Source organism: Streptomyces sp. NPDC016469 (assembly GCF_040632905.1).
Taxonomy (GTDB): Bacteria; Actinomycetota; Actinomycetes; order Streptomycetales; family Streptomycetaceae; genus Streptomyces.
The window spans coordinates 1-113,449 of sequence record NZ_JBEYCQ010000018.1; the positions used below are offsets into that span (position 1 = coordinate 1).

At 72.1% G+C, this 113,449-nt stretch carries 104 protein-coding genes, 5 tRNA genes, 3 pseudogenes and 1 riboswitch (1 of these 113 cut by a window edge); of the genes and pseudogenes, 79 read left to right on the top strand and 33 right to left on the bottom strand.

Annotation, left to right across the window (positions count from 1 at the left end; translation table 11 throughout):
• Both ABZ565_RS21195 and ABZ565_RS21200 read left to right on the top strand, forming a co-directional pair.
• A partial coding sequence (locus ABZ565_RS21195) for an acyl-CoA carboxylase subunit beta (protein ID WP_361028945.1) occupies positions 1-1,131 on the top strand: 1,131 nt, incomplete at its 5' end.
• A gap of 18 nt (positions 1,132-1,149) precedes the next feature.
• Positions 1,150-1,353, top strand: coding sequence for an acyl-CoA carboxylase subunit epsilon (locus tag ABZ565_RS21200; RefSeq protein ID WP_328902593.1), 204 nt, complete (start codon positions 1,150-1,152; stop codon positions 1,351-1,353).
• A gap of 578 nt (positions 1,354-1,931) precedes the next feature.
• Here ABZ565_RS21200 and ABZ565_RS21205 read toward each other — a convergent pair.
• The 8 genes from ABZ565_RS21205 to ABZ565_RS21240 form a co-directional block, all read right to left on the bottom strand.
• Complete coding sequence (locus ABZ565_RS21205) at positions 1,932-2,513, bottom strand: ATP/GTP-binding protein (protein ID WP_014048542.1); 582 nt, start codon at positions 2,511-2,513, stop codon at positions 1,932-1,934.
• Positions 2,494-3,153, bottom strand: a complete 660-nt coding sequence (locus ABZ565_RS21210; protein ID WP_361028949.1) for a DUF742 domain-containing protein — start codon at positions 3,151-3,153, stop codon at positions 2,494-2,496. Before ABZ565_RS21210 ends, ABZ565_RS21205 begins: the two co-directional genes overlap by 20 nt.
• A gap of 99 nt (positions 3,154-3,252) precedes the next feature.
• Complete coding sequence (locus ABZ565_RS21215) at positions 3,253-3,666, bottom strand: roadblock/LC7 domain-containing protein (protein WP_018102439.1); 414 nt, start codon at positions 3,664-3,666, stop codon at positions 3,253-3,255.
• 10 nt (positions 3,667-3,676) lie between these two features.
• Positions 3,677-6,904, bottom strand: coding sequence for a nitrate- and nitrite sensing domain-containing protein (locus ABZ565_RS21220; protein WP_361028952.1), 3,228 nt, complete (start codon positions 6,902-6,904; stop codon positions 3,677-3,679).
• Between the two features lie 348 nt (positions 6,905-7,252).
• A complete protein-coding gene (locus ABZ565_RS21225; protein WP_028444348.1) occupies positions 7,253-7,837 on the bottom strand; it encodes an ATP/GTP-binding protein in 585 nt (194 codons plus the stop codon).
• Entirely contained in the window at positions 7,818-8,225 is a 408-nt protein-coding gene (locus tag ABZ565_RS21230) for a DUF742 domain-containing protein (RefSeq protein WP_361028955.1), read from the bottom strand. Before ABZ565_RS21230 ends, ABZ565_RS21225 begins: the two co-directional genes overlap by 20 nt.
• A 126-nt stretch (positions 8,226-8,351) precedes the next feature.
• On the bottom strand, positions 8,352-8,765 hold the full coding sequence (locus ABZ565_RS21235; protein ID WP_006127850.1) for a roadblock/LC7 domain-containing protein: 414 nt from the start codon (positions 8,763-8,765) through the stop codon (positions 8,352-8,354).
• Positions 8,766-8,774: 9 nt separating this feature from the next.
• A complete protein-coding gene (locus tag ABZ565_RS21240) occupies positions 8,775-12,560 on the bottom strand; it encodes a nitrate- and nitrite sensing domain-containing protein (protein WP_361028958.1) in 3,786 nt (1,261 codons plus the stop codon).
• Positions 12,561-13,143: 583 nt separating this feature from the next.
• Here ABZ565_RS21240 and ABZ565_RS21245 point away from each other — a divergent pair.
• From ABZ565_RS21245 to ABZ565_RS21285, 9 genes are all read left to right on the top strand, one after another.
• Positions 13,144-13,320, top strand: coding sequence for a hypothetical protein (locus tag ABZ565_RS21245; protein ID WP_361028961.1), 177 nt, complete (start codon positions 13,144-13,146; stop codon positions 13,318-13,320).
• An 89-nt stretch (positions 13,321-13,409) separates the two neighbouring features.
• Positions 13,410-14,186 carry a fumarylacetoacetate hydrolase family protein gene (locus ABZ565_RS21250; protein WP_361028964.1) on the top strand — a complete coding sequence of 259 codons (777 nt, stop codon included), beginning with the start codon at positions 13,410-13,412 and terminating at the stop codon, positions 14,184-14,186.
• A complete protein-coding gene (gene gltX, locus ABZ565_RS21255) occupies positions 14,179-15,651 on the top strand; it encodes a glutamate--tRNA ligase (RefSeq protein WP_361028967.1) in 1,473 nt (490 codons plus the stop codon). The genes ABZ565_RS21250 and gltX overlap by 8 nt, the downstream gene beginning before the upstream one ends.
• Positions 15,652-15,742: 91 nt before the next feature.
• Positions 15,743-16,462: an HAD family hydrolase gene (locus ABZ565_RS21260; RefSeq protein ID WP_361028970.1), complete on the top strand. Its 720-nt coding sequence runs from the start codon at positions 15,743-15,745 to the stop codon at positions 16,460-16,462.
• 85 nt (positions 16,463-16,547) lie between these two features.
• A tRNA-Gln gene (locus ABZ565_RS21265) sits at positions 16,548-16,619 on the top strand.
• A gap of 27 nt (positions 16,620-16,646) precedes the next feature.
• Positions 16,647-16,719, top strand: a tRNA-Glu gene (locus ABZ565_RS21270).
• Positions 16,720-16,779: 60 nt separating this feature from the next.
• A tRNA-Glu gene (locus ABZ565_RS21275) sits at positions 16,780-16,852 on the top strand.
• Positions 16,853-16,864: 12 nt separating this feature from the next.
• Positions 16,865-16,936, top strand: a tRNA-Gln gene (locus ABZ565_RS21280).
• A 27-nt stretch (positions 16,937-16,963) separates the two neighbouring features.
• Positions 16,964-17,036, top strand: a tRNA-Glu gene (locus ABZ565_RS21285).
• A gap of 80 nt (positions 17,037-17,116) precedes the next feature.
• Here the strand turns inward: ABZ565_RS21285 and ABZ565_RS21290 are convergent.
• Positions 17,117-17,775, bottom strand: a pseudogene (locus ABZ565_RS21290) (MerR family transcriptional regulator); the annotation flags it as partial.
• On the opposite strand from ABZ565_RS21290, the pseudogene ABZ565_RS21295 reads away from it, so the two are divergent.
• Positions 17,728-18,213, top strand: a pseudogene (locus ABZ565_RS21295) (DUF4188 domain-containing protein). The pseudogenes ABZ565_RS21290 and ABZ565_RS21295 overlap by 48 nt on opposite strands.
• An 82-nt stretch (positions 18,214-18,295) precedes the next feature.
• Here the strand turns inward: ABZ565_RS21295 and ndgR are convergent.
• Positions 18,296-19,012 (bottom strand): IclR family transcriptional regulator NdgR, encoded by a 717-nt coding sequence (gene ndgR / locus ABZ565_RS21300; RefSeq protein ID WP_026237628.1) that lies wholly within the window; start codon positions 19,010-19,012, stop codon positions 18,296-18,298.
• A 174-nt stretch (positions 19,013-19,186) separates the two neighbouring features.
• Here ndgR and leuC point away from each other — a divergent pair, with 174 nt between their 5' ends.
• The 4 genes from leuC (at position 19,187) to ABZ565_RS21320 (ending at position 22,350) form a co-directional block, all read left to right on the top strand.
• Positions 19,187-20,614, top strand: a complete 1,428-nt coding sequence (leuC, locus tag ABZ565_RS21305; protein ID WP_361028973.1) for a 3-isopropylmalate dehydratase large subunit — start codon at positions 19,187-19,189, stop codon at positions 20,612-20,614.
• A 2-nt stretch (positions 20,615-20,616) separates the two neighbouring features.
• Positions 20,617-21,210: a 3-isopropylmalate dehydratase small subunit gene (leuD, locus tag ABZ565_RS21310; protein WP_361028976.1), complete on the top strand. Its 594-nt coding sequence runs from the start codon at positions 20,617-20,619 to the stop codon at positions 21,208-21,210.
• A gap of 104 nt (positions 21,211-21,314) precedes the next feature.
• On the top strand, positions 21,315-21,542 hold the full coding sequence (locus ABZ565_RS21315) for a hypothetical protein (RefSeq protein ID WP_361028979.1): 228 nt from the start codon (positions 21,315-21,317) through the stop codon (positions 21,540-21,542).
• Positions 21,543-21,684: 142 nt separating this feature from the next.
• Positions 21,685-22,350: an HU family DNA-binding protein gene (locus ABZ565_RS21320; RefSeq protein ID WP_361028982.1), complete on the top strand. Its 666-nt coding sequence runs from the start codon at positions 21,685-21,687 to the stop codon at positions 22,348-22,350.
• 101 nt (positions 22,351-22,451) lie between these two features.
• Here ABZ565_RS21320 and ABZ565_RS21325 read toward each other — a convergent pair whose 3' ends face one another.
• Together ABZ565_RS21325 and cofC are read right to left on the bottom strand one after the other, a co-directional pair.
• Positions 22,452-22,655 carry a hypothetical protein gene (locus tag ABZ565_RS21325; protein WP_018102423.1) on the bottom strand — a complete coding sequence of 68 codons (204 nt, stop codon included), beginning with the start codon at positions 22,653-22,655 and terminating at the stop codon, positions 22,452-22,454.
• 45 nt (positions 22,656-22,700) lie between these two features.
• Positions 22,701-23,384, bottom strand: a complete 684-nt coding sequence (cofC, locus tag ABZ565_RS21330) for a 2-phospho-L-lactate guanylyltransferase (RefSeq protein WP_361028985.1) — start codon at positions 23,382-23,384, stop codon at positions 22,701-22,703.
• Between the two features lie 162 nt (positions 23,385-23,546).
• Here cofC and ABZ565_RS21335 point away from each other — a divergent pair, with 162 nt between their 5' ends.
• From ABZ565_RS21335 to ABZ565_RS21345, 3 genes are all read left to right on the top strand, one after another.
• Positions 23,547-24,299, top strand: coding sequence for a lysophospholipid acyltransferase family protein (locus tag ABZ565_RS21335; RefSeq protein ID WP_361028988.1), 753 nt, complete (start codon positions 23,547-23,549; stop codon positions 24,297-24,299).
• On the top strand, positions 24,296-25,306 hold the full coding sequence (locus ABZ565_RS21340; protein WP_361028991.1) for an NAD(P)H-dependent glycerol-3-phosphate dehydrogenase: 1,011 nt from the start codon (positions 24,296-24,298) through the stop codon (positions 25,304-25,306). Before ABZ565_RS21335 ends, ABZ565_RS21340 begins: the two co-directional genes overlap by 4 nt.
• 79 nt (positions 25,307-25,385) lie before the next feature.
• Complete coding sequence (locus ABZ565_RS21345) at positions 25,386-26,543, top strand: D-alanine--D-alanine ligase family protein (RefSeq protein ID WP_361028994.1); 1,158 nt, start codon at positions 25,386-25,388, stop codon at positions 26,541-26,543.
• Positions 26,544-26,593: 50 nt separating this feature from the next.
• Here ABZ565_RS21345 and ABZ565_RS21350 read toward each other — a convergent pair whose 3' ends face one another.
• Together ABZ565_RS21350 and ABZ565_RS21355 are read right to left on the bottom strand one after the other, a co-directional pair.
• Positions 26,594-27,079, bottom strand: coding sequence for a DUF3515 domain-containing protein (locus ABZ565_RS21350; RefSeq protein ID WP_361028997.1), 486 nt, complete (start codon positions 27,077-27,079; stop codon positions 26,594-26,596).
• 20 nt (positions 27,080-27,099) lie between these two features.
• Complete coding sequence (locus ABZ565_RS21355; protein ID WP_361029000.1) at positions 27,100-27,333, bottom strand: Lrp/AsnC ligand binding domain-containing protein; 234 nt, start codon at positions 27,331-27,333, stop codon at positions 27,100-27,102.
• A 239-nt stretch (positions 27,334-27,572) separates the two neighbouring features.
• On the opposite strand from ABZ565_RS21355, the gene ABZ565_RS21360 reads away from it, so the two are divergent.
• Together ABZ565_RS21360 and thiD are read left to right on the top strand one after the other, a co-directional pair.
• Complete coding sequence (locus ABZ565_RS21360; protein WP_361029003.1) at positions 27,573-28,541, top strand: thiamine-phosphate kinase; 969 nt, start codon at positions 27,573-27,575, stop codon at positions 28,539-28,541.
• Between the two features lie 30 nt (positions 28,542-28,571).
• Positions 28,572-29,384, top strand: coding sequence for a bifunctional hydroxymethylpyrimidine kinase/phosphomethylpyrimidine kinase (gene thiD / locus ABZ565_RS21365; RefSeq protein ID WP_361029006.1), 813 nt, complete (start codon positions 28,572-28,574; stop codon positions 29,382-29,384).
• Between the two features lie 85 nt (positions 29,385-29,469).
• On the opposite strand, the gene rpmB is transcribed toward thiD, so the two are convergent.
• Entirely contained in the window at positions 29,470-29,655 is a 186-nt protein-coding gene (rpmB, locus tag ABZ565_RS21370; protein ID WP_003965989.1) for a 50S ribosomal protein L28, read from the bottom strand.
• A gap of 280 nt (positions 29,656-29,935) precedes the next feature.
• On the opposite strand from rpmB, the gene ABZ565_RS21375 reads away from it, so the two are divergent.
• The 9 genes from ABZ565_RS21375 to mutM all read left to right on the top strand — a co-directional run bounded on the left by ABZ565_RS21375 (position 29,936) and on the right by mutM (position 39,078).
• Positions 29,936-31,573, top strand: a complete 1,638-nt coding sequence (locus ABZ565_RS21375; RefSeq protein WP_361029009.1) for a DAK2 domain-containing protein — start codon at positions 29,936-29,938, stop codon at positions 31,571-31,573.
• Between the two features lie 63 nt (positions 31,574-31,636).
• Positions 31,637-33,895, top strand: coding sequence for an ATP-dependent DNA helicase RecG (gene recG, locus ABZ565_RS21380; RefSeq protein WP_361029012.1), 2,259 nt, complete (start codon positions 31,637-31,639; stop codon positions 33,893-33,895).
• A gap of 102 nt (positions 33,896-33,997) precedes the next feature.
• Complete coding sequence (gene rsmD / locus ABZ565_RS21385) at positions 33,998-34,582, top strand: 16S rRNA (guanine(966)-N(2))-methyltransferase RsmD (RefSeq protein WP_361029015.1); 585 nt, start codon at positions 33,998-34,000, stop codon at positions 34,580-34,582.
• A gap of 26 nt (positions 34,583-34,608) precedes the next feature.
• Positions 34,609-35,088 (top strand): pantetheine-phosphate adenylyltransferase, encoded by a 480-nt coding sequence (gene coaD, locus ABZ565_RS21390; RefSeq protein ID WP_361029018.1) that lies wholly within the window; start codon positions 34,609-34,611, stop codon positions 35,086-35,088.
• A 110-nt stretch (positions 35,089-35,198) separates the two neighbouring features.
• Complete coding sequence (locus ABZ565_RS21395; protein ID WP_361029021.1) at positions 35,199-36,302, top strand: ATP synthase F0 subunit B; 1,104 nt, start codon at positions 35,199-35,201, stop codon at positions 36,300-36,302.
• A 203-nt stretch (positions 36,303-36,505) separates the two neighbouring features.
• Positions 36,506-37,114, top strand: coding sequence for a DUF177 domain-containing protein (locus tag ABZ565_RS21400; protein WP_361029024.1), 609 nt, complete (start codon positions 36,506-36,508; stop codon positions 37,112-37,114).
• Between the two features lie 2 nt (positions 37,115-37,116).
• Positions 37,117-37,290: a 50S ribosomal protein L32 gene (gene rpmF / locus ABZ565_RS21405; RefSeq protein WP_003965982.1), complete on the top strand. Its 174-nt coding sequence runs from the start codon at positions 37,117-37,119 to the stop codon at positions 37,288-37,290.
• A gap of 19 nt (positions 37,291-37,309) precedes the next feature.
• On the top strand, positions 37,310-38,134 hold the full coding sequence (rnc, locus tag ABZ565_RS21410) for a ribonuclease III (RefSeq protein ID WP_026171428.1): 825 nt from the start codon (positions 37,310-37,312) through the stop codon (positions 38,132-38,134).
• A gap of 83 nt (positions 38,135-38,217) precedes the next feature.
• Positions 38,218-39,078, top strand: coding sequence for a bifunctional DNA-formamidopyrimidine glycosylase/DNA-(apurinic or apyrimidinic site) lyase (gene mutM / locus ABZ565_RS21415; RefSeq protein WP_361029027.1), 861 nt, complete (start codon positions 38,218-38,220; stop codon positions 39,076-39,078).
• Here the strand turns inward: mutM and ABZ565_RS21420 are convergent.
• Together ABZ565_RS21420 and ABZ565_RS21425 are read right to left on the bottom strand one after the other, a co-directional pair.
• Entirely contained in the window at positions 39,075-39,476 is a 402-nt protein-coding gene (locus ABZ565_RS21420) for a helix-turn-helix domain-containing protein (RefSeq protein ID WP_361029030.1), read from the bottom strand. The two genes, mutM and ABZ565_RS21420, sit on opposite strands and share 4 nt — an antisense overlap.
• A 98-nt stretch (positions 39,477-39,574) precedes the next feature.
• Positions 39,575-40,585, bottom strand: coding sequence for a CAP domain-containing protein (locus ABZ565_RS21425; protein ID WP_361029033.1), 1,011 nt, complete (start codon positions 40,583-40,585; stop codon positions 39,575-39,577).
• Positions 40,586-40,727: 142 nt separating this feature from the next.
• Between ABZ565_RS21425 and ABZ565_RS21430 the strand changes: the two genes are divergently transcribed.
• From ABZ565_RS21430 to ABZ565_RS21445, 4 genes are all read left to right on the top strand, one after another.
• Positions 40,728-41,009: an acylphosphatase gene (locus ABZ565_RS21430; protein ID WP_026242487.1), complete on the top strand. Its 282-nt coding sequence runs from the start codon at positions 40,728-40,730 to the stop codon at positions 41,007-41,009.
• A gap of 436 nt (positions 41,010-41,445) precedes the next feature.
• Positions 41,446-41,655, top strand: a complete 210-nt coding sequence (locus ABZ565_RS21435; RefSeq protein ID WP_018102403.1) for a hypothetical protein — start codon at positions 41,446-41,448, stop codon at positions 41,653-41,655.
• A gap of 228 nt (positions 41,656-41,883) precedes the next feature.
• The gene (locus tag ABZ565_RS21440) at positions 41,884-45,552 is read left to right on the top strand and encodes an AAA family ATPase (protein WP_361029038.1); all 3,669 of its coding nucleotides are present in this window, start codon (positions 41,884-41,886) and stop codon (positions 45,550-45,552) included.
• Positions 45,553-45,652: 100 nt separating this feature from the next.
• Positions 45,653-47,077, top strand: coding sequence for a sugar porter family MFS transporter (locus tag ABZ565_RS21445; protein WP_361029041.1), 1,425 nt, complete (start codon positions 45,653-45,655; stop codon positions 47,075-47,077).
• Positions 47,078-47,145: 68 nt separating this feature from the next.
• On the opposite strand, the gene ABZ565_RS21450 is transcribed toward ABZ565_RS21445, so the two are convergent.
• Positions 47,146-48,525 (bottom strand): cytosine permease, encoded by a 1,380-nt coding sequence (locus ABZ565_RS21450; protein ID WP_361029044.1) that lies wholly within the window; start codon positions 48,523-48,525, stop codon positions 47,146-47,148.
• Positions 48,526-48,649: 124 nt separating this feature from the next.
• On the opposite strand from ABZ565_RS21450, the gene ftsY reads away from it, so the two are divergent.
• A complete protein-coding gene (ftsY, locus tag ABZ565_RS21455) occupies positions 48,650-49,849 on the top strand; it encodes a signal recognition particle-docking protein FtsY (protein ID WP_361029047.1) in 1,200 nt (399 codons plus the stop codon).
• A 70-nt stretch (positions 49,850-49,919) separates the two neighbouring features.
• On the opposite strand, the gene ABZ565_RS21460 is transcribed toward ftsY, so the two are convergent.
• Positions 49,920-50,582 carry a bifunctional DNA primase/polymerase gene (locus ABZ565_RS21460; protein ID WP_361029050.1) on the bottom strand — a complete coding sequence of 221 codons (663 nt, stop codon included), beginning with the start codon at positions 50,580-50,582 and terminating at the stop codon, positions 49,920-49,922.
• A gap of 362 nt (positions 50,583-50,944) precedes the next feature.
• On the opposite strand from ABZ565_RS21460, the gene ABZ565_RS21465 reads away from it, so the two are divergent.
• The 5 genes from ABZ565_RS21465 (at position 50,945) to ffh (ending at position 58,629) form a co-directional block, all read left to right on the top strand.
• Positions 50,945-52,417, top strand: coding sequence for a hypothetical protein (locus tag ABZ565_RS21465; protein ID WP_361029053.1), 1,473 nt, complete (start codon positions 50,945-50,947; stop codon positions 52,415-52,417).
• Positions 52,418-52,792: 375 nt separating this feature from the next.
• Positions 52,793-54,142, top strand: coding sequence for an ammonium transporter (locus ABZ565_RS21470; protein WP_361029056.1), 1,350 nt, complete (start codon positions 52,793-52,795; stop codon positions 54,140-54,142).
• Entirely contained in the window at positions 54,139-54,477 is a 339-nt protein-coding gene (locus ABZ565_RS21475; RefSeq protein WP_018102395.1) for a P-II family nitrogen regulator, read from the top strand. The genes ABZ565_RS21470 and ABZ565_RS21475 overlap by 4 nt, the downstream gene beginning before the upstream one ends.
• Before the next feature lie 52 nt (positions 54,478-54,529).
• Complete coding sequence (locus ABZ565_RS21480; RefSeq protein WP_361029059.1) at positions 54,530-56,983, top strand: [protein-PII] uridylyltransferase; 2,454 nt, start codon at positions 54,530-54,532, stop codon at positions 56,981-56,983.
• A gap of 98 nt (positions 56,984-57,081) precedes the next feature.
• Positions 57,082-58,629 (top strand): signal recognition particle protein, encoded by a 1,548-nt coding sequence (gene ffh / locus ABZ565_RS21485; protein ID WP_361029062.1) that lies wholly within the window; start codon positions 57,082-57,084, stop codon positions 58,627-58,629.
• A 61-nt stretch (positions 58,630-58,690) separates the two neighbouring features.
• On the opposite strand, the gene ABZ565_RS21490 is transcribed toward ffh, so the two are convergent.
• A complete protein-coding gene (locus ABZ565_RS21490) occupies positions 58,691-59,536 on the bottom strand; it encodes an SAM-dependent methyltransferase (RefSeq protein WP_361029065.1) in 846 nt (281 codons plus the stop codon).
• Positions 59,537-60,051: 515 nt separating this feature from the next.
• Here ABZ565_RS21490 and ABZ565_RS21495 point away from each other — a divergent pair.
• From ABZ565_RS21495 to ABZ565_RS21580, 18 genes are all read left to right on the top strand, one after another.
• A complete protein-coding gene (locus ABZ565_RS21495) occupies positions 60,052-60,645 on the top strand; it encodes a hypothetical protein (RefSeq protein ID WP_018521397.1) in 594 nt (197 codons plus the stop codon).
• 157 nt (positions 60,646-60,802) lie between these two features.
• Positions 60,803-61,237, top strand: coding sequence for a 30S ribosomal protein S16 (gene rpsP / locus ABZ565_RS21500; protein ID WP_164400952.1), 435 nt, complete (start codon positions 60,803-60,805; stop codon positions 61,235-61,237).
• Between the two features lie 2 nt (positions 61,238-61,239).
• Positions 61,240-61,479 (top strand): RNA-binding protein, encoded by a 240-nt coding sequence (locus ABZ565_RS21505; protein WP_005311361.1) that lies wholly within the window; start codon positions 61,240-61,242, stop codon positions 61,477-61,479.
• 79 nt (positions 61,480-61,558) lie between these two features.
• Complete coding sequence (rimM, locus tag ABZ565_RS21510) at positions 61,559-62,143, top strand: ribosome maturation factor RimM (RefSeq protein ID WP_361029069.1); 585 nt, start codon at positions 61,559-61,561, stop codon at positions 62,141-62,143.
• The gene (gene trmD, locus ABZ565_RS21515; protein ID WP_361029072.1) at positions 62,143-62,964 is read left to right on the top strand and encodes a tRNA (guanosine(37)-N1)-methyltransferase TrmD; all 822 of its coding nucleotides are present in this window, start codon (positions 62,143-62,145) and stop codon (positions 62,962-62,964) included. The genes rimM and trmD overlap by 1 nt, the downstream gene beginning before the upstream one ends.
• A gap of 128 nt (positions 62,965-63,092) precedes the next feature.
• The gene (gene rplS / locus ABZ565_RS21520; protein WP_266530958.1) at positions 63,093-63,443 is read left to right on the top strand and encodes a 50S ribosomal protein L19; all 351 of its coding nucleotides are present in this window, start codon (positions 63,093-63,095) and stop codon (positions 63,441-63,443) included.
• 45 nt (positions 63,444-63,488) lie between these two features.
• Complete coding sequence (lepB, locus tag ABZ565_RS21525) at positions 63,489-64,271, top strand: signal peptidase I (protein ID WP_361029076.1); 783 nt, start codon at positions 63,489-63,491, stop codon at positions 64,269-64,271.
• Entirely contained in the window at positions 64,264-65,325 is a 1,062-nt protein-coding gene (lepB, locus tag ABZ565_RS21530) for a signal peptidase I (RefSeq protein WP_361029079.1), read from the top strand. The genes lepB (ABZ565_RS21525) and lepB (ABZ565_RS21530) overlap by 8 nt, the downstream gene beginning before the upstream one ends.
• The gene (gene lepB / locus ABZ565_RS21535; RefSeq protein WP_361029300.1) at positions 65,207-66,133 is read left to right on the top strand and encodes a signal peptidase I; all 927 of its coding nucleotides are present in this window, start codon (positions 65,207-65,209) and stop codon (positions 66,131-66,133) included. Before lepB (ABZ565_RS21530) ends, lepB (ABZ565_RS21535) begins: the two co-directional genes overlap by 119 nt.
• Positions 66,130-67,059, top strand: a complete 930-nt coding sequence (lepB, locus tag ABZ565_RS21540) for a signal peptidase I (protein WP_361029082.1) — start codon at positions 66,130-66,132, stop codon at positions 67,057-67,059. The genes lepB (ABZ565_RS21535) and lepB (ABZ565_RS21540) overlap by 4 nt, the downstream gene beginning before the upstream one ends.
• A 49-nt stretch (positions 67,060-67,108) precedes the next feature.
• Positions 67,109-67,858, top strand: coding sequence for a signal peptidase I (gene lepB, locus ABZ565_RS21545; RefSeq protein ID WP_361029085.1), 750 nt, complete (start codon positions 67,109-67,111; stop codon positions 67,856-67,858).
• Positions 67,848-68,336, top strand: a complete 489-nt coding sequence (locus tag ABZ565_RS21550; RefSeq protein WP_361029088.1) for an NUDIX hydrolase — start codon at positions 67,848-67,850, stop codon at positions 68,334-68,336. The genes lepB (ABZ565_RS21545) and ABZ565_RS21550 overlap by 11 nt, the downstream gene beginning before the upstream one ends.
• Before the next feature lie 67 nt (positions 68,337-68,403).
• Positions 68,404-68,712 (top strand): DUF2469 domain-containing protein, encoded by a 309-nt coding sequence (locus ABZ565_RS21555; RefSeq protein WP_018102380.1) that lies wholly within the window; start codon positions 68,404-68,406, stop codon positions 68,710-68,712.
• 84 nt (positions 68,713-68,796) lie between these two features.
• A complete protein-coding gene (locus ABZ565_RS21560; RefSeq protein WP_018102379.1) occupies positions 68,797-69,156 on the top strand; it encodes a YraN family protein in 360 nt (119 codons plus the stop codon).
• Positions 69,156-70,781 (top strand): YifB family Mg chelatase-like AAA ATPase, encoded by a 1,626-nt coding sequence (locus tag ABZ565_RS21565; RefSeq protein WP_361029091.1) that lies wholly within the window; start codon positions 69,156-69,158, stop codon positions 70,779-70,781. The genes ABZ565_RS21560 and ABZ565_RS21565 overlap by 1 nt, the downstream gene beginning before the upstream one ends.
• Positions 70,778-72,016 (top strand): DNA-processing protein DprA, encoded by a 1,239-nt coding sequence (gene dprA, locus ABZ565_RS21570; protein WP_361029094.1) that lies wholly within the window; start codon positions 70,778-70,780, stop codon positions 72,014-72,016. The genes ABZ565_RS21565 and dprA overlap by 4 nt, the downstream gene beginning before the upstream one ends.
• A 288-nt stretch (positions 72,017-72,304) precedes the next feature.
• Positions 72,305-73,141 (top strand): RNA polymerase sigma factor WhiG, encoded by an 837-nt coding sequence (whiG, locus tag ABZ565_RS21575; protein ID WP_361029097.1) that lies wholly within the window; start codon positions 72,305-72,307, stop codon positions 73,139-73,141.
• 86 nt (positions 73,142-73,227) lie between these two features.
• The gene (locus ABZ565_RS21580) at positions 73,228-73,800 is read left to right on the top strand and encodes a helix-turn-helix domain-containing protein (protein ID WP_361029303.1); all 573 of its coding nucleotides are present in this window, start codon (positions 73,228-73,230) and stop codon (positions 73,798-73,800) included.
• An 86-nt stretch (positions 73,801-73,886) separates the two neighbouring features.
• On the opposite strand, the pseudogene ABZ565_RS21585 reads toward ABZ565_RS21580, so the two are convergent.
• Positions 73,887-74,333: pseudogene (locus tag ABZ565_RS21585) on the bottom strand (M23 family metallopeptidase); the annotation flags it as partial.
• A 381-nt stretch (positions 74,334-74,714) separates the two neighbouring features.
• Between ABZ565_RS21585 and rpsB the strand changes: the two are divergent.
• The 5 genes from rpsB to ABZ565_RS21610 all read left to right on the top strand — a co-directional run bounded on the left by rpsB (position 74,715) and on the right by ABZ565_RS21610 (position 79,330).
• Complete coding sequence (gene rpsB, locus ABZ565_RS21590; protein ID WP_361029100.1) at positions 74,715-75,653, top strand: 30S ribosomal protein S2; 939 nt, start codon at positions 74,715-74,717, stop codon at positions 75,651-75,653.
• 97 nt (positions 75,654-75,750) lie between these two features.
• On the top strand, positions 75,751-76,587 hold the full coding sequence (tsf, locus tag ABZ565_RS21595; RefSeq protein ID WP_361029103.1) for a translation elongation factor Ts: 837 nt from the start codon (positions 75,751-75,753) through the stop codon (positions 76,585-76,587).
• A 157-nt stretch (positions 76,588-76,744) separates the two neighbouring features.
• On the top strand, positions 76,745-77,521 hold the full coding sequence (gene pyrH, locus ABZ565_RS21600; RefSeq protein ID WP_361029106.1) for a UMP kinase: 777 nt from the start codon (positions 76,745-76,747) through the stop codon (positions 77,519-77,521).
• A 157-nt stretch (positions 77,522-77,678) separates the two neighbouring features.
• Entirely contained in the window at positions 77,679-78,236 is a 558-nt protein-coding gene (frr, locus tag ABZ565_RS21605) for a ribosome recycling factor (RefSeq protein WP_018102371.1), read from the top strand.
• Positions 78,236-79,330 (top strand): phosphatidate cytidylyltransferase, encoded by a 1,095-nt coding sequence (locus ABZ565_RS21610; RefSeq protein WP_361029109.1) that lies wholly within the window; start codon positions 78,236-78,238, stop codon positions 79,328-79,330. The genes frr and ABZ565_RS21610 overlap by 1 nt, the downstream gene beginning before the upstream one ends.
• 67 nt (positions 79,331-79,397) lie before the next feature.
• On the opposite strand, the gene ABZ565_RS21615 is transcribed toward ABZ565_RS21610, so the two are convergent.
• Positions 79,398-79,925, bottom strand: a complete 528-nt coding sequence (locus ABZ565_RS21615) for a hypothetical protein (protein WP_361029112.1) — start codon at positions 79,923-79,925, stop codon at positions 79,398-79,400.
• A 118-nt stretch (positions 79,926-80,043) separates the two neighbouring features.
• Here ABZ565_RS21615 and rlmN point away from each other — a divergent pair, with 118 nt between their 5' ends.
• The 4 genes from rlmN (at position 80,044) to ABZ565_RS21635 (ending at position 85,246) form a co-directional block, all read left to right on the top strand.
• A complete protein-coding gene (rlmN, locus tag ABZ565_RS21620) occupies positions 80,044-81,150 on the top strand; it encodes a 23S rRNA (adenine(2503)-C(2))-methyltransferase RlmN (protein ID WP_361029115.1) in 1,107 nt (368 codons plus the stop codon).
• 71 nt (positions 81,151-81,221) lie between these two features.
• Positions 81,222-81,338, top strand: a riboswitch (TPP riboswitch).
• 84 nt (positions 81,339-81,422) lie between these two features.
• A complete protein-coding gene (locus ABZ565_RS21625; RefSeq protein WP_361029118.1) occupies positions 81,423-82,526 on the top strand; it encodes a thiamine ABC transporter substrate-binding protein in 1,104 nt (367 codons plus the stop codon).
• An 86-nt stretch (positions 82,527-82,612) separates the two neighbouring features.
• Entirely contained in the window at positions 82,613-84,217 is a 1,605-nt protein-coding gene (locus ABZ565_RS21630) for an iron ABC transporter permease (protein WP_361029121.1), read from the top strand.
• Between the two features lie 3 nt (positions 84,218-84,220).
• Entirely contained in the window at positions 84,221-85,246 is a 1,026-nt protein-coding gene (locus ABZ565_RS21635) for an ABC transporter ATP-binding protein (protein WP_361029124.1), read from the top strand.
• A 4-nt stretch (positions 85,247-85,250) separates the two neighbouring features.
• Here ABZ565_RS21635 and ABZ565_RS21640 read toward each other — a convergent pair whose 3' ends face one another.
• The 3 genes from ABZ565_RS21640 to ABZ565_RS21650 all read right to left on the bottom strand — a co-directional run bounded on the left by ABZ565_RS21640 (position 85,251) and on the right by ABZ565_RS21650 (position 88,390).
• Complete coding sequence (locus ABZ565_RS21640) at positions 85,251-86,381, bottom strand: LOG family protein (RefSeq protein WP_361029127.1); 1,131 nt, start codon at positions 86,379-86,381, stop codon at positions 85,251-85,253.
• Positions 86,382-86,489: 108 nt separating this feature from the next.
• Positions 86,490-87,671, bottom strand: a complete 1,182-nt coding sequence (locus ABZ565_RS21645) for a hypothetical protein (RefSeq protein WP_361029130.1) — start codon at positions 87,669-87,671, stop codon at positions 86,490-86,492.
• Positions 87,653-88,390, bottom strand: coding sequence for an ATP-binding cassette domain-containing protein (locus tag ABZ565_RS21650; RefSeq protein ID WP_361029133.1), 738 nt, complete (start codon positions 88,388-88,390; stop codon positions 87,653-87,655). The genes ABZ565_RS21645 and ABZ565_RS21650 overlap by 19 nt, the downstream gene beginning before the upstream one ends.
• Before the next feature lie 255 nt (positions 88,391-88,645).
• Here ABZ565_RS21650 and ABZ565_RS21655 point away from each other — a divergent pair, with 255 nt between their 5' ends.
• Together ABZ565_RS21655 and ABZ565_RS21660 are read left to right on the top strand one after the other, a co-directional pair.
• Positions 88,646-90,085, top strand: coding sequence for a gamma-aminobutyraldehyde dehydrogenase (locus tag ABZ565_RS21655; RefSeq protein WP_361029136.1), 1,440 nt, complete (start codon positions 88,646-88,648; stop codon positions 90,083-90,085).
• A gap of 114 nt (positions 90,086-90,199) precedes the next feature.
• Positions 90,200-90,730 (top strand): hypothetical protein, encoded by a 531-nt coding sequence (locus tag ABZ565_RS21660; RefSeq protein WP_361029139.1) that lies wholly within the window; start codon positions 90,200-90,202, stop codon positions 90,728-90,730.
• A 1-nt stretch (position 90,731) separates the two neighbouring features.
• On the opposite strand, the gene ABZ565_RS21665 is transcribed toward ABZ565_RS21660, so the two are convergent.
• The 5 genes from ABZ565_RS21665 to ABZ565_RS21685 form a co-directional block, all read right to left on the bottom strand.
• A complete protein-coding gene (locus ABZ565_RS21665) occupies positions 90,732-91,931 on the bottom strand; it encodes a serine hydrolase domain-containing protein (protein ID WP_361029306.1) in 1,200 nt (399 codons plus the stop codon).
• Positions 91,932-92,024: 93 nt separating this feature from the next.
• The gene (locus ABZ565_RS21670) at positions 92,025-92,750 is read right to left on the bottom strand and encodes a response regulator transcription factor (RefSeq protein ID WP_361029142.1); all 726 of its coding nucleotides are present in this window, start codon (positions 92,748-92,750) and stop codon (positions 92,025-92,027) included.
• Positions 92,747-93,892, bottom strand: coding sequence for a histidine kinase (locus tag ABZ565_RS21675; protein ID WP_361029145.1), 1,146 nt, complete (start codon positions 93,890-93,892; stop codon positions 92,747-92,749). The genes ABZ565_RS21670 and ABZ565_RS21675 overlap by 4 nt, the downstream gene beginning before the upstream one ends.
• Before the next feature lie 56 nt (positions 93,893-93,948).
• Complete coding sequence (locus tag ABZ565_RS21680; RefSeq protein ID WP_361029148.1) at positions 93,949-94,659, bottom strand: glycerophosphodiester phosphodiesterase; 711 nt, start codon at positions 94,657-94,659, stop codon at positions 93,949-93,951.
• Between the two features lie 25 nt (positions 94,660-94,684).
• Positions 94,685-95,719, bottom strand: coding sequence for an adenosine deaminase (locus ABZ565_RS21685; RefSeq protein WP_361029151.1), 1,035 nt, complete (start codon positions 95,717-95,719; stop codon positions 94,685-94,687).
• A 116-nt stretch (positions 95,720-95,835) separates the two neighbouring features.
• On the opposite strand from ABZ565_RS21685, the gene ABZ565_RS21690 reads away from it, so the two are divergent.
• The gene (locus tag ABZ565_RS21690; RefSeq protein ID WP_361029154.1) at positions 95,836-96,822 is read left to right on the top strand and encodes a DUF4190 domain-containing protein; all 987 of its coding nucleotides are present in this window, start codon (positions 95,836-95,838) and stop codon (positions 96,820-96,822) included.
• Positions 96,823-96,874: 52 nt separating this feature from the next.
• Here ABZ565_RS21690 and ABZ565_RS21695 read toward each other — a convergent pair whose 3' ends face one another.
• Positions 96,875-97,444 carry an NADAR family protein gene (locus ABZ565_RS21695; RefSeq protein WP_361029309.1) on the bottom strand — a complete coding sequence of 190 codons (570 nt, stop codon included), beginning with the start codon at positions 97,442-97,444 and terminating at the stop codon, positions 96,875-96,877.
• A 166-nt stretch (positions 97,445-97,610) separates the two neighbouring features.
• On the opposite strand from ABZ565_RS21695, the gene ABZ565_RS21700 reads away from it, so the two are divergent.
• Positions 97,611-98,069, top strand: coding sequence for a hypothetical protein (locus ABZ565_RS21700; RefSeq protein ID WP_361029157.1), 459 nt, complete (start codon positions 97,611-97,613; stop codon positions 98,067-98,069).
• Positions 98,070-98,169: 100 nt separating this feature from the next.
• The gene (locus ABZ565_RS21705; protein ID WP_361029160.1) at positions 98,170-99,993 is read left to right on the top strand and encodes a glycoside hydrolase family 18 protein; all 1,824 of its coding nucleotides are present in this window, start codon (positions 98,170-98,172) and stop codon (positions 99,991-99,993) included.
• Here ABZ565_RS21705 and ABZ565_RS21710 read toward each other — a convergent pair.
• Complete coding sequence (locus ABZ565_RS21710; protein ID WP_361029163.1) at positions 99,947-100,765, bottom strand: phosphatase PAP2 family protein; 819 nt, start codon at positions 100,763-100,765, stop codon at positions 99,947-99,949. The genes ABZ565_RS21705 and ABZ565_RS21710 overlap by 47 nt on opposite strands.
• A gap of 101 nt (positions 100,766-100,866) precedes the next feature.
• A complete protein-coding gene (gene gabT / locus ABZ565_RS21715; protein ID WP_361029166.1) occupies positions 100,867-102,207 on the bottom strand; it encodes a 4-aminobutyrate--2-oxoglutarate transaminase in 1,341 nt (446 codons plus the stop codon).
• Between the two features lie 248 nt (positions 102,208-102,455).
• On the opposite strand from gabT, the gene ABZ565_RS21720 reads away from it, so the two are divergent.
• The 7 genes from ABZ565_RS21720 to ABZ565_RS21750 form a co-directional block, all read left to right on the top strand.
• The gene (locus ABZ565_RS21720) at positions 102,456-104,894 is read left to right on the top strand and encodes an ATP/GTP-binding protein (protein WP_361029169.1); all 2,439 of its coding nucleotides are present in this window, start codon (positions 102,456-102,458) and stop codon (positions 104,892-104,894) included.
• Positions 104,895-105,028: 134 nt separating this feature from the next.
• Positions 105,029-106,651: a PucR family transcriptional regulator gene (locus ABZ565_RS21725; RefSeq protein ID WP_361029172.1), complete on the top strand. Its 1,623-nt coding sequence runs from the start codon at positions 105,029-105,031 to the stop codon at positions 106,649-106,651.
• A gap of 107 nt (positions 106,652-106,758) precedes the next feature.
• Entirely contained in the window at positions 106,759-108,204 is a 1,446-nt protein-coding gene (locus ABZ565_RS21730) for an aldehyde dehydrogenase family protein (RefSeq protein WP_361029175.1), read from the top strand.
• A 198-nt stretch (positions 108,205-108,402) separates the two neighbouring features.
• On the top strand, positions 108,403-110,349 hold the full coding sequence (locus tag ABZ565_RS21735; RefSeq protein ID WP_361029178.1) for an acyl-CoA dehydrogenase family protein: 1,947 nt from the start codon (positions 108,403-108,405) through the stop codon (positions 110,347-110,349).
• Positions 110,350-110,433: 84 nt separating this feature from the next.
• Entirely contained in the window at positions 110,434-111,669 is a 1,236-nt protein-coding gene (gene aroA / locus ABZ565_RS21740) for a 3-phosphoshikimate 1-carboxyvinyltransferase (RefSeq protein WP_361029181.1), read from the top strand.
• Between the two features lie 77 nt (positions 111,670-111,746).
• Entirely contained in the window at positions 111,747-113,009 is a 1,263-nt protein-coding gene (gene dxr, locus ABZ565_RS21745; RefSeq protein ID WP_361029184.1) for a 1-deoxy-D-xylulose-5-phosphate reductoisomerase, read from the top strand.
• Positions 113,006-113,449 carry the 5' portion of a site-2 protease family protein gene (locus ABZ565_RS21750; RefSeq protein ID WP_361029187.1) on the top strand. Its footprint extends 867 nt past the window's final position, so only the first 444 of its 1,311 coding nucleotides appear in the window; the start codon lies at positions 113,006-113,008; its stop codon lies off the right edge, out of view. Before dxr ends, ABZ565_RS21750 begins: the two co-directional genes overlap by 4 nt.

A 113,449-nucleotide genomic window follows, 5' to 3' on the forward strand; every position in this document is an offset into this window, starting at 1 on the left:
GCGCTCGCCGGGTACGGAGGCATCTTCCAGCGCAACACGCGCGCCTCCGGTGTGATCCCGCAGATCAGCGTGATGCTCGGCCCGTGCGCGGGCGGTGCGGCCTACAGCCCCGCGCTGACGGACTTCGTGTTCATGGTCCGTGAGACCTCGCAGATGTTCATCACCGGTCCGGACGTCGTGAAGGCGGTCACCGGCGAGGAGATCACTCAGAACGGTCTGGGGGGCGCGGACGTCCACGCCGAGACCTCGGGCGTCGCGCACTTCGCGTACGACGACGAGGAGACCTGCATCGCCGAGGTCCGCTACCTCATCGGGATGCTGCCCTCCAACAACCGGGAGAACCCGCCCACCGCGGCGAGCGACGACCCGGCGGACCGGCGCGGCGACGCCCTCCTGGACCTGGTCCCGGCCGACGGCAACCGCCCGTACGACATGCACAAGGTCATCGAGGAGCTCGTCGACGACGGCGACTACCTGGAGGTCCACGAGCGCTGGGCCCGCAACATCATCTGCGCGCTGGCCCGGATGGACGGCCAGGTCGTCGGCATCGTCGCCAACCAGCCCCAGGCCCTGGCGGGCGTGCTGGACATCGAGGCCTCCGAGAAGGCCGCGCGGTTCGTCCAGATGTGTGACGCCTTCAACATCCCCATCATCACTCTTCTGGACGTACCCGGCTTCCTGCCCGGCGTCGATCAGGAGCACGGTGGGATCATCCGGCACGGCGCGAAGCTGCTCTACGCGTACTGCAACGCGACGGTGCCGCGGATCTCCCTGATCCTGCGCAAGGCGTACGGCGGCGCCTACATCGTCATGGACAGCCAGTCCATCGGTGCGGACCTCACCTACGCCTGGCCCACCAACGAGATCGCCGTGATGGGCGCGGAAGGTGCCGCCAACGTCATCTTCCGGCGGCAGATCGCGGAGGCCGAGGACCCCGAGGCCATGCGGACCCGCATGGTCAAGGAGTACAAGACCGAGCTGATGCACCCCTACTACGCCGCCGAGCGCGGCCTGGTCGACGACGTCATCGACCCGGCCGAGACGCGCGAGGTCCTGATCGCCTCGCTCGCGATGCTCCGCACCAAGCACGCCGACCTGCCGGCCCGCAAGCACGGCAACCCCCCGCAGTAGAAGACGGAGACACCACTCATGACCACTGCCACCGCCGAATCCGTGCTGCGCGTCGAGAAGGGCCTCGCGGACCCCGAGGAACTGGCCGCGATCACCGCGGTCCTCCTCGCCCGCGCCGCCGCCCAGCCCACCACGGCCCCCACCCGGGTCCGCGACACGGCCGGCTGGCGCCGCCTGGAACGCACCCCGGGCTTCCGCGCCCCGCACAGCTGGCAGGGCTGACACGCAAGAGGCCCGCACAGGCCGACAAGAGCCTGTGCGGGCCTCTTCGCGCCCGCACGCGCAGTCGAAGGCCGCGCAGGCGAAACCGCGCCGCACGCGCCATCCAGGGCCGCACGGGCAAACCGCGCCCGCAAGCGCATTCCAGGACCGCGCGGGCAAAACCGCGCCTGCAAGCGCATTCCAGGGCCGCGCGGGCGAAACCGCGCCCGCAAGCGCACTCCAGGGCCGCACAGGCAAACCGCGCCCGCACACGCACTCCAGGGCCGCACAGGCAAACCGCGCCCGCACACGCACTCCAAGGCCGCACAGGCAAACCGCGCCCGCACGCTCAGTCGAAGGCCGCGTGGGCGAAACCGCGCCCGCAAGCGCATTCCAGGGCTGCGTGGGCGAAACCGCGCCCGCACGCGCCTTCCAAGGCCGCACCGGCAAAACCGCGCCCGCACACGCACTCCAAGGCCGCGCAGGCAAAATCAAGCCCGTCCGGCGATTGAGGACAAGCAAGGCCGCCAGGCCGAGCGGAACACGCACGAGGGCCCCGCACTCACAGGAGTGCGGGGCCCTCGGCGTACGGGAGGCACCTACCGCAGGCGCGCCATAAGCGCATGCTCAACCAACGTGATCAGCGCACTCTTCGCATCCGCACGGTGCCGCGCATCCGTCGTCAGGATCGGCGTGTCCGGCCCGATCTGAAGCGCCTCGCGCACCTCGTCGGGGGTGTACGGCTGGTGGCCGTCGAAGCCGTTGAGGGCGATGACGAAGGGCAGTCCGCTGTTCTCGAAGTAGTCGACGGCCGGGAAGCAGTCGGCGAGGCGGCGGGTGTCCACCAGGACGACGGCGCCGATCGCACCCCGCACCAGGTCGTCCCACATGAACCAGAACCGGTCCTGGCCCGGCGTACCGAAGAGGTACAGGATCAGGTCCTGGTCCAGGGTGATACGGCCGAAGTCCATCGCCACCGTGGTGGTGGTCTTGTCCCCCGTGTGCGTCAGGTCGTCGATGCCCGCCGAGGCGGACGTCATCACGGCTTCGGTGCGCAGCGGATTGATCTCCGAGACGGCACCGACAAACGTGGTCTTACCCACGCCGAAGCCCCCTGCCACCACGATCTTCGCCGAGGTAGTGGAGCGGGCCGCTCCGCCGCTAGAGCTTGCGAAGTCCACTGAGCACCCTTTCGAGCAGTGTCACATCTGGCTGGCCGCCGGCGGACTCGTCGCCGCCGGGCTGGTGGATAGCGACGAGTCCCGCCTCGGCCAGGTCGGCTACGAGGATCCGGGCCACGCCGAGGGGGATCGAGAGGAGGGCCGAGATCTCGGCCACCGACTTGATCTCGAAGCACAGCCGGCAGATCCGCTGGTGCTCGGGCAACTGCCCTTGCAGCCGGGACGGATCAGCCGTGGTACTGACCAACGCCTCAATGGCGAGTTGGTAGCGCGGTCGGGTCCGGCCACCTGTCATGGCGTACGGACGGACCAGCGGATTGTGCGCGGCCGGAGCCGCCGGCTCGGGAGCCCGCCGCGGCTGCACCGGCTGGATGCGGGGCTGCTGCTGCGGCGCGTCGAAGCGGTGCGGCCTCGTCTGACGGGGCTGCTGCGGCTGCTGCGCGGGCTGCTGGGGCTCCTGCTGCGGCCAGCCGGGCCCCGGGTGGCCGTACTGCGCCTGCCCGTACGGCTGGTAGGGCTGCTGAGGCTGCTGAGCGCCCTGTCTGCCGGGTGCGGAGGGGAAGTTGAAACGTTCGTCCCCGTGCTCACCCGGCACGTGCCGGTCACCGTCGTACTGGTGCCCGCCTGGGGGTGTACCCACGATTCCTCCTCCGCCTGCCGGTCCCGACTCCAGTGGACCGCGCCACCGCACCCTACTGGCGCGGTGACGCGGAACGCACTGTCTGGTTACTGGATAAGACTAGTTAAGAAGACTTCCCTGGAGTTCGGCACGGAGGTCCGGCGTCAGGACGCTGCCCGCACGGTCGACCAGAAGGGCCATTTCGTACCCGATCAGGCCGATGTCGGCGTCCGGGTGTGCGAGAACGGCCAGGGAGGACCCGTCGGAAACGGACATGATGAAGAGGAATCCTCGCTCCATCTCCACAACCGTCTGATTCACCGCGCCGCCCTCGAAGATCCGCGAGGCGCCGGCGGTCAGCGAGGTCAGACCGGAGGCGACCGCCGCCAGCTGGTCGGCGCGGTCGCGCGGGAATCCCTCGGACATCGCCAGCAGGAGTCCGTCGGCGGAGACCACCACCGTGTGCGACACCCCGGGGGTGTTGTCCACGAAGTTGGTGATCAACCAGTTCAGATTCTGCGCCGCCTGGCTCATCGGGCTCACACTAACGCTCCTGGTTGTAGGTAGTACTTGTGTCCGTACCCGCGTTACGTCCCCGGAGGACACCGCGCCGCAGGTTGCTCAGCCTGCCACGCACGTCTTCCGGGTCGCGGGAGACCTGGGGGCCGCCCTGCTGGGTCTGTTCCGCGGTGCCCTCGACCAGGTTGGCCTTGGGCACACGCCGGGGAAGACCGGACGGGGTTATCCCGCCCGCCTTCGGCTCCCGGAGCTTCTCGGCCCGCTCCCAGCGCTCGTCGTTGGCCGAGCGCCAGTCGTCGGGGCCGTCGTTTCCGGCGTTTCCGTCGGCGGCCTGCGGCGCCGGGGACGGCCGCTGCGGCAGTTCGTGCTGCTGCGGACGCTCCTGCGCCCCACCGGACCGGTCGTTCCCGCGGCCCGTGGGCTGCCAGTGCTGCTGGCCGCCCCGGCGCGGCAGACCGGCTTCGGTCAGGTCGTGGCCGGTGTTCGGAACGGGGCCCGAACGCTCGAAGCCTACGCGCTCCTGCGGCTCGGCGGGAGCGCTCATCTCAGATTCCGGTTCCGCCTGGGCGACCGGCTCGAACCCGCCCTGGTACGTGCCCTGATCTGCCCACTCCTGCTGCTGGGGCTGGGCGGCGTACTGCTCGTCGTAGCCCTGCACGGGCGCCTCGGGGGCCGCGTAGGCCGCCTCCGGATAGCCGCCCTGGGTGGTGTCGTAGGCGGGCTGCGCGTCATAGCCGGGGGCACCGGCGTACGGGTCGTAGCCGCCCTCGTACGGGTTCGCGGCGTAGGCGTCCTGACCGTTCCCGGTGTAGGCCGCCTCACCGTTCCCCGGGTAGGCGTCCTGGCCGTACGCGCCCTCGGCGTACACCTGGTCGGGCCGCGCCTGCTCCGGCTGCTCCGGGTACGCCTGGCGCTCGCCGCCGGTGGCCTGGGCCTCCAGCGCCGCACGGCGCTCCTCGCGCATCAGCGAGCGGCCCACCGGGTCGAGCTGGGCGGAGTCCGCGGAGCCCTCGTCGTAACGCGAGTCGTCGAAGCCGAGTTCGGCGGCCGTACGCAGCTGCGGCTGGTGCGGCAGGGCGTCGAACGCCTGCTGCTGGGGGATGATCGAGGAGACGGTGAAGTCGTCCTGTTCCGGCGCGTCGCCGCCGCCACCGTGGGTGATCGCGTCCGGCAGCATGACCAGCGAGGTCGTGCCGGCCTGCTCGCCCGAGGGGCGCAGCTGGACCCGGATGTCGTGCCGGTCGGCGAGCCGGCCGACCACGAAGAGGCCCATGCGCTGCGAGACCGCGGCGTCCACCGTCGGCGGGTTGGCCAGCTTGTGGTTGATGTCGGCGAAGTCCTCGGCGGTGAGGCCGATGCCCTTGTCGTGGATCTCGATCATCACGCGGCCGTCGGGCAGCCGGGTCGCGGTGACGCGCACCTTGGTCTGCGGCGAGGAGAACGTCGTGGCGTTCTCCAGGAGCTCGGCGAGCAGGTGCACGAGGTCGGTGACGGACTGACCGTGGATCTCGGTCTCCGGGACCCCGGAGAGCTCGATGCGCTCGTACGACTCCACCTCGGAGGAGGCGGCGCGCAACACGTCCACCAGCGGCACCGGCTGGTTCCAGCGGCGGCCGGGCTCCTCGCCGGCGAGGACGAGGAGGTTCTCGCCGTTGCGCCGCATACGGGTCGCCAGGTGGTCCAGCCGGAACAGGCTCTCCAGCTGGTCGGGGTCGGCCTCGTTGTTCTCCAGGTCGGTGATCAGGGTCAGCTGGCCCTCGATGAGCGACTGGTTGCGGCGCGAGAGGTTGGTGAAGATCGCGTTGACGTTGCCCCGGAGCATGGCCTGCTCGGCCGCGAGCCGGACCGCCTCCTGGTGGACCTGGTCGAAGGCGCGGGCGACCTCGCCGATCTCGTCCTGCGAGTTGATCGGGATCGGCTGCACGCGGGTGTCGACCCGGCCCGGGTCGGTGCGCGAGAGCTGGTCGACCAGCGAGGGCAGCCGCTGCTCGGCGATGGAGAAGGCGGCGGTGCGCAGCCGGCGCATCGACCGGCTCATCTGGCGGGCCATGAGCCCGGCCAGGAGGAACGCGGCCAGCAGGGCGACGATGACGATCGACGCGTTGACGATCGCGTCGGTCCGGGCGTCGGAGGAGATCTCCGCCGCCTCGGTCACGGCCTTGTCGACCAGCTCGTCCTCGACCGTGGTGTAGCCGTCGAACTTGGCGGTGGCGGCGGCCATCCAGGTCTCGGCGGTGATCCCCTTCGCCTTCAGCTCGTCCGGGTCCTTGCCGAGGCCGATCTCCTTGGCCATGCCGTCGTAGACCGAGCCGTCGATGGAGGGCGGCGCCACGAACGGCACACCGGCCGCGTCCGCCTTCTCCTTGGCGTCCTTCAGCTCGGCCGCGCCCTCGGCGGCCTTCGCGCCCATGACCTTGCGCAGCCGGGCCGCGTCGGCCTCCGTACCGCCGGAGGTGAACTCGCCGAGGGCGATCTGCTCCAGGTAGTTGTACGAGCCGAACGCCTTGACCTGGTCGTTGAACTTGCCCTCCTCCTTGCTGGGGCGGACCAGGAGGTGCATGCCGATGGAGCGCTGAAGCGATTCTGCGGCCTTGGCCAGCTCGATCGCGTAGACCGTCCGGCCGTAGCTGGTGATGTTGCCGGTGCCGAGGCCCAGTTCGTTGCAGAACTCCATCAGGGAGTGCTGGACCTGGACGTAGCCCTCCTCGGTCTTCACCGGGTCCATGGCCGCGGTGTAGGCCGCCTTGCGCAGCTGCGGCAGCTTCGGCTCCTCCAGCTTGAAGAGCTTGAGGCGGCGCTGGAGGCCCTCCTTGGCCGGCATGTCCTTGACGGCGTCGGCGAACTTGGCGGCGGCCGCGTCGGTGGTGGCGCGGGTCTGCGAGACGAGCTCGTCCTCGCGCTTGTTCGACAGCAGCGGCTGGGCGGTGAGGTCGCGCTCGTTGAGCAGGGCCTGGCCGTACCCGGCGGCGGCCCGCACGATCAGCGCGGTCTTCTCCGCGTCCTGGGCCTCCTGCCAGGTGTTGACCGAGCCCTTCACCTGGAAGCCGCCCATGACCAGGCCGACCAGCACCGGGATCAGGAGGATGGCGTTCAGCCGGGTGGGCACCCGCCAGTTGCGTGGCGACAGCCGGCTGGTGCTGCCACCGGCCGGTGCCCCTTCGGACACGTCGGCGGACGGCGCCGCGGCACGCGACGGCGGGGTGAAGTTGCCCCGCTCCGCCTGCGCCGTGGAGCCCTCGTTGTTACGCCTCACTCGACCAACAACCTCTCGGCGTCGGCACCTACGTTGTGCCGTGTTTTGTTCAGGGCGGTACTTACTCGGGAGTTGGTCGCATTGCAGCACGGCTGACGGCCGCGTTCCAAACAGTCGGAATGGGCGATTCCGAGTGGCTCACGCCTCAGATAAATCGGGCATAAAGAGCGAGCCCCGCCAAAAGGCGAGGCTCATGTGAGCGCAGCGACACCGCTCGTACGCATCCGGTGTCGGTCGCGGGGCAATTCTCTTTCGAAACGTTATGAAGGCGGGGGCGGATCGTGTCAAAGGACACAGCCCGCCCCCGTGTGACTACGGTAACTGCCGTATGCCACTTCCGACTTGTGACTACTTGAGCCGGGCCATCAGAGCGTGCTCCACCAGCGTGATCAGGCCGCTCTTCGCGTCCGCGCGGTGCCGCGCGTCCGTGGTGATGATCGGGGTGTCGGGCCCGATCTGAAGGGCCTCGCGCACCTCGTCGGGGGTGTACGGCTGGTGGCCGTCGAAGCCGTTGAGGGCGATGACGAAGGGCAGTCCGCTGTTCTCGAAGTAGTCGACGGCCGGGAAGCAGTCGGCGAGGCGGCGGGTGTCCACCAGGACGACGGCGCCGATCGCACCCCGCACCAGGTCGTCCCACATGAACCAGAACCGGTCCTGGCCCGGCGTACCGAAGAGGTACAGGATCAGGTCCTGGTCCAGGGTGATACGGCCGAAGTCCATCGCCACCGTGGTGGTGGTCTTCCCGCCGGTGTGCGTGAGGTCGTCGATGCCGGCCGAGGCGGACGTCATCACGGCTTCGGTGCGCAGCGGATTGATCTCCGAGACGGCACCGACGAACGTGGTCTTGCCCACGCCGAACCCACCGGCCACGACGATCTTCGCCGAGGTGGTGGCCCGGGTCGCCGCGCCGCCGTTAGAGCTTGCGAAGTCCACTGAGCACCCTTTCGAGCAGTGTCACATCCGGCGCGCCGCCGGCCTCTCCATTGCCCGGCTGGTGGATGGCCACCATGCCGGCTTCCGCCAGGTCCGCGACGAGAATCCGCGCCACACCGAGGGGCATCGACAGCAGGGCCGAGACCTCGGCCACCGACTTGACCTCGCGGCACAGATGGCAGATCCGCTGGTGCTCGGGGAGCAGGGTCCCCAGGTGCGCGGGATCGGCCGTGGTGCTGACCAGTGCTTCTATCGCCAGCTGGTAGCGCGGCCGGGTGCGTCCACCGGTCATGGCGTACGGACGGACCAGCGGCTGGTCACCCTCACCTTCGTACGACGCGTGACTCGACGCGCCGTACGGATCGTGTGAGGCGGGTGGCGGGGTCATGAATCCTCCGGGCGTGACAGCAGGGTGTCGGCTTGCCGTCTGAAGGGGCCGGTGGGGGGCTGTAAGCGGCCGGACGGTCGAGGGTCGGTTATCGGGTTGATCATCTGTGTCACTGTGCACGGCCGCCTAGTGGAGCAGGCTGCCCTGGAGCTCCGCACGGAGGTCCGGGGTCAGGACGGTGCCCGCCCGGTCCACCAGCAGGGCCATTTCGTAGCCGACCAGACCGATGTCGGCGTCCGGGTGGGCCAGCACGGCCAGCGAGGAGCCGTCCGAGATGGACATCAGGAACAGGAAGCCCCGCTCCATCTCCACCACGGTCTGGCTGACGGCGCCGCCCTCGAAGATCCGGGAGGCACCGGCCGTCAGCGAGGTCAGCCCGGACGCGACGGCCGCCAGCTGGTCGGCGCGGTCGCGCGGGAAACCTTCGGACATCGCCAGCAGCAGCCCGTCCGCCGAGACCACCACCGTGTGCGACACCCCTGGGGTGTTGTCCACGAAGTTGGTGATCAGCCAGTTCAGATTCTGTGCGGCCTGACTCATCGGGCTCAACTAACGCTCCTGCTGGTGAGTGGGGCCGAGGGGGAAGCTTCCGGTCTGACCGCTGCCCGCCTGGCGTCCCTGCTGGATGCCCCGGCGGAGATTGGTCAGACGCCCGCGCACATCGTCGGGCGCTCGCGAGACCTGCGGACCGGACTGGTGGTTCTGCTGCTGGGCGGTACCCGGCACCAGATTGGCGCGCGGGACCCGGCGCGGCAGACCGGACGTGGTGATACCGCCCGCCGCGGGCTTCTTCACCCGCTCCGCCTGGCGGACGATCTCGTCGTTCGGCGACGCCCGCCAGGCGCTCGCGGCACCGCTGTCGCCGAGGGTCCGCTGCGGCGCGGGGGCCACGGGCTCCTGGGCCGGCTGCTGCGGGAAGTCCTGCGCCGGGGCGGCCGGAGGCTGCTGCGGGGCACCCGGCTGCGGACCGCGGAACCAGTTGGTCTCCAGCGTGTCGTACAGCGGGGTGCGGCCGTCGCCGGGCCCGGCCGGCGGCAGCGCCTCGGGCTGCTGCGGCTGCTGCGGGAGGACCGGGCGGTACGGGGCCTCGGGCGCCTGGCCCGCCATGGGCGGACGCGGCGCGCCGAAGTCCTGGCTGTCGCGCTGCCGGGGCGCGGGCTGCTGCGGGGCACCGAAGTCCGGGCGGGCGAACTGCGAGGTGCTCGTCACGTCCGGGTTCTGCGGCCCGTTGCCGTACGCGCCGTTGTGCTGAGGGGCGTTCGGCTGCGGTACGCCGCGCTGCGGCAGGCCGGGCTGCGGTGCGTGGTGCTGCGGCGCGTTGCCCTGCGGCATGTTGTGCTGCGGCGCGGGGGCCGAGAAGTCGGGGCGGGCGAACTCCGCCGTGGAGCCGGGCCCCTGGCGGTCGTCGGCCGGCAGGCGCGGCGCCTGAGGCTGCGCGAAGCGGCCCGTGGTCTCCGACTCCTCGTGACCGCGCGGCGCGTCGAGCGGGGAGCGCCGGGGCGCGGACGGCTCGTCGGTGCCCCAGCTCGTCGTCTGCGGGCGCTGCGGGGCGGGGAAGCCGCCGCCCGGCGCACCCTGGGCCGGGTTCGGGCCGGCGTTCGGGGCCGGGGAGCCACCGGGCAGCTCGGCGCGCGGACCGCCGACCGGCGGCAGCTGGCGCTCGCCGCGCCCCGGACCGCGCGGCGGCTCGAAGGCGTTGCGCCCGTCCTGACCGCCCTGGCCCGCCTGGTCGAACCGGGCCTGCTGGGGCTGCTGGGGCTGCGGGGCCTGCGGGGCCTGCGGGGCGGCCGGGCCGTTCTGCTCGGGGCGCCGCTGGTCGAACAGGCTGGGCCGGTTCGCGTCGGTACCGCCGTCGCCCTGACCGCGTGCGCCGAGCCGGGCACCGCCGAACGCACCGGCCAGGCCGCCGCCCTGACGGGGGCCGTCCTGGACCGGGCGGCCCTGCGGGTTCTGGAACGCCGAGTCCTGCGCGCCGGGTCCGCCCTGCGGGTTCTGCGGGTTCTGCGGGCGGTTGCCGTCGCGGGCGGGCAGCGCGGCCCGGGGGCCGGAGCCGGCGCCGACCTGGCCGCGCTGGGGGGCGGGGCCCGCCGCGGGGCGTCCGCCCTGGGCGTCGTTGCCGCCGGCGAGCAGGCCGCCGGGGGACTGCTGACCGGGCGCCTGCTTCGGGGCCGGCTGCCGGCCGCCGTGTGCGACGTCCACCGGGAGCATGACCAGGGCGGTGGTGCCGCCGGAGTCCGAGGGGCGCAGCTGGATGCGGATGCCGTGGCGGAGGGAGAGCCGGCCGACCACGAACAGGCCCATGCGGCGGGAGACCGAGACGTCCACGGTGGGCGGCGAGGCCAGCCGCTCGTTGATCGCGGCCAGGTCCTCCGGGGAGAGCCCGATGCCGGTGTCGTGGATCTCGACCAGCACCCGGCCGTCGGGCAGGGCGTGACCGGTGACCCGGACCTTCGTCTGCGGCGAGGAGAACGACGTGGCGTTCTCCAGCAGCTCGGCGAGCAGGTGCACGAGGTCGTTGACGACCCGGCCCGCGACCTCGGTGGCGGGCACCGCGGCCAGTTCGATGCGCTCGTACTGCTCCACCTCGGACGCGGCGGCGCGGAGCACGTCGACCAGCGGCACGGGGCGGGTCCACCGGCGGCCCGGCTCCTCACCGGCGAGGACGAGAAGGTTCTCGCCGTTCCGGCGCATACGGGTCGCGAGGTGGTCGAGCTTGAAGAGCGAGGAGAGCTGGTCCGGGTCGGCCTCGCGCGACTCCAGCTCGGAGATGAGCGAGAGCTGGCGCTGGATGAGGCCCTGCGAGCGGCGCGAGAGGTTGGTGAACATCGCGTTGACGTTGCCCCGCAGAAGGGCCTGCTCGGCGGCGAGACGGACCGCCTCGCGGTGCACGTCGTCGAAGGCCGCGGCCACCTTGCCGATCTCGTCGCGGGAGTGCACACCGACGGACTCGACCGAGGTGTCGACGTCCTGCGGGTCGGCCTCGGAGAGCTGCTTGACCAGCTCGGGCAGACGGTCCTGGGCGACGCGGGTAGCGGTGTCCTGGAGCCGGCGCAGCGAGCGGATCATGGACCGGGCGACGACGAAGGCGCCGACCAGCGAGACACCGAGCACGAGCAGGATCAGCGCACCGGAGATGATCGCCTCGCGCTGGGACTCCTCGCGCAGCTCGCGCGCCTTGCCCTCCATCTCGCTGAGGAGGGTCTCCTCGATGCGCTTCATGGCGTTGATCTTGACGGTGTCCTGGTCGTACCAGTTCATGTACGACCGGCGGGCCTTGGAACCGCCCATGGCGAGCGGGTTCTCCAGCATCTTCTGCGCGTATGTCTTCGCGGCCTTGATGTCCGGGTTGCCCTCGTCGAGCGTCGAGGTCAGTTCTGCGGCGTCACCGCCGGAGGAGGTGTAGATGGCCTCGAACGACGTGAGGGCCGCCTCCTCCTTGCTCCGCGCGGCCAGGCCGAACTGCTGGTCGTTGCGGTCGAGGTCGGGCTTCTTGTCGTCGCTGGTGGGCAGCGCCGCGGCGATGATCGCGCGCTGGATCGAGGCGTACTCCTTGGCGGAGGAGAACGCCGCCAGCGCACGGGTCCGCTTGATCATCTCGGGGCTGCTGGTCGCCTGGGCCATGTCCTGGGACAGGCTCAGCAGCGAGGTGATCAGCTGGCTGTAGGCGTCGACCGTCTGGAGGGACGGACTGCCCTTCTCGTACGCGTGCTTGCGGATGTCGCGGATGGAGCTGAGCCGCGTGGCGATCTGCTGGACGCTGGTGTGGATGCTCTCCAGGGTGTCGTCACCGGTGGTGTCACCGATATCGCCCGTGCCGTGGAGGAACGCCAGCTGCGCCTTGTCGGTCTTCTGCCGAGGCGTGGTGATCTTGAAGTCGGTCGCGGGCACGTTGTGCGACAGCGGACCGGCCGTCTGGTCGCGCTCCTCCTGGAGCGCCTGCGCCAGCGAGGTCGCCTGCTTCGTCATCTCGGTCAGCAGCTGCATGTGCTCCAGCTGCTGGATGTCGTTCAGGGAGTCGTTGATGCGCAGACCACCCAGCGTGGTCGCCGCGACCACGGGGAGGGCGAGCAGGGACACCAGGCGCGTGCTGATGCGCCAGTTGCGGAGAGCTACCCGCGAGCCCGTGTTGACGGGGCCCCGGGACTTCGGTGCGGCGGCCTGCTCGGGCTCACCGCCGGACGGAGCGGCGCCGGGGCGCCGGTCGCGGTCACCTTGGTCACCGGCCGCGGCCGATCCGGGGTTCTGGGCGTGCTGGGGCGAGGAGCCGCGGTCGGTCCCGCCGCGCGGCTCCTGTTCCGCCGCAGCGCTGCCATCCCTCTTGAAACGTCCCTGCACTAGCGTCGCAACCTCTGGACCAGGCGTTCCTCCGTCGTGAACGGAGAAAACGGTGTCGGCGTGGTGGGGCGTTGTCCCGCCCCCATGGTGGTCGTGAGTGACCGGCGCTCTTCCCCTTCCCGCCGCCACTCGGCGCTGCGTTGCGCCCCTGCGCGCCGGCTTGAAACCCGCGGCGGTGCGTGGAATTTCAGCACAGTGCTGGATCTCCAACAAGGGCCAGGTACCGGGCTGTGACCTGCGTGACACCGTGTGATGGCTGCGTAACAAGCGGTGGGGGCGGTTCGCGGACAATCCGGACGATTGCGGGTGAGTCCGAACGGGGTGAGGGGTGTCCCAGTCGCCATGATCAGGAGCGGAATGGTCGGTTCAGGGGTGACATGTCCGGTTCGTGGGTCCGGATCGCGCGTCCGTATTGGGGCAATTGTCGTGGTGCTCGTGAGCAAACTCACATGAAGATCGCCGTCTTTTCCGGGCCGCCGGAGGGAATCGCATGTTTAGCCTGACGCTTTACTGGGATGGCAGAACCGACAACCGGCGCCCCCTCTCGTAAGGGCGGCGCCCCGACGACAGGGCCGTACGGCAGATGAACACGACGACGCTCCGCAACCTCGCCAACCCCCGCCGCACCACGCTGGCGCACCTCGAGGACGCCGAGTCGCTGAAGACGGCGGAACTCCCGGAGCACGCGGTCGGGCTGCCGACGCAGACCGCCAACCCCCGCCGCACGATCCTCATGACGGCCCCCGCCGCCGCGGAGTGATCCCGCACGGGAGCGCCCCTCATGCGCGCTAGCCTGGAGCGTCAGTCTTTTCCAGGCACCCAGCAAGCAGTGAGGGGCGACAGCAACCCGTGCGCATCGCCAGGTTCTCCATCGACGGCAATGTCGCCTTCGGCGCGGTCGAGGGCGACGGGCCCGACGGTCTCGTCCTCGACATCATCAAGGGCATCCCGTACGCCGAGTTCGAGCTCTCCGGGACCAAGGTCCCGCTGAACAAGGTGCGGCTGCTGCCGCCCGTGCTCCCCAACAAGGTCGTGGCCATCGGCCGCAACTACGCGGAGCACGCCGCCGAACTCGGCAACGAGGTCCCCGACGTCCCCGTCGCCTTCTTCAAGCCCACCACCTCGGTGATCGGCTCCGGCGACGCCATCGAGTACCCCTCCTTCTCCGACGAGGTGCACCACGAGGCCGAGCTGGCCGTGGTCATCGGCCGGATGTGCCGCGAAGTGCCGCGCGAGCGGGTCAAGGACGTCATCTTCGGCTACACCTGCGCCAACGACGTCACGGCCCGCGACGCCCAGAAGCGGGAGAAGCAGTGGGCCCGGGCCAAGGGCTTCGACACCTCCTGCCCCCTCGGCCCCTGGGTGGAGACCGACCTCGACCCCACCGACCTCGCCATCCAGGCCACGGTCAACGGCGAGCAACGCCAGCTCGGCCGGACGAGCGACATGATCCGGTCCATCGAGGACCTGGTCGTCCACATCACGGAAGCCATGACGCTGCTGCCGGGCGATGTGATCCTCACCGGCACTCCCGCGGGGGTCGGACCCCTCCACGTCGGCGACGAGGTCGCCGTCACCATCGAAGGCATCGGCACTCTCACCAACAAGGTGATCAAGCGTGGCTAACGCACAAGTACGTGTACGTTTCTGTCCCTCCCCGACCGGCAACCCGCACGTCGGCCTGGTCCGGACGGCTCTCTTCAACTGGGCCTTCGCCCGGCACCACCAGGGCACCCTGGTCTTCCGCATCGAGGACACCGACGCGGCGCGCGACTCCGAGGAGTCGTACGAGCAGCTCCTCGACGCGATGCGCTGGCTCGGTCTGGACTGGGACGAGGGCCCCGAGACCGGTGGCCCGCACGCGCCGTACCGCCAGTCGCAGCGGATGGACATCTACCAGGACGTCGCGGAGAAGCTGCTCGCCGGCGGTTACGCGTACCACTGCTACTGCACCACCGAGGAGCTGGACACCCGCCGCGACGCCGCCCGCGCCGCCGGCCGCCCGTCCGGCTACGACGGCCACTGCCGCGAGCTGAGCGACGAGCAGAAGGCCGCGTACGAGGCCGAGGGCCGCACGTCGATCGTCCGCTTCCGGATGCCCGACGAGGCGATCACCTTCACGGACCTGGTCCGCGGTGACATCACCGTCCAGCCGGAGAACGTTCCGGACTACGGCATCGTCCGCGCCAACGGCGCCCCGCTCTACACGCTGGTCAACCCGGTGGACGACGCGCTGATGGAGATCACCCACGTCCTGCGCGGCGAGGACCTGCTCTCCTCCACCCCGCGCCAGATCGCCCTGTACCGGGCGCTCATCGAGCTGGGCGTCGCCAAGGACACCCCCGCCTTCGGGCACCTGCCGTACGTCATGGGCGAGGGCAACAAGAAGCTCTCCAAGCGCGACCCGCAGGCTTCGCTCAACCTCTACCGCGAGCGCGGCTTCGTCCGCGAGGGGCTGCTCAACTACCTCTCGCTGCTGGGCTGGTCGATCGCCGAGGACCGCGACATCTTCGACATCGACGAGATGGTCGCCGCCTTCGACATCAAGGACGTCAACGCCAACCCCGCCCGCTTCGACCTCAAGAAGTGCGAGCACGTCAACGCGGAGCACATCCGCCGCCTCGACGTGAAGACCTTCACCGAGGCGTGCGGCCCCTGGCTCCAGGCGCCGTACGCCTCCTGGGCCCCGGAGTCCTTCGACGCGGAGGTCTTCGCCGAGATCGCCCCGCACGCCCAGACCCGGGTCACGGTGCTCTCCGAGATCACCGCCAACGTGGACTTCCTGTTCCTGGACGAGCCGGTGCACGACGAGGCGTCCTGGGCCAAGGCGATGAAGGAGGGCTCCGACGCCCTCCTCGTCACCGCCCGCGGCGAACTGCTCGCCGCCGACTGGAACGCGGAGGCCCTGAAGGCCGCCGTCCTCGCCGCCGGCGAGCAGCACGGCCTCAAGCTCGGCAAGGCCCAGGCGCCGGTCCGCGTGGCCGTCACCGGCCGGACGATCGGCCTCCCCCTCTTCGAGTCCCTGGAGATCCTGGGCCGCGAGAAGACGATCGCCCGCATCGACGCGGCGCTGGCCAGGCTGGCCGCGTAACGCCCGGTCGACGTACGGGACGGGCCCGGCAGCCGCACAGCGCGGCCGCCGGGCCCGTCCCGCTGTCCGGGGCCCCGCGTAGAGTCGGGCCATGCCCATCAGAGCGGTCCTCTGGGACATCGACGACACCCTCTTCGACCACACGGCGGCCGCCGCCACCGGGATGGCCCGGCACATCGCGGCGGAGGGGCTGCCTCCGGGGTACGCGTCGGCCGAGGAGGCCGTCGAGGCGTGGCAGCGGCTCACGCGCCGGCACTGGGCGCGGTTCTCCGCCGGGGAGACCGACTGGCAGGGGCAGCGGCGGGACCGGGCCAGGGAGTTCCTGGGGCGGGCCATGGACGACGACGAGGCCGACGCCTGGTTCGCCCGCCACGTCTCGCACTACGAGTCCGCCTGGGCGCTCTTCCCGGACGCCGTCCCGGCGCTCGACGCCCTGGCGGGGACGTACCGGCACGCCGTGCTGTCCAACTCGGCCCAGGAGTCGCAGCACCAGAAGCTGACGGTGCTCGGGGTGCGCGACCGGTTCGAGTCCCTGCTGTGCGCGGCCGAGCTGGGCGTCTCCAAGCCGGACCCCGGGGCGTTCCTGGCCTCCTGCGAGGCGCTGGGGCTCGACGCGCACGAGGTGCTGTACGTCGGGGACGAACCCGACATCGACGCCGCCGGGGCCACCGCCGCCGGCCTCGCGGGGGTCTGGCTGGACCGGCGCGGCAGGGGAGGGCGGCCCGAGCTGGTCCGGATCACGGGGCTCGACCAGCTGCCGGGGCTGCTCGCGGGCGATACCCGTTTTGGAGCGCCGGACACCTTCGGGTAATGTTCTTCCTGCGCCGCCCGAGCGGGCCGAAAGATCCGGCCGGGAAGCGCAGACAGAAACAAGACCCCGAGGGGTTGCGTTTCAGTGGGCTATGGTGTAATTGGCAACACTACGGTTTCTGGTACCGTCATTCTAGGTTCGAGTCCTGGTAGCCCAGCGCAGTACGAAGCAAGTTGCAGGACAAGCCCCCGTTGTGTAGCGGCCTAGCACGCTGCCCTCTCACGGCAGTAGCGCCGGTTCGAATCCGGTCGGGGGTACAGATCCTTCCCGCGAGATCATCTGGGTCGCACCCACGGTCTCGATGCAGGATCGCTAGGGCCCCCGTTGTGTAGCGGCCTAGCACGCTGCCCTCTCACGGCAGTAGCGCCGGTTCGAATCCGGTCGGGGGTACTTGCAACACCATGGGCTATGGTGTAATTGGCAACACTACGGTTTCTGGTACCGTCATTCTAGGTTCGAGTCCTGGTAGCCCAGCGCAGTACGAAGCAAGTTGCAGGACAAGCCCCCGTTGTGTAGCGGCCTAGCACGCTGCCCTCTCACGGCAGTAGCGCCGGTTCGAATCCGGTCGGGGGTACAACAGCCAAGAGGCGAAGGCCCTTCACTCCGGTGAAGGGCCTTTCGCTTGTACGCGGCGCGGGGCCGCCCCGCTCCATACCCGTACCGCCGGGCCGACTCCTCCTCCTGGGCCAGCCTGCGCAGCGACGCCAGCAGCGGCTCGTACAGCACCGCCGACGCCACCGCCATCTCCACCTGCTGGGAACGGCTCGGACAGGTCTCCATCAGGTCCAGGTCCCGGACGGCCACCTCGTGCATCAGCCGCGCGTGCTCCTCCAGGTGCGCGCTCTCGTACGGATAGCCGAGGCGGGCGAGCGTGGCCGGACCCGCGACGAGCGAGCGGTAGACGGGGGACAGCTCGCCGATCTCCCGGGCGCCGGCCCAGCCCAACCGGTCGAGCAGCGCGTCGACTTCCGCCCGCGCCGCCGCCGTCTCGGGGGCCTCCTCGTCCGGATCGGGCCCGTGCGGCAGCGCCCAGAGGGCCGCGCCCGGGCGGATCGTACGGCCCAGCGACTCGTCGTCCACGTGGGCCGGCACTTCGCGGGCCGTGGCCACGGGCAGCCGGCCCGCCTGGAGCAGCGCCCGGACCAGGCGCAGCCGGCGCAGATGGCCCTCGCCGTACTCGGCCTGCGTGGCGCGCTCACCCGTTCTCCCGGCGGCAACAGGCCCTCGCGCAGGTAGTACTTGATCGTCGCGGCCGAGACGCCGCTCTGCTCGCTCAGCTCCGAGAGGCGACGACCGCCGCGGCCGAGGGCGATGTGGTCGTCCTGCTGATCGGCATGCGGATCAACCGTTTCAGGGGCGTGCACCACTGGCTGCCGGTCATGCTGGCGATGCTGCGGGAGCTGAAGGCGGACAGGTCCAGGGGGCTGCTCGGCCACGTCCTGCTGTCCGGTTCACCGAGGACGTACTAAGTCGTCCAGTACGGGGAGTCGAAGGAGAAGCTGTACGCGTACGCCTCGGCGCCCGACATGTTCCACCGGAGGGCGTGGGCGCTGCTCAACCGCAAGAAGAAGAAGTCCCGACAGCACGTGGGGCTGTGGCACGAGACCTACATCGTGCCCGGGGGCGGCTACGAGTCCATTTACGCTGACATGCCGGCGTACGGACTGGCCGCGGCGCCCGGGTCGCTGCCGGTCGGGGGGCGGGGCCGCCGCGCGGCGGACCGGCTCGCGCATCGATCCGGCGCGAAGTGAAGCGGTGAGGCGCTGAGAAGGGGGAGGAGGGGGCCGCCACGACGCTGGGGCGGCCTCGGGGGAGGGGAGGCGGGGCCGGGGCTCAGCCGCTGCGGCGCAGCGCCTCGCTCAGCCGGGCGGCCGAGTCGATGACCGCCTGGGCGTGCATCCGGCCCGGGTGGCGGGTCAGCCGCTCGATCGGTCCGGAGACCGAGACCGCGGCGACCACGCGGTTCGACGGGCCGCGCACCGGGGCGGAGACCGAGGCCACGCCCGGCTCGCGCTCACCGATCGACTGGGCCCAGCCGCGCCGCCGTACGCCGGAGAGCGCCGTCGCCGTGAAGCGGGCGCCCTGGAGGCCGCGGTGCAGCCGCTCCGGCTCCTCCCAGGCCATCAGGATCTGCGCGGACGAACCGGCCTTCATGGTCAGCGTGGAGCCGACCGGCACGGTGTCCCGCAGTCCGGACAGCCGCTCCGCCGCCGCCACGCAGATGCGCATGTCGCCCTGGCGCCGGTAGAGCTGGGCGCTCTCGCCGGTGATGTCGCGCAGATGTGTGAGCACCGGCCCGGCCGTGGCCAGCAGGCGGTCCTCGCCGGCCGCCGCCGCCAGCTCGGAGAGCCGGGGGCCGAGAATGAACCGGCCCTGCATGTCCCTCGCCACCATCCGGTGGTGTTCCAGTGCCACGGCCAGCCGGTGGGCCGTGGGTCGTGCGAGCCCGGTCGCCGCGACCAGCCCGGCGAGGGTGGCCGGCCCGGACTCCAGGGCGCTCAATACCAGAGCCGCCTTGTCGAGAACGCCGACGCCGCTAGAGTTGTCCATACGACGATACTCGCGTCTCACTCTGTGAAACGCAAGTTCAATTTTCCCCGGAAGTTGCGAACCTGTACCGGCGGCCCCACAACGGCCCGTAGCCACCGCCCCGTACGGGGGTCCGGACGGGGGCGCACCGAATCTCTAGTTGGGCCGGCGATGACGCCGGCCGGAGGGAAAGCGATGGGTAGGACACTCGCGGAGAAGGTTTGGGACGACCATGTCGTCCGGCGCGCCGAGGGCGAGCCCGACCTCCTCTTCATCGATCTGCACCTGCTGCACGAGGTGACCAGTCCCCAGGCGTTCGACGGCCTGCGGCAGGCCGGGCGCCCGGTGCGGCGGCTCGACCTCACCATCGCCACCGAGGACCACAACACCCCGACCCTCGACATCGACAAGCCGATCGCCGACCCGGTCTCCCGCGCCCAGCTGGAGACGCTGCGGAAGAACTGCGCGGAGTTCGGCGTCCGGCTGCACCCGCTGGGCGACGTCGAGCAGGGCGTCGTGCACGTGGTCGGCCCGCAGCTGGGTCTGACCCAGCCCGGCACCACCGTGGTCTGCGGCGACTCCCACACCTCCACGCACGGCGCGTTCGGCGCCCTCGCGTTCGGCATCGGCACCAGCCAGGTCGAGCACGTGCTGGCCACCCAGACGCTGCCGATGGCCCGCCCGAAGACGATGGCGATCACCGTTGACGGCGAACTGCCCGAGGACGTCACCGCCAAGGACCTGATCCTCGCGATCATCGCCCGGATCGGCACCGGCGGCGGCCAGGGCTACATCCTCGAATACCGCGGCTCCGCCATCGAGAAGCTCTCGATGGAGGCCCGGATGACCATCTGCAACATGTCGATCGAGGCCGGTGCGCGGGCGGGCATGATCGCTCCCGACCGGACCACCTTCGACTACCTGCAGGGCCGCGACCACGCCCCGCAGGGCGAGGACTGGGACGCCGCCGTCGCCTACTGGAAGACGCTGCGCACCGACGACGACGCGGTCTTCGACGCCGAGGTGGTCATCGAGGCCGCCGAGCTGGCGCCGTTCGTCACCTGGGGCACCAACCCCGGCCAGGGCGCGCCGCTGTCGGCCAACGTCCCCGACCCGGCTTCGTACGAGGACGCCTCGGAGCGCAACGCCGCCGAAAAGGCCCTGGAGTACATGGGGTTGACCGCGGGCCAGCCGCTGCGCGAGATCGGCGTCGACACCGTCTTCGTAGGCTCCTGCACCAACGGCCGCATCGAGGACCTGCGCAACGCCGCCGCGATCCTGGACGGCCGCAAAGTCGCCGACGGCGTACGGATGCTGGTCGTCCCCGGCTCCGTCCGGGTCGCCCTCCAGGCGGTCGACGAGGGCCTGGACAAGGTCTTCACCGCCGCCGGCGCCGAATGGCGGCACGCGGGCTGCTCGATGTGCCTCGGCATGAACCCCGACCAGCTGGCCCCCGGCGAGCGCTCCGCCTCCACCTCGAACCGCAACTTCGAGGGGCGGCAGGGCAAGGGCGGCCGTACGCACCTGGTCTCCCCGCAGGTGGCCGCCGCCACCGCGGTGCTGGGCCACCTGGCCTCGCCCGCCGACCTGTCCGACGCCCGTACGCCTGCCGGAGTCCGATAACCATGGAAGCCTTCACCACGCACACCGGCCGGGCCGTTCCGCTGCGCCGCAGCAACGTCGACACCGACCAGATCATCCCCGCCCACTGGCTCAAGAAGGTCACCCGGGACGGCTTCGAGGACGGCCTCTTCGAGGCGTGGCGGAAGGACGAGACCTTCGTCCTCAACCGCCCCGAGCGCCAGGGCGCGTCGGTCCTGGTCGCCGGCCCCGACTTCGGCACCGGCTCCTCCCGCGAGCACGCGGTCTGGGCGCTCCAGAACTACGGCTTCAAGGCCGTCATCTCCTCCCGGTTCGCCGACATCTTCCGCGGCAACTCGCTGAAGAACGGTCTGCTGACCGTGGTCCTGGACCAGAAGATCGTCGACGCCCTCTGGGAGCTGACGGAGGCCGACCCGACGGCCGAGGTGACGGTCGACCTGGAGGCCCGGCAGGTCCGCGCCGAGGGCATCACCGCCGACTTCGAGCTGGACGAGAACGCCCGCTGGCGGCTGCTGAACGGCCTGGACGACATCAGCCTCACCCTTCAGAACGAAGCCGACATCGCGGCTTACGAGGCGGCCCGGCCGGGCCACAAGCCCCGCACAATTCCGGCCTGATCAGCGCGTTTTCAGGACTGCGCCCCCTGCCTTCTGGTAGGGGGCGCAGTCGTTTGTTGGGACCCCGTCGGGCGACAACTCGCCCCAGATGGCACAATCGGTGCATGGAACGCGACAGCCAACTCAAGATTTACGGCCAAGTCGCCGACCAATTGAAGGAAGCGCACTCCCGGGTGCGCGCACTGCAAGTCCCGGACGGCGTAAGGATGGCGTTGAACCGGAAGCTGTTGGTCGTCACGGCCACGGCGAAGCACGATCTTCCGGGCGCGGCAAGGCGTCTGGAGCGGTTGATGAAGGACCTCGACGAGGGCCGATTCCCCGAAGGTGACTGACTCCGCAGAACTGCGCAGCGGTCGACTTCGTTGCGGCACTAGGGTGATTAGCCCGTTTCGTGTTTGATTTGCGGTATATATCTGCCTAACGTGCGAAAAAGCCGGACAGATTCGTTCCGGCAATGTCTCCGAAGGGGAAGACGTGAACAAGGCGCAGCTCGTAGAAGCGATTGCCGACAAGGTCGGCGGCCGGCAGCAGGCCGCGGACGCCGTCGACGCGGTGCTCGACGCGATCGTCCGTGCGGTTGTCGCGGGGGACCGGGTCTCGGTCACCGGCTTCGGCTCGTTCGAGAAGGTCGACCGCCCCGCCCGCTACGCGCGCAACCCGCAGACGGGTGAGCGCGTGCGGGTCAAGAAGACCTCGGTGCCCCGCTTCCGCGCGGGCCAGGGCTTCAAGGACCTGGTCAGCGGCTCCAAGAAGCTGCCCAAGAACGACGTGGCCGTGAAGAAGGCCCCCAAGGGCAGCCTCTCCGGCGGCTCTTCCGCCCGTACGACGGCCAAGGCCGCGGCCAAGAAGGCCACCGCGAAGAAGGCCGTGGCGAAGAAGGCCACCGCCAAGAAGGCCACCCCGGCGAAGAAGACCACCGCCGCGGCCAAGAAGACCACCGCGACGAAGACGTCGCCGGCGAAGAAGACGACGGCCGCCGCGAAGAAGGCCACCCCGGCGGCGGCGAAGTCGACGGCGGCCAAGAAGACCACCGCCGCCACGACCGCGCCCGCCAAGAAGACCACGGCGAAGAAGGCGCCCGCGAAGAAGACGACCGCGCGCAAGACCACGGCCAAGAAGGCCACCGCGCGCAAGAAGTGAGACCGGGCCGCACAGGCCCCCACACGCGCCGGGCCGGGCTCCCCTCGGGGAGCCCGGCCCGCGGGCTGTCCGGGGAACACCCCCCGGAAGGCTCAGTAGGCTCAGAACGTCTGAAGCGTCACCAGGCTGATCCGCAGCCCGGCCCCCTCGCCCTCGCCCTCGATCCGCACCCGCTGCCCCGGCCGCAGCAGCCGCAGGCCGCCCGCGTCGAAGGCCGCCGCGTCGAAGTCCACCGGGGTGCCGTCATCGAGCAGCACACTGCCGCTCCGCGTCTCGGGGTCGTATGTGTACGAGGTCGCCTGCATGCGAGCAGACTAGCGCTGCGGTGCCGGGGTCGCCCCGCAGCAGTGCTAGCGGTCCCGGCCGACCGAGCCCGCGGCCCAGCGGCCCGCCGTGAACGGGCCGACGCCCAGGTCCAGCGCCGCCCGCAGGTCGTCACCGGTGTCCACGTCCCGGCGCACCGAATCGATCCCCGGCAGCGTGATTTCCACCGCGCCCGACGCCAGATGGCGCACCCGCGACGGGCCGCCGAAAGCGGGCCGCAATTCCACCCCCGGGGCGGCCGACAGAAATGTGGTCCCGATTCCCGCCGCATCGGGAACAAATGCGCGGGGAAAAGCGGCAGAGAATTCGAGGACCCGGGACAATTCCGCTGGACGCAGTGCGGGCAGATCCGCGTTGAGCGCGGCCAGCGGCGCCCGGGGCCTGCCCGCCCTGACCGCCCGCTCACCGTGCGCGAGGGCCGCGTTGAGCCCCGACCCCGGGGTATCGGGCACGACCAGGGCGCCGAGCGCGGCCAGCGCCGCCCCCGCCACCGAGTCGTCCGTGACGACCACCACATCCGCCACATCCGGGCAGGACAGCGCGGCGGCCACCGTGTCCCGGGCGAAGGCGAGGGCGAGCCGGGGGCGCAACAGAGCGCCGGAGGCGGGCGCCAGCCTGCTCTTGGCCCGCGCCAGGGGCTTCAACGGGACGACCAGCGACCAGCGGCCGGCCGGGTCGGTGTTCGTGGCGGTCCCTCCCTCGATACGCATCGCCGCCTATTCTCGCCTGCCGGTGCGCCGACCCGGAGGGTCGCTCCCCGGGGCGAGGCGTACGGTGTTCTCGACAGAGCAGCGGCCTGGGGCGAGACTTGACCCTCGGTAGTCAGACAGCAGACAGCTCCACGGTCTTGTTCACAGAGGAAAGGTGTCCGAGTGTCCCGCCGCAGAATCGGCTTCTGGTACCGCCTGGCGGCGGTCATCGCGAAACCGCCGCTGGTGGTTCTGTTCAAGCGCGACTGGCGGGGAACGGAACACATTCCGGCCGACGGCGGATTCATCACAGCGGTCAACCACAACTCGTACCTGGACCCGCTCTCGTACGGGCACTTCCAGTACAACACCGGCCGCGTGCCGCGTTTCCTGGCCAAGGCGGGGCTCTTCAAGGGTGCCTTCATCGGCACGATGCTGCGCGGCACCGGCCAGATCCCCGTGTACCGCGAGACCACCAACGCGATGGACGCCTTCCGTGCCGCCGTCGGCGCCATCGAGCGCGGCGAGTGCGTCTGCTTCTACCCCGAGGGCACCCTCACCCGCGACCCCGACATGTGGCCGATGGCCGGCAAGACCGGCGCCGCCCGCGTCGCGTTGATGACCCGGGCCCCCGTCATCCCGGTCGCGCAGTGGGGCGCCAACGAGGTGATGCCGCCCTACGCCAGGGAGAAGAAGGTGCGCCTCCTGCCCCGCAAGACCCTCCGGGTCAAGGCCGGGCCGCCCGTCGACCTCTCCCGCTTCTACGGCCAGGAGCCGACGCCCGAGGTGCTGCGCGAGGCGACCGAGGTGATCATGCGGGCGGTCACCGCGCAACTGGAGGAGATCCGCGGGCAGCAGGCACCCGCCGAGCCCTACGATCACCGCAAGGCCCGCGCCGAACAGCGGCGCAAGGCCCAAGGAGAGGGACTCACGTGACGCACCCCGCGAAGGCCGCCGTCTTCGGAACCGGCTCCTGGGGTACCGCCTTCGCCGTCGTCCTCGCGGACGCGGGCTGCGAAGTGACGCTCTGGGGCCGCCGGGCCGAGGTCGTGGAGGCCGTCAACACCACCCGTACCAACCCCGAGTACCTGCCGGGCATCGAGCTGCCCGCCTCGGTCCGGGCCACCACGGACGCGGCCGAGGCGCTGCGCGGCGCCGACTACGCGGTGCTCGTCGTGCCCTCCCAGACGCTGCGCGCCAACCTCGCCGGCTGGGCCCCGCACCTGGAGCCGCAGACGGTGCTCGTCTCCCTCATGAAGGGCGTCGAACTCGGCACCGCCAAGCGGATGAGCGAGGTCATCGAGGACGTCACCCAGGTCTCCCCGGACCGTATCGCCGTGATCACCGGACCCAACCTCGCCAAGGAGATCGCCGAGCGCCGCCCCGCCGCGGCCGTCGTCGCCTGCCGGGACGAGACCGTCGCCCAGCGCCTCCAGGCCGCCTGCCACACCCCGTACTTCCGGCCGTACACCAGCACCGACGTGGTCGGCTGCGAACTCGGCGGCGCCGTCAAGAACGTCATCGGTCTGGCCGTCGGCATCGCGGACGGCATGGGGCTCGGCGACAACGCCAAGGGCTCGCTCATCACCCGCGGCCTCGCCGAGACGATCCGGCTGGGCGTGGCCATGGGCGCCGACCCGCTGACGTTCTCCGGACTCGCCGGCCTCGGCGACCTGGTGGCCACCTGCTCCTCGCCGCTCTCCCGCAACCACACCTTCGGCACCAACCTCGGCCGGGGCATGACGCTCCAGGAGACCATCGCCGCCACCAAGCAGACCGCCGAGGGCGTCAAGTCCTGCGAATCGGTGCTCGACCTGGCCCGCAGGCACGGCGTCGAGATGCCGCTGACCGAGACCATCGTCGGCATCGTCCACGAGGGCAAGCCGCCGAAGGTCGCGGTCAAGGAGCTCATGTCGCGCAGCGCCAAGGCCGAACGGCACTGAGGCCACTCGGGGCCCACCCGCCCCGGGCGGCCCGTGCCGCGCTGACGCTACCGGTACCAGCAGGTACGCTCATCGCGATATGAGCAGCGAGAACCTCCCCCAGAGCCCGGAGCAGCAGCTCCGCAAGCCGCGCGTGGCCGTCGTGTTCGGCGGCCGCAGCTCCGAACACGGCATTTCGGTGGTCACGGCCGGCGCCGTCCTGAACGCCATCGACCGGACCGCGTACGACGTCCTGCCGATCGGCATCACGACGGACGGCCGCTGGGCGCTCACCGCCGACGAACCCGAACGCATGGCCATCACGAACCGGACCATGCCGGACGTGGCGCAGCTGGCCGAGTCCGAGGAGGGCGGGGTCGTGCTCTCCGTCGACCCCGGCAGCCGCGAAGTGGTCTACACCGAGCCCGGCGCGGTGCCCAAGGCGCTCGGCGAGGTCGACGTCGTCTTCCCCGTCCTGCACGGCCCGTACGGCGAGGACGGCACCCTCCAGGGACTCCTGGAACTGTCCGGTGTGCCGTACGTGGGCGCGGGCGTCCTCGCCTCGGCCGTCGGCCAGGACAAGGAGTACATGAAGCGGGTCTTCACCTCCTTCGGCCTCCCGGTCGGCCCGTACCTGGTGGTCCGCCCCCGCGAGTGGGACAACGACCCCGCCGCCGCCCGCGAGCGCATCACCGGCTTCGCCGCCGAGCACGGCTGGCCGCTCTTCATCAAGCCCGCCCGGGCCGGCTCGTCCATCGGCATCACCAAGGTCGAGGACGCCTCCGGTCTCGACGCGGCCATCGAGGAGGCCCGCCGTCACGACCCGAAGTTCCTGGTCGAGTCGCTGCTGAGGGGCCGCGAGATCGAGTGCGGCGTCCTGGAGTTCGAGGACGGGCCGCGCGCCAGCGTGCCGGCCGAGATCCCGCCGGTCACCGCGCACGACTTCTACGACTTCGAGGCCAAGTACATCGACGCCGCCTCCGGGATCGTGCCGGCGCCGCTCACCGAGGAGCAGACCGCCGAGGTCCAGCGGCTCGCCGTCGAAGCCTTCGACGCGTGCTCCTGCGAGGGCCTGGTGCGCGCCGACTTCTTCCTCACCGAGGACGGCGGCTTCGTCATCAACGAGATCAACACCCTGCCGGGCTTCACCCCGATCTCCATGTACCCGCGCATGTGGCAGGAGAGCGGTGTCAGCTACCCGCAGCTGGTGGACCGGCTCATCCAGGCCGCGCTGAACCGGCCGACCGGCCTGCGCTGAAGCGGCGGAACACGGCGAAGGGTGTGCGCTCCCCGCGAGGAGCGCACACCCTACAACCGGTTCGGAACCGTCTTCTTCACCGCCGGGGCGAACGCCGCGAGCGGGGTCGTGTCATGCGCGTACGCCTCCGAGAGCGACACCTCGACGTACGTCTCGCGCAGGGTCGTCGTCAGCCGGGGGCCGTCGCCCTCCCGCTGCTCCAGCATCCAGTTGACCCCGCTCGCGGTGATGCCCTTCGACTGGTCGTCGTCCATCTTCGCGGGGCGTTCCACACCGCAGCGCAGTACGATCGCCCCGTCCCCCCACCCGGCGGTCAGCGCCGAGGCGGGTTCGGGGTCACTCCGCTCCAGACCGGCGACGGTGTCCGGCAGTTCCCTGTCCAGTGCGCGGCAGTAGGCTGCGGCTTCCGGGGACGGGGAGGGCACCGTGACCGACGCCGTCGCGTCGCCCCCGGAACAGCCCGCCGTCAGCAGCACCAGGGCGGCGGACGGAGCGAGGAGCACGGGGTGGAGGAGCCGGCGGCTGGAGGACGTCACCGGCCCAGCGTAGACGGGGGCTACAGGTGAACGACCGGGCAGGTCAGGGTTCGGGTGATGCCGTCCACTTGCTGGACCCGCGCCACCACCATGCGCCCGAGCTCGTCCACCGTGTCGGCCTGGGCGCGCACGATCACGTCGTAGGGACCGGTGACGTCTTCTGCCTGGATGACTCCCGGGAGCTTGGAAATGGTCTCGGCGACGGTCGACGCCTTGCCCACCTCGGTCTGGATGAGGATGTACGCCTGTACCACGGAACCTCCAGGGCGCCACGAGGATCATGTGGGGGAAAGGGACGCCACGTTATCGCGTCGCCGCGCGGAGCGGGGAGACCCGCGAGCCGGATGACGTCATCAGCGTGGCGTACAGAACGCGCAAGTTGACGTAACTCTTGACAGTACCGACAGCCAAGACGGCACGCGACCGCGAGTGGGGCGGCGCGCACGGGGGACAGGCCGGAGCGTCCGGCCCGACAGATGAGAGGTGACACTCGGTGAAGGCAACCGTGGGCGAGTTGGGGGAGTTCGGGCTCATCAGGGAGCTCACGTCCCGGCTCACCACCACTCCGGCGGTCCGGCTCGGCCCGGGCGACGACGCCGCGGTCGTGACGGCCCCCGACCGCAGGGTCGTGGCCAGCACGGACATCCTGCTGGAGGGACGGCACTTCCGGCGCGACTGGTCGACGGCGTACGACGTGGGCCGCAAGGCCGCCGCGCAGAACCTCGCCGACATCGCCGCCATGGGCGCCGTGCCCACCGCGCTCCTGCTCGGCCTCGTCGTCCCCGCCGAACTCCCGGTCACCTGGGCCGCCGAGCTGATGGACGGACTGCGCGACGAGTGCCAGGTCGCGGGGGCTGCCGTGGTCGGCGGGGACGTCGTGCGCGGCGACCTCATCACCGTCGCGATCACCGCGCTCGGCGACCTGCGCAACCACGAACCCGTCACCCGGGCCGGCGCCCAGCCCGGGGACGTCGTCGCCGTCACCGGCTGGCTCGGCTGGTCCGCCGCCGGGTACGCCGTGCTCTCCCGGGGCTTCCGCTCGCCGCGCGCCTTCGTGGAGGCCCACCGCCGCCCCGAGCCGCCGTACCACGCGGGGCCCGCGGCCGCCGGGCTCGGGGCCACCGCCATGACCGACGTCAGCGACGGGCTCGTCGCCGACCTCGGGCACATCGCCGAGGCCAGCAAGGTCCGCATCGACCTGCGGTCCGGGCTCATCGACGTCCCGTCCCAGATGTCGGACATCGGGCAGGCCGTCGGCGTCGACCCCATGCAGTGGGTGCTGACCGGCGGCGAGGACCACGCGATCGTCGCGACCTTCCCGCCCGACGTGAAGCTGCCGGCCCGCTGGAAGGTGATCGGCGAGGTACTGAACCCCTCGGCGCTGCCCCAGGTGACGGTCGACGGGGCGCCCTGGACCAGCAAGAACGGCTGGGACCACTTCGGGGACATCGAGGACGCCTAGGCCCTGTCCGGCGCTAGTAGATTGCGGCGTATGCCGATAACCACCTCCGTACCCCCCCGCGTGCTCACCGTCGCCGGATCCGACTCCGGCGGCGGTGCGGGCATCCAGGCCGACCTCAAGACGATGCTCGCGCTGGGCACGCACGGGATGAGCGTGCTCACCGCCGTCACCGCGCAGAACTCGCTCGGCGTCCAGGGCGCCTGGGAACTGCCCGCCGAGGCGGTCCGCGCCCAGTACCGCAGCGTCGTGGACGACATCGGCGTCGACGCGGTCAAGACCGGGATGCTGGCGTCCGCGCCGCTCGTGGAGACCGTCGCGGAACTCCTCGCGGACACCGGGGCACCCGTCGTCGTGGACCCGGTCGGCGTCTCCAAGCACGGCGACCCGCTCCTCGCCGCCGACGCCCTCGAATCCGTCCGTACGAAGCTGCTCCCCGTCGCGACCGTGGCGACGCCCAACCTGGACGAGGTGGCGCAGCTCACGGGCATCACCGTCACCGACGAGGCCGGAATGCGCCGGGCCGCCGGCGCGCTGCTCGCCTTCGGGCCCCGCTGGGTCGTGATCAAGGGCGGCCACCTGCCCGGCGAGCCCGTCGACCTGCTCACCGACGGCAGCGAGGAGCACTGGCTGCGCGCCCCCCGCCACGACAACCGGCACACCCACGGCACCGGCTGCACCCTCGCCTCCGCCATCGCAAGCCACCTGGCGCGGGGGGCCGGGGTTCCGGAGGCGGTCCGGGCCGCGAAGGCGTACGTCACGGGGGCGATCGAGGCGGGCTTCCCGCTGGGCGCGGGCATCGGCCCGGTCCGCCACGGCTGGCGGGACTCCCTGAACACCCCGTAGCTCCGCAAGGGCACAGCAAAAAGCCGGTCCACCGAGGTGGACCGGCTTTTCGGGCAACCGGTAAGGCTGCGCTACGACGGGAACGTCAGCGCGCGACCTTGCCGGCCTTGATGCACGAGGTGCAGACGTTGAGCCGCTTCGGCGTCCGACCGACCACGGCACGCACGCGCTGGATGTTGGGGTTCCAGCGACGGGACGTACGGCGGTGCGAGTGCGAAATGCTGTTGCCGAAGCTCGGCCCCTTGCCGCAAACGTCGCAGTTGGCAGCCACGGGTCACTCCAAAGACTTCAGGTGCACTTACAGTGAATTCCGGTACGCCGGATTCAGGGACTGAAGTGGCGGTACCGGGGGAATGTCCCGACTTTCGTCGGGCAACCGAAGCAGCATACAACGCCTGCTCCGGAGATACGAAACTACCATGTCTTCCGCCCCCGCCCTCCCGGCCCCCGGACCGCCCGCACCCCCCGACCGGGACTAATCTGCGGTGCAGCCAGCCGCCCCGCCCCCGTCACGAGTCCCCGTTCCGAGTCCCGTCCGAGGAGGACCCGAGGTGCCGCAGACCGCCGACGAACCGGATGCCGTCGCGGTACGGAGCTGGTGCTCCCTGGCCCTCGAAGCGCTCGGCCGGGAGCGGGAGGCGATCGACGCGATCAACGTCTATCCCGTGGCCGACGGGGACACCGGCACCAACCTCTACCTCACCGTGGAATCCGCGGCGGCCGCCGTGGAAGCGGTCTTCGCCGCCCACGAGACCGGCACCTCGGTGCCCTCCGCGGCGGACGCGGTACGGGCCATGGCCCACGGCGCCCTCATCGGCGCCCGCGGCAACTCCGGCACGATCCTCGCCCAGCTCCTGCGCGGCATGGCCGGCGTCCTCGCGGAGGGCACCGGCGGCGACCGGATGCGCCTCGCCCTCGACCGGGCCGCCGCCTGGGCCCGCGAGGCGGTCGCCCACCCCGTCGAGGGCACCGTCCTCACCGTCGCGGACCGGGCCGCGGCCGCCGCCGGACGAGCGGCGCCCGGCGCGGACACGGCGGAGGTGGCCCGGGCCGCCTACGAGGGCGCCCGCACCGCGCTGGACGCGACGCCCGGACAGCTCCCCGCCCTCGCCAGGGCCGGGGTGGTCGACGCCGGCGGGCGCGGCCTGGTCACCCTCCTCGGGGCCCTGGTCGAAGCCGTCTCGGGGCGGGGCCCGGAGCGGCCGTACGAGGCCCCCGTCCCGTTCGTCCCGGCCGGCGGCGAGGACGCGGAGTGCCCGGCGGGCGACGACGGGGCCGGGGCCGGCCCCGCCTTCGAGGTCATCTACCTGCTGGAGGCCGGGGACGAGGCCGTCGAGCGGCTGCGCGCCCGGCTGGACGCCCTCGGCGACTCCCTGGTCGTGGTCGGCGGCGACGGCCTGTGGAACGTCCACGTCCATGTGGACGACGCCGGCGCCGCGGTCGAGGCGGGCGTCGAGGCCGGCCGGCCGTACCGCATCCGCATCACCCACTTCGCCGCCGACCGCGCCCACGCCCGCCCCGAGCCCGCCGGGCGCGCGGTCGTCGTGGTCGTCCCGGGCGACGGGCTGGCCGCCCTCTGCCGGGAGGCCGGCGCGACGACCGTGCTCGCGCGGCCCGGCGAACCGCCGGCCAGCGGCGAACTGGCCGACGCCATCCGCCGCGCCCACGCCCGCGAGGTGGTCCTGCTCCCGAACGACGCGGACCTGCGCCACACCGCGGCCGCCGCCGCCGAGCAGGCCAGGGCCCGGGGCGTCCGGGTCGCCGTCATCCCGACCCGGGCCGCCGTCCAGGGCATCGCGGCCCTCGCCGTCCATGAGCCGGACCGCAGCTTCGACGAGGACGTGGTCGCGATGACCTCGGCCGCCGGCGCCACCCGCTACGCCGAACTGGCCGTCGCCGAGCGGCAGTCCTGGACCACGGCGGGCATCTGCCAGGCCGGGGACATCCTCGGCCTCATCGACGGCGACGTGGCGGTCATCGGCCAGGACGTCCCCGGCACGGCCCGCAAGGTGCTGGACCGGATGCTCGCGGCCGGCGGCGAGCTGGTCACCCTGGTCCTGGGCGAGAACACCCCGCCCACGCTGGCCGAAGCCCTGGAAACGCACGTCCGCCGGGGTCACCTGGCGGTGGACACGACGACCTACCGCGGCGGCCACCAGGGCGCGCCGCTGCTGATCGGGGTGGAGTAGGACCGGCGCACCGACGGGCCCGGGACGGCGCCCGACGGACAACTGTCACTGGCGTGGTGTGCAATGGACCGCGTGTCTGCGTTCGACGAACCCCTGAAGAAGCTGCTGGGCGGTCCCACCGCGAAGGTGATGGCCGAGCACCTCGACCTGCACACGGTCGGTGATCTCCTGCATCACTACCCGCGCCGGTACGAGGAGCGCGGCCGGCTCACGGCGCTGACCGACCTCCCGCTGGACGAGCACGTCACGGTCGTCGCCCAGGTCGCCGACGCCCGCGTCCTCACCTTCAACGGTGGACGCGGCAAGCGCCTCGAAGTGACCCTCACCGACGGCCACGGCCGCCTCCAGCTCGTCTTCTTCGGCCACGGCGTCCACAAGCCGCACAAGGAGCTGCTGCCCGGCCGGCGTGCGATGTTCGCCGGCAAGGTCTCGGTCTTCAACCGGAAGATGCAGCTCGCCCACCCCACGTACCAACTGCTCGACGCTGCCGACACCGACGAGGCGACCGAGGCGGTGGACGCCTTCGCGGGCAAGCTGCTGCCGATCTACCCCGCCTGCAAGCAGCTCGACTCCTGGCGGATCGCCAAGGCGGTCGACGCCGTGCTGCCCAGCGCCCGCGAGGCCGTCGACCCGCTCCCCGAAGCCCTGCGCGAGGGCCGCGGCTTCACCTCGCTGCCCGAGGCCCTGCTGAAGATCCACCGTCCGGCCACCAAGGCCGACGTGGCAGCGGCCCGGGACCGGCTCAAGTGGGACGAGGCGTTCGTCCTCCAGGTCGCCCTGGCCCGCCGCAGGTACGCCGACACCCAGCTCCCCGCCGTCGCCCGCAGGCCCACCCCCGGCGGCCTCCTCGACGCATTCGACGCGAAGCTCCCCTTCACCCTCACCGACGGCCAGCAGAAGGTCTCCAAGGAGATCTTCGACGACCTCGCCACCGAACACCCCATGCACCGCCTCCTCCAGGGCGAGGTCGGCTCCGGGAAGACCATGGTGGCCCTGCGCGCCATGCTCGCCGTGGTCGACGCGGGCGGCCAGGCCGCCATGCTCGCGCCCACCGAGGTCCTGGCGCAGCAGCACCACCGGTCGATCTCCGAGATGATGGGGGAGCTGGCCGAGCATTGGGGCCTGTGGCGCGAAGCGCCTCTCGATGAGGGGCGGTGGGCGGGCGACGGGCGGGCGCTCGGCGGGGCCGGCCAGGGCACCAAGGTCGTGCTGCTCACCGGGTCCATGGGCACCGCCGCCCGCCGGCAGGCCCTGCTCGACCTGGTCACCGGTGAGGCCGGCATCGTCATCGGGACGCACGCCCTGATCGAGGACAAGGTCAAGTTCCACGACCTCGGCCTGGTCGTCGTGGACGAACAGCACCGCTTCGGGGTCGAGCAGCGTGATGCCCTCCGCTCGAAGGGCAAGCAACCGCCCCACCTCCTCGTCATGACCGCGACGCCCATTCCCCGTACCGTCGCCATGACCGTCTTCGGGGACCTGGAGACCTCCGTCCTCGACCAGCTCCCGGCCGGCCGCTCGCCCATCGCCAGCCACGTCGTCCCCGCCAAGGACAAGCCGCACTTCCTCAGCCGCGCCTGGGAACGGGTCCGCGAGGAGGTGGAGAACGGCCACCAGGCGTACGTCGTCTGCCCCCGCATCGGGGACGACGAGGACGATCCCGCCAAGAAGAAGGGGAAGAAGGCAGCCGAGGAGGACGGTGACAAGCGGCCCCCGCTCGCCGTCCTGGAGATCGCCGAACAGCTCGCCAAGGGCCCCCTGAACGGACTGCGCGTCGAGGTGCTGCACGGCAGGATGCAGCCCGACGACAAGGACGACGTCATGCGCCGCTTCGCCGCCGGCGACGTCGACGTCCTGGTCGCCACCACCGTCATCGAGGTCGGCGTCAACGTCCCCAACGCCACCGCGATGGTCATCATGGACGCCGACCGCTTCGGCGTCTCCCAGCTGCACCAGCTGCGCGGCCGGGTCGGCCGCGGCTCCGCCCCCGGGCTCTGCCTGCTGGTCACCGAGGCCCACGAGGCGAGCCCCGCCCGCGCCCGGCTCTCCGCCGTCGCCGCGACCCTGGACGGCTTCGAGCTCTCCCGTATCGACCTCGAACAGCGCCGCGAGGGCGATGTGCTCGGCCAGGCCCAGTCCGGAGTGCGCTCCTCGCTGCGCGTCCTGAACGTCATCGACGACGAGGAGGTCATCGCCGCCGCCCGCCAGGAGGCCGTCGCCGTCGTCGCCGCCGACCCCGGGCTGGAGCACCTGCCCGAGCTGCGCACTGCCCTGGACGCCCTGCTCGACAAGGAGCGCGAGGAGTACCTGGACAAGGGGTGAGCCCGCCCGCCCCGGGCGCCCCGTCCTCCCCGACGCCATATCGTGGGAGGTACGGCGCCCACGGCACCCCGCGCGCCGCCCCGACCCGAGGACCAGTCACCCATGACCCGCGTGATCGCAGGCGTGGCCGGCGGACGCCGCCTGGCCGTCCCGCCCGGCACCGGCACCCGGCCCACATCCGACCGCGCACGCGAGGGCCTGTTCTCCACCTGGCAGGCGCTCCTGGGCACCCTCGACTCCATCCGGGTCGCCGACCTCTACGCCGGCTCCGGCGCCGTCGGCCTCGAAGCGCTCTCCCGGGGCGCCGCCCACGCCCTGCTCGTGGAGGCCGACGCCAAGGCCCTGCGCACCGTCAAGGAGAACGCCCGCACCCTCGGCCTGCCCGGCGCCGAGGTCCGCGGCGGCAAGGCCGAACAGATCGTGACGGGTCCGGCACCGGCCGATCCGTACGACGTGGTCTTCCTGGACCCGCCGTACGCCGTCACCGACGACGATCTCCGCGAGATCCTGCTCACACTCCGTACCCAGGGGTGGCTCACGGGCGACGCACTCGTCACCGTGGAACGCAGCACCAGAGGCGGAGAATTCAGCTGGCCCAAGGGTTTCGAGCCATTGCGGGCCCGTCGCTACGGCGAGGGGACGCTTTGGTACGGTCGCGCCGCCGCCACGTGCGAAGACGCACGATGACCGGACCGGAGAGCGAGGGAATCAAGTTGCGCCGCGCCGTATGCCCGGGGTCGTTCGACCCCATCACCAACGGACATCTCGACATCATCGGCCGAGCCTCGAAGCTGTACGACGTCGTGCACGTCGCGGTGATGATCAACCAGTCCAAGAAGGGCCTGTTCACGGTCGAGGAGCGGATCGAGCTCATCCGCGAGGTCACCGCCGAGTTCGGCAACGTCCAGGTCGAGGCCTTCCACGGCCTGCTCGTGGACTTCTGCAAGCAGCGTGACATCCCGGCGATCGTGAAGGGCCTGCGGGCCGTCAGCGACTTCGACTACGAACTCCAGATGGCCCAGATGAACAACGGCCTTTCCGGCGTCGAGACGCTCTTCGTGCCGACCAACCCCACCTACAGCTTCCTGTCGTCCTCCCTGGTCAAGGAGGTCGCCGCCTGGGGCGGCGACGTCTCCCACCTGCTGCCGCCGGTCGTCCAGCGGGCCCTGAGCGAACGCCTCGCACAGCGCTGAGCCACTGACAGCGCGTCAGCCGTACGCACCGCAGGTGTCGGGCGGGCGCCGACTGGCCGTACAGTCGTCCCGTCCGTCTCCAACCGGCAGTAGAGAGTGGCGAGCACACGGTGGACGTGCAGAAGAAGCTGGACGAGATCGTCGCGACGGTCGGGAACGCCCGGTCCATGCCCATGTCGGCGTCCTGCGTGGTCAACCGCGCCGAACTGCTCGCGATGCTCGAGGAGGTGCGCGAGGCCCTGCCCGGCTCGCTCGCCCAGGCCGCGGAGGTCATCGGCGGCCACGAGCAGCTGGTGGAGCAGGCCCGCCAGGAGGCCGGCCGCATCATCGAGAACGCCCACGCCGAGCGCACCGCCCTGATCGCCGGCACCGAGATCGCCCGGCGCTCCCAGGCCGAGGCGGACCGCATCCTCGCCGAGGCCCGCAAGGAGGCCGACGAGGTCCGCGCCGAGGCCGACGAGTACGTCGACAGCAAGCTCGCCAACTTCGAGGTCGTCCTCACCAAGACCATCGGCTCCGTCGACCGGGGCCGCGAGAAGCTCCTCGGCCGCGGCCAGGGCTTCGACGAGCAGGGCTACGAGGACCCGGACTTCGCCGAGGCGCCCGAGCGCAGCACCGACCCGGATACGCTCCGCCAACGCGCCGACGCGTACGTGGACACCAAGCTCGGCGCCTTCGAGGCGGTGCTCGCCAAGACCCTGGAGGCCGTCGGCCGGGGCCGGCAGAAGCTGCACGGCCGGGTCGCCACCGACGAGCTCGGCGCGCACATCGCCGCCCAGGACGCGGCCGGCGACCAAGGGCACACCAGCGACGAGGACCACTGGGCCGGACTGGCCGAGGTCGCCGCCCCGCAGCCACTCCAGGCCCCGCACCGGACCGAGCCGCAGTACGCCCAGCCGGAACCGCAGTACGCCCAGGGCTACGGCTACCAGGACCAGCAGCAGGACGCCTACCAGGCGGCCCAGCCCCAGCAGGACGTCTACGGCTACCAGCAGCAGCCCGACCCGTACGCGGCCTACCAGCAGCAGGGCTACGACCAGGGCCAGGCGCAGGACGCGATGCAGGCGCAGGGCGGTTACGACGCCTGGCAGCAGCCGGCCCCGCCCCAGCAGCCCGTCCCGCAGCACGGCGAGGGCGCCCTGGACGAGACCAGCCTCTTCGACACCAGCATGATCGACCTGGACCAGCTGCGCCGCTACGAACAGGAGCGCTGACCCTCCGGGGACGGGCCGGCCGGGGCCGGATTGGGAGCTGGGCGATGTGTCCAGTATCCTGGCTCTTCGGTCGCGCGTATGTCCGCGATCCCGGCTGCCCGCTTCGACTCCGGACGGGCCGGCCCCCTCCCACCACGCGTGACGCGTTCGATCCGAAAGCAGGAGAAGCCCTGAACGGCCACCTCGACCACCGAAACCCCCTCGTGTTCGACACGCACGAGCTGGGCCGGCGTCCCGGTGCCATGAAGCGGCTGACCCGCACGGCGGACGCCCCCGCCGACCTCGGTATCGGCGGCGTCATCGGAGTGCCGGAAGGCGCGCCCGTGAAGCTGGACCTCCGTCTCGAATCCGTCATGGAGGGCGTGCTCGTCACCGGGACCGCCCGTGCGACGGTCGAGGGGGAGTGCGTAAGGTGTCTGGAGCCGCTGAGCCGCGAGGTCGAGGCGGACTTCCAGGAGATGTTCTCGTACCCTGACGCCGATGACCGGAACCACGGCAAGCCCGCGGACCCGGTCGACGACGCCGAGGACGACGAGGACAGGCTTTTTCTCGAGGACGGCCTGTTCGACCTCGAGCCGGTGCTGCGTGATGCGGTGGTGCTCGCACTGCCGATGCAGCCGGTGTGCAAGGAATCCTGTGCCGGTCTGTGCTCCGAGTGCGGAGTCAGGCTGGACGAGAATCCCGGCCACCACCACGATGCCGTCGACGCTCGTTGGGCGGCACTGCAAGGACTCGCCGAGACCGTTCAGGACGGCGAGAAGGACAACATGGGCGGCGCCGCACCCGGCGTCGACAAGAAGCAGGAGAAGTAGCCGTGGCTGTTCCGAAGCGGAAGATGTCGCGCAGCAACACGCGCCACCGCCGGTCGCAGTGGAAGGCTGCGGTCCCCACCCTGGTTTCGTGCGAGCGCTGCCAGGAGCCGAAGCTGCAGCACATCGCGTGCCCCAGCTGCGGCACGTACAACAAGCGCCAGGTCCTCGAGGTCTGAGCGGCTGGTGAGAGGCCCGATGTCTGAGTTGTCCCACGCCAAGAAGCAGGCAGACAACGTCAACACAGCCTCGTCCCACACGCTTCTGGAAGGGCGGCTCGGGTACCAACTCGAGTCCGCCCTTCTGGTGCGTGCGCTGACCCACCGTTCGTACGCGTACGAGAACGGCGGTCTGCCCACCAACGAGCGGCTGGAGTTCCTCGGGGACTCCGTGCTCGGTCTGGTGGTCACGGACACGCTGTACCGCACCCACCCCGATCTGCCCGAAGGCCAGCTGGCCAAGCTGCGGGCCGCGGTGGTCAACTCGCGTGCGCTTGCGGAAGTGGGCCGCGGCCTCGAACTCGGCTCCTTCATCCGGCTCGGCCGCGGTGAAGAGGGCACGGGGGGCCGGGACAAGGCTTCCATCCTCGCCGACACCCTGGAAGCGGTGATCGGCGCGGTCTATCTCGATCAGGGCCTCGACGCGGCGTCCGAGCTGGTCCACCGGCTCTTCGACCCGCTGATCGACAGGTCCTCGAACCTCGGCGCCGGCCTGGACTGGAAGACCAGCCTCCAGGAGCTCACCGCGAGCGAGAGCCTCGGAGTCCCCGAGTACCTCGTCACGGAGACCGGCCCGGACCACGAGAAGACCTTTACTGCTGCTGCTCGCGTCGGTGGTGTCTCGTACGGCACCGGCACCGGCCGTAGCAAGAAGGAAGCGGAGCAGCAGGCGGCCGAGTCCGCCTGGCGGGAGATCACCGCCGCCGCCGAGGCGCGGGAGGCCGCGGCCAAGGCCGCTGCCGACGGAGGGGCCGCCGACACCCCTGCCGACCCCGCGCCGTCCACGGACGTCGCTCCGGCCTGACCTGCGGAGAACCCCCCGGCGCCACCGCGCGCCGGGGGGTTCTCCCTTTTCTCTGTACGCCTTCTCGCCCCAGGAGCCTCTCCGTGCCCGAACTGCCCGAGGTCGAAGTCGTCCGCCGAGGTCTGGAGCGCTGGGTCGCCGGACGGACGGCCGGTGAGGTCGAGGTCCTGCACCCGCGGGCGGTCCGCCGCCACCTCGCGGGCGGCGTGGACTTCGCGGCCCGGCTCACGGGGGCGCGGTTCGGGACGGCGATGCGCCGGGGCAAGTACCTGTGGGTGCCGCTGGACGAGGCCGCCGACTCGCTCCTCGGCCACCTGGGCATGAGCGGTCAGCTGCTCGTCCAGCCGGAGGGGGCGCCGGACGAGAAGCATCTGCGGGTCAGGATCAGGTTCGCCGACGCGGTCGGCACCGAGCTGCGCTTCGTGGACCAGCGCACCTTCGGCGGGCTCTCGCTCCACGAGAACACCCCGGACGGGCTGCCCGACATCATCGGGCACATCGCCCGCGACCCCCTGGACCCGGCGTTCGACGACGCCGCCTTCCACACGGCGCTGCGGCTGCGCCGTACGACGGTCAAGCGCGCGCTGCTCGACCAGTCGCTGATCAGCGGGGTCGGCAACATCTACGCGGACGAGGCGCTGTGGCGCGCCCGGCTGCACTATGACCGGCCGACCGCGACGCTCACCCGCCCCAAGTCCGCCGAACTCCTCGGCCACGTCCGCGACGTGATGGACGCGGCGCTGGCCCAGGGCGGCACCAGCTTCGACAGCCTCTATGTGAACGTGAACGGCGAGTCGGGCTACTTCGACCGCTCGCTCGACGCCTACGGCCGCGAGGGCGAGCCCTGCCACCGCTGCGGTACGCCGATGGCACGGCGCCCCTGGATGAACCGGTCCAGCTACTACTGCCCCCGCTGCCAGCGCCCGCCGCGTGTGCGGCCCTAGCTCTCGCGGGCGTCGTAGCGGGCCCGGGCCGCCAGGACCTCGGGCATCCGGCCCTCCACGAAGTGGATCAGGCCGAGCAGCCGCTCCGCGACCTCCTGGCCCAGCGGGGTGAGCTCGTAGTCGACGCGGGGCGGGTTGACGGGCTGGGCCTCGCGGTGCACCAGGCCGTCCCGCTCCAGCGCGTGCAGCGTCTGGGACAGCATCTTCTCGCTCACCCCGTCGACCTTGCGGCGCAGCGCGTTGAAGCGCAGGCTCTCCTCGTACAGGGCGCCGAGCGTGAGGGCCCCCCAGCGGCCGGTCGCGTGTTCGAGCAGGCCGCGCGAGGGGCACTGCTTCGAGAACACGTCGAAGGGCAAGTCGTCCGTCGCCGACGTCTCCGGTGCGGTGAACTGGTCCATGAAACCAGCGTACGCCCGCACAGCGCTTTCCCTGAGTCAGTGTGGTCCCGGGGAGGCGAGTGGGGCGTACGAGGTGGTGCGTACGGCGGTGGCTCGGGTCAGAAGCCGAAGTCCTGGGTCCACCAGGGGCCGCCGGCCCCGTAGTGGACGCCGACGCCGAGCGTCTTGTAATCGCAATTGAGAATGTTTGCGCGGTGGCCGTCGCTGTTCATCCAGGCGTCCATCACGGCCTGCGCGTCGGCCTGTCCGCGGGCGATGTTCTCGCCGCCGAGGCCCGGGACGCCGGCCGCGTCCGCCCGGTCCCAGGGGGTCTTGCCGTCGGGGTCGGTGTGGTCGAAGAAGCCGCGGGCCGCCATGTCGTCGCTGAAGTCCTGGGCGAGCGAGGCGAGCGACGCGCTCGCGGTGACCGGGCTGCACCCGACCTTGCCGCGCTCCTCGTTGACGAGGGCCAGGATCGCTGCCTGGGCCGAGGCGGCGGTGCTCTTCGGCGCGCTGCTCTTCGACGGGGCCGGCGCGGAGGGCTTCGGGGCGGCCGGCGCCGAGCTCTTCGCGGCCTTGGTGGCCGGAGCCTTCGAGGACGGGGAGGAGGGCTTGGCCGGCTCCTTCTTCCCGGCCGACGCCTTCTTGCCGGATGCGGTCTTCGACGGCGATGCGGACGTGGAGGGCGCGGCCGTCTTCGAGGGCGAGGCGGAAGCGGAGGGCGAGTGGGCGGCCCTGGGCGAGGCCGATTCGGAGGGCTTCGACGCCGCGGAACGCGACTTCTTGGGCGCGTCGGGGCGGTCGGTGCCGCGGCTCGCCGGTGCTGAAGCGGAGGAGCGGTCGGAGGGCGACGCGGTGATGCCTCCCTGGGTGAGCAGGTCCGGGGCGGCCTGGGAGCGGATCTGGTCGGCGGCCGGACCGCCGCCCACGGTGTAGCCGTCCCCGCCGGGCAGCAGACCCGACGCCACGGCGACGGCGCCGACGGCCACGGCCGCCGAGACGCCTATGAGTCCGGTGCGCAGGGGGATGGCGGACCGCTTCCTGCGGCCCGTCCCGCGGTGCCCGGCCGAGGCCCCGTCCGCCTGTTCCTCGGCGGCGGGGGCTGCGGCGCTGCGTCGATGGCGTCCCATCTGCTGTGCCCTTCTGACGACCTGGACGCCGTTTTCGACGCCCCTGCTCACCCGAACGAGTGAAGCTTTTGCGAGGGGACTGTACGCCATGGCGTTTCGCCGGGACGTGCTCCGAAAGCAAGGGGACCGATAGCGTTCGGGCATGAACGAAGATGTGCGCCTCACTGCTTGGGTACGCGGCCGAGTACAGCAAGTAGGCTTCCGCTGGTTCACCAGGGCAAACGCTTTGGAGATCGGTGGCCTCACCGGTTTCGCCCTCAATCTGGACGACGGCCGGGTACAGGTCGTGGCGGAGGGCCGGCGTGAGAATTGCCACCGTCTTCTCGACTGGCTCCGCTCCGACGACACACCCGGCCGCGTGGACGGCGTCACTGAGATATGGGACACGCCGCGCGGTGGTTACGAGGGATTCGCGATCCGCTGAGACCGCTCCAGAAAGGCCCGCGAAAGCGGCTCGTGTTCGGCCCGTGTTCGAGGTGCGGCGGGCGGTGACGGCATTCGCCCCCGTCGCGCGTACACATGAAATGACCTGCGGAATGTCCTGATGGTTGCCAAGATTCGGCCGGCATGCCAGGCTGCCGCCCTAAGGATGATCTCCGTACCCCTGAGGGCCCCGTCGGAGAGCCGCGCCGCATGATCGTCTCGCCGCGCGCCCCGGGACGCCCGCCTCTGCGGGGTGTGATCGTGTTGACCGTCAAACTTTTTGGTGAGACTCTGAAATCCCCGCGCACCTCAGCTGTTCGGCAGAGCTGGTAGGCAGCAGGACAGCAGTGTCAGTGAGCACTGCCGAACACCGCGGGTGCGATCCCTCACGACCCACACCGCATCGGTCGGTCACTCATTGTGGAGGACCATCCATCATGGCAAAGGCGCTTCTCGGTTACGTCGGCGGTTCCGACCCGCGACTCCTCGCCGAGATGCGACGGCTCCAGCAGCGCGTCCAGGACCTCGAATCCGAGCTCGTACGGATTCAGGAGGAGAACGACGCGCTCAACGCCGCCGCTCAGCACCAGTCGCTGCTCGACAGCATCGACATCGACGTACCCCAGGCGGAGCCGGCACTGACCTGACCCGCACGGCGACCTGACCCGCACGGCACGCCCGCATTCTCCGTCAGGCCGCGGGCCCGTGTGCGGTACCGCCTGATCCGCAGAATCACAGGGACGCTTCGGCGTCCCTTTTTTCTTTTCCCCCGCCTCGCGCAGGTCCCGCCCCGGACGTACACCCCTTCCCTTACCGTCTGATGTGCCCTGCACCTTCATCAGCGAAACCGAGAGCGAAAGGTAGAGTCCGGCGGCGTGCACCTCAAGGCCCTGACCCTGCGCGGTTTCAAGTCGTTCGCCTCCGCCACGACGCTGCGGTTCGAACCCGGCATCACCTGCGTCGTCGGGCCCAACGGGTCGGGCAAATCCAATGTGGTGGACGCGCTCTCCTGGGTCATGGGAGAACAGGGCGCGAAATCCCTGCGCGGCGGCAAGATGGAAGACGTGATCTTCGCCGGGACCACCGGCCGGCCGCCGCTGGGCCGGGCCGAGGTCTCGCTGACGATCGACAATTCCGACGGCGCCCTGCCCATCGAGTACGCCGAAGTCACCATTACGCGGATCATGTTCCGCAACGGCGGCAGCGAATACCAGATCAACGGCGACACCTGCCGGCTGCTGGACATCCAGGAACTCCTCTCCGACTCCGGCATCGGCCGCGAAATGCACGTCATCGTCGGCCAGGGCCAGCTGGACTCCGTCCTGCATGCCGACCCCATGGGCCGCCGTGCCTTCATCGAGGAGGCGGCCGGCGTCCTCAAGCACCGCAAGCGCAAGGAGAAGGCGCTGCGGAAGCTGGACGCGATGGGGGCGAACCTCGCCAGGGTCCAGGACCTCACCGACGAACTGCGCAGACAGCTGAAGCCCCTCGGCCGGCAGGCGGCCGTGGCCCGCCGCGCCGCCGTCATCCAGGCCGACCTGCGCGACGCCCGGCTGCGCCTCCTCGCCGACGACCTCGTGACGCTGCGCACCGCCCTGCGCAGCGAGATCGCCGACGAGGCCGCGCTCAAACAGCGCCGGGAGGCCGCCGAGGCGGAGCTCAAGGCCGCCCTCGCCCGCGAGGCCGAACTGGAGGACCAGGTACGGCGCCTGACCCCCAGGCTCCAGCGCGCCCAGCAGACCTGGTACGAGCTGTCGCAGCTCGCCGAGCGGGTACGCGGCACGATCTCGCTGGCCGACGCCCGGGTGAAGAGCGCCACCGCGCCGCCCGAGGAGGAGCGCCGGGGCCGCGACCCCGAGGACATGGAGCGCGAGGCCGCCCGCATCCGCGAGCAGGAGGCCGAGCTGACCGCCGCCCTGGAAGCGGCGGAACACGCGCTGGACGACACCGCCTCCCACCGTGCCGAGCTGGAGCGCGAGTTGGCCGCCGAGGAGCGCCGCCTCAAGGACGCCGCCCGGGCCCTGGCCGACCGCCGCGAAGGGCTCGCCCGGCTGCACGGCCAGGTCAACGCCGCCCGCAGCCGCGCCGGTTCCGCCCAGGCGGAGATCGACCGGCTCTCCGCCTCGCGCGACGAGGCCCGGGAGCGGGCCGTCGCCGCCCAGGAGGAGTACGAGGAGCTGAAGGCCGAGGTCGACGGCCTGGACGCCGGGGACACCGAACTCGGCGAACAGCACGAGGCCGCCCGCCGCGCGCTGAAGGAGGCCGAGGCGGCGCACTCCCGGGCCCGCGAGGAGGCCACCGCCGCCGAACGGCAGCGCGCCGCCGTCGCGGCCCGGCATGACGCGCTCGCCCTCGGGCTGCGGCGCAAGGACGGCACGGGGGCATTGCTCGGGGCCCGCGACCGCCTCACCGGCCTGCTCGGGCCCGCCGCCGAACTGCTGACGGTGGCCCCGGGCCACGAGGTCGCGGTGGCGGCGGCGCTGGGCGCGGCGGCGGACGCCGTCGCGGTCACGGACCCGGCCACGGCGGCCGAGGCGATCCGGCTGCTGCGCAAGGAGGATGCGGGCCGCGCGGCCCTGCTCCTGGGCGCCCCCGGGCACGTACCCGGGCAGGCACACCCGCCGCACCCCGAAGGCGCCGCCCACGTGACGCTCCCCGGCCAGGCCACGGAGACCGTGAGGGAGGCCGGGGCACCCGAGCACGCCGCGCAGGTGCTGGCCCCCGCCACGGACCGGCAGTCCGCCGTCGCCGATCTCGTCAGCGGCCCCGTCGAACTGGTGGCCGCCGTCCGCAGGCTGGTGCGGGGCATGGTGGTCGTCGCGACCCTGGAGGACGCCGAGGACCTGGTCGCCGCGCACCCGGAGCTGACCGCGGTGACCGCCGAGGGCGACCTGCTCTCCGCCCACTTCGCGCACGGCGGTTCCGCCGGGGCCCCCAGCCTCCTCGAAGTACAGGCGTCCGTGGACGAAGCCGCGGCCGAGCTGGCCGGGCTCGCCGTGCGGTGCACCGAACTGGCCGAGGCACAGCGCCTCGCGGCCGGGCGGCGGACCGCATCGGCGGCGCTGGTCGAGGAGCTGGGGGAGCGGCGCCGGGCCGTCGAGCGGGAGCGCTCCGGGGTCGCCCAGCAGCTCGGACGGCTGGCCGGACAGGCGCGGGGCGCCGCCGGTGAGGCCGAGCGCATGGACGCCTCCGCCGCCCGGGCCCAGGAGGCGCTGGAGCGGGCCACCGAGGAGGCGGAGGAGCTGGCCGAGCGGCTGCTCGTCGCCGAGGAGGCGGCCGGGGAGGGCGCCGACGACGAACCGGACACCGGCGTGCGCGACCGGCTCGCGGCCGACGGAGCCAACGCCCGCCAGACCGAGATGGAGGCCCGTCTCCAGGTCCGTACGCACGAGGAACGCGTCAAAGCCCTCGCCGGGCGCGCCGACTCGCTGAACCGGGCCGCGCGCGCCGAGCGCGAGGCGCGGGCCCGGGCCGAGCGGCGGCGCGCCCGGCTGCGCCACGAGGCGGAGGTGGCGGCGGCCGTGGCCTCGGGGGCCCGGCAGCTGCTGGCGCACGTCGAGGTGTCCGTCGTACGGGCGGAGCGGGAACGGGCGGCGGCCGAGGCGTCCAGGGGGGAGCGGGAGCGCGAGCTGGCGGCGGAGCGGCTGCGGGGCCGGGACCTCAAGGGGGAGCTGGACAAGCTCACGGACTCGGTGCACCGGGGTGAGGTGCTGGGTGCCGAGAAGCGGCTGCGGATGGAGCAGCTGGAGACGAAGGCGCTGGAGGAGCTGGGCGTCGAGCCTGCCGGTCTGGTGGCCGAGTACGGGCCCGACCAGCCGGTGCCGCCGTCGCCGCCCGCCGAGGGCGAGGAGCTGCCGGAGGACCCGGAGCATCCCCGTAACCAGCCCCGGCCGTTCGTCAGGGCCGAGCAGGAGAAGCGGCTCCGGTCGGCCGAACGGGCGTATCAGCAACTCGGGAAGGTGAATCCGCTCGCCCTGGAGGAGTTCTCCGCGCTGGAGGAGCGGCACAAGTTCCTCTCCGAGCAGTTGGAGGACCTGAAGAAGACCCGGGCCGACCTGCTCCAGGTCGTCAAGGAGGTCGACGAGCGGGTCGAGCAGGTGTTCACCGAGGCGTACCGGGACACGGCGCGCGAGTTCGAGGGCGTCTTCTCGCGCCTCTTCCCGGGCGGTGAGGGGCGGCTGATCCTGACCGATCCCGACAACATGCTCGCCACCGGTGTGGACGTCGAGGCCCGGCCGCCGGGCAAGAAGGTCAAACGGCTCTCCCTGCTGTCCGGTGGCGAAAGGTCCCTGACGGCCGTGGCGTTGCTGGTCTCGATCTTCAAGGCGAGGCCCAGCCCGTTCTATGTGATGGACGAGGTCGAGGCGGCGCTGGACGACACCAACCTCCAGCGGCTGATCCGGATCATGGAGGAGCTCCAGGAGAGCTCGCAGCTCATCGTCATCACGCACCAGAAGCGGACGATGGAGGTCGCCGACGCCCTGTACGGCGTCTCGATGCAGGGCGACGGCGTCTCGAAGGTGATCAGTCAGCGTCTTCGCTGAGCCCTGGGGTACCCGAGTGGTGGCGGGGCCGAAGTTGTGCGCCACTTGAGATCAGCTCACCCATGTCCGATGCCGCGGCCCCGCCCCAGGGAGGCGTTACGTGACCAGTACATCGCCAGGATCCGGACCGGAGTCCGGGGCCCGCACGGCCCACCCGGACCACCTCGGCCATGTCATCTTCATCACGGCCGCGGCCGCGATGGGCGGGTTCCTGTTCGGCTACGACAGTTCCGTGATCAACGGTGCCGTCGAGGCGATCCGCCACCGTTACGACATCGGCTCCGGAACACTCGCCCAGGTCATCGCCATCGCGCTCATCGGCTGTGCGATCGGCGCCGCCACGGCCGGCCGGATCGCCGACCGCATCGGACGCATCCGCTGCATGCAGATCGCCGCCGTCCTGTTCACCATCAGCGCCGTGGGCTCCGCGCTCCCGTTCGCGCTCTGGGACCTGGCGATGTGGCGCATCATCGGCGGGTTCGCGATCGGCATGGCCTCGGTGATCGGCCCCGCCTACATCGCCGAGGTCTCGCCGCCCGCCTACCGGGGCCGCCTCGGCTCCTTCCAGCAGGCCGCGATCGTCATCGGTATCGCCATCTCCCAGCTCGTCAACTACGGCATCCTGCAGATCGCCGACGGCGATCAGCGCGGCAAGATCGGCGGGCTCGAAGCCTGGCAGTGGATGCTCGGTGTGATGGTCGTGCCCGCCATCCTCTACGGGCTGCTCTCGTTCGCGATCCCCGAGTCGCCGCGCTTCCTGCTCTCCATCGGCAAGCGGGAACGGGCCCGGAAGATCCTCGAAGAGGTCGAGGGCAAGGACGTCGACCTGGACGCGCGCGTCGAGGAGATCGAGACGGCGATGCGCCGTGAGCACAAGTCGAGTTTCAGGGACCTGCTCGGCAGCCGCTTCGGTTTCCTGCCGATCGTCTGGGTCGGCATCGGCCTGTCGGTGTTCCAGCAGCTCGTCGGCATCAACGTGGCGTTCTACTACTCGGCGACGCTGTGGCAGTCGGTCGGCATCGACCCGACGGACTCCTTCTTCTGGTCGTTCACCACGTCGATCGTCAACATCATCGGTACCGTCATCGCGATGATCCTGGTGGACCGCGTCGGCCGCCGCCCGCTCGCCCTCGTCGGCTCCTGCGGCATGGCCGTCGCCCTCGCCTTCGAGGCGTGGGCCTTCTCCGCCGACCTGGTCGACGGCAAGCTGCCGACCGCCCAGGGCGCGGTCGCCCTCGTCGCCGCCCACGTCTTCGTGCTCTTCTTCGCCCTGTCGTGGGGTGTGGTGGTCTGGGTCTTCCTCGGCGAGATGTTCCCCAACCGCATCCGCGCCGCCGCGCTCGGCGTCGCCGCCTCCGCGCAGTGGATCGCCAACTGGGCGATCACCGCCAGCTTCCCGAGCCTCGCGGACTGGAACCTGTCGGGCACGTACATCATCTACGCCTGCTTCGCGACGCTCTCGATCCCCTTCGTCATCAAGTTCGTCAAGGAGACCAAGGGCAAGGCGCTGGAGGAGATGGGCTGACACCCTGCCACCCGCTCCTCGAAGCCGTACGGCCCCGCTCGCGTCAGGTGAGCGGGGCCGTACGGGGTTCAGCCGCCGGCGTCCGGCCGGCCCGGGCGCGGCAGCACCGCGTACAGGCCGCCCGAGACGAGCGCAGTGACCGCCCAGCTCAGGCCGCTGCGGCCAGGCCAGGTACCGGCCAGCGGACCGGTGAACCACTCCACGCCGGTGAACAGCAGCCCCACCGCGAGACCCGCACCCCACGCCCCGAGGGCGGGCCACGCGACGCCTCCCGTGTACCAGTACGCACCGCCCCGGCCGGTGTCCATGAGCGCCACCGGGTCGTAGGCGCGGCCGCGCAGCATGTCCGTGGCGAAGACCCCGATCCACGCCGAGAACGTCACCGCGAGCAGCCGCAGGAACGACACGAAGGCGTCGATGAAGCTGCTCGCCACCATCATCAGGAGCGCGCCCAGGAACAGGCTGATCGCCGCGTTCACCCCGACGGCCCAGGCGCGCGGCACGATGAAGCCGAGGGTCTGCGCGGTGAACCCGGCCGAGTACATCGACAGCGCGTTGATCAGCACCATGCCCGTGACCGCGACGACCAGATACGGGACGGAGAGCCAGGTCGGCAGCAGGACGCCGATGAAGGAGACCGGATCACGGGTCAGCGCGAGCTCCGGCGTCCGCACCGCCATCACCGCCCCCATCACCACCAGCGGCACCAGCACCACCAGCGCCCCGCCCACCGTCGCCGCGACCATCGCCCGGCCCGGTGCGGCACGCGGCAGATAGCGGGTGAAGTCCGGACCGGACGGCGCCCAGCTGATCCCCCCGGCCGTCAGCGTGCCGATGCCCGCGATCACCATCGACACCGGTCCCGGCGGCTGGTCGAGGACCGCGCGCCACGGCGCCGTCACCGCCAGACGCGCCACCACCAGGACGCTGAAGGCGCCGAAGAGGTACGCCGACCAGGTGCAGCACACCCGCAGCGCCCGCAGCCCGAGCCCCGACAGCAGGAAACTGCCCGCCACGAACGCGAGCAGCGTCGCCATGATCAGCGCGGGCGTGCTCCGGACCCCGAACAGCACATCGCCCACGGTCAGCAGGGCGTATGCGCCGGTGACCGCGTTCATCGTCTCCCAGCCCCACCGCGCCACCCAGATCAGCGCCCCCGGCGCCAGATTGCCCCGTACGCCGAAGACCGCCCGCGACAGTGCCATGCCGGGGGCCCCGCCGCGCTTCCCGGCCAGCGAGACGAAGCCGACCAGGCCGAACGAGACCAGGGGGGCTACCAGGGCAGCCACCAGCACCTGCCGGATATCCAGCCCGTTCAGCACGACGAGTCCCGCGCCCACCGTGAGGAGCAGCACGGTCATGTTGGCCGTGGCCCAGGTGGGGAAGAGGGCGCGGACCCGGCCGGTGCGCTCCTCGTCGGGCACGGGGTCCAGGCCACGGGTCTCCACGGCCAGGATCGTACCTTTCCGGCATACCGGGCGTAACGACCGCGAGGCCGCACGGGCCGGCGATCCGGTGCCGCACCCGTCCCTTCCCCGATTGCCGGTCCGGGTGACTGATACTGGGTGGGTTATGGAATTCGTCATCCTTGCTGTAGTCATCGCCCTGGTCGCGGTCGGCGTGATCAGCGGGCTCGTGGTCAGCAGCCGCAAGAAGAAGCAGCTGCCCCCGGCACCGTCGAGCACGCCGACCATCACACCTCCCGCCGAGCCCCGTGTCGGCGAGGAGGCCGAAGAGCCGCGCGAGGAATCGCGCCGCACCATCGAGGACGTCGCGGCCCCGCCCGCCGAGGCCGAGCCGGAGACCGTGGAGCCGGAGGCGCCCGCCGCCCCCGCGCTCGACGTCCCCGAGCCCACCGCCGGCCGGCTCGTCCGGCTGCGCGCCCGCCTCGCCCGCTCGCAGAACACCCTCGGCAAGGGGCTCCTCGCGCTCCTGTCCCGGGACAATCTGGACGAGGACACCTGGGAGGAGATCGAGGACACCCTCCTCACCGCCGACGTCGGCGTCGCCCCCACCCAGGAACTGGTCGAGCGCCTCCGCGAGCGCGTCCGCGTGCTCGGCACCCGCACGCCCGACGAGCTGCGCGCCCTGCTCCGCGAGGAGCTGCTCGCCCAGCTCGGCACCGGCTTCGACCGCGCCGTGAAGACGGAGGGCGGCCTGGAGACCCCCGGCGTCGTGATGGTCGTCGGCGTCAACGGCACCGGCAAGACCACCACCACCGGCAAGCTGGCCCGGGTGCTCGTCGCCGACGGCCGGAGCGTCGTGCTCGGCGCGGCCGACACCTTCCGCGCCGCCGCCGCCGACCAGCTCCAGACCTGGGGCGAGCGCGTCGGCGCCCGTACCGTGCGCGGCCCCGAGGGCGGCGACCCGGCGTCCATCGCCTTCGATGCCGTCAAGGAGGGCATCGCCGAGGGCGCCGACGTGGTGCTCATCGACACCGCCGGCCGGCTGCACACCAAGACCGGGCTCATGGACGAGCTGGGCAAGGTCAAGCGGGTCGTGGAGAAGCACGGCCCGCTGGACGAGGTGCTGCTCGTCCTGGACGCCACCACCGGGCAGAACGGTCTGGTGCAGGCGCGGGTCTTCGCCGAGGTGGTCGACATCACCGGCATCGTCCTCACCAAGCTGGACGGCACCGCCAAGGGCGGCATCGTCATCGCCGTCCAGCGCGAGCTGGGCGTCCCGGTCAAGCTCGTCGGACTCGGCGAGGGCCCGGACGACCTGGCCCCGTTCGAGCCGGAGGCGTTCGTGGACGCGCTGATCGGGGACTGACCCCCACCGGACAGTCCGGAGCCCGGCCGTTTCGTGCGGCCGGGCTTCTTGCTGCGCGGTGGTACGCGGCTCAGCCGCCGCAGGGCGCCGCCCACCGGTGACAGAGGTACGCCAGTGTGCCCAGCAGCAGCCGGGCCTCCGGCGGCGTCGCGCTGTCGGGCCCCGGCGCCCGCAGCCAGCGGACCGGGCCGAGCCCGCCCCGGTCCGAGGGCGGCGCCGTGATGTGGCCGCCCCGGCCGAGCGCCCGCAGATCGAGCCCCGCGTCGTCCCAGCCCATCCGGTACAGCAGCCGGGGCAGCTCGTCGGCGGCCCCCGGCGCGACGAAGAACTGGGCCCGGCCCTGCGGGGTCACCGAGACCGGGCCCAGCGGCAGGCCCATCCGCTCCATCCGCACCAGGGCCCGGCGCCCGGCCCCCTCCGCCACGTCGAGCACGTCGAAGCTCCGGCCCACGGGGAGCATCATCGCGGCGCCCGGCACCTCGGCCCAGGCGCGCGCCGCCGCGTCGAGCGTCGCCCCGGCGGGCACCTCACGGGCGAACTCCAGCGGGTGCGCTCCCGGGGCGGCGCAGCCGGGGTCCCCGCAGGAGCAGACGCCGCCCGCCGCCCGGGCCCCGGGCACCACGGCCCAGCCCCACAGCCCGGTGTACTCCGCCACCTCCGTACCGCCGGCGGCGGCACGGGCGCGACGCCGTGCGCCGGTGCGCATCTCGCGGATTCCGATCGTGAAGCCCATGCCCCCTCCAACGGGTCCGGTTCGCCGGTGGTTACGAAGAGGAGCGTGCAACCGCCCGCGCGCCCCCCGGGCGCTTCCTCGCGCCCGTGCGAATCGTCCTGTCAAGTGAATCGCGACCCACCGGGGTGGCGTTCAATCGAAGGGGTGGCGAATGGTGGCGATTGTGCAAAGGGCCTCGCGGGGCCCGTGATCGTAGGATTACCGTCGGTACACGAACCATGGAAGTATGTGCGCCCGTGGGTATGCCGCAGGCAACCCGGTTTTCTGTTCGATCGGGCCCAACGCCCGTACGAGCAGCATGAGTTCGAGGCATTCTGATAATGCTTCGCGCGACACGTATTCGGCGGGATGGGGGCTTATCCGTGAGTGGCAGCGGCGCAGGCGAGACGAATGCCGGCAAGCGCCCGAACGGGCAGTTGGGGTCATGGTTCGTGCGCAGCGGCTGGTCGAAGGGCGAGCTGGCGCGGCAGGTGAACCGCCGCGCCCGCCAGATGGGCGCCCACCACATCAGCACCGACACCTCCCGGGTGCGGCGCTGGCTCGACGGCGAGCAGCCGCGCGAGCCGATCCCGCGCATCCTGTCCGAGCTGTTCTCGGAGCGCTTCGGCAGCGTCGTCGCCGTCGAGGACCTGGGGCTGCGCACCCCGCACCAGGCACCCTCCGTGGCCGGTGTGGACCTGCCGTGGGCGGGCCCGCAGACCGTCGCCCTGCTCAGCGAGTTCTCGCGGAGCGACCTGATGCTCGCCCGCCGGGGCTTCCTCGGCAGCTCCCTCGCCCTCGCCGCCGGCCCCGCGCTCATCGAGCCCATGCAGCGCTGGCTGGTGCCGGTCGCGGCCGCCCCCGCCGCCGAACCGGACCCCGCAGCCGCCCGCCGCCCCTCCCGGCTCTCCGGCCCCGAGCTGGACCTGCTGGAGTCGACCACCGCGATGTTCCGCCAGTGGGACGCGCAGTGCGGCGGCGGACTGCGCCGCAAGGCCGTTGTCGGCCAGCTCCACGAGGTCACCGACCTGCTCCAGGAGCCCCAGCCCGCCGCCACCTCCAAGCGCCTGTTCCGCTGTGCCGCCGAACTGGCCGAGCTGGCGGGCTGGATGAGCTACGACGTCGGCCTCCAGCCCACTGCCCAGAAGTACTTCGTGCTCGCCCTGCACGCCGCGAAGGAGGCCGGCGACAAGCCGCTCGGCTCGTACGTCCTGTCCAGCATGAGCCGGCAGATGATCCACCTCGGCCGCCCCGACGACGCCCTGGAGCTGATCCACCTCGCCCAGTACGGCAGCCGCGACTGCGCGACCCCGCGCACGCAGGCCATGCTGTACGCGATGGAGGCCCGCGCCTACGCCAACATGGGCCAGCCCAGCAAGTGCAAGCGGGCGGTCCGCATGGCCGAGGACACCTTCCTGGACGCCGGGGTCGACGGCGAGCCCGAGCCCGACTGGATCCGCTTCTTCTCCGAGGCCGAGCTCAACGGCGAGAACTCGCACTCGTACCGGGACCTCGCCTACGTGGCCGGCCGCAGCCCCACGTACGCCTCGCTCGCCGAGCCCGTCATGCAGAAGGCGGTCCAGCTCTTCGGCGAGGACGACGAGCACCAGCGCTCCTACGCGCTCAATCTGATCGGCCTCGCCACCGTCCACCTCCTCAAGGGCGAGCCAGAGGCGTCCACCGTGCCGGCCGAGCGGGCGCTGCGCGTCGCGAAGAAGGTGCGGTCCGAGCGGGTCAACACCCGGCTCCGCAAGACCGTGGACACCGCCGCCAGGGACTTCGGGGACGTGCCGGAGGTCGCCCGGCTCACCGATCTCCTCATCGAACAGCTGCCCGAGACCGTGGAAACCGTCTAGCGACGGCCACCGGGCCCTCAGACCCCGGCCACGACGATCACCCAGCACAGACCGACTTCGGCTCCCCCCATTGCCAGGTCAACGGGTGATCGCCGTGGCCGGTTCGTGTGGTCGTTCCCCTGCCGGAGCGTCGTAACCGCACCGTATGCGGCCCGGGCCGCAGAGTGGGCGCGAGCGCGGGTACGGCACACGCGGTTCATGGGGACGTAACACGTCGCTTCCCTTCGTCACTGCCGCGAAACATCGCGGCGCACCGGCCGAAACGGCGCTGGGCGAACCTCGTGGCTCATAACCGGCCCGCACGTTCCCAGTGGTCCCGCAGTGGTTGTGCCCCCACCGCCCGCACGCGGCCGCACCGACGACGAGGAGACGCCGATGCCCCCAGGCATCACGACGCTTGCCGCAGACACCCCGACGCTGTCTGCCGCCAACACCGGCTTCATGCTCATCTGCTCGGCCCTGGTGATGCTCATGACCCCGGCCCTCGCCTTCTTCTACGGAGGCATGGTCCGCGTCAAGAGCACCCTCAACATGCTGATGATGAGCTTCATCAGCCTCGGGATCGTCACGGTCCTGTGGGTGCTGTACGGCTTCAGCCTCGCCTTCGGGACCGACGCCGGATCGGTCATCGGCTGGAGCCAGGACTTCCTCGGCCTCAGCGGGATCGGCGTCACCGAACTCTGGGACGGCTACACCATCCCGGTCTACGTCTTCGCCGTGTTCCAGCTGATGTTCGCCGTCCTCACGCCCGCACTGATCAGCGGTGCCCTCGCCGACCGGGTCAAGTTCACCTCCTGGGCCCTGTTCATCACGCTGTGGGTCACCGTCGTCTACTTCCCGGTCGCGCACTGGGTGTGGGGTGCGGGCGGCTGGCTGTTCGAGCTGGGCGTCATCGACTTCGCCGGGGGCACGGCCGTCCACATCAACGCGGGTGCCGCCGCCCTCGGCGTGATCCTGGTGATCGGCAAGCGCGTCGGCTTCAAGAAGGACCCGATGCGGCCGCACAGCCTGCCGCTCGTCATGCTCGGCGCCGGTCTCCTCTGGTTCGGCTGGTTCGGCTTCAACGCCGGCTCCTGGCTCGGCAACGACGACGGCGTGGGCGCGGTCATGTTCGTCAACACCCAGGTCGCCACCGCTGCGGCGATGCTCGCCTGGCTCGCGTACGAGAAGATCCGGCACGGCGCCTTCACCACGCTGGGCGCCGCGTCCGGCGCGGTCGCCGGACTTGTCGCCATCACCCCGGCAGGCGGCGCGGTCAGCCCGCTCGGCGCCATCGCGGTCGGCGCCATCGCCGGTGTGCTGTGCGCCATGGCCGTCGGCTTCAAGTACAGGTTCGGCTACGACGACTCCCTCGACGTCGTCGGCGTCCACCTCGTCGGCGGCATCCTCGGCTCCCTGCTCGTCGGCCTCTTCGCCACCGGCGGCGTCCAGTCCGACGCCAAGGGCCTCTTCTACGGCGGCGGCCTCGACCAGCTCGGCAAGCAGGCCGTCGGCGTCTTCGCGGTCCTCGCGTACTCTCTCGTCGTCTCCGCGCTCCTCGCCTTCCTGGTCGACAAGGTCCTCGGAATGCGCGTGGACGAGGACGACGAGGTCTCCGGCATCGACCAGGTCGAACACGCCGAGACCGCGTACGACTTCAGCGGCGCCGGCGGCGGCGCGGCCTCCCGGACCGCCGCCCCCGCCCCCGGCCCGGCCGCCCCGACGAACAAGAAGGTGGACGCATGAAGCTCATCACCGCAGTCGTGAAGCCCCACCGGCTCGACGAGATCAAGGAAGCCCTCCAGGCATTCGGCGTCCAGGGCCTCACCGTCACCGAGGCCAGCGGCTACGGACGGCAGCGCGGCCACACCGAGGTCTACCGGGGCGCCGAGTACACCGTCGACCTCGTCCCCAAGATCCGCATCGAGGTCCTGGTCGAGGACGAGGACGCCGAACAGCTCCTCGACGTCGTCGTCAAGGCCGCCCGAACCGGCAAGATCGGTGACGGCAAGGTCTGGACGGTCCCCGTCGAGACGGCCGTCAGGGTCCGTACGGGCGAACGCGGCCCGGACGCCCTCTGACCGGCCCCCGCCGACTGTTTCGCACGGTTCCGCATACGGAAAGGGCAGCTGGGTGACGAGCATCGAAGCGACCACCGAATCCGAGGACTCGCGCCCCAGCGGCTATGCGGCGGCCCGGCTGCGCCTTCTCCAGGAGAAGGAGCGGCCCGGGCCGCCGCGCCGTGCGGCCCTCGCCGCCCTCACCGACGACTGGCTCACCACCCTGTTCACCGGCGCCGCCCGGCACGCCGGGGTCCGGGGCGCCGCCCTCGTCGCCGTCGGCGGCTACGGCCGGGGCGAACTCTCCCCGCGCAGCGACCTCGACCTCCTCCTGCTGCACGACGGCACCGCCGACGCCACGGCCGTAGCCGCCCTCGCGGACCGGATCTGGTACCCCGTCTGGGACCTGGGCCTCGCCCTCGACCACTCCGTACGCACCCCCGCCGAGGCCCGGAAGACCGCCGCCGACGACCTCAAGGTCCAGCTCGGACTGCTCGACGCCCGCCCCGTCGCGGGCGACCTCGGCCTCGTCGCGTCCCTGCGCACCGCGATCCTCGCCGACTGGCGCAACCAGGCACCCAAGCGCCTGCCCGACCTCCACGAACTCTGCCGCGAACGCGCCGAACGCCACGGCGAACTGCGGTTCCTCCTCGAACCCGACCTCAAGGAGGCCCGCGGCGGCCTGCGCGACGTCACCGCCCTGCGCGCTGTCGCCGCCTCCTGGCTCGCCGACGCCCCCCGCGAAGGACTCGCCGAGGCCCGCCGCACCCTCCTCGACGCCCGCGACGCCCTCCACCTCACGACCGGCCGCGCCACCGACCGCCTCGCCCTCCAGGAACAGGACCAGGTCGCCCAGGCCCTCGGCCTCCTCGACGCCGACGCCCTGCTGCGCCAGGTCTACGAGGCCGCCCGCACTGTCTCGTACGCCGCCGACGTCACCTGGCGCGAGGTCGGCCGGGTCCTGCGCGCCCGCTCCGCCCGGCCCCGGCTGCGCGCCCTGCTCGGCGGCGGCCGGACCCCCGCCCCCGACCGGACCCCGCTCGCCGACGGAGTCGTGGAGGCCGACGGCGAGGCCGTGCTCGCCCGCACCGCCCGGCCCGAACGCGACCCGGTGCTCGTCCTGCGCGCCGCCGCCGCGGCCGCCCAGTCCGGACTGCCGCTCTCCCGCCACGTCGTACGCCACCTCGCCACCGCCGCCCAGCCGCTCCCGGTGCCCTGGCCGGCCGAGGCCCGCGAGGAGCTGGTGACCCTCCTCGGCGCCGGCGAGGCCACGATCCCCGTCTGGGAGGCCCTGGAGGCCGAAGGGCTGATCACCCGCCTCCTGCCCGACTGGGAACGCGTCCACTGCCGCCCCCAGCGCAACCCCGTCCACACCTGGACCGTCGACCGCCACCTGGTCGAGACGGCCGTCCGCGCCGCCTCGCTCACCCGCCGCGTCGGCCGCCCCGACCTCCTCCTCATCGCCGCCCTGCTGCACGACATCGGCAAGGGCTGGCCCGGTGACCACTCCGTCGCCGGCGAGGTCATCGCCCGCGACATGGTCGCCCGCATCGGCTTCGACCAGCACGACGTGGGCGTCGTCGCCGCCCTCGTACGCCACCACCTCCTGCTCATCGAGACCGCCACCCGGCGCGACCTGGACGACCCGGCCACCGTCCGCGCCGTCGCCGACGCCGTCGGCAGCGCCGCCACCCTGGAGCTGCTGCACGCGCTCACCGAGGCCGACGCGCTGGCCACCGGGCCCGCCGCCTGGTCGGCCTGGCGCGCCTCCCTCGTCACCGACCTCGTCAGGCGCGTCGCCCAGGTCCTGGCCGGGGAGGCCCCCGAGGAGCCCGAGCCCGCCGCTCCGGGCGCCGAGCAGGAACGCCTGGCGATCGAGGCGCTGCGCACCGGCACCCCCGTCCTCGCCCTGCACACCCGGCCCGAGACCCCGCACGAGGAGGACGGCCCCGAACCGGTCGGTGTCGAACTCCTCATCGCGCTCCGCGACCGGCCCGGCGTGCTGCCCGCCGCCGCCGGCGTCCTCGCCCTGCACCGCCTCACCGTCCGCGCCGCCGACCTGCGCGCCGTGGAGCTGCCCACGGAGCTGGGGGACTCCGCGGACCTGCTGCTGCTCAGCTGGCGGGTGGCCGCCGAGTACGGCTCGCTGCCCCGGGCGGACCGGCTGCGCGCCGACCTCGTACGCGCCCTGGACGGCACTCTGGACATCCCCGCCCGCCTCGCCGAGCGGGAGGCGGCCTATCCCCGGCGGCGCGGGGTGAAGGCGCCGCCGCCCCGGGTGACGGTCGCCCCGGCGGGCTCCCGGCTCGCCACGGTGATCGAGGTGCGCGCGCAGGACGCCCCCGGGCTGCTGCACCGCATCGGGCACGCGCTGGAGCGGAGCGGGGTACGGGTGCGGAGCGCGCATGTGTCGACGCTGGGGGCCAACGCCGTCGATGCCTTCTACGTCACGGACGTGGACGGGGAGCCGCTGCTGGCAGCCCGGGCGGCGGAGCTGGCCCAGGAGGTCGAGAAGGCGCTCGGTTGAGACCGGGACCGGGCGAGGTCTTGGCGTTCTCCGGCGTCCGGATACCCTGGGAGCCTACTGACCCGACCCGCCCCCGACCCTGAGGACCGACGAGCGCCGTGTTCGATACTCTCTCCGACCGCCTTGCCGCGACTTTCAAGAACCTCCGGGGCAAGGGCCGCTTGTCCGAGGCGGACATCGACGCCACGGCTCGCGAGATCCGTATCGCCCTGCTCGAAGCCGACGTGGCGCTGCCCGTCGTCCGGTCCTTCATCGCCAACGTCAAGGAGCGGGCGCGCGGCGTCGAGGTCTCGCAGGCGCTGAACCCCGCCCAGCAGGTCGTCAAGATCGTCAACGAGGAGCTCATCTCCATCCTCGGCGGCGAGACCCGGCGGCTGCGGTTCGCCAAGAACCCGCCCACCGTGATCATGCTCGCCGGTCTCCAGGGTGCCGGTAAGACGACCCTCGCCGGAAAGCTCGGCCTCTGGCTCAAGGGCCAGGGCCACTCCCCGCTGCTCGTCGCCTGTGACCTCCAGCGCCCCAACGCCGTCAACCAGCTGAGCGTCGTCGCCGACCGCGCCGGTGTCGCGGTGTACGCCCCCGAGCCGGGCAACGGCGTCGGCGACCCGGTCCAGGTCGCCAAGGACTCCATCGAGCACGCCCGGACCAAGCAGTACGACGTCGTGATCGTGGACACCGCCGGCCGCCTCGGCATCGACCAGGAGCTGATGCGGCAGGCCGCGGACATCCGCGACGCCGTCAGCCCGGACGAGATCCTGTTCGTGGTCGACGCGATGATCGGTCAGGACGCGGTCAACACCGCCGAGGCGTTCCGCGACGGCGTCGGCTTCGACGGCGTGGTGCTCTCCAAGCTCGACGGTGACGCCCGCGGTGGCGCCGCCCTGTCGATCGCCCACGTCACGGGCAAGCAGATCATGTTCGCGTCGAACGGCGAGAAGCTGGACGAGTTCGACGCGTTCCACCCGGACCGCATGGCGTCCCGGATCCTCGACATGGGTGACCTGCTCACCCTGATCGAGCAGGCGGAGAAGACCTTCAGCCAGGAAGAGGCCGCCAAAATGGCCTCCAAGCTGGCGTCCAGCAAGGGCAAGGACTTCACCTTCGACGACTTCCTGGCCCAGATGGAGCAGGTCAGGAAGATGGGCTCCATCTCCAAGCTGCTCGGCATGCTCCCCGGCATGGGTCAGATCAAGGACCAGATCAACAACATCGACGAGCGCGACATCGACCGCATGGCCGCGATCATCAAGTCGATGACCCCGAAGGAACGCGCCGAGCCGACGATCATCAACGGCTCGCGCCGCGCCCGTATCGCCAAGGGCTCCGGTTCCGACGTCTCCGCCGTCAAGGGCCTGGTCGAGCGGTTCTTCGAGGCCCGCAAGATGATGTCGAAGATGGCGCAGGGCGGCGGCATGCCGGGGATGCCCGGGATGCCGGGCATGGGCGGCGGCCCAGGCCGGCAGAAGAAGCAGGTCAAGCAGGCCAAGGGCAAGCGCAAGAGCGGCAACCCGATGAAGCGCAAGGCCGAGGAGCAGGCCGCGGCCGCCCGCCGCGAGGCCGCGCAGAACGGCGTCCCCGGTCTCCCGGCCGGTCAGGACGCCCAGAACTTCGAGCTGCCGGACGAGTTCAAGAAGTTCATGGGCTGACGGCCCACGTCATGCCGGAGGGGCGCTCACCGTATGTGGTGGGCGCCCCTCCGGCGTACGTTCACGTCGTGCAGACCACGTACCGGAACACGTTGGACATCCACACCGTGCCGTCCGGCAGCCGGTGCGGGTGCAGGGCCTCGGCCAGCTCCTTCTCCACCTGCCACCGGTCCGTCGCCCGGACCGCCGCCTCGAACAGCCGGGTCGACAGCAGGCCGCGTACCGCGCTGTCCATGTCCGCGTAACCGAACGGGCAGGCCACCCGGCCGGATCCGTCCGGCCGCAGCCCGGACCGGGAGGCCACGTCCTCCAGATCGTCGCGGCGCGGTCCGCGCCAGCCGCCGCCCGGTCCGCGCCCGTCGTCGGCGAGCCGCCCGGCCACCCGGAGCACCGCCTCGGTGGCGCACCGCTCCGGCGGGCCCCAGCCGGTCAGGACGACCGTGGCGTGCCGGCCCGCCGACGGCACGGCGGTCTCCAGCGCCCGCACCAGATCCTCGCCGTCGCCCGCCTCGCAGCCGATCGGGGTGAACGCGGTGATCAGGTTGTGCGGCCCGCCGTCCGCCGCGGCGGCGACGCTGTCCGTGAGCAGCGGGGCGGCGGCGGGTGCGCCGCGGTCCTCCGGTGCGGGCAGCAGCCGGGCCCGGGCCAGGGCGAGCCGGTCGGGGTCGGTGTCCACGCCGGTGACCCCGGCGCCCCGGCCCACGGCCATCAGCAGCGCCAGGCCGGAGCCGCAGCCGAGCGAGAGCATCCGCGTCGCGGGGCCCACCTCCAGCCGCGTGTACACCGCTTCGTACAGCGGTGCCAGCATCCGTTCCTGGATCTCCGCCCAGTCGCGGGCGCGGGAGGCGCCGTCCGCGGGGGCGGACGACTCCGTGTGCCGGTGGTGCCGAACGAGCGTTGGTGTCATGGAATGCGCCCCAATCGCCGAGGTTGCCGGTTCTGCCGATCGGTCGTGCCCGAGTGGACGGCCGTCCCGTCCAGGTGACGCGCGCTTCCCCCGTATGCCAGAGAACTGCGCATCCGCCGCCGCGTCCAGAGGTCTGCCGGGCGTGGTTGTCCGCACTGCCGTCCGGCGCACGACGGCACCGGCGCACCCGGACGGCGGGAACGCCCCCGGGGGTCCGTCCCGTTCTCTGCCGGTCCAGTCTCACCCGACACGCCGGTGGAGGCACGTCGAGCACGTCAGGGCGGTGCGGGTACCCTCGCCCCTGCCGTCCGCGCCCGGAGGGGGCGCGTACCGCGTCTACGCGCGCAGGCGTACGCGCCGCTACGTACCGGCTTGGTGTGAGCTGTGAGGCTTCTCCGCAGATCAGCGCACCCGCCCTCGTCGCGACGCATGAAGGTCAACCGACTGGTACGTGCAAAATATTTGGGATGGCCCGGAATCGGAACACCGAGGGCCCCGCGCTCGTTGTTCACGACGTGAGCACGACACCACCTGTACTTGCCGCAGAGCTGGCGCAGGCGTGGGCCGACATTCAGCGGTACCACCCCGAGCTGCCCGATCTCGCCGCACCCGAATCCCTGATCGGAGAGTCCTCGTCCGCCTGTGGCGCCGAACTCTCCTTCGAGCGACTGCTCCACGAGGCAGTCCACGGCATCGCCGCCGCCCGAGGTGTCCGCGACACCTCACGCGCCGGCCGTTATCACAACCGACGATTCCTGGCGATCGCCGAGGAGCTGGGCCTCGACCATGCCGAGGAGCCCCATCCCAGCAGCGGCTTCTCGCTGGTCACGCTGAACCCCGAGGCCAAGCGCCGCTACCGGCCGACGACGGAACGGCTCCAGCGCGCCCTCAAGGCGCACACCGTGGCCACCGCCGCCGACACCAAGCGCTCCTTCCGCGGCCCTGCCGCCCGGCACGGCTCCTCCGGAGGAGGTGTGCGGGTCAAGGCCGTCTGCGACTGCGGGCGTAACGTGCGCGTGGTCCCCTCGGTCCTCGCCCAGGCGCCGATCGTCTGCGGCGGCTGCGGAAAGCCGTTCAGGATCCCGGAGACCGCGGTCGCGGTGGGGTGAGCCGATGGGGTGTGGCACAATGGCTAGCTGTACTCGACAGTCGCACAGGACCCCTCTCTCCTCCGGCTGACGCGTCCATCGGGCACCCGAGTACCGCAACCCCACGTGGCATCTTCGTTGTGCCCAACCACGTCATAGACCAGGAGACACCACTTCCGTGGCAGTCAAGATCAAGCTGAAGCGTCTGGGCAAGATCCGTTCGCCTCACTACCGCATCGTCGTCGCCGACTCCCGTACCCGCCGTGACGGCCGGGCCATCGAGGAGATCGGTCTGTACCACCCGGTGCAGAACCCGTCGCGCATCGAGGTCAACTCGGAGCGTGCGCAGTACTGGTTGTCCGTCGGCGCCCAGCCGACCGAGCCGGTTCTCGCGATCCTGAAGCTCACCGGCGACTGGCAGGCGCACAAGGGCCTCCCGGCCCCCGCGCCGCTGCTGCAGCCGGAGCCCAAGGCCGACAAGCGCGCCCTGTTCGAGGCCCTCGCCGGTGACGGTGAGGAGTCGAAGGGCGAGGCCATCACGCCGAAGGCGAAGAAGGCCGACAAGAAGGCGGACGAGGCAGCTGCCGCCTCCGCCGAGTCGACCGAGGCCTGAGCATGCTCGAGGAGGCTCTCGAGCACCTCGTGAAAGGCATCGTCGACAACCCCGATGATGTGCAGGTCGCCTCGCGCAACCTGCGCCGTGGCCGCGTGCTGGAGGTCCGGGTCCACCCCGACGACCTCGGCAAGGTGATCGGCCGCAACGGCCGCACCGCTCGCGCGCTGCGTACCGTCGTGGGCGCCATCGGCGGCCGTGGCATCCGCGTCGACCTCGTCGATGTGGACCAGGTTCGCTGACAGAGTTGAACACCGGCACGGGCCGGGGAGGGCCAAGCGCCCGCCCCGGCCCGTCGTCGTACGACAGGAGAGATATCAGGTGCAGTTGGTAGTCGCGCGGATCGGTCGCGCCCACGGCATCAAGGGCGAGGTCACCGTCGAGGTGCGTACGGACGAGCCGGAGCTGCGGCTCGCGCCCGGCGCCGTCCTGGCCACCGACCCCGCCACGGCCGGCCCGCTGACGATCGAGACCGGCCGGGTGCACAGCGGCAGGCTGCTGCTGCGCTTCGAGGGCGTGAAGGACCGTACGGCCGCCGAGGCGCTGCGCAACACCCTGCTGATCGCCGACGTCGATCCGGCGGAGCTCCCCGAGGACCCGGAGGAGTTCTACGACCACCAGCTGATGGACCTGGACGTGGTCCTCGCCGATGGCACCGGGATCGGGCGGATCACCGAGATCACGCATCTGCCCTCGCAGGACCTCTTCATCGTGGAGCGGCCGGACGGCAGCGAGGTGATGATCCCGTTCGTGGAGGAGATCGTCGCCGAGATCGACCTGGAGGAGCAGCGCGCGGTGATCACCCCGCCGCCGGGCCTGATCGACGCGAGCGAGGCGGTCGTGGCCTCCGCGCGCGAGGAGGAGTCCGAGGCCGGGGGCTCCGCGTCGAAGGCCGAGGACGCCTGATGCGGCTCGACGTCGTCACGATCTTCCCCGAGTACCTGGAACCGCTGAACGTCTCGCTGGTCGGCAAGGCCCGCACGGCCGGCCGCCTCGACGTCCATGTGCACGACCTCCGCGACTGGACGTACGACCGGCACAACACCGTGGACGACACCCCGTACGGCGGCGGCCCCGGCATGGTCATGAAGACCGAGCCGTGGGGCGAGGCCCTGGACGAGGCCCTAGCGGACGGTTACGAGGCCGGCGCGCACTCCCCGGTCCTCGTGGTGCCCACGCCGAGCGGACGGCCGTTCACGCAGGAACTCGCCGTCGAACTCTCCGAGCGGCCCTGGCTGGTCTTCACCCCGGCCCGCTACGAGGGCATCGACCGGCGCGTGACCGAGGAGTACGCCACCCGGATGCGGGTGGTCGAGGTGTCCATCGGCGATTACGTGCTGGCAGGCGGGGAAGCCGCGGTGCTGGTGATCACCGAGGCGGTGGCCCGGCTGCTGCCCGGCGTCCTCGGCAATGCGGCCTCCCACCAGGACGACTCCTTCGCCCCCGGCGCGATGGCCAATCTGCTGGAGGGCCCGGTCTACACCAAGCCGCCCGAGTGGCGCGGCCGGGACATCCCCGACGTGCTGCTCAGCGGCCACCACGGGCGGATCGCCCGCTGGCGGCGGGACGAGGCGCTGCGGCGTACGGCCGCCAACCGGCCCGATCTGATCGAGCGGTGCGAGGCGTCGGCCTTCGACAAGAAGGACCGGGAGATGCTTTCCATCCTCGGCTGGTCCCCGGAGCCGGGTGGCCGATTTTGGCGCAGGCCCGAGGCCGTGGAAGAATAGGCCGCTGCCGTCCGTCCAACGTGCGCCCCTGCCACAGGGGGACACGACGCCCGTCCGACGCGACCGGCCCCTAGAATTCATCACTCTCCCGTCGATGACCTGTGGCATCGGCGAAGAAAGCAGACAACATGGCTTCCCTGCTCGACGACGTCAATGCCGCGTCGCTGCGTACCGACATCCCGGCCTTCCGCCCGGGTGACACGGTCAACGTCCACGTCCGCGTGATCGAGGGCAACCGCTCCCGTGTCCAGCAGTTCAAGGGCGTCGTCATCCGCCGCCAGGGCGCGGGCGTCAGCGAGACCTTCACGGTCCGCAAGGTCTCCTTCAGCGTCGGCGTCGAGCGCACCTTCCCGGTGCACAGCCCGATCTTCGAGAAGATCGAGCTCGTGACCCGCGGTGACGTCCGTCGCGCCAAGCTGTACTTCCTCCGTGAGCTGCGCGGCAAGGCCGCGAAGATCAAGGAGAAGCGCGACCGCTGAGCTGACTGCCTCGTCCACAGGGTGTCCGGTTAAGCTCTGGCCCCGATGGACACGCAAGCAGAACTCCAGGAGCGCGATCGCTCCTTCGCACCCGATACGGGTCCGGGGGAGGGGTCGCGCTCTTCGCGTGTCCGCGACCGGCTCACCGGACTGCTGTCGTGGCGGCTGTCCTGGCGGGGGACGCTCGGGCTCGGCGCCGTCTGTGCGGTGTTCGTGCTGCTCTTCAGCACCTTCGTGGTGCAGCCCTTCCTGATCCCCAGCGGTTCGATGGAGCAGACGCTCCGGGTGGGCGACCGGGTGCTCGTCAACAAGCTGGCGTACCGCTTCGGCGGAGTGCCCCGCCGTGGTGACGTGGTGGTCTTTGACGGCACCGGCTCGTTCGTTCGCGAGGGGGTGGAGCAGAACCCCGTCACCGCGCTGCTGCACGGGGCCGCCGCCTCCCTCGGTCTCGCCGAGCCCGCCGAGACCGACTTCGTGAAGCGGGTGGTGGGCGTGGGGGGCGACCGGGTGGTCTGTTGCGACGCGCGGGGCCGGATCGAGGTCAACGGCCGGCCGCTGGACGAGGACTACCTCTTCCCCGGGGACGCGCCCTCGAAGGTCCCCTTCGACATCGTGGTGCCGGAGGGCACCCTGTGGATGATGGGCGACCACCGCGCCCGCTCCCGGGACTCCCGCGACCACCTGGGGGAGCCGGGCGGTGGCGTGGTGCCGGTGGACCGGGTGATCGGGCGGGTCGACTGGCTGGGCTGGCCCCTCGGCCGAGTGGGCTCGCTGCCGGGAACAGCCGCCTTCGACTCCGTACCGGCGCCCGGCCCCACCCATGGGTAGCCACGGGCGCCACGGTGCCCCGGCGGCGGACGGAGAGGCGCGCTCCCTGCCCACCAGGGCGGAGCGGCGCAAGCTGGCCCGCAAGGTGAAGCGCAAGCGGCGCCGGTCGGCCGTGCGGGAGATCCCGCTCCTCATCACGGTGTCGCTGCTGATCGCGCTCGTCCTCAAGACCTTCCTCGTACAGGCGTTCGTGATCCCGTCCGGGTCGATGGAGCAGACCATCCGGATCGGCGACCGGGTGCTCGTGGACAAGCTGACGCCCTGGTTCGGTTCGAAGCCGCAGCGCGGCGACGTCGTCGTGTTCCACAACCCCTCCGACTGGCCGCCGCCGAACCCGGAGAGTTCCGGGGAGTCACCCGTCGTCGTCAAGCAGGTGAAGCAGGTGCTCACCTTCGTCGGGCTGCTGCCGTCGGACGACGAACAGGACCTGATCAAGCGGGTCGTGGCCGTCGGCGGCGACACCGTGAAGTGCTGTGCTCCGGACGGGAGGCTCCTCGTCAACGGCGTCGCGGTCGAGGAACCGTACGTCTATCCCGGGGATTCACCCTCCACCATCAAATTCGAGGTAAAAGTTCCGGCGGGCCGCCTCTTCGTCATGGGCGACCACCGCTCCAATTCCGCCGATTCGCGCTTCCACATGGACAGGACGGCGGACGGCACGATCTCCGAGGACGCGGTCGTGGGACGGGCCACATGGATCGTCTGGCCCTTCGGGCACTGGGCCGGCCTTGCGGAGCGCGCGGCGTTCGCCTCGGTCCCGGACGCGCGCGCCGGTACGGGGGCGGCCTCGGGGCCGTCGAATAGTGTGTCCAGTGATCCAGGCGGATTGATCCGGCTCCCGACCCCTGCGGAACTCCCGCTCGTTATGGGAGTGGTGGGCCTGCGTCGGCTAGGACGCGGGCGGTGGCACGGAGTAAGGAGTGGATGTGGGGGATTTGGCGGTCGGCGCACGATCCGGACGCGACGAACCCGAGGACCGGCCGGGCCCTTCGGCGCATTCCGAGTCCGCCGGTGCGGCGGAGGACGGGACGACGGTGAGCGGGACGGAAGGTGACGGCGGCGCGTCCGGGGGCAGCACGGCCCGGAAGAAGAATCCCCGCCCGTTCTGGAAGGAGCTGCCGCTCCTCATCGGCGTCGCCCTGGTCCTGGCGCTGCTGATCAAGACGTTTCTGGTGCAGGCGTTCTCGATTCCGTCGGATTCGATGCAGAACACGTTGCAGCGGGGCGACCGGGTCCTGGTGGACAAGCTGACGCCGTGGTTCGGGTCGGAGCCGGAGCGCGGCGAGGTCGTCGTCTTCCACGACCCGGGCGGCTGGCTGGAGGACAGCCAGGCACCCGAGCCGAACGCGGTGCAGAAGTTCCTCAGCTTCATCGGTCTCATGCCCTCGGCCGAGGAGAAGGACCTGATCAAGCGGGTCATCGCGGTCGGCGGTGACACCGTGGAGTGCAAGAAGGGCGGCCCGGTCCAGGTCAACGGCAAGGCGCTGGACGACAAGTCCTTCATCTTCGAGGGCAACAGCGCCTGCGACGACGAGCCGTTCGGGCCGATCAAGGTGCCCAAGGGCCGGATCTGGGTCATGGGCGACCACCGGCAGAACTCCCTGGACTCCCGCTACCACCAGAACCTGCCGGGTGGCGGCACCGTCTCCAACGACGAGGTGGTCGGCCGGGCCATCGTGATCGCGTGGCCGGTCAGCCGCTGGGCGACCCTCCCGGTCCCGAAGACCTTCGACCAGCCCGGCATCAACGCCGCCGCCGCTGCGGCCCCCGGGGTGATCGGGCTCGCGGGCGCGGTCCCCCTGGTGCTCTGGCGCAGGCGGCGCCGGACCACGACCGCCGGCACAGTGAGGAACGACGCGTGAGCGACCTGGCAGACGGAGCACGGTCCGAACAGGAGCGGTCCGCGGAGCCTTCCGCCGTCGGGCCTGCCGCCACGGAGCCTTCCGCCACGGAGCCTTCCGCCACCGAGCCGGAGGCCGGAACGGACAGCGGCACCGACAGCAAGGACGGCACCGCCGCCAAGAAGAAGAACAACCGCCCGTTCTGGAAGGAGCTGCCGCTCCTCATCGGCATCGCGCTGGTTTTGGCCCTGTTCATCAAGACGTTTCTGGTGCAGGCGTTCTCGATTCCGTCGGATTCGATGCAGAACACGTTGCAGCGGGGCGACCGGGTCCTGGTGGACAAGCTGACGCCGTGGTTCGGGTCGGAGCCGGAGCGCGGCGAGGTCGTCGTCTTCCACGACCCGGACAAGTGGCTCGAAGGCGAGCCGACCCCGACCCCCAACGCCGCGCAGAAGTTCCTGAGCTTCGTCGGACTGATGCCGTCCGCCGAGGAGAAGGACCTGATCAAGCGGACGATCGCGGTCGCCGGTGACACCGTGGAGTGCAAGAAGGGCGGCCCGGTCGAAGTCAACGGCAAGGCGCTGGACGACAAGTCCTTCATCTTCGAGGGCAACAGCCCCTGCGACGACATGCCCTTCGGGCCGTTCAAGGTGCCGGACGGCAAGATCTGGGTGATGGGCGACCACCGCCAGGACTCGGCGGACTCCCGCTACCACACCGACGACGTCAACAAGGGCTTCGTGCCGGTGAGCCAGGTCGTGGGCCGGGCCGTGGTCGTCGCCTGGCCGGTGAACCGCTGGTCCGTGCTGTCCGTCCCGGACACCTTCGACCAACCCGGGATCAGCGCCGCGGCCGGTGCCGCACCGGGCGTCCTCGGGCTCGCGGGCGCGGTCCCGTTCGTGCTCCGGCGCAGGCGGAGGCTGACCGCCGGGCGTACTGCCGGGTAGGGTGCGCACGCGGATCAGCGATTGTCGATCTCCGATGGGGGACGCCGGTATGGGTGCAACAGGTCGTACGGATGACGGCCGCGGCCGGCTCGGCAGCAGGCTGTCCGGGGCCGCGGTGGCCCTCGGCTGCCTGCTCTTCCTCGGCGGCTTCGTCTGGGGCGCGTTCTGCTACCAGCCGTACACGGTGCCCACCGGATCGATGACACCGACGGTCAACGCGGGCGACAAGGTCCTCGCGCAGCGCGTGGACGGCAGCGAGGTCCGGCGCGGTGACGTGGTGGTGTTCAACGACCCGGAGTGGGGCGATACACCCATGGTGAAGCGGGTCGTCGGAGTCGGCGGCGACAAGATCGCCTGCTGCGGCGAGGACGGCCGCCTCACAGTGAACGGCATACCCATCGACGAACCGTATCTGCGGTCGTCCGCCCGCGCCTCGGCCCAGGACTTCACCGCCGAGGTGCCCGAGGGCCAGATCTTCCTGCTGGGCGACGACCGCACGGTCTCGCTGGACTCCCGGGTCCACCTGGAGGACGCCACGCACGGCTCGGTGCCCCGCGACGCCGTGGAGTCCAGGATTGACGCCGTCGCCTGGCCGCTGGGCTCCATGATCGACCGGCCCGAGGCGTTCGCCGCGCTGCCGGGCGGTGTCTCATCGGCCGGGCCGCTGGGGCTCCAGCTGACCGCCGTGGCGGCGGGCATCGTGCTCATCCTGGGCGGGGCGGCGTACGGCCCGCTCGCGGCCCGTGCCTCCCGGCCGAAGCGGAGCCCGAAGCCCGAGGCGGCCGCGCATGTCCGCTGAGGTGCGCAGGGTCGCCCGCCTGGTGCTCCTCGATCCGGACGACCGCATTCTGCTGATGCACGGCTTCGAACCGGAGGCCCCGGACCGCACCTGGTGGTTCACCCCGGGCGGCGGTCTGGAGGGCGACGAGACCCACGAGCGGGCCGCGCTGCGCGAGCTGGCCGAGGAGACCGGGATCACCCACGCCGAACTGGGCCCGGTGATCTGGCGGCGCCGGTGCTCCTTCACCTTCGACGGCCGGCGATGGGACCAGGACGAGTGGTATTTCCTGGCTCGTACGGCACAGACCGCCACGGACACCAGCGGCCACACATGGCTGGAACGCCGCAGTGTCACGGGGCTGAGGTGGTGGACCTCCGCCGAACTGTCGGCGGCGCGTGAGACGGTGTACCCCACCGGGCTCGCCGACCTGCTCCGGAGGCTGCTCGACGAGGGCCCTCCGCGTATGCCGGTGGACCTGGCCCCCGGAAGCGGCTGAGCGGCCGGCCGGGGCGCCGCAGCCCGGCGCACAATGGGGAAACGCACGGCTGAAGGGGAACATGCCAATGAGCGCCGAGGACCTCGAGAAGTACGAGACCGAGATGGAGCTGAAGCTCTACCGGGAGTACCGCGATGTCGTCGGTCTGTTCAAATTCGTGATCGAGACCGAACGGCGCTTCTACCTCACCAACGACTACGAGATGCAGGTGCACTCGGTCCAGGGCGAGGTGTTCTTCGAGGTGTCCATGGCGGACGCCTGGGTCTGGGACATGTACCGGCCCGCCCGGTTCGTGAAACAGGTACGGGTACTCACGTTCAAGGACGTCAACATCGAGGAGCTCAACAAGAGCGATCTCGAACTTCCGAGTGGCTGAGTTATCCACAATCACCCGCTTGTCCACCAAGATCCACTGAAATAGGGCGGACGCGTCAGAGTCGGTGCCGGAGGTGGTGCCGATATGAACGCACGGGGGGCTCTCGGGCGGTACGGCGAGGACCTGGCGGCGCGGCTGCTGGCCGACGCCGGCATGTCCGTCCTGGAACGGAACTGGCGCTGTCGCGCCGGTGAGATCGACATCGTCGCGATGGACGGGGACGCGCTCGTCATCTGCGAGGTGAAGACCCGCAGGTCGGGCGCGTACGAGCATCCGATGGCCGCGGTCACCCCGGCCAAGGCCGAGCGGCTGCGCCGGCTGGCCGCGCTGTGGCTGGAGCGGCACGGCGGCCCGCCGCCGGGCGGGGTGCGCATCGACCTGGTCGGGGTGGTCCTGCCCGAGCGCGGCGCGCCCCTGGCCGAGCACGCGCGGGGGGTGGCCTGATGGGGTTCGCACGTGCCTGCTCGGTCGCCCTGGTGGGCGTCGAGGGCGTGGTGGTGGAGGTCCAGGCGGACCTGGAAGCCGGTGTGGCTGCGTTCACACTGGTGGGCCTGCCCGACAAGAGCCTGGTGGAGAGCCGGGACCGGGTCAGGGCGGCTGTGGTCAACTCCGGGGCGGAGTGGCCGCAGAAGAAGCTCACCGTGGGGCTGTCCCCGGCCTCGGTGCCGAAGGGCGGCTCGGGCTTCGACCTGGCCGTGGCGTGCGCGGTCCTGGGCGCGGCCGAGCGGATCGACCCCGCGTCGATCGCCGACGTGGTGATGATCGGCGAACTGGGGCTCGACGGCCGGGTGCGCCCGGTACGGGGGGTGCTGCCCGCGGTCCTGGCGGCGGCCGACGCCGGCTACCGCCAGGTGGTCGTCCCGGAACAGACCGCGGGCGAGGCCGCCCTCGTCCCCGGTGTCTCCGTGCTCGGGGTGCGCAGCCTGCGGCAGCTGATCGCGGTGCTGTGCGACGAACCGGTGCCGGACGAACAGCGGCCCGACGAGGAGGGCCGCCCCGATCCGATGCTCGCCGGGCTGATGGTGCCCGGCGCCGGACTGGGCACCGGCCTCGCCCGGGGCCCGGCGGCGGGGGACGGCGGCCGGCCGGACCTGGCGGACGTGGCGGGGCAGGAGCGGCCGCGCAAGGCCCTGGAGGTCGCCGCGGCCGGCGGCCACCACCTGCTGCTGACCGGTCCGCCGGGCGCCGGGAAGACCATGCTGGCCGAGCGCATGCCCGCGATCCTGCCGCCGCTCACCCGGCAGGAATCCCTCGAAGTGACCGCCGTCCACTCGGTGGCCGGCATCCTGCCCCCGGGCGAGCCCCTGATCGCCCGGGCCCCGTACTGCGCGCCGCACCACTCGGCGACCATGCAGTCGCTGGTCGGCGGGGGCAACGGGCTGCCCAGGCCGGGAGCCGTCTCGCTCGCCCATCGCGGAATCCTCTTCCTGGACGAGGCGCCGGAGTTCTCCGTGAAGACGCTGGACGCGCTGCGCCAGCCCTTGGAGTCCGGGCACGTCGTGGTGGCCCGCAGCGCGGGGGTGGTCCGGCTGCCGGCCCGGTTCCTGATGGTGCTCGCCGCCAACCCGTGCCCGTGCGGGCGGCACACCCTGAGCGGTGACGGCTGCGAGTGCCCGCCGTCCGCGGTGCGGCGCTATCAGGCCAGGCTCTCCGGGCCGCTGCTCGACCGGGTGGACCTCAGGGTGACCGTCGCCCCGGTCACGCGGGAGGACCTGATGGGCCGGGGCGGCCGGGGCGAGTCCACGGCAACCGTCGCCGCCCGGGTGCGGGAGGCCCGGGACCGGGCGGCCGAGCGGCTGGCCGGCACGCCCTGGACGACCAACAGCGAGGTGCCCGGCCACGAGCTGCGGACCCGGCTGGCCGCGGCCCCGGGCGCGCTGATGGCGGCCGAGCGGGACATGGAGCGCGGCCTGCTCACGGCCCGGGGGCTGGACCGGGTGCTGCGGGTGGCGTGGACGGTCGCGGACCTGCGCGGCGCGGCCCGCCCCGACGCCTCGGACGTGGCGGCCGCCCTGGAGCTGCGCAGCGGCATCCCGCGCGGGGTGCCGCTGGGGGCGGGGGCGCCATGACGGGCCACGAAGGAGCCGGACTCGCGTACGGCACGGACCCGGGGGCGGGCGGAGGCGCGGACCTGGGGGCGGCCGGGCCCGCGGACGCGCCGGAGCGGCTGGCGCGGGCGGCGCTGACCCGGGTGCTGGAGCCCGGCGACGAGCGGGGCGGGCGGTGGCTGCGGGAGTGCGGCGCGGTCGGGCTGTGGCGCCGCATCACGGACCCGGCCGGGGAGGCCGAGCGGCTGCGCGGCATGACGGTGCGGCGGCTCGCGGGCTACCGGCTCCGGGCCGCCCGGGCGGACCCGGAGCGGGACCTGGCCGCCGTCGCCGCGGTCGGCGGGCGCTTCGTCTGCCCCGGCGACCGCGAGTGGCCGACGCAGTTGGACGACCTGGGCGACGCGCGGCCGACCGGGCTGTGGGTGCGGGGCGGGCCCGATCTGCGGCTCTGGGCGCTGCGCTCGGTCGCCGTGGTCGGCGCCCGCGCCTGCACCCCGTACGGGGCCCACATGGCGACGACGCTGGCCGCGGGGCTCGCGGAGCGCGGCTGGGTGGTGGTCTCGGGCGCCGCCTTCGGGGTGGACGGCGCGGCGCACCGGGGTGCGCTGGCGGCGGGCGGGGCGACGATCGCGGTGCTGGCCTGCGGGGTGGACGTGGCCTATCCGCCGGGACACGCCGAGCTGATCGCGCGGGTGGCCGGGCAGGGGCTCGTCATCGGTGAGCTGCCGCCGTCCGAGCACCCGACGCGGACCCGGTTCGTCCTGCGGAACAGGGTGATCGCCGCGTTGACGCGGGGGTCGGTGGTCGTGGAGGCGGAGTACCGCAGCGGTTCGCTGGTGACGGCGCGGGTCGCGCAGCGGCTGGGGCGCTTCACCATGGGGGTTCCGGGGCCGGCGACCAGCGGTCTGTCGGCCGGTGTCCACGAACTCCTGCGCGGAGACGGCGTGCTGGTGACGGACGCCGCCGAAGTGGCCGAGCTGGTGGGCGACATGGGGGACCTGGCGCCGTCCAGGAGCGGTCCGGTGCTGGCCCGGGACCTGCTCGACCCCGTCGCCGGGCGGGTGCTGGACGCCCTTCCCGCGCGCACCGCCGTCGACGCCCGGGAGGTGGCGCGGGGTGCCGGGACCAGCGCCGACGAGGCACTCGGCAAGCTGTACGAACTGCACTCACTGGGATACGTCGAACGCGAGGGCGAGGGATGGAGGTTGACGCGGAGGCCGACTTGCCGGGACGACGCGCGGCGAGGCGGTTCTTGACCTGGGGCATTCGGGTGAAAAGGTGATGCCGATGACCTCGGCGGACGCTTCGACGGTGGCTCCGGGGCCGGTGCCTGCGGCGACGGCCCCGGGCGCCCGGCGTGCCCGCACCCCGACGGGCTGTCATGTCCGCGGCCGGGTCCCGCGTCATCTCCGCCGGCCCGGGAGCGCCCGGGCGCCATCCTCTATCCTGCGCGCACCGCGACACCTCAGTCACGCTACGCTCACAAGGATTCCGCCCCAGAGACAAGTCCCAGTACTTCACGGCAGAACGGCTCAAGGCACCACATGCCCCAGCACACCTCCGGGTCTGACCGCGCGGCAGTACCACCGGCTGCGCGTGGCACTGTGCGCCCTCCCGCCCCGACCTCGCTCGACGAGCTGTGGCGCTCGTACAAGACGACCGGCGACGGGCGGCTGCGGGAGCAGCTGATCCTGCATTACTCGCCCCTGGTCAAGTACGTCGCCGGCCGGGTGAGCGTGGGCCTGCCGTCCAACGTCGAGCAGGCGGACTTCGTCTCGTCCGGGGTGTTCGGGCTGATCGACGCGATCGAGAAGTTCGACATCGAACGGGCCATCAAGTTCGAGACGTACGCGATCACCCGCATCCGGGGCGCGATGATCGACGAACTCCGGGCGCTGGACTGGATCCCGCGCTCCGTGCGGCAGAAGGCGCGCGCCGTCGAACGCGCCTACGCGACGCTGGAGGCGCAGCTGCGCCGCACCCCGTCCGAGGCGGAGGTCGCGGCGGAGATGGACGTCACGCTGGAGGAACTGCACGCCGTCTTCAGCCAGTTGTCCCTGGCCAACGTGGTCGCGCTGGAGGAGTTGCTGCATGTCGGCGGCGAGGGCGGCGACCGGCTGAGCCTGATGGACACGCTGGAGGACACCGCCGCCGACGACCCGGTGGAGGTGGCGGAGGACCGGGAGCTGAGGCGGCTGCTCGCCCGGGCGATCAACACCCTCCCGGACCGCGAGAAGACGGTCGTCACGCTCTACTACTACGAGGGCCTCACCCTCGCCGAGATCGGCAACGTCCTCGGGGTCACCGAGAGCCGGGTCAGCCAGATCCACACCAAGTCGGTGCTCCAGCTCCGCGCGAAGCTGGCGGACGCCGGGCGCTGAGCGGGCCTTCCGGCTCGGCCCGCGCGGGTACCCCTCTGCGGCGGTCGCCGTAGAGTGGAGGCGTGCCCAGGATTCGAGCGGCCTCCGTGGCCGAGCACCGGACCATGCAGCGCGGCGCCCTCCTGGACGCAGCGCGCTCCCTGCTGTCCGAAGGGGGCACGGAAGCGCTGACCTTCCCCGCCCTCGCCGAACGCACGGGCCTCGCCCGGTCCTCCGTCTACGAGTACTTCCGCTCCCGCGCCGCTGTCGTGGAGGAGCTCTGCGCCGTCGACTTCCCCGTCTGGGCGGCCGAGGTGGAGAGCGCGATGGAGCGGGCCGGGACGCCCGAGGGGAAGATCGAGGCGTACGTCCGGCGCCAGCTCGACCTGGTCGGGGACCGGCGCCACCGGGCCGTGGTCGCGATCTCCGCCAGCGAACTGGACGCGGGCGCCCGCGAGAAGATCCGGGCCGCGCACGGCGGGCTCATCGCCATGATCGTCGAGGCGCTCGGCGACCTCGGCCACGCGGAGCCCCGCCTCGCGGCCATGCTGCTCCAGGGGTCCGTGGACGCCGCCGTCCGGCGCATCGAGCTGACCGTGGCGGAGGAGCCCGGCGTCATCGCCGACACCGCCGTCGCCATGATCCTCGACGGCGTCCGGGGCGCCGGCATCCGCGACTGACCCCGGCGCGGCCTCCACCACGGCACGCCGAGCACCACCAGCAGGGCAGGCGCGGCGCCCCCGTACGCGACCGCCGCCCCCGGCAGCGGCACGCCGTACACCGGCAGCAGGCGCGACGGGCCGCGCCGCAGCAGCGACGGCGGCAGCAGCGACAACGGGTCCAGGTACGCGTCGGCCCGGCGCAGCCCCCAGTGCAGGCAGCCCGCCGAGCAGTGGGACGGCCCCGCCTCCAGCACGGCCACCACCTGCCCCGCCGCGACCTCGTCGCCCTCCGCGACCAGCGGGCGCACCGGCTCGTACGTCGTCCGCAGCGGCGGGTCGTCCGTCCCCGCGAGCTCCACCGAGACCACCCCGCGCCCGGCGACCGCCCCCGCGAACGAGACCCGGCCCGCGGCGGCGGCCAGCACCTCGGTGCCCGGTGCGGCGGCCAGGTCCACGCCCCGGTGGCCCGGCCCGTACGGACCGGCGGGCGGCTCCCATCCCCGTACCACCGAAGGCCGCCCCGCCAGCGGCCAGACCCGCTGCCCGGTGTCGGCCGCCACGGCGGCGCCCGGCCACCCGCCCCACGCCACCAGCGCGGCGAGCACGACGGCGGCCCGGGGCGCCCACCACCGCATCCGTTCGCATGTGATTCGCATGGCACCACCGTCCCCCGGACCCCGCCCGCGTGGGGATCATGGGCCGGAGCTGTGGACTACCGGCCGGTTGTGGACAGCGCCGTCACCCGGGACCCGGACGGTCCCGTACACTTCTTCTGGCGACTCGGGTCACCGGGTCGACTTCGCACGCCCCGCCACCACCCGTTCAGCGGAGGTGGCCGCGCCCCTCGGTCCCTTGCGGCACGGCGCGCCGGGGCGTCAGGCGTGGCAGCAATCCTGCTGCCGCGACAACCGAGAAATTCAAGGAGTACGGCCATGGCCGTCGTCACGATGCGGGAGCTGCTGGAAAGCGGCGTCCACTTCGGTCACCAGACCCGTCGCTGGAACCCGAAGATGAAGCGCTTCATCTTCACCGAGCGCAACGGCATCTACATCATCGACCTGCTCCAGTCGCTGTCGTACATCGACCGCGCCTACGAGTTCGTCAAGGAGACCGTCGCGCACGGCGGCTCCATCATGTTCGTGGGTACGAAGAAGCAGGCCCAGGAGGCCATCGCCGAGCAGGCGACGCGCGTCGGCATGCCGTACGTCAACCAGCGCTGGCTCGGTGGCATGCTCACCAACTTCTCCACCGTCTACAAGCGTCTCCAGCGCCTGAAGGAGCTGGAGCTCATCGACTTCGAGGACGTGGCCGCCTCCGGCCTCACCAAGAAGGAGCTCCTGGTCCTCTCCCGCGAGAAGGCCAAGCTGGAGAAGACCCTCGGTGGTATCCGCGAGATGCAGAAGGTGCCGAGCGCCGTCTGGGTCGTCGACACCAAGAAGGAGCACATCGCCGTCGGTGAGGCGCGCAAGCTCCACATCCCGGTCGTCGCGATCCTCGACACCAACTGCGACCCCGACGAGGTCGACTACAAGATTCCGGGCAACGACGACGCGATCCGCTCCGTCACCCTGCTCACCCGCGTGATCGCCGACGCCGTCGCCGAGGGCCTCATCGCCCGCTCCGGCGCCGCCACCGGCGACTCGAAGCCGGGCGAGAAGGCCGCCGGCGAGCCCCTCGCCGAGTGGGAGCGCGACCTGCTCGAGGGCGACAAGAAGGCCGACGCCGAGGTCCAGTCCTCCGTCGAGACCGAGAAGGACGCCGCCGCCGACGCGGAGCCGGCCGCCATCGCCGCCGACGCCGAGCAGGCCGAGGCCCCGGCCGCCGACGCCGAGCAGGCCGAGGCCCCGGCCGCGGACGCCGAGCAGGCCTGACACCCGTCACGGCTGACGACGGCGGGGGCCGGTGCACTGGCACCGCCCCCGCCGTCCACCCGTAGATCTTTCAGACTTCGAGAGAGAACACAGACTCATGGCGAACTACACCGCCGCTGACGTCAAGAAGCTCCGCGAGCTCACCGGCGCCGGCATGATGGACTGCAAGAAGGCGCTCGACGAGGCCGACGGCAACGTCGACGGCGCCGTCGAGGCCCTGCGTATCAAGGGCCAGAAGGGCGTCGCCAAGCGCGAGGGCCGTTCCGCCGAGAACGGCGCGGTCGTCTCCGTCGTCTCCGACGACAAGACCTCCGGCGTCCTCGTCGAGCTGAAGTGCGAGACCGACTTCGTCGCCAAGGGTGACAAGTTCCAGGCCGTCGCCAACGCCCTCGCCGCGCACGTCGCCGCGACCTCCCCGGCCGACCTGGAGGCGCTGCTCGCCTCCGAGATCGAGCCCGGCAAGACCGTCCAGGCGTACGTGGACGAGGCCAACGCCAACCTCGGCGAGAAGATCGTCCTGGACCGCTTCGCGCAGTTCCAGGGTGCCTTCGTCTCGGTCTACATGCACCGCACCATGCCCGACCTGCCCCCGCAGATCGGTGTGATGGTCGAGCTGGACAAGGCCGACGCCGACCTGGCCAAGGGCCTCGCCCAGCACATCGCCGCCTTCGCGCCGAAGTACCTCTCCCGCGAGGACGTCCCGGCCGAGGTCGTCGAGGCCGAGCGCCGCGTCGCCGAGGAGACCACCCGCGCCGAGGGCAAGCCCGAGGCCGCCCTCCCGAAGATCGTCGAGGGTCGCGTCAACGGCTTCTTCAAGGAGGCCACCCTTCTCGGCCAGCCGTACGCGCTGGACAACAAGAAGTCGGTCCAGAAGGTTCTGGACGAGGCCGGTGTCACCCTGAAGCGCTTCACGCGTATCAAGGTCGGCATCTGAGTCCGTCCGCGAAAAACGGCGGACCCGGTAGGGTCTGGTGCAGTCGACGGCCGCACACCGCCGTACGACCGCAGATCTGACGAGGAGGCCATTGCCGCTGAGGGACACCAGACCCACCGGCAATGGCCTTCTTCGTATGCGCACGAGGAGAATCCCCATGAACAAGGGCGCGGACGCCGCCAAAGACGACGACAAGCGCGAGGACGGCAAGGTGCCCGGACGCTTCATGCTGAAGCTGTCCGGTGAGGCCTTCGCCGGCGGCGGGGGCCTCGGTGTCGACCCCGACGTCGTGCACGCCATCGCCCGGGAGATCGCGGCGGTCGTACGGGACGGCGCGGAGATCGCGGTCGTCATCGGCGGCGGCAACTTCTTCCGCGGCGCCGAGCTCCAGCAGCGGGGCATGGACCGGGCGCGCTCCGACTACATGGGCATGCTCGGCACCGTGATGAACTGCCTCGCCCTCCAGGACTTCCTGGAGAAGGAGGGCATCGACTCCCGCGTCCAGACCGCCATCACCATGGGCCAGGTCGCGGAGCCGTACATCCCGCTGCGCGCCGTGCGTCATCTGGAGAAGGGCCGCGTCGTGATCTTCGGCGCGGGCATGGGCATGCCCTACTTCTCCACCGACACCACCGCCGCCCAGCGCGCTCTGGAGATCGACGCCGAGGCGCTGCTCATGGGGAAGAACGGCGTGGACGGGGTCTACGACTCCGACCCGAAGACCAACCCCGCCGCGGTCAAGTTCGACGCGCTGGAGTACAGCGAGGTGCTCGCCCGCGACCTCAAGGTCGCCGACGCCACCGCCATCACCCTCTGCCGTGACAACGATCTGCCGATCCTCGTCTTCGAGCTCACCGCCGCCGGCAATATCGCCCGCGCCGTCAAGGGTGAGAAGATCGGCACGCTCGTGAGCGACCAGGACACCCGCGCCTGACCACGGGCGCGTCCACCGGTGAGGCCCGGTGGAACAGGGGCGCGGGACCGCCCCGGAAGATGGACAACGGCCTGCCGGTCCGACACCGTGCAGGTGAGGACGCGACGCAGGACCCGCCGGGCCCGCCGGGCCCGTTCAAGACACGCAGGAGCACGTGGTGATCGAAGAAACCCTCCTTGAGGCCGAGGAGAAGATGGAGAAGGCCGTCGTCGTGGCGAAAGAGGACTTCGCCGCGATCCGTACCGGCCGTGCGCACCCGGCGATGTTCAACAAGATCGTCGCCGACTACTACGGTGCGCCGACCCCGATCAACCAGCTGGCCTCGTTCTCGGTGCCCGAGCCCCGTATGGCCGTCGTGACGCCGTTCGACAAGACCGCGCTGCGCAACATCGAGCAGGCCATCCGCGACTCGGACCTCGGTGTCAACCCGAGCAACGACGGCAACATCATCCGGGTCAACTTCCCCGAGCTGACCGAGGAGCGCCGCCGCGACTACATCAAGGTCGCGAAGACCAAGGCCGAGGACTCCAAGATCTCGATCCGGGCCGTCCGCCGCAAGGCCAAGGAAGCGCTCGACAAGCTGGTCAAGGACAAGGAGTCCGGCGAGGACGAGGTGCGCCGTGCCGAGAAGGAGCTCGACGACACCACCGCGAAGTACGTCGCGCAGGTGGACGAGCTGCTGAAGCACAAGGAAGCCGAGCTGCTCGAAGTCTGATGAACGACTCTTCCTGGGGCGCTCCGCAGGGCGCCGGCCACCGGGTCGCGCCGGAGATGCAGGGTGCTGCGGCGGGTCCTGCCTACGATGTGCACGACGCCCAGCAGACTCGGCCCATGCCCATCGTGCCGGACGTTCCCGACGCAGGTAGAGACGCTGAAGACCGTGATCACCGGGACCAGGGGGCCGGACGCCTGAGCGGCGGCCCCCTGTTCCGCGACGAGAAGCCGCAGGAGCCCATGCCGACCGCGCCGCCGCCGCCCCCGCCTCCGCAGAAGAAGCGCGCGGGCCGGGACCTGGGAGCCGCCATAGGGGTCGGCCTGGGACTCGGCGCCCTGGTCGTGGTCTCGCTCTTCGTGGTCAAGGCGGTCTTCGTCGGCGTGATCGCGCTCGCCGTCGTCGTCGGGCTCTGGGAGCTCACCTCCCGGCTGGAGGAGCGCAAGGGCATCAAGGCGCCCCTCGTACCGCTCGCCGTCGGCGGTGCCGCCATGGTCGTCGCGGGGTACGCGCGCGGAGCCGAGGGCGCCTGGGTCGCCATGGCCCTGACCGCCCTGGCGGTGCTCGTGTGGCGGATGGCGCAGCCGCCCGAGGACTACCTCAGGGACGTCACGGCGGGCATCTTCGCCGCGTTCTACGTGCCCTTCCTGGCCACCTTCGTCGCCCTGCTCCTGACGGCCGACGACGGCCCGCAGCGGGTGCTGACCTTCCTGCTGCTGACCGTGGTCAGCGACACGGGGGCGTACGCGGTCGGCTGGCGGTTCGGCAAGCACAAGCTGGCTCCGCGCATCAGCCCCGGCAAGACCCGCGAGGGCCTGCTCGGGGCGGTCGCCTTCGCCATGGTGGCCGGTGCGCTGTGCATGCAGTTCCTGATCGACGGCGGTTCCTGGTGGCAGGGGCTGCTGCTGGGCCTCGCGGTCGCGGCCAGCGCCACCCTGGGCGACCTGGGTGAGTCCATGATCAAGCGGGACCTCGGGATCAAGGACATGGGTACGCTGCTGCCCGGCCACGGCGGGATCATGGACCGGCTGGACTCGCTGCTGCCGACCGCCCCGGTGGTCTGGCTGCTGCTGGTGCTGTTCGTCGGCTCGGGCTGAGACCGGCTCGCACCCATGGCTGAGGGGTCACCGCTCGCGAGCGGTGACCCCTCAGCCATGGGTGGCGTCAACCGTGGTCGCGCAGCGCCGTCCGCATGTCGCGGTAGAGGTTCAAGGCCCGGCGGCGCGTCCAGAGGATCCAGGCGCAGAAAGCCGCCACGAAGAGGGCGAAGACCAGGGCGAACCCGAGGGAGCCGCCGGCAGAGCTCAGGACGAGCAGACCGATCGCGACCAGGCCCATGGCGCCCAGCCAGTACGGCAGCCACCGCCGGCCCCGCTCCATCCTGCCCAGCTGGTCGTCGACCAGCCGTCGCATCACCGCCCGCTCCTGCGGGTCGCGCGGCACCTCGTGGTGGCGGATCTTGCGCAGGAGGCCGGCGACGGCGCCGGGGGAGGCACCCGTGACCCGGCTCGTCCGCCTCCGCTGGAGGGCCACGGCCACCATCACGACGATGGTGTAGACGGCGCCCTGGACCAGCCACATGGCCGGATGCTCGTCGCGGTGTAACAGCGCGTTCAGGCCCACACCGAGCCCGAAGACCACCAGGCCCTGCCCGATCAGGCTGTCGTTGAACCAGTGTTTGACGGTGTGCACGGCACCTACCTCCTGCGGCGGCTGCGGAACTCCCTGTGTTGTCCCGGTTACCCCGTGAGCCGCCCCTCACCGCGACCGCACCGGGGTACCTCCGCGCGTCTGCGACACTGGAAGAACCATGCCTAAGCCCGGAGAACTCACTTTCGTCGCGCCCCGCGGAGCCAAGAAGCCGCCGCGGCACCTCGCCGACCTCACGCCCGCCGAGCGCAGGGAGGCCGTCGCCGCGATCGGCGAGAAGCCGTTCCGCGCCCAGCAGCTCTCGCAGCACTACTTCGCGCGGTACGCGCACGACCCGGCCGAGTGGACCAACATCCCGGCCGGATCGCGGGACAAGCTCGCCGAGGCGATGTTCCCCGACCTGATGACCGTCGTCCGGCACATCAGCTGCGACGACGACACCACCCGTAAGACCCTGTGGAAGCTGCACGACGGGACGCTGGTCGAGTCCGTGCTGATGCGCTACCCGGAGCGGGTCACGATGTGCATCTCCTCGCAGGCCGGCTGCGGGATGAACTGCCCGTTCTGCGCGACCGGGCAGGCCGGTCTCGACCGCAACCTCTCCACCGCGGAGATCGTCCATCAGATCGTGGACGGCATGCGCGCGCTGCGTGACGGCGAGGTCCCCGGCGGCCCCGCCCGGCTCTCCAACATCGTGTTCATGGGCATGGGCGAGCCGCTGGCCAACTACAACCGCGTCGTCGGCGCGATCCGCCGGCTGACCGACCCCGAGCCCGACGGCCTCGGCCTCTCGCAGCGCGGGATCACCGTGTCGACCGTCGGCCTGGTGCCCGCGATGCTGCGGTTCGCCGACGAGGGCTTCAAGTGCCGCCTCGCCGTCTCGCTGCACGCCCCGGACGACGAACTGCGCGACACCCTCGTGCCGGTGAACACCCGGTGGAAGGTGCGCGAGGTGCTGGACGCCGCGTGGGAGTACGCGGAGAAGTCCGGCCGCCGCATCTCCATCGAGTACGCCCTGATCCGCGACATCAACGACCAGGCGTGGCGCGGCGACCTGCTCGGCCGCCTCCTCAAGGGCAAGCGGGTCCACGTCAACCTCATCCCGCTGAACCCGACGCCCGGCTCCCAGTGGACCGCCTCGCGGCCCGAGGACGAGCGGGCGTTCGTGGAGGCCATCGCGAGCCACGGCGTGCCGGTCACCGTCCGCGACACCCGCGGCCAGGAGATCGACGGCGCCTGCGGGCAGCTGGCGGCCTCCGAGCGCTGAGGGCGGGCGGTCGTCGGTGCCCGGGGCCCCGGCCGAAAACGGCCGTGTAGCCTGGGGCCGAAATCAACTGCATATTCCGACAGGGGAGCGCCACAGCGCTGAGAGTGCGGCACCAAGGACAGGTTGGCCGCAGACCCTCTGAACCTCGCCCGGGTCATTCCGGGTAGGAAGTTCGGACCATACTCAAGCTGTTGCGCCCTGCCCGCTTCCGGTTCCGGCCGGTGTGCGGGCAGGGCCGCGTCTCTTCCTGGTCACTCCAGGAGGAATCACACATGAGCACCACCCAGAAGGCCGCGGTGGCGGCCGTCGCCGCCGCGCTCGGCGTCACCGCGCTGGCCGGCTGCGGGAGTTCCGACGACTCGGCGTCCGGTTCCGGCTCCACCAAGGGCGCCGGTTCCAAGACCGTCACCCTCGTCAGCCACGACTCCTTCAACGCCTCCAAGGACGTGCTGAAGGAGTTCACCCGCGAGACCGGCTACACCGTCAAGGTCCTCAAGAGCGGGGACGCGGGCGCCGCCCTCAACCAGGAGATCCTGACCAAGGGCTCCCCGCGGGGCGACGTGTTCTTCGGAGTCGACAACACCCTGCTCTCGCGCGCCCTGGACAACGGCCTGTTCACGCCGTACGAGGCCAAGGGCCTGGACCGGGTCCCGGCCGATGTCCAGCTGGACGCGGACAAGCACCGGGTCACCCCGGTCGACACCGGTGACATCTGCGTCAACTACGACAAGAAGTACTTCGCCGACAAGAAGCTCGCGCCGCCGAAGACCTTCGCCGACCTGGCGAAGCCCGCGTACAAGGACCTGCTCGTCACCGAGAACGCCGCGACCTCCTCGCCCGGCCTCGGCTTCCTCCTCGGCACCGTCGCCACCTTCGGCGAGGACGGCTACCAGGACTACTGGAAGAAGCTGAAGGACAACGGCGTCAAGGTCGTGGACGGCTGGGAGCAGGCGTACAACGAGGAGTTCTCCGGTTCGGCCGGCGGCAAGAAGGCCAAGGCCGACCGGCCGCTCGTCGTCAGCTACGCCTCCAGTCCGCCCGTCGAGGTGCTGTACGCGGACCCGCGGCCGAAGACCGCGCCCACCGGGGTCGCCACCGGAACGTGCTTCCGCCAGATCGAATTCGCCGGTCTGCTGGACGGCGCGAAGAACGAGGCGGGCGGCAAGGCCCTGCTGGACTTCCTGATCGGGAAGAGGTTCCAGGAGGACATGCCGCTCACCATGTTCGTCAGCCCGGTCGCGAAGGACGCGAAGGTGCCCGAGCTCTTCACGAAGTTCGGTGCCACCGCCGACAAGCCGGCGACCGTCGCCCCGGACACCATCGCCAAGAACCGTGAGCAGTGGGTCCAGTCATGGTCCTCGCTCGTAGTGAAGTAGCGAAGACTCCCGTACGCGGTCCGGGCGCGCGCGGGAGGTCCGCACGCGCCCGGGCCCGTCGCGCGGCCGCGGTGCGGCTCGGCCTCATGGCCGTGCCCGTCGCGTTCTTCGCCGTGTTCTTCGCCTATCCGGTCGCCGCCATCGTGGGCCGGGGGCTCAAGGCGGACGGCGTCTGGCAGTTCGGCCGGATCGGCGAGGTGCTGGCCCGGCCGGAGATCCGGGACGTCCTCTGGTTCACGCTGTGGCAGGCGCTCGCCTCGACCGCGCTGACCCTGCTGATCGCGCTGCCCGGCGCGTATGTCTTCGCCCGGTTCGACTTCCCCGGCAAGCAGGTGCTGCGGGCCGTGGTCACGGTCCCGTTCGTGCTGCCGACCGTCGTCGTGGGCACCGCCTTCCTCGCGCTGCTCGGGCGGGGCGGGCTGCTGGACGAGCTGTGGGGCGTACGGCTGGACACCACCGTGTGGGCGATCCTGCTGGCCCATGTGTTCTTCAACTACGCGGTCGTCGTCCGCACCGTCGGCGGGCTCTGGGCGCAGCTCGACCCGCGCCAGGAGGAGGCCGCCCGGGTGCTCGGCGCGAGCAGGTTCACCGCCTGGCGGCGCGTCACGCTGCCCGCGCTGGCCCCGGCCGTGGCGGCCGCCGCCCTGATGGTCTTCCTCTTCACCTTCACCTCCTTCGGGGTCGTACAGATCCTCGGCGGGCCCGGCTTCTCCACCCTGGAGGTGGAGATCTACCGGCAGACCGCGCAGCTGCTCGCCCTGCCCACGGCCGCCGTACTGACGCTCGTGCAGTTCGCCGCCGTCGGCGCGATCCTCGCCGTGCACGCCTGGACCGTACGCCGCAGGGAGCGCGCGCTGAAGCTGGTCGACCCGGCACAGACGGAGCGCAGGCCGAGCGGTGCCGGGCAGTGGGTGCTGCTCGCAGGAGTGCTGCTGAGCGTGCTGGTGCTGGTACTGCTGCCGCTCGCCGTCCTCGTGGAACGCTCGCTGGGCGGCTCCGGTCTCGCCTACTACCGCGCGCTGACCTCGGCTGACGCCAACAGCGGTACGTTCCTGGTCGCGCCCGTCGAGGCCATCGGGAACTCGCTGCGCTACGCCCTCGTCGCGACCCTGATCGCCCTCGTCGTCGGCGGGCTCGCCGCCGCCGCGCTCACCCGGCGGGCGGGCCGGCTCGTCCGGGGCTTCGACGCGCTGCTGATGCTGCCGCTCGGGGTCTCCGCGGTCACCGTCGGCTTCGGCTTCCTGATCACCCTGGACAAGCCGCCGCTGGACCTCCGTACCTCCTGGATCCTGGTGCCGCTCGCCCAGGCGCTGGTCGGGGTGCCCTTCGTGGTACGGACCATGCTGCCGGTGCTGCGAGCGGTGGACGCCCGGCTGCGGGAGGCGGCGGCGGTCCTCGGGGCCTCGCCGCTGCGGGCCTGGCGCGAGGTGGACTTCCCGCTCGTGCGGCGGGCGCTGCTGGTCGCCGCCGGGTTCGCGTTCGCCGTGTCGCTGGGGGAGTTCGGCGCGACCGTGTTCATCGCACGGCCCGACAACCCGACGCTGCCGGTGGCCGTGGCCCGGCTGCTCGGCCGGTCCGGGGACCTCAACTACGGCCAGGCCATGGCCCTCAGCACCATCCTGATGCTCGTGTGCGCGGTCTCGCTGCTGCTGCTCGAACGCATCCGCACCGACCGATCCGGGGAGTTCTGAACGATGCTGACGCTCGAATCGGCCACCGTCCGCTTCGGTGACCGGGCCGCGCTCGACGGGGTCGACCTGGAGGTCGCCGACCATGAGACCGTCTGCGTCCTCGGGCCGAGCGGCAGCGGCAAGTCCACCCTGCTGCGCCTGGTCGCCGGGCTCCAGGAGGCGGACGGCGGCCGGGTCCTGCTCGACGGCACCGACCAGGAGGGCATCCCGGTCCACCGGCGCGGCCTCGGCCTGATGTTCCAGGACCACCAGCTCTTCCCGCACCGGGACGTCGGCGCCAACGTCGCCTTCGGCCTCCGGATGCACGGGGTCGGCCGGGGAGAACAGGACCGCCGGGTCGCCGAACTCCTCGACCTCGTGGGCCTCCCCGGCGCCGAACGCCGCGCCGTCGCCGCGCTCTCCGGCGGCGAGCAGCAGCGCGTCGCCCTCGCCCGGGCCCTCGCCCCCCGGCCCAGGCTGCTGATGCTCGACGAGCCCCTGGGCCAGCTGGACCGCAGCCTGCGCGAACGGCTCGTCGTGGAACTGCGCGCCCTCTTCGGCCGCCTCGGCACCACCGTGCTCGCCGTCACCCACGACCAGGGCGAGGCGTTCGCGCTGGCCGACCGGGTCGTCGTGATGCGCGAGGGCCGCGTCGCCCAGGTGGGCACCCCGCTGGAGGTGTGGCAGCGCCCCGCGTCGGCCTTCGTGGCGCGGTTCCTGGGCTTCGACAACGTGGTCGAGGCGACCGTCGAGGGGGAGGCGGCGGACACGGAGTGGGGCGAGGTGCCGGTGCCGGCCGGGTCGCCGCAGGGGGCGTGCGATCTGCTGGTGCGGCCGGCCGGGGTGCGGATCGGCGGGCCGGAGAAGGGGCTGCGCTGCGTCGTGGGCGCCCGCACCTTCCGGGGCAGCCACGTTGCCGTGACCCTGCACCCGGAGCGCGGTCCGGTGCTGGAGGCCGAATGCCCGCTGCGCGGGACGCCGGAGGAGGGCGAGCGGGTGGGCGTCGGCTTCGACGCGTCGGAGTGCGTGGTGCTGCCCGCGCTGTTCTGACGGTTTACGCCCCCGAGAGGCGGGCAAGGGCGTCGGGCGCTTCCTCCACCGTGTCGACCAGGGCGATGCGGGCCTCCATCTTGCGGCCGGATGCCAGGGTTTGCAGGAGCGGCCAGGCGGGAAGCTCGCGCGTCCAGTGGTCGTGGCCCACCAGCACCATCGGGACGGGTTCGCCGCGTGACTCGTAGTAGTTCGGGGTAGCGCTGTCGAATATCTCCTGGACGGTCCCGGCCGCGCCGGGGAGGAAGATCACGCCCGCGCTCGACCGGGCCAGCAGCCCGTCCTCGCGCAGCGCGTTGGTGAAGTACTTGGCGATGTGTCCGGCGAACGGGTTCGGCGGCTCGTGGCCGTAGAACCAGGTGGGGATCGACACGGACGGGCCACCGCCCGGCCAGCGCTCCCGTACCGCGAAGGCGGCCCGCGCCCAGTCGGTGACCGAGGGGGTGAAGGACGGCACCGCGCCGAGCATCGCGCACGCCTCGTCCAGCATCGTGTCGGCGTGCGGCGCCGCGTACGCCCCCAGGTTGGCCGCCTCCATCGCGCCCGGGCCGCCCCCGGTCGCCACGGTGAGGCCGCTGCGGGCCAGGGTCCTGCCGAGCCGGGCCGCCGCCGCGTAGCCGGCGCTGCCCCGGGGCGTCGCGTGCCCGCCCATCACACCGGCCACCCGGGCCCCGGCGAGCGCCTCCTCCAGCGCGTCCGAGATCGCGTCGTCGTGGAGCGCCCGGAGCATCGAGGCGAACGCGTCCCCGTCCGACCGGGTCCGCCGGAACCAGTCGTGGGCCAGGGCGTCCGGCGTGGACGCGTACCCCTCCCTCGCGAGTCCGTCGTAGAGCGCGTCGGGGGAGTAGAGCAGGCCCCGGTACGGGTCGAAGGGCAGTCCGGGGACGGGCGGGAAGACGAAGGCGCCGCCGGCCCGGACCTTCTCCTCGGGGCCGGGCTCCATCGGGCAGCCGAGGAACACGGCGCCGGCGGTGTCCGTGGCCAGCAGCGCCGCGCTCCGCTCCGTCAGGTCCACCGACTGCACGCGGCGCCCGGCCAGCGAACCGGCGGCCACCGCCGCGTCGAACTCGGCCAGCGACTCGATCTCGTCGCCGTGGCCGCTCTTGTTCTCCTCCGGGCTCTCCACGCAGCTCATGCTACGAAACGCTGATCCGATCCGGGCGGGCACCCGGAAACACGCGAAACCGGCCGGGCAAGGAGCCCGGCCGGTCCGGTGGTCGCGTCCAGTCGCGTCCAGTCGCGCTCAGGGGATCAGAGGCAGCGCGGCCAGCTCGGCGATCGCCCAGGTGAGGGGGGCGAAGAGGGCAAGGAGCGCCGCCGCGCGCAACGCGGTCGCCGCGCGCAGCGCCGAGGCCGGGGCCCCGAGCCGCAGCAGCGCCCTGGCCGTCTCGGCTCGGGCCTGGCGGGCCTCCAGGGCCGAGGTCAGCAGCGTCGCCGTGGTGCAGCCGACGACGAGCACCGCCCCCAGGGCCGTGAGCGGGCCGAACGGCCGGGGTCCCGTCCCGTACAGCGCGAAGGCGGCGATGACCGCCGACAGGACGGCGCAGACGATGCCCAGCGGGCGGCCGATCCGGCGCGCCTCGTCCATCAGGACCCGGCCGGCCAGCAGGCGTACGGCCCCGGGCCGGACCGTCTGGAGCAGCTTGCCGCACAGGTAGGTCAGGCCGGGGCCCGCCGTGGCCAGGCCGATCGCCGTGAGCGTCCAGCCGACGAGCACCGAGGCCGGGGTGGAGTCCAGCTTGCCCGGGAGCGGGAAGGGGCTGCCGGCCGTGCCCCGGCTCGCGTACGCCTCGACGGCGAGCCCGGCGGCGGTCAGGGCGACGCCCCAGGGCAGCCCGGCCGGCGGCGTGGCGGGGGCGGGGGCCTCCTCGGCGGGCACCGGTTCGCCGCCGTCGTCCGTCTCGCGCGCCGCCCGCACGGGCCGGCCGCGCAGCGCCAGCGCACTGGCCGTCGCGGCCGCCACCGGCACCAGGGCCAGCAGGACCAGCACGGCGGCGATGGGCAGCGACGCGTCCGCGCCGAGCAGATCGGCGGCGGCACCGTCGAACGGCAGCCCGGACAGATCGCCGCGCAGATGCAGGAAGAACAGCAGCGCCACCGCGGAGCCCAGGGTGCACGAGACGGCGGTGGAGACCGCGGCGAGCACGCTGAGCTTCACCGGCCCGAGGCCCACGGCGGACAGCCCGGTGCGCGGCCGGGTGCTCGGGTCCGTACGGGCCACCGCGACGGCGAACTGCACGGTGGCGGCCAGCGGGACGAAGCACCACAGCAGCCGCAGCACCGAACCCGCCGAGTGCGGGTGCCCGGCCGCGTAGCCGAGGGTGCACAGGAGCAGGAAGCCGACCCCGGCGGAGGCGGCCGCGACCAGCAGCCGCCGCACCAGGACCAGTGGATGGGAACCGCGGGCTAGACGGAGAGCGAGCACGCCGCGCGCCCCTCCGGATCGGCTTCGGCGGGCAGGCCGACGGTCGAGACGCGGCGCCCGTCGAGCAGGGGCACCACTCGGTCGGCGAGCGCGGCGATCTCGGCGTCGTGCGTGGCGAGCACCACGGTGATCCCGTGCGAGCGGGCGGCGCTGGTCAGGGTCCGCAGGACGTGCGTGCGGTCCGTGCGGTGCAGCGTCGCGGTCGGCTCGTCGGCGAAGATCACCGAGGGCCCGGCGGCCAGCGCGCGGGCCACGGCGATCCGCTGGCGCTGGCTCTGCTGGAGGGCGTGCGGGCGCTTCTTGGCGCACGTGCCGATGTCCAGGCGCTCCAGCCATTCCGTGGCGGTCTTCCTGGCCTCCCGGTGCGAGGCGCCGCGCAGCAGGAGCGGCAGGGCGGTGTTCTCCCAGGTGTTCAGCTCCGGGACCAGCTGGGGCTCGGGAGCGATCCAGCCGAACTTGTCGCGGCGCAGCCGCTCGCGCAGCCTCGGCCCCATCGTGTGCACGGGCACGCTGTTGAACCAGACCTCGCCCTGCTCGGGCACGAGCTGGCCGGAGAGGCAGTGCAGCAGCGTCGTCTTGCCGCTGCCGCGCGGACCGGTCACCGCGAGGATCTCGCCGTCGCGGATGCCCAGGGAGACCCCGCCGAGCGCGGGTGAGCCATTGTGGGAGTGCTGCAGGGAACGCGCCCAGATCACATCGTTGTCCGGCGGGGCCACCATGGCGTACACCTCGGTTCAGATCAGATATCCCGCCCCCGTACGGGGGAACGAAGAGAGGGCCGAACGGTCACTCGGCACCGTAAGGATTCGGATCGCGGTGAGCGGACAGCACGCGGCCCGGGCCCGCCTCTTCCCACTCGATCGGCCGCATCCGGGCCGCTCCGGGCGCTGGGGGACGCCTTGCCCGGCACCGCACGGCGGCGCCCGACTACGCTGGTCGTCTCACCCATTGGACATACACGAGGAGGGGTGGCCGTGACCGCCGAGGTACGCCGTCTGCGCAACTACATCAACGGGGAGTTCCGGGACGCCGCCGACGGGCGGACGATCGACGTGGTCAACCCGGTGACCGAGGAGGTCTACGCGACCTCGCCGCTCTCCGGCCCCGCCGACGTCGACGCCGCGATGGCCGCCGCCGCGGCCGCGTTCCCCGCCTGGCGCGACGCCACACCGGCCGAGCGCCAGCGCGCCCTGCTCAAGATCGCGGACGCGTTCGAGGAGCGGGCCGAGGACCTCATCGCCGCCGAGTCCGAGAACACCGGCAAGCCGATCGGGCTGACCCGCACCGAAGAGATCCCGCCGATGGTGGACCAGATCCGCTTCTTCGCGGGTGCCGCCCGGCTCCTGGAGGGGCGCTCGGCCGGCGAGTACATGGAGGGGCTGACCTCCATCGTGCGGCGCGAGCCGGTCGGCGTCTGCGCGCAGGTCGCGCCGTGGAACTACCCGATGATGATGGCCGTCTGGAAGTTCGCCCCGGCGCTCGCCGCGGGCAACACCGTGGTCATCAAGCCGTCCGACACGACGCCCGCCTCGACCGTGCTGATCGCCGAGATCATCGGGCAGATCCTGCCCAAGGGCGTCTTCAACGTCATCTGCGGCGACCGGGACACCGGCCGTGCGATGGTCGAGCACCGGACCCCGGCGATGGCCTCCATCACCGGCTCGGTGCGGGCCGGCATGCAGGTCGCCGAGTCGGCCGCCAAGGACGTCAAGCGGGTCCACCTGGAGCTCGGCGGCAAGGCGCCGGTCGTCGTCTTCGAGGACACCGACCTCGCCAAGGCCGTCGAGGACATCTCGGTCGCGGGTTACTTCAACGCCGGGCAGGACTGCACGGCCGCCACGCGCGTGCTGGTCCACGAGTCGATCCACGACGAGTTCGTCACCGCGCTGGCCAAGGCCGCCGCCGACACCAAGACCGGGCGGCCGGATGACGAGGACGTGCTCTACGGCCCGCTCAACAACGCCAACCAGCTGGCCCAGGTCAGCGGCTTCATCGAGCGCCTTCCCGCCCACGCCCGGGTCGAAGCGGGCGGCCACCGGGTCGGTGACAAGGGCTACTTCTACGCCCCGACCGTCGTCTCCGGGCTCAAGCAGGACGACGAGATCATCCAGCACGAGGTCTTCGGCCCGGTGATCACCGTCCAGTCGTTCCGCGACGAGGCGCAGGCCGTGGAGTGGGCGAACGGGGTCGAGTACGCCCTGGCCTCCTCGGTGTGGACCAAGGACCACGCGCGCGCCATGCGGATGTCGAAGAACCTGGACTTCGGCTGCGTCTGGATCAACACCCACATCCCGCTGGTCGCCGAGATGCCGCACGGCGGTTTCAAGAAGTCCGGTTACGGCAAGGACCTCTCGGCCTACGGCTTCGAGGACTACACGCGCATCAAGCACGTGATGACGTCCATCGAGGGCTGAGCGACCCCTCCGCGGCCCTGTGCGAACCAGCCGGTACGCACAGGGCCGCGGGCCTTCCCGCGCTGTACACGGGGCGGCGTAAAGAGCCGGTAAATGCGGGCGTACGCTGCGGACATGAGCGAGCGAAACGCCCTGCGGCGGCGTATACGCGTGTGGTTGGTCGTCTTCATCGTCTGTCTGGTCCTGAGCGGGCTGACCGCCTTCCCGCTCGTCCACGAACTGCGCTGGACCGAGGATCTGCTGACGTCCTCGGCCTCCCCCGTCCCCGAGCACTTCCCGGATCTGCTGGAGTGGATCACCCGCGTCCGTACCGGCCTCGACGAGGCAGACGCCCGGTATCCCTTCGTGCTGTACGGCACCGACTGGCTGGCCTTCGCCCACCTGGTCATCGCGGTCGCCTTCTACGGGCCCTTCCGCGACCCGGTCCGCAACATCTGGGTGATCGAGTTCGGCATGATCGCCTGCGCCGGGATCATCCCGCTCGCGCTGATCTGCGGGCCCATCCGCGACATCCCCTTCTGGTGGTCCGTCATCGACATGTCATTCGGCGTGCTCGGGGTGATCCCGCTGCTGCTCGTGCACCGCGCGATCAAGCGGCTGGAGGCCCTGGAGCGCGTGCCGGAGCCGGAGCCGGCCGCCGCCTGACTCAGTCGCCCGACGGAGCCCCGAAGACCGTGGTCACGAGGCCCATCACCAGCTCGTTCTCACCCCCGGCCTTCGCGTCCGTGGAGTTGACGCTGTAGACGAGGGAGCGGGAGAGGTCGCGGGTGGCGCCGAGCCCCGCGTTGTAGCCCCAGCGGCCGCCGGTCTTGCCCCAGACCTGGCGGCCGCCCAGCTGCCAGGCGGTCAGGCCGGCGCTGTACATGGGCTTCCTGCCGGTCACGAAGTCGCGCACCGAGGAGTCCGGCAGCGTGAACATCTCCTCCAGCAGGGGGCCGCGCACCACCCGGCCGCGGAACAGCGCGGTCAGGAAGCGCTCCAGGTCCGCGGTGGTGGAGATGATGTCCCCGGCCGCCCAGCCGTCGGTCGCTCCCCACACGCTGACGTCCCGCAGAGTGACCGTGCCGTCCTCCGACTTCATGCGCTGGTACCCGTGGTTGTGCGGTCCGTGGATACGGGGGTCGGAACCGGGGAAAGACGTGTCGCTCAGGCCCAGCGGGGCCAGGATGCGGCGGGAGACCTCCGCCGCGTAGTCGTGCCCGGTGACCTTCTCGATCAGCAGCCCGGCCACCGTGTAGTTGATGTTGAGGTAGTGCTGCCGCTTCCCCGCCGGGAACTCGCGCTCCTTGGCCGTGGCCGAGGCGACCAGCTCGCGCGCGTCGAAGCGGTGGAACCGATTGGCGTACCACTCCTCCACCGTGTCGCCCGGGAAGTCGGCGGACGGCAGCCCGCTGGTGTGGTTCAGCAACTGGCGCACGGTGACCGCCCCGTACGCCTCGGGGATCAGCTCCGGCAGGTAGGAGCGGACCGGGCGGTCCAGGCCGAGCTTCCGCTCGGCGACGAGCTGGAGCACGGTCGCCGCGGTGAAGATCTTGGTCACCGACCCCGCCCGGAAGCGCGCGTCCGGGTCCGCCGGGCGTCGCGTCACCAGGTCGTGCACCCCGGCGGAGCCGCGCCAGGCGCCCGCGGTACCGCCCAGCCGGACCAGGGCCGCGGTCGCCTCGTCGTCCGGCAGCCCGGCGATGAGGTCGCTCAGCGCCTCGGTGTCCGCGCCCGTGTACGCCGGGGTGGTCGCGTGCGTCCCGCCCGGCGCCGGGGCGCCCGTCGCGAGGGCCGGCCCCGCGGTGCCCGCCGCGAGGCCGGCGACCAGAGCGGCGGCGAGGACGGTGCGGACGGTTCGGTTGATCATGCGGTGCCTCCGGGCGGAGAGATCGGCGGCGGGGCCGCTTCGGCCGCGCCGTTGTCGGTCTCATCCTGTGCAACCGGGGGCACCGGCGGATCACCGGAGCGGGGGGTTTCCCGCGGGTTCCCTCCTCCCCTGCGCGGGGGAGGCCGCTCCCTCCGGCGAGGGAGCGACCAGCCCGGTCTCGTAGGCGCAGATGACGGCCTGGATGCGGTCGCGCAGGCCTAGCTTGGACAGCACGTTGCCCACGTGCGTCTTCACGGTGTGGTCACTGACCACCATGGCCGCCGCGATCTCCGCGTTGGACAGCCCGCGTGCCAGATACAGCAGCGTCTCGCGCTCCCGGGCGGTCAGCACGCCGAGCCGCCGCTCGTCCGGGCCCGTCGCCGGTGCGGCCGGCGGGCGCGAGGTGTACTCGGCGATCAGCCGCCGCGCCACCGAGGGGGCCAGCAGCGAGTCACCCGCCGCCACCACCCGTACCGCGTGTACGAGGTCGTCCCGGCGGACGTCCTTGAGCAGAAAGCCGCTCGCCCCGGCGTGCAGCGCCTCGTACACGTACGCGTCGGAGTCGAACGTCGTCAGCATGACCGTCCGGCAGGCGGTCCGGGCGCTGATCTCGCGGCAGGCGGCGATACCGTCGAGGACGGGCATCCGGATGTCCAGCAGGGCCACGTCCGGCTCCAGCCGGCGCACCGCGTCCACTGCCTGCGCCCCGTCGCCCGCCTCCGCCACCACCTCGATGTCCGGCTGCGCGTCCAGAATCATCGCGAAGCCGCTGCGGACCAGCTCCTGGTCGTCCGCCACCACGACACGGATCGTCAACTCCCCACCTCCGCCGCCGACGTTACCGGCAGGAGCGGCAGCGTGACGTCGACCAGGAAGCCGCGTCCGTCCGGTCCCGGGCCGGTGCGGACGCTGCCGCCGTGCGCCGCCGCCCGCTCCCGGATGCCGATGAGCCCGTGCCCGGCTCCGCCGCCCGCGCCCGCGCCCCGGCCGTCGTCGGTCACCGAGACGGTCAGGCCGCTCTCCCCGTACGCCAGCAGGATGCCGGCCCTGGTGGCGGCGGCGTGCTTGACCGTGTTGGTCAGGGCCTCCTGCACGATCCGGTACACGGCGCTGTCGGTGTCGCGGGGCAGCGGGCGCTCCGGACCGGTCACCGTGTGGGTGACCTCCAGGCCGCTGGAACGTACGCGCTCCACGAGTGCCGGGAGGCCGGCCAGGGCCGGCTGCGGGGCCCGGGGCGCTCCGGGCCCCTGCCCCTCCTCGCGCAGCACCCCGAGCATCCGGCGCAGCTGGACCATCGCGTCCCGGCCGGCCTCCGAGATCGCGTCGAACGCCGCCTCGGCCTTCTCCGGGGCCGTACGGACCGCCACCGGGCCGGCCTCCGCCTGCACGATCATCAGGCTCACCGCGTGCGACAGGATGTCGTGCATCTCGCGGGCGATCCGGGCCCGTTCGCGCGCCGCCGCCTGCTCGGCCTCGATCCGGCGGGTCACCTCCAGCTGCCTCGCCCGGTCCTCGACGGCCCGGGTGTACGCCTGACGGGTGTCGGTGAACCGGCCTAAGCCGTAGGCCGCCGTGAACACCATCAGTGAGAAGACCAGTTCACGGACCTCGCCCGTGTTGAGGGCGACCGAAGGGAAGACGACGGCCAGGGTCAGCGCCCCGCAGAGCCGGCGGGCCGGCGGCGGGGCGTGGGCGGCGACACTGTAGAGGGCGACCAGGCCCGTGTACGGCAGGGTCTGTCCCGGGCCGTCGACGACCAGCCCGTACAGGCTCTGCGCCACCACCACCGCCAGCAGCACCCGCACGGGGGCCCGGCGCCGCCACAGCAGCGGAAGCACGGTCAGGGTGGTCAGCAGATACGCGGACACCGTCGCGGGTTCGAGGCGGGGGTCGCGGGGAAGCACCCACGGGACCGACACCGCCGCCTGCACCACAAGGACCACACCGATGTCGGTCATCCGGGGGCCCGGGCCGCCGGTCTCCCGAAGCCTCCGCCAGGCGGTACGGGGACGTATCACGGTCTCCGCCCGGCGGTGTCCCGGTCGATCAGCCTGCGGAGCACATCGATCCGGTTGGTGGTGACGGAGTCCACGCCGTGGCCGATCAGCCGGCGCATCGTCCGGCCGGTGTCGGCGGTCCAGGCCGAGACCAGCAGCCCGTCGCGGTGGTTGCGGTCCGTCAGCTCCCGGCTGACCAGCCCGAACCGGTAGTTCAGCCAGCGCGGCCGGACCGCGTCGAGCAGCGCGGCGCGGGGCGGGGCGAGCGTGGTCCAGGTCATCGCGATCTCGGCGGACGGGTCGGCCGCCCGTACCCGCAGCATCGCCTCGGGCCCGGCGCAGTAGTAGACGCGGTCCCCGGCCCCGCACTCCCGTACCACGCCCACCGTGCGCTTCACCGACTCCGTCGTGGCGCCCGGCAGATCGATCATCACGCGGTGCGCGCCGACGGAGAGCAGCGCCTCCCGCAGCGTCGGCACACCGTCCGCCGTCAGCTCGGTCAGCTCCTGGTGGCCGAGCCGGTCCAGCCGCAGGCCATGGCCCCACAGCCGGTCCAGAGTGGCGTCGTGCAGCAGGACCGGCACCCCGTCCCGGGTGAGCCGGACATCGATCTCCACCGCGTCCGCCCCGCGTTCGAGCGCGGAGCGGATCGAGGGGAGGGTGTTCTCGCGGGCGCGGTACGGATCGCCGCGATGGGCGACGGCGGTGACAGGCGTGGGGATGGGCATGGGCGCCATTGTCGCCGCCCGGGGATCACCGTCCGGCGCGGTCGAGCCAGTTGGTGGTGTACGTGTCGATCTCGTCGGTCAGCGTGCGCTTGCCGGCCGGGTCCAGGAAGGACGCCTCGACGGCGTTCTTCGCGAGCGCGGCCAGGCCTCGTTCCTCCAGGCCGAGGGCGCGGGCGGCCACCGCGTACTCGTTGTTGAGGTCGGTGCCGAACATGGGCGGGTCGTCGCTGTTGATCGTGACCAGCACCCCGGCCCGGACCATCTCGCGGACCGGGTGCTGCTCGATGTCCTTCACCGCCCGGGTCGCGATGTTGGACGTGGGGCAGACCTCCAGGGCGATGCGCTGCTCGGCGAGGTGGTCGAGCAGCTTGGGGTCGGCGACCGAGCTGGTGCCGTGGCCGATGCGCTCGGCGCGCAGCGCGGTCAGCGCGTCCCAGACGGTCTGCGGGCCCGTGGTCTCCCCGGCGTGCGGCACGGAGTGCAGGCCCTCGGCGATCGCGCGGTCGAAGTAGGGCTTGAACTGCGGGCGGTCCACGCCGATCTCCGGGCCGCCGAGGCCGAACGAGACCAGCCCCTCGGGCCGCAGGTCCACCGCGAGCCGGGTGGTCTCCTCGGCGGCCTCCAGGCCGGCCTCACCGGGGATGTCGAAGCACCAGCGCAGTACGACGCCGAGCTCCCGCTCGGCCGCCTTGCGGGCGTCCTCGATCGCCTCCATGAAGCCCTGCTCGGGAATGCCGCGCCGGGTCGAGGAGAACGGGGTGACCGTCAGCTCCGCGTACCGGATGTTCTGCCGGGCCATGTCACGGGCGACCTCGTACGTCAGCAGCCGGACGTCCTCCGGGGTGCGGATCAGGTCCACGACCGAGAGGTAGACGTCGATGAAGTGGGCGAAGTCGGTGAAGGTGAAGTAGTCGGCCAGCGCCTCGGGGGCGGTGGGGACCTTGGAGTCGGGGTGGTGCGCGGCCAGCTCCGCGACGATGCGGGGGGAGGCCGAACCGACGTGGTGGACATGGAGCTCGGCCTTGGGCAGCCCCGCGATGAAGGGGTGCAGGTCGGTCATCGGGGCCTCCGTGGGCGTGGAGTGTGACGGGCTCCGGCCGTGGGGCGGCCGGGGCGGGGACGGGAGTCATCGTAGGACGGGCCCGTAGCATGACCGCATCACGATGGGGGAGGCCCATGTCAGACAACACGGATCAGCCTGCGGACGGGGCCGCACCGATCGACCCCTGGGCACCGCCGGAGCGCCGCGCGCCTCGCGAGAACCCGGCGGTCACGGACAGCCCCGAGCCTTCGGACAGCCCGGCGCCCCCGGCCGGCCGCGTGCCCCTGGACAAGAAGCCCGGCCCTGAGGGCCCCGGCGCCGAGAACCCCGGCGCCGACGCCCCGCGCACCCCGGCCGACGGCATATCCGGCGACGGCATATCCGACGCCCCGCGACCGCCCGCCGTGCACGACCAGCTGACGGTCACCTCCATGCCGGGCATCGGAACGGGCCCGGGACGGGAATCGGCACCGCACGCCGGATTCGGCGCCCCGCGGACCGGGCCCGCCGGATGGGCCGCCCCCGGAGCGCCCGGTGCGGTGCCCCCGCCGCCCGTCGGGCCGAATGGCCCGGGGCAGCCCGGACCGCCGCCCCAGGACGGCTACCCCGGCACCCAGCCGCAGTACGGCTACCCCGGCCCGCAGGCCCCGCAGTACGGCTACGCCGGCACTCAGCCCCCGCAGTACGGCTACCCCGCCGGGCAGGCCCCGCAGTACGGCTACCCGGGCTACCCCGGTTACGGGAATCCATGGGGCGGTCCGGCGCCCGCCAACGGGATGGGCATCGCGGCCCTGGTGCTCGGCATCATCGCGACAGCCGGCTTCTGCATGTACGGCCTGGGCATCATCCTCGGCATCCTCGCGCTGATCTTCGGCATCATCGGCCGCGGCCGCGCCCAGCGGGGCGAGGCCGACAACGGGGGCGTGGCGCTCGCCGGGATCATCCTCGGCTCCATCGGCATCGTCGTCAGCGCGGCGTTCCTCGGCTTCTTCATCTGGCTCGTGACCAACGACGACTTCGATGACGACGACAGCGGGTCCGACTACGAGCCCGCGTCCGTCTCCCTCGTCGCCGAGGCGTGCGAGCTTCCGCCGCTGGGCCACTTCTCCGTACGGGCCTGAGCGGACGGGGACGCCGGCCGGCGGGGCGCCGGAGGGCGTCCCGCCGACCGTGTCATATGGACTCGGCCGCGCCCCGCAGCTCCTCCCGGGCCGCCATCAGCGCGAACCCCAGCAGGTTGAGCCCGCGCCACGCCGCCGGGTCCTGGGCACGCGGGTCGTCCGCCGACAGCCCGATGCCCCAGATCCGGTCCATCGGGCTGGCCTCCACCAGCACCCGGTCCCCGGTGCGGAGCAGAAACGCGCCCAGCTCCGGGTCCTGGCCGAACTTGTGCAGGCTGCCCGCCACCACCAGGCCGTACCGCTCGCGCTTCCAGACGGCGTCGTCGAAGCCCCGGACCAGTCGGCCGATCTTCTTCGCCTCGGCGGGGCTCTTCGCCGCCACCGCCCGCTCCGCCGCCTCCGCGTCGCCGAACAGCCGGGCCTTCCCGGCCATCATCCAGTGCTCCGCCGACGCGTACGTCACGCCGTCGACCGTGAACGGCGAGGGCCACCACTGACTGAGGCAGCTCGCGCCGATGCTGCCGTCGGGGCGTGGCCGGTGCCCCCAGAAGTGCAGGTACTCCACCTTCTCGCCGCGGCCGGTCAGCTCGACGAGGTCCCCGACACTGCGCGCATCCCCCATGTGTTCCATGCTCCGGAGTCTGCCATCCGCCACTGACAACGAGCCCGTGTGACCCAGATCACTACCTATGGGTAGTCGAACCCGCGTCATGGATCGGCCCCCACCCGCTCTCCCCGGTGAACGCGCCCGCCGCCCGGCCGGCGCGACTCGGATGGGGAGGCGGGCCATGACGGGCTCGGAGGTCAGGGCAGCGGTCGAGTGGCTGGCGTCGGCGGCGCCAGATCCGGTCGCCTGCCGGTGGGACTGGGAGCGCGATCCGCGGGGGATCGCGCTCCTGCCCGCCGGCCGGCGCTGGGACGTGCTCATCCTGCCGGGGGAGCTGGGCTATCCGACGCTCGATGTGCTGACCCGGCTCATCGACCGGCCGGGGCCGGTCCTCGCGGACTTCGGCGAGTCCCGGATGGGCTTCTTCGTGGCACCGGGCACCGTCGCCAGCTGGGTCGGCACGGGCGTCCGGGGGGCCGGGCTCGGCACCTGGATCGTCGTCCCGCACCCGGGCCGCCCGGCCGGAAAGGTGCGCTGGCTCGTCCCGCCCGACGGCTCGGGCACCCTCACCGACGCCACGCTCCTGGAACTCGCGATGCACGAGGCGGCGGCGGGACCGACGGGCGGCGAGGGGGCCTGACGCTGCCAGAGGTCTTGACAACCCGATTGGTCTGGACCATGTTGTGCGCGCCGCATCAATTCCCCGCGCCGCATCAATTCCCCCCTGTACGGAGGCCGTTGTGGAACGCACAAGACCCCCTGCCCGCATGACCGGACTGGTGGCCGCCTTCTCGGCCGCCCTCCTGGCCGCCGGTGGCCTCGCCGCCTCGGCTCCCACCGCCGCCGCGGCCGACGCCGAGGTGGCGAGCAACGGCACCTTCGAGGCCGGGCTGTCCGGCTGGAACTGCTCCGGCGGCAGCGGAGCGGCCGTCAGCACCCCCGTACACGGCGGCACTTCGGCGCTGAAGGCCACCCCGGCCGGCAGCGACAACGCCAAGTGCGCCCAGTCCGTGAAGGTCAAGCCCGGCTCCACGTACACGCTGAGCGCCTGGGTGCAAGGCAGTTACGTCTACCTCGGCGCCTCGGGCACCGGCACGACGGACGTCTCCACCTGGACGCAGTCCGCCCCCGGCTGGCAGAGGCTCACGACCACCTTCACGACCGGGCCGTCCACCACCTCGGTCAGCATCTACACGCACGGCTGGTACGGCACCCCGGCCTACTACGCCGACGACGTCAGCCTGATCGGCCCCGGAGGCGACCCGGTCGTGCTGCCCTCCGCCCCCACGGGCCTCAAGACCGGCACGGTCACCTCGTCCTCGGTCGCCCTGTCCTGGACGGGCTCCTCCGGGGCCACCGGCTACCACGTCTACCGGGGCGGCACCAAGGTCCAGAGCGTCACCGGGACCTCGGCGACCGTGACCGGACTCAGCCCCTCCACCGCGTACAGCTTCCAGGTCAGCGCCGTCAACGAGGCGGGTGAGTCCGCCAAGTCGGCCGCGGTCTCGGCGACCACGAGCAAGGGCAGCGACGGCGGTACCGGTACCCAGCTGCCGGCCCACGCGCTCGTCGGCTATCTGCACGCCAGCTTCGCCAACGGGTCCGGCTACACGCGCATGGCGGACGTGCCCGACTCCTGGGACGTCATCGATCTGGCCTTCGGCGAGCCGACCTCCGTCACCTCGGGCGACATCCGCTTCAAGCTCTGCCCGGTCACCGAGTGCCCGAACGTCGAGTCGGAGGCCGAGTTCAAGGCGGCCATCAAGGCCAAGCAGGCCGCCGGCAAGAAGGTGCTGATCTCCATCGGCGGCCAGAACGGCCAGGTGCAGCTCGCCACCACCGCGGCCCGGGACACGTTCGTCTCCTCGGTCGGCAAGATCATCGACGACTACGGCCTCGACGGCCTGGACATCGACTTCGAGGGCCACTCGCTCTCGCTGAACACGGGCGACACCGACTTCCGGAACCCCACCACCCCGGTGATCGTCAACCTGATCTCGGCGGTGAAGACCCTCAAGGCCAAGTACGGCGAGAAGTTCGTCCTCACCATGGCCCCGGAGACCTTCTTCGTGCAGCTCGGGTACCAGTACTACGGCTCCGGCCCCTGGGGCGGCCAGGACCCGCGCGCCGGCGCCTATCTGCCGGTGATCCACGCGCTGCGCGACGACCTCACCCTGCTGCACGTCCAGGACTACAACTCGGGCTCCATCATGGGTCTGGACAACCAGTACCACTCCATGGGCGGCGCCGACTTCCACATCGCGATGACCGACATGCTGATGGCCGGCTTCCCCGTCGCCGGCGACCAGACGAAGGTCTTCCCCGGGCTGCGGCCCGACCAGATCGCGATCGGCCTGCCTGCCTCGACCCAGGCGGGCAACGGACACACCTCGCCCGCCGAGGTGACCAAGGCACTGAACTGCCTCACCAAGAAGACCGACTGCGGCTCCTACGCCACCCACGGCACCTGGTCGGGCCTGCGCGGCCTGATGACCTGGTCCGTCAACTGGGACCGCTTCAACAACTGGGAGTTCTCGAAGAACTTCGACGCCTACTTCGGCTGAGCACCCCGTACAACAGCAGGAGCAGCAGCCCGCACAGGAACCAGCTGCCCAGCACATCCAGCGGCCAGTGATAGCCGCGGAGCACCAGACCGATGCCCGTCGCCGCCGTCAGCAGGACGGCGGCGACGGGCATCATCCACGTGTGCCGCCCGCGCCCGGCGAGCAGCAGCGCCGAAGCCCCGTACGCCACCGCCGCCGTCGCCGCGTGTCCCGACGGGTAGTAGCCGGTGGCCTCCGTCAGCGGCCCGGGCCGGGCGATCCATTCCTTCAGCGGTACGACGAGCAGGGGAACCGCCGCCATCGCGAGGGCCGCGCCCAGCACCTCCCACCGCCGTCCGCGCAGCACGGACCAGCCGATCGCGCACGCCAGCACCGGAAGGGCGACCTGCATGTTGCCGAGATCGGCGAGGAATTCGGTGAGCCATCGGGGACCGTGGCCGACGAAGGCCCGTCCGGCGCGCTCGTCGAGGCCGCGCAGCGGGCCGTCGGCGGCGATCTGCCAGGTGGTCAGCGCGAAGAGGGCCGACAGGCCCGACACCAGGGAGAGGAAAAAAGCCGTCCGCCCCGGAACTGGGGGGGTTGTTCCGGAGCGGACGAGTGGACCGGTTTGCCGCACGCCCCGGGGGGTGTGGGGCGAGCGGCCATCCGATCGGTGAGGAGTTCCGGAGCGTGGTGCCCCAGTGGTGTGCGCGAAGGCACGCCCGGGACGGTGCTGGGGAAGCCCCGACCCGGATTCACCCGCAGTCCCCTGCGGGCGGGGTGTTTCTCTCATCTGCGAAGACCGTACGTCAGGGGAAGGGGGACCGATAGCGGGTACGGTATCCCGCCATCGGCCCCCCACCTTTTCTTCACAGGCACACACGGAACCCGGGGTCAGATCCCGGCGAAGGCGCCTTCCAGGACGTCCAGGCCCTCGTTGAGCAGGTCCTCGCCGATCACCAGCGGCGGCAGGAAGCGCAGGACGTTGCCGTACGTGCCGCAGGTGAGGACGAGAACGCCCTCGGCGTGGCACGCCTTCGCGAGCCGGGTGGCCGCCTCCGGGTGCGGGTCCTTCGTGCCCGGCTTCACCAGCTCGATGGCGATCATCGCGCCGCGGCCCCGGATGTCACCGATCAGCCCGCCGTTCGGCAGCTTCGCGCGCATCGCTTCGAGGCGGCCCTTCATGACCTCCTCGATGCGCTTCGCCTTCTTGTTCAGGTCCAGCTCGCGCATGGTCTCGATCGCCCCGAGGGCGCCCGCGCAGGCGACCGGGTTCCCGCCGTACGTACCGCCGAGGCCGCCGGCGTGCGCCGCGTCCATGATCTCGGCGCGGCCGGTCACGGCCGACAGCGGAAGGCCGCCCGCGATGCCCTTGGCGGTGGTGATCAGGTCCGGGACGATGCCCTCGTCCTCACAGGCGAACCACTGGCCGGTCCGGCAGAAGCCCGACTGGATCTCGTCGGCCACGAAGACGATGCCGTTGTCCTTCGCGAACCGGGCGATCGCCGGCAGGAAGCCCTTGGCCGGCTCGATGAAGCCGCCCTCGCCGAGCACCGGCTCGATGATGATCGCGGCGACGTTCTCCGCGCCGATCTGCTTGGTGATCTGGTCGATGGCCTGGGCGGACGCCTCCGGGCCGGCGTTCTCGGCGCCGGTCGGCCAGCGGTAGCCGTACGCCACCGGCACCCGGTACACCTCCGGCGCGAACGGGCCGAAGCCGTGCTTGTACGGCATGTTCTTGGCGGTCAGCGCCATCGTGAGGTTCGTCCGGCCGTGGTAGCCGTGGTCGAACACGACGACCGCGGTCCGCTTGGTGTACGCGCGGGCGATCTTCACCGCGTTCTCGACGGCCTCGGCGCCCGAGTTGAACAGCGCGGACTTCTTCGCGTGGTCGCCCGGGGTCAGCTCCGCGAGCCGCTCGCAGACCTCCACGTACCCCTCGTACGGCGTGACCATGAAGCAGGTGTGGGTGAAGTCGGCGAGCTGCGCGGAGGCCCGGCGCACCACGGCCTCGGCTGAGGCGCCGACCGAGGTCACGGCGATGCCGGAACCGAAGTCGATCAGACGGTTGCCGTCCACGTCCTCGATGATCCCGCCGCCCGCCCGCGCGGTGAACACCGGCAGGGTGGAGCCGACGCCCGCGGCGACCGCCGCGAGCCGGCGGTCTTGCAGCTCGACCGACTTCGGACCGGGGATGGCGGTGACGAGTCGGCGCTCCTGCGGGATTTCGGTCATGCGGGGCTCCTGGGGGTGTTTCGGACGCTTCTTCGTTGTGCAGGCTAGGCGCGTGACCCGGGGACGGGCATGCTCCGATCGGTAGTGGTCGCGTACGTGTCGTTGTCCGCGAAGGACAGAAGGCGGCGCGCGGGCTCGGGGCGCCATCCCGGCGGTCACTATCCGGGCGCGTTGCTGAACTCACCGTGTGCGCGCACTAGATTGGCCGGTGCAGCGACGGACCTGGCTGGTCGAGGGGGCAACGGTTCATGGACAACGACGGGACGCACGGCGCGTGGGACACGCGGGGTGCGCAGCCGCCCGAGGCGCGGGCCGGAGGCCCCGTACCGCGTCCGGCGGGTCCGCCCCCCGCCGCCCCGCCCGCCTACCCGCCCGCGGTCCCGCCGCCCGCCCGGCCCCCCGCCGTGCCGGCGCCGCCCGCGCATACCCCGGCGCCGGGCACCGCTTCGCCCACCGCCGACTGGTTCAACGCGCCCCGACCCCAAACCGGACCCGGCGTCTGGCGGTACGGATTCGTGCCCCGGCCCGCCGAGCGGCCGCCGCGCCCCTCGCTGGTGGGCCCGGCCGCGACGCTGATCCTCTGGCTGCTGCTGTGGCTGCTGCTCTCGGCGCGCGCCGTCCCCTATGTGTTCAAGCCGATCGAGATCATCACCGGGCCCAAGTGGTGGGTCCTGGGCGGTCTGCGGGACGACGCGCCGGGCCTGGTGGTCGACTCGACCACCCTGTACTACGAGGTCCTGGTGCTCATCCTGGGCTTCTACGCCGCACGGGTCGGCGGCTGGGCCCACGTCCTCCGGTACTTCACTGGCGAGCGGTACGAACGCCTCAGGCTGACGCTGTCGGTGGCCGCCGCGGTGGTGCTGCTGTGGCTGGCCTGGACCCCGAAGGTGCCGCTGCTGCTCGTGCTCATGGGGTCGGCGCAGGACTGGCTGCTCAGCGGCGACCGGCTGAAGGCCACCGTGGCCGCCTACACCTGCTACGCGCTGACCACCGCGATCGTGGTGTGGCCCATCGCCCGGGCCGCCCACTGGGGAGACGCCCTCCGCGACCTCCGGGCCGGACGCGCGCCCGCCCGCCCCCGGGTCGCGGACGGCACCGCCCCCGCCCCCGCGGACGGCCCCCTGCGCGCCCAGTGGCCCGACCTGCGTGCCGCCGGCGCCGCCGACGCCGCCGAGGCGCTGACCGCCGCCGTGTACGCGGGCCGGATGAACGACGTGGACTGCGTACGGGTGGGCCACGCCTGGACCGGGGCGCGCGGCCGCCCCGACCGGCTGGCCTCCTTCACCGAGACCGTGCTCCGCAAGGGCGCCGACGCCTTCCTGCATCCCTCCGGCCTCCGGGACGTGCCCCGGCGCACCGCCACCCACGACCCGCTCACCGGCCAGGTCCGCATCGGGGAGTGCGCCGACGACCCGCGCAACCCCTACCCGCGCCGGGGCTCCGGCATGGCGCTGGAACCCTCCTCGCTCGGCACATCCCTGCTCGTCGTCGGCCCGCCCAGCTCCGGCAAGACCGGGCGGGTCGTCAGGCCCGTCGTGGAAGCCCTCGCGCTGCGGGCGCTCACCGGCCAGGCCGCGGTGCTCGCCGTCGGCGGCGCGGGCGGCGGCCTCGGCCCGGACGACGCCTACGACGTCGTCATCCGCATCGGCGACCCCGCCTCCCTGCACGACTTCGACCTGTACGGCGGCACCACCGACCCGGACGAGGCCGCGGCGGCCCTCGCCGAGGGGCTGGCCGGGGACATCCCCGCATTGGAGACCCGGCGCGCCGCGACCGCCCTCGGGCAGCTGCTCGGCCCGTTCCGCACGGTCCACGGCCGCTTCCCCTCCGTACCCGAACTCCGCGAACTCCTCGAAGGCTCCGCAGCCGCGCTCGGCGCCCTGCGCGAGGCCCTGGAGGCCGGGGGGCACCAGGCGATGCTGCGCGAGCTGGAGGCCAGGGTCCGCCAGGCGGGCGGCGGCGCCGATCCGGCCGCCGTCCTGGCCGACCGGATCGCCACGCTCGACCGGCCCGCCTTCGCGGGGTTCTTCGCCACCGGCGAGGGTGCCCGGCCGTTCTCGCTGCGCTCCCTGGGCCGGCACCCGCTGCGGGTCCGCGTCGACCTGCCGGAGCGGGTTCACGCCGAGGCGTCCCGCATCCTGGCCCGCCTGGTGCTCGCCCAGTTCAACGCCGTCACCGCAGCCCGCACCGACCGCTCGCTGTTCGTCTGCCTCGTCCTGGACGACGCCACCCACACCGTCACCGCCGACACCGTCCGGGGCATCCGCCGCCTCCGGTCCGTCAACGCGGCGGCGGTCCTCGCCCTGCGCACCCTGGACGACGTCCCGGAGGGGCTGCACGCGGCGCTGCTCGGGGCGTTCGGCTGCACCATGGTCTTCCCCGGCCTCACCACCTGGGACGGCAAGCGCTTCGCGGAGGCCTGGGGGAAGGAGTGGGTGGAGGTCCGTGAGGTCGCCCAGCACGGCGTCTTCGCCGACCAGCCGCTCACCCGCGCCCTGCACTCCCTGCGCAAGATGGCCACCGGCAAGGCCGTGACCACGGACGCGGTGACCGTGCGCCAGGTCGAACGGGAGCGGTGGTCCGCCTCCGCGCTCGCCTACGAACTGCCGCACGGCCACGCGGTGCTCTCCCTGACCACCGTGGACGGCGAGCACATGCCCCCGTTGCTCGTGCGGCTGGCCGACTGAGGAGGGGGAGGGGCGGCAGGGGCGTAAGGGACGCGAGTGGCAGCGGTGACAGGGACTCTGCCACCCTGGCAGAATCGAAGTGAGCCGTTCATACGGGACGGCGAAGTCGCCCCCTGCCGAAGGCCCTCAACCCCATGCCGCCCACGCTCGCCTCGCTCGTCCAGCACTCGGCGCTCAAACTCACGGTGCGCGCGGGGGCGGACCGCCTCGACACCCCAGTGCGCTGGGCACACGCCAGCGAGCTGACCGACCCCGTCCCCTACATGGAGGGCGGCGAACTGCTGCTGGTCACCGCCACCAACCTGGACGCGGAGAACCCCGAGGCGATGGGGCGCTACGTGCGCAGGCTCGCCGATGCGGGGGTCGCCGGGCTCGGCTTCGCCGTCGGCGTCAACTACGACGAGGTCCCCCGGCCCCTGATCGGAGCCGCCGAGGAGGCCGGGCTCCCGCTGCTCGAAGTGCCCCGCCGCACCCCGTTCATCGCCATCGCCAAGGCCGTCTCCTCGCACATCGCGGCCGATCAGTACCGCGCGGTCACCGCCGGCTTCGAGGCGCAGCGGGAGCTGACCAGCGCGGCGCTCGCCGGGGACGGCCCCGCCGCCCTCCTCACCCGCCTCGCCGCCCACGTCAACGGCTGGGCCGCCCTCTACGACACCGCCGGGGCCGTCGTGGCCGCCGCACCCGACTGGGCTGCCCGCCGCGCCGCCCGGCTCACCCCCGAGGTGGAGCGGCTGCGGGCCCGCCCCGCCCCGGCCAGCATGGTCGTCGGCGACACCGAGGACCGCGTCGAGCTCCAGTCCCTGGGCACCGGCCGCCGGGTCCGCGGCGCCCTCGCCGTCGGCACCGGGGCGGCCCTCGGCACCGCCGAGCGGTACGCCGTGCACTCGGCGGTCGCCCTGCTCACCCTCACCACCGCCCGCTCCCGCGCCCTCCAGGGCGCCGAACAGCGCCTCGGCGCGGCGGTGCTCCGGATGCTGCTCGCCGGCCAGCCCGACCACGCCCGCGCCGTCGCCGGGGACCTCTACGGCGGGCTGCTCGACGCCCCCTTCCGGCTGCTCATCGCCGAGGGCCAGCACCCCACGGCGACGGCGCTCCTGGCCGACGCGCTGGACACCGCCGCAGACCGGTCCGGCGAAACCCTGCTGATGGTGCCCGAGGGTGAACGGCTCCTGGTGCTGGCCGCCGACGGCGGCGCGGCGGTGACCGCCTGCGCGGCGTACGCCGAGGCGCAGGACGAGCTGACCCCGCGCGAGCCGGCCGCCGCCCAGGAGACGGACATCGTGGTGGGCATGTCCGCACCGGCCGGCCCGGTCGCCGTGTCCGCCGCGTACAAGCAGGCCGAGCAGGCCCTCTCGGTGGCCCGCCGCCGGGGCCGCGCCCTGGTCGAGCATGCGGAGCTGGCCACCGGGTCCGTGCTGCCGCTGCTCGCCGACGACGCGGTGCGGGCCTTCGCGGACGGCATGCTCCGTGCTCTGTACGAGCACGACGCCAAGGGCCGGGGCGATCTGGTCGCCTCCGTGCGCGCCTGGCTCTCGCACCACGGCCAGTGGGACGCGGCCGCCGCCGACCTGGGAGTCCACCGGCACACCCTGCGGTACCGGATGCGGCGGGTGGAGGAGATCCTCGGCCGCTCGCTGGACGACCCGGACGTCCGGATGGAGCTCTGGCTCGCCCTGAAGGTCACCACACCCCCTGGGGCCAGTCCGGCGGATCTTCGTGGGTCCGCGAAGATCCGCCGGACGGGCCCTGGCCAATAAGGCGCACCCGGGCCGCTGTCCGCTCCACGCAGGACAAACGCCAGGCGGCCGCCCCGGCCCTACCGTGGGGGCGGACACACCCCACGCCATCGAAGGGCCGGAACTCCATGACCTCCACCCACGCCTTCTGGCTGGCCGGCCGCCAGGCCACCGGCGAGGAAAGCTTCGACGTCACCAACTCCTGGGACGGGCGCCTCGTCGGGACGGTCTCCGTCCCGACCCAGGCCCAGGTCGAGGAGGCGGTCGCCGCCGCGCACGCCGTGCGCGAGGAGTTCGCCGCGACCCCGGCCCACGTCCGCGCCGCCGCGCTCGACCACGTGGCCCGCCGGCTCGCCGAGCGCACCGAGGAGATCGCCCAGCTGATCTCCGCCGAGAACGGCAAGCCCATCAAGTGGGCGCGCGGCGAGGTCGGGCGGGCCGTGTCCGTGTTCCGCTTCGCCTCCGAGGAGGCCCGCCGGTTCAACAGCGGAGAGGCCCAGCGCCTGGACACCGACGCCGGCGGCACCGGCCGGCTCGGCCTCACCCGGCGCTTCCCGCGCGGCACCGTCCTCGGCATCGCGCCCTTCAACTTCCCGCTGAACCTGAGCGCCCACAAGGTCGCCCCGGCCATTGCCGTCGGCGTCCCGATCATCCTGAAGCCGGCCCCGGCCACCCCGATCTCCTCGCTGGTCCTGGGCGAGCTGCTGGCCGAGACGGACCTCCCGGCCGGCTCCTGGTCCGTCCTCACCGTCCCCAACGACCGGATGCCCGCCCTGGTCCAGGACGAGCGGCTGCCCGTGATCTCCTTCACCGGGTCGGCCCCCGTCGGCTACGCGATCATGGACTCGGTGCCCCGTAAGCACTGCACGCTGGAACTCGGCGGCAACGGTGCCGCCGTCGTCCTCGGCGACTACGCCACCGACGAGGACCTGGACTGGGCCGCGACCCGCATCGCGACCTTCTCCAACTACCAGGGCGGCCAGTCCTGCATCTCCGTCCAGCGCGTCATCGCCGACGCGGCGGTGTACGACCGGCTGCTGCCCAGGATCGTCGCCGCCGTGGAGGCCCAGGTCACCGGCGACCCGTCCGACCCCACCACCGACGTCGGCCCGCTCGTGGACGAGGCCGCCGCCCGGCGCGTCGAGTCCTGGGTGGACGAGGCCGTCGCGGCGGGCGCCCAACTCCTCGCGGGCGGCAAGCGCGACGGGTCGACGTACGCCCCGACCGTCCTCGCCGGGCTGCCCGACGGCGTCACCCTCGCCGCCGAGGAGGTCTTCGGGCCGGTCCTGTCCGTGCAGAAGGTGAACGGCGAGGCCGAGGCGTTCGCCGCCGTCAACGCCTCGCAGTACGGGCTCCAGGCGGGCGTGTTCACCCATGACATCCAGGCCGCCTTCCGCGCCCACCGCGCGCTGGAGGTCGGCGGTGTGATCATCGGCGACGTCCCCTCGTACCGCGCCGACCAGATGCCGTACGGCGGAGCCAAGCAGTCCGGTGTGGGCCGCGAGGGCGTCCGCTACGCGATGGACGACTACACCTACGAGCGCGTCCTCGTCCTCACGGACCTCGCGCTCTGACGCCCACGCGGGCGCATGCCGCACCCCGCGGCGGGCAGTGGAGTGGCGGCCGACCCGATCGGCGCCCCGAGGCTGGTCGGGGCGGCGGGAATCGGGTACATACGGACGAGTAGAACCGGACAGGTACGCACGGGCGGACACCCCCGCCCGTGCGCCTGCCGGGTCCGCCCACCCGACGACGCGGCGAGGTGAGCCCTCATGTCCGCTCCATCCGCACAACAGCCCACGCCCAAGGTCACCGAACGCGAAGCGCGCCAGGTCGCCGAGGACGCCCGGGAACAGGACTGGCGCAAACCCAGCTTCGCCAAGGAACTCTTCCTCGGCCGCTTCCGCCTGGACCTGATCCACCCGCACCCGCAGCCCGCCGGCGAGGACGTCCGGCGCGGCGAGGAATTCCTCGCCCGGCTCCGCGAGTTCTGCGAGACCCGGGTCGACAGCGCCCTCATCGAACGCGAGGCGAAGATCCCCGACGAGGTCGTGAACGGCCTCAAGGAACTCGGCGCGCTCGGCATGAAGATCGACGTCAAGTACGGCGGCCTCGGTCTGACCCAGGTCTACTACAACCGGGCCCTCGCCCTGGCCGGCTCCGCCAGCCCCGCGATCGGCGCGCTGCTTTCCGCCCACCAGTCGATCGGCGTGCCCCAGCCGCTGAAGACCTTCGGCACGCAGGAGCAGAAGGACACCTTCCTGCCCCGCCTCGCCCGTACCGACATCTCCGCCTTCCTCCTCACCGAGCCGGACGTGGGCTCCGACCCCGCGCGGCTCGCCACCACCGCCGTCCGGGACGGGGACGACTACGTCCTCGACGGAGTGAAGCTGTGGACCACCAACGGTGTCGTCGCGGACCTGCTGGTCGTCATGGCACGCGTCCCGAAGTCACCGGAGGGCAAGGGCGGCATCACCGCGTTCGTGGTCGAGGCGGACGCCCCCGGCATCACCGTGGAGCACCGCAACGCCTTCATGGGCCTGCGCGGCATCGAGAACGGCGTCACCCGCTTCCACCAGGTGCGCGTGCCCGCCGCCCACCGCATCGGGCCCGAGGGCGCCGGACTCAAGATCGCGCTCACCACGCTCAACACCGGCCGGCTCTCGCTGCCCGCGATGTGCGTCGGCTCCGGCAAATGGTGCCTGAAGATCGCCCGCGAGTGGTCCGCCGTCCGCGAGCAGTGGGGCAGGCCGGTCGCCCGGCACGAGGCCGTCGGCTCCAAGATCGCCTTCATCGCCGCGACCACCTTCGCCCTCGAAGCCGTGGTCGACCTCGCCTCGCAGATGGCCGACGAGGACCGCAACGACATCCGCATCGAGGCGGCGCTCGCCAAGCTGTACGGCTCCGAGATGGGCTGCCTGATCGCCGACGAACTGGTCCAGATCCGCGGCGGACGCGGCTTCGAGACCGCCGCCTCCCTCGCCGCCCGGGGCGAACGGGCCGTGCCCGCCGAGCAGATGCTCCGCGACATGCGGATCAACCGCATCTTCGAGGGCTCCACGGAGATCATGCACCTGCTGATCGCCCGCGAGGCCGTCGACGCCCACCTCAAGGTCGCCGGCGACATCATCGACCCCGACAAACCGCTCTCCGCCAAGGCGAAGGCCGGCGCCAACGCGGCCGGCTTCTACGCCAAGTGGCTGCCCAAGCTCGTCGCGGGCCCCGGGCAGCTGCCCACCACCTACGCCGAGTTCAACCCGGCCGGCCACCCGGACCTGGCCACGCATCTGCGGTACGTCGAACGCGCCTCGCGCAAGCTGGCCCGCTCCACGTTCTACGCCATGTCCCGCTGGCAGGGCCGGATGGAGACCAAACAGGGCTTCCTCGGCCGGATCGTGGACATCGGAGCCGAACTCTTCGCGATGAGCGCCGCCTGCGTCCGCGCCGAGCACCTGCGCGCCACGGACGAGCACGGCCGCGAGGCGTACCAGCTCGCCGACGCCTTCTGCCGCCAGGCCCGCATCCGCGTCGAGGAGCTGTTCACCCGGCTCTGGTCCAACACCGACGACCTCGACCGGCGCGTCGTGGAGGGCGTCCTGTCGGGCACGTACGGCTGGCTGGAGGAGGGCGTGGTCGACCCGAGCGGCGAGGGCCCCTGGATCGCCGACGCCACTCCCGGCCCCTCCACCGAGGAGAACGTCCACCGGCCGATCCGCTGAGCCGGCGGGCCGTTGCCGGCGGGGCGCGTCCAGTCGCTGGACGCGCCCCGCCGCACGTTCCGGTCCACGGCAGGATGGACGCCCGTGACCGTCATCCATGTCCCCGGTTCCAAGTCCGTCACCGCGCGCGCCCTCTTCCTGGCCGCCGCCGCGAACGGCCGGAGCACGCTCGTACGCCCGCTCCGCTCCGACGACACCGAGGGGTTCGCGGCCGGGCTGACCGCGCTCGGCTACGAGGTCGAGCAGGAGGCGGACGCCTGGCACATCACCGGCCGCCCGGCGGGGCCCGCCGCCACCGAGGCCGACGTCTACTGCCGTGACGGGGCCACCACCGCCCGCTTCCTGCCCACCCTCGCGGCGGCCGGCGCCCGCGGCAGCTACCGCTTCGACGCCTCCGCGCAGATGCGCCGCCGCCCCCTCGCCCCGCTCACCGAGGCCCTGCGCACCCTCGGCGTCGACCTGCGCCACGAGGAGGCCGAGGGCCACCACCCGCTGCGCATCGAGGCGGCCGGCATCAAGGGCGGCGAACTCACCCTGGACGCCGGGCAGTCCAGCCAGTACCTCACCGCCCTGCTGATGCTCGGCCCGCTCACCGGGACCGGGCTGCGGATCACCGTCACTGACCTCGTCTCGGCGCCCTACATCAAGATCACCGTCGCGATGATGCGCTCCTTCGGCGCCCAGGTCACCCGGAGCGGCCCCGGCGGCACCGTCTTCACCGTGGAGCCCGGCGGCTACCGCGCCACCACCTACTCCGTCGAACCCGACGCCTCCACCGCGAGCTACTTCTTCGCCGCCGCCGCCCTCACCGGCCGCGAGATCACCGTCCCCGGACTCGGCGAGGGCGCCCTCCAGGGGGACCTGCGGTTCACCGACGTCCTGCGCCGCATGGGCGCCGACGTCACCATGAAGGACGGCGCCACCACGGTCCGCTCGACCGGCACCCTCAGCGGCCTCACCGTCAACATGCGCGACATCTCCGACACCATGCCCACGCTCGCCGCGATCGCCCCCTTCGCCTCGGGGCCCGTACGCATCGAGGACGTCGGCAACACCCGCGTGAAGGAGTGCGACCGGCTGGAGGCGTGCGCGGACAACCTGCGGCGCATGGGCATCACGGTCTCCACGGGCCCCGACTGGATCGAGATCCGGCCCGGCAGGCCCAGGCCCGTCGAGGTCGAGACCCACGGCGACCACCGCATCGTCATGTCGTTCGCCGTCGCCGGCCTGCGCACCCCCGGCATCACGTACGACGACCCCGGCTGCGTACGCAAGACCTTCCCCGGCTTCCACGAGGCGTTCGCCGCCGCCACCGGCTGAGGGGGAGCGCGGGGACCGGGACACGCGATGGGCCGACCCGGGACACCCTGTCCCCGCACACGGAGGGAGCGGCGACAATGGGGCGCATGACCGACAGCCCTGCCCCTCTCGCCGACCCGCACCTCGTCTTCGACGCCGTGGAAGAACGCCGGGATCTCGTCATCCTCGGCTCCACCGGGTCCATCGGCACCCAGGCCATCGACCTGGTGCTGCGCAACCCCGACCTCTTCCGCGTCACCGCGCTGTCCGCGGCCGGCGGCCGGGTCGCCCTGCTTGCCGAGCAGGCCCGCCTGCTGAAGGTGCGCACGGTCGGCGTCGCCTCGCCCGAGGCCGTACCCGCCCTGCGCGAGGCGCTGCGACAGGAGTACGGGGCCGGCGAGCCGCTCCCCGAGATCCTCGCCGGACCCGACGCGGCGACGGAGCTGGCCGCGAGCGACTGCCACACCGTGCTCAACGGGATCACCGGCTCCATCGGCCTCGCCCCGACCCTGGCCGCCCTGAAGGCGGGCCGCACCCTGGCGCTCGCCAACAAGGAGTCCCTGATCGTCGGCGGCCCCCTGGTCAAGGCGCTGGCCGCCCCGGGGCAGATCATCCCCGTCGACTCGGAGCACGCCGCGCTCTTCCAGGCGCTCGCCGGCGGCACCCGCGCCGATGTGCGCCGGCTCGTCGTCACCGCGTCCGGCGGCCCCTTCCGCGGCCGGACCCGGAGCGAGCTGGCCGAGGTCACCCCCGAGCAGGCCCTGGCACACCCGACCTGGGCCATGGGACCGGTCATCACCGTGAATTCGGCCACCCTGGTCAACAAGGGCCTCGAAGTCATCGAGGCGCACCTGCTCTACGACATCCCCTTCGACCGCATCGAGGTCGTCGTCCACCCCCAGTCGTACGTGCACTCCATGGTCGAGTTCACCGACGGCTCCACGCTCGCCCAGGCCACCCCGCCCGACATGCGCGGCCCGATCGCCATCGGCCTCGGCTGGCCCATGCGCGTCCCCGACGCGGCGCCCGCCTTCGACTGGACGAAGGCGTCCACCTGGGAGTTCTTCCCGCTGGACACCGAAGCCTTCCCGTCCGTCGGCCTCGCCCGGCACGTCGGCGCGCTGGGCGGCACAGCCCCCGCCGTGTTCAACGCGGCCAACGAGGAGTGCGTCGACGCGTTCCTGTCCGGGAAGCTGCCCTTCAACGGCATCATGGACACGGTCACCGCGGTGGTGGGCGAACACGGCACACCGGAATCGGGAACTTCTCTCACCGTCGCGGACGTACTCGAAGCGGAGACCTGGGCGCGGACCCGGGCCCGGGAACTCTCGGCCAAGGCCATTGCGGAGGCACGCGCATGAGCATGACGACGATCCTGCTGACGATTCTCGGCATCGCCGTCTTCGCGTTCGGTCTGCTCTTCTCCATCGCCTGGCACGAGCTGGGCCACCTCTCCACCGCCAAGCTCTTCGGCATCCGCGTCCCCCAGTACATGGTCGGCTTCGGCCCCACCATCTGGTCCCGCAAGAAGGGCGACACGGAGTACGGCATCAAGGCCATCCCGGCCGGCGGCTACATCCGGATGATCGGGATGTTCCCGCCCGGCGCCGACGGGAAGCTGGAGGCCCGCTCCACCTCGCCCTGGCGCGGCATGATCGAGGACGCCAGATCCGCATCCTTCGAGGAGTTGCAGCCGGGCGACGAGGACCGCCTCTTCTACACGCGCAAGCCGTGGAAGCGCGTCATCGTGATGTTCGCCGGCCCCTTCATGAACCTGGTGCTGGCCGTCGCGATCTTCCTC

Coding starts and splice junctions, on each gene's coding strand:
- ABZ565_RS21555 (WP_018102380.1), top strand. CDS start 68,404: ATGAGCGCCGAGGACCTCGAGAAGTACGAGACCGAGATGGAGCTGAAG.
- ABZ565_RS21610 (WP_361029109.1), top strand. CDS start 78,236: ATGAACGACTCTTCCTGGGGCGCTCCGCAGGGCGCCGGCCACCGGGTC.
- thiD (WP_361029006.1), top strand. CDS start 28,572: ATGCCGATAACCACCTCCGTACCCCCCCGCGTGCTCACCGTCGCCGGA.
- ABZ565_RS21550 (WP_361029088.1), top strand. CDS start 67,848: ATGTCCGCTGAGGTGCGCAGGGTCGCCCGCCTGGTGCTCCTCGATCCG.
- leuD (WP_361028976.1), top strand. CDS start 20,617: ATGGAAGCCTTCACCACGCACACCGGCCGGGCCGTTCCGCTGCGCCGC.
- ndgR (WP_026237628.1), bottom strand. CDS start 19,012: ATGGACAACTCTAGCGGCGTCGGCGTTCTCGACAAGGCGGCTCTGGTA.
- ABZ565_RS21435 (WP_018102403.1), top strand. CDS start 41,446: ATGGCAAAGGCGCTTCTCGGTTACGTCGGCGGTTCCGACCCGCGACTC.
- pyrH (WP_361029106.1), top strand. CDS start 76,745: ATGAACAAGGGCGCGGACGCCGCCAAAGACGACGACAAGCGCGAGGAC.
- ABZ565_RS21430 (WP_026242487.1), top strand. CDS start 40,728: ATGAACGAAGATGTGCGCCTCACTGCTTGGGTACGCGGCCGAGTACAG.
- ABZ565_RS21680 (WP_361029148.1), bottom strand. CDS start 94,659: ATGCCCATCCCCACGCCTGTCACCGCCGTCGCCCATCGCGGCGATCCG.
- ABZ565_RS21245 (WP_361028961.1), top strand. CDS start 13,144: ATGAACACGACGACGCTCCGCAACCTCGCCAACCCCCGCCGCACCACG.
- ABZ565_RS21315 (WP_361028979.1), top strand. CDS start 21,315: ATGGAACGCGACAGCCAACTCAAGATTTACGGCCAAGTCGCCGACCAA.
- ftsY (WP_361029047.1), top strand. CDS start 48,650: ATGGAATTCGTCATCCTTGCTGTAGTCATCGCCCTGGTCGCGGTCGGC.
- ABZ565_RS21625 (WP_361029118.1), top strand. CDS start 81,423: ATGAGCACCACCCAGAAGGCCGCGGTGGCGGCCGTCGCCGCCGCGCTC.
- ABZ565_RS21725 (WP_361029172.1), top strand. CDS start 105,029: ATGCCGCCCACGCTCGCCTCGCTCGTCCAGCACTCGGCGCTCAAACTC.
- ABZ565_RS21420 (WP_361029030.1), bottom strand. CDS start 39,476: ATGGACCAGTTCACCGCACCGGAGACGTCGGCGACGGACGACTTGCCC.
- ABZ565_RS21325 (WP_018102423.1), bottom strand. CDS start 22,655: ATGCAGGCGACCTCGTACACATACGACCCCGAGACGCGGAGCGGCAGT.
- lepB (WP_361029085.1), top strand. CDS start 67,109: ATGGGTGCAACAGGTCGTACGGATGACGGCCGCGGCCGGCTCGGCAGC.
- rpsB (WP_361029100.1), top strand. CDS start 74,715: ATGGCCGTCGTCACGATGCGGGAGCTGCTGGAAAGCGGCGTCCACTTC.
- ABZ565_RS21235 (WP_006127850.1), bottom strand. CDS start 8,765: ATGAGTCAGGCCGCACAGAATCTGAACTGGCTGATCACCAACTTCGTG.
- ABZ565_RS21710 (WP_361029163.1), bottom strand. CDS start 100,765: ATGAGAGAAACACCCCGCCCGCAGGGGACTGCGGGTGAATCCGGGTCG.
- ABZ565_RS21505 (WP_005311361.1), top strand. CDS start 61,240: ATGCTCGAGGAGGCTCTCGAGCACCTCGTGAAAGGCATCGTCGACAAC.
- tsf (WP_361029103.1), top strand. CDS start 75,751: ATGGCGAACTACACCGCCGCTGACGTCAAGAAGCTCCGCGAGCTCACC.
- ABZ565_RS21565 (WP_361029091.1), top strand. CDS start 69,156: ATGGGGTTCGCACGTGCCTGCTCGGTCGCCCTGGTGGGCGTCGAGGGC.
- rplS (WP_266530958.1), top strand. CDS start 63,093: ATGGCTTCCCTGCTCGACGACGTCAATGCCGCGTCGCTGCGTACCGAC.
- rnc (WP_026171428.1), top strand. CDS start 37,310: ATGTCTGAGTTGTCCCACGCCAAGAAGCAGGCAGACAACGTCAACACA.
- ABZ565_RS21660 (WP_361029139.1), top strand. CDS start 90,200: ATGAGCGAGCGAAACGCCCTGCGGCGGCGTATACGCGTGTGGTTGGTC.
- ABZ565_RS21730 (WP_361029175.1), top strand. CDS start 106,759: ATGACCTCCACCCACGCCTTCTGGCTGGCCGGCCGCCAGGCCACCGGC.
- ABZ565_RS21690 (WP_361029154.1), top strand. CDS start 95,836: ATGTCAGACAACACGGATCAGCCTGCGGACGGGGCCGCACCGATCGAC.
- lepB (WP_361029079.1), top strand. CDS start 64,264: ATGGGTAGCCACGGGCGCCACGGTGCCCCGGCGGCGGACGGAGAGGCG.
- ABZ565_RS21700 (WP_361029157.1), top strand. CDS start 97,611: ATGACGGGCTCGGAGGTCAGGGCAGCGGTCGAGTGGCTGGCGTCGGCG.
- ABZ565_RS21345 (WP_361028994.1), top strand. CDS start 25,386: ATGAGCAGCGAGAACCTCCCCCAGAGCCCGGAGCAGCAGCTCCGCAAG.
- ABZ565_RS21475 (WP_018102395.1), top strand. CDS start 54,139: ATGAAGCTCATCACCGCAGTCGTGAAGCCCCACCGGCTCGACGAGATC.
- trmD (WP_361029072.1), top strand. CDS start 62,143: ATGCGGCTCGACGTCGTCACGATCTTCCCCGAGTACCTGGAACCGCTG.
- ABZ565_RS21735 (WP_361029178.1), top strand. CDS start 108,403: ATGTCCGCTCCATCCGCACAACAGCCCACGCCCAAGGTCACCGAACGC.
- ABZ565_RS21260 (WP_361028970.1), top strand. CDS start 15,743: ATGCCCATCAGAGCGGTCCTCTGGGACATCGACGACACCCTCTTCGAC.
- ABZ565_RS21200 (WP_328902593.1), top strand. CDS start 1,150: ATGACCACTGCCACCGCCGAATCCGTGCTGCGCGTCGAGAAGGGCCTC.
- ABZ565_RS21640 (WP_361029127.1), bottom strand. CDS start 86,381: ATGAGCTGCGTGGAGAGCCCGGAGGAGAACAAGAGCGGCCACGGCGAC.
- ABZ565_RS21470 (WP_361029056.1), top strand. CDS start 52,793: ATGCCCCCAGGCATCACGACGCTTGCCGCAGACACCCCGACGCTGTCT.
- ABZ565_RS21425 (WP_361029033.1), bottom strand. CDS start 40,585: ATGGGACGCCATCGACGCAGCGCCGCAGCCCCCGCCGCCGAGGAACAG.
- ABZ565_RS21490 (WP_361029065.1), bottom strand. CDS start 59,536: ATGACACCAACGCTCGTTCGGCACCACCGGCACACGGAGTCGTCCGCC.
- ABZ565_RS21630 (WP_361029121.1), top strand. CDS start 82,613: ATGGCCGTGCCCGTCGCGTTCTTCGCCGTGTTCTTCGCCTATCCGGTC.
- ABZ565_RS21695 (WP_361029309.1), bottom strand. CDS start 97,444: ATGGGGGATGCGCGCAGTGTCGGGGACCTCGTCGAGCTGACCGGCCGC.
- leuC (WP_361028973.1), top strand. CDS start 19,187: ATGGGTAGGACACTCGCGGAGAAGGTTTGGGACGACCATGTCGTCCGG.
- gabT (WP_361029166.1), bottom strand. CDS start 102,207: ATGACCGAAATCCCGCAGGAGCGCCGACTCGTCACCGCCATCCCCGGT.
- dprA (WP_361029094.1), top strand. CDS start 70,778: ATGACGGGCCACGAAGGAGCCGGACTCGCGTACGGCACGGACCCGGGG.
- ABZ565_RS21675 (WP_361029145.1), bottom strand. CDS start 93,892: ATGACCGACATCGGTGTGGTCCTTGTGGTGCAGGCGGCGGTGTCGGTC.
- dxr (WP_361029184.1), top strand. CDS start 111,747: ATGGGGCGCATGACCGACAGCCCTGCCCCTCTCGCCGACCCGCACCTC.
- ABZ565_RS21650 (WP_361029133.1), bottom strand. CDS start 88,390: ATGGTGGCCCCGCCGGACAACGATGTGATCTGGGCGCGTTCCCTGCAG.
- rsmD (WP_361029015.1), top strand. CDS start 33,998: ATGACCCGCGTGATCGCAGGCGTGGCCGGCGGACGCCGCCTGGCCGTC.
- ABZ565_RS21230 (WP_361028955.1), bottom strand. CDS start 8,225: ATGACCCCGCCACCCGCCTCACACGATCCGTACGGCGCGTCGAGTCAC.
- ABZ565_RS21720 (WP_361029169.1), top strand. CDS start 102,456: ATGGACAACGACGGGACGCACGGCGCGTGGGACACGCGGGGTGCGCAG.
- ABZ565_RS21685 (WP_361029151.1), bottom strand. CDS start 95,719: ATGACCGACCTGCACCCCTTCATCGCGGGGCTGCCCAAGGCCGAGCTC.
- ABZ565_RS21460 (WP_361029050.1), bottom strand. CDS start 50,582: ATGGGCTTCACGATCGGAATCCGCGAGATGCGCACCGGCGCACGGCGT.
- ABZ565_RS21560 (WP_018102379.1), top strand. CDS start 68,797: ATGAACGCACGGGGGGCTCTCGGGCGGTACGGCGAGGACCTGGCGGCG.
- lepB (WP_361029076.1), top strand. CDS start 63,489: ATGGACACGCAAGCAGAACTCCAGGAGCGCGATCGCTCCTTCGCACCC.
- ABZ565_RS21635 (WP_361029124.1), top strand. CDS start 84,221: ATGCTGACGCTCGAATCGGCCACCGTCCGCTTCGGTGACCGGGCCGCG.
- recG (WP_361029012.1), top strand. CDS start 31,637: ATGGACCGCGTGTCTGCGTTCGACGAACCCCTGAAGAAGCTGCTGGGC.
- cofC (WP_361028985.1), bottom strand. CDS start 23,384: ATGCGTATCGAGGGAGGGACCGCCACGAACACCGACCCGGCCGGCCGC.
- whiG (WP_361029097.1), top strand. CDS start 72,305: ATGCCCCAGCACACCTCCGGGTCTGACCGCGCGGCAGTACCACCGGCT.
- rlmN (WP_361029115.1), top strand. CDS start 80,044: ATGCCTAAGCCCGGAGAACTCACTTTCGTCGCGCCCCGCGGAGCCAAG.
- ABZ565_RS21215 (WP_018102439.1), bottom strand. CDS start 3,666: ATGAGCCAGGCGGCGCAGAATCTGAACTGGTTGATCACCAACTTCGTG.